Genomic DNA, 115,343 nt, shown 5'->3' on the forward strand with positions numbered 1-115,343 from the left:
TATTTGATCTGAATAAATCTGTTAGCCAGGTGGCCGGCGAATTAGGGTTTAAGTATCCGGCACACTTTACCCGTTTGTTTAAACAACGTGTTGGCATCACACCAAATGAATACCGGATGCAGAATTGATAAGATAATTGATTTCGTCAAAACCTTCGATTAGTTCCCTCTTAATTTCTAATCCAATCCAAAGGGAAAATATATCAAATTTTATCCGAGGCAACTCTATAAAAAGGGTCTTCTAATATATTTACCTCAATGACAGATTCGGCATTCTTCAGTAATACCCTGCAGTCACCGCTTAGATGGCGTAAGTGTAATTTTTTTCCCGCCTTTGCATAGCGTTCAGTTAGTTTATTTAACGCTTCAATACCACTCATGTCTGCAACTCTGCTTTCTTTAAAATCAATAACTACATCTGCCGGATCTCCGATAACATCAAATTTCTCGTTGAATGCAGTAACTGATCCAAAAAATAGAGGTCCGTATATCTCGTAATGTTTTACTCCTTGTTCATCCAGATATTTTTTTGCCCGGATTCGTTTGGCGCTTTCCCAGGCGAAAACTAATGCAGATATGATTACTCCAATCAATACTGCTAATGCCAGGTTATGCAGCAAAATAGTTATGAGAGCGACAAGCATTCCTACAAACACGTCTTGTTTAGGCATTTTATTGATAATGCGGAAACTTCCCCATTCAAAGGTACCTATTGCTACCATAATCATCACACCTGTAAGGGCTGCCATGGGGAGGCGTTCTATTATTGGCGCTCCAAATAGTATAATTATTAATATTGTAAAGGAGGCAATTATACCGGATAATCTAGCTCTGGCTCCAGCTGATAAATTGACCAGTGTTTGAGCGATCATCGGGCAACCGCCCATTCCAAAGAAAAACCCATTTGCAATATTAGCTGTGCCTTGTGCAATACACTCCCTATTACCATTCCCTTTAGTCCCTGTCATTTCATCCACGAGATTTACTGTCAGCAAACCTTCGGTTAACCCAACACAAGCCATGACTAAGGCATAAGGGAAAATAACTCTTAAGGTTTCCAATTTAAATGGAATCATTGGTATGTGGAAGGGTGGGAAACCACCACTTACTGATGCAATATCCTTAACTGTTTTGGTGTCAATATTCAATCCCCATACAAGTAAGAAAACAATAAGGATAGCAACGAGGGATGGAGGTATCGCCTTGGTCACTTTCGGTAACAGTATAACTATGGCTATAGTCAACAATACCAAACCGCCCATAATAAATAGCGGTGTACCGCTAAGCCATACGCTATGACCATTAACAATTGTTTTAAACTGCTCCAACTGTGCCATAAATATAATTACTGCAAGTCCGTTTACGAACCCATACATCACCGGCTGAGGAACAAGTCTTACAAATTTCCCCAACTTAAATAAACCTATTAGAATCTGTATCACTCCCGCCAAAGCGACTGCTGCAAACACGTATTCGATGCCATGTGATTTCATTAAGGCAATCAGCACAACAACAGTAGCACCCGCACCACCTGATATTAAACCAGGTCTGCCACCAAAAACAGAAGTAATTAACCCCATGATAAAAGCCGCATATAAGCCAACTAGTGGTGGGAAACCAGCAAAAATGGCAAAGGATAATGATTCTGGCATCATAGTCATCGCTACTGTTAAGCCCGCCAGGACCTCATTCTTGTAGTTGACTTTTTGCTTAAAATCAAATAAATTAAGGTAAGCCTTCATTTACTGATGGTTTATTATAAAAGAGAATAATGCGGATCGATAAAATGAATAGTCATGCTATACCCACAAAACGAGGTGTAGCCTACAGGAAGTGCCTGTTAGTCATGGTGGAGTAACCGCTGATGATGTATTTTTTCTATTCATTTCGGTCGCGAAGGTAGGACATAATTTTTCTTTTTGCAAAATGATATAATATAACATGAACTATACATAATATGTAAGCCCTATTAAGGTATTGTCCAAAATGAAAATGGCCATCTGCCATACTCGCATTAATGCCATTGGCACTTGGAATAGACTCGGTTTTGTATTAATGGCTGAATATGACGCATTATTGTCCTTTACAGGAAGTGTAGCAAAGGCTAATTTTGCAGGATGACCAGAAAAATTGCCTTTATCCTGCCTCCGCTTGTGGAGCTGTTGGACCTGGCAGGGCCGGCCCAGGTATTCAGGGAAGCAAGCCTGATGGGTATTGAACTTGATATAGCATTCTATGCTGTGGAGCAGCAACCTGCCAGTGCTGTGGGACTACCTTTGGGAAAAATCAGGAATTACCGGAAAGCAACCTTGAGCGAAGGCGATTTTATCTTTATTCCTGGTTTCTATTTTGAAGGCCTGAAAAGACGTCCTGGTATTGAATACTCATTTTTTCGCTGGCTGGGCGATTGTTCAGCCCGTAAAATTAATATCTGCTCGGTATGCAATGCAGCCTTTATCCTGGGCAGCGCTGGTCTGCTGGACGGCCGTGAGTGTACCACCCACTGGAGGAGTACTGATCTCCTGCAAAGCATGTTCCCCGCAGCCCGCGTACTTACCGATGTATTGTTCGTAAAGAGTGGGAATGTCTATACCAGTGCAGGCATTAGCTCCGGAATTGATATGGCCTTATCCATCTTGGAAGAATGGCTGGGGCCATTAGTGGCCAACCAGGTTTCCAGGGGACTGGTGATATACCACCGCAGGGGCGGTAAACATAGCCAACAGCATATCTACCTGGATTATAGGAATCACATCAACCCAAAGATCCACCAGGTGCAGGATTATATGATCAGCCATCTGGAGCTGTCCTTGACGGTGGAAACGTTGTCTGAACTTTTCAATAGCAGCTCAAGAAACCTCACCAGGATTTTTAAAGAAGCCACAGGCATAACGATCAACGAATATCTCACCCGTCTTAGGGTGGAAAAAGCGGGAACGCTGCGTAATAATCCTGAATACACAATCACTAAAATAGCTTCGGAGTGCGGGTTCAAGTCCGCCCGGCAATTACAAAGAATACTAAAAAAATATAGCAAAAGTGAAAAATAGTAAAGTGACCTACGGCATCCTTCTGATTACTGGTATGACAATGATCTGGTTTTTTTATGCCTGTGCCCCTGTCCGGGAGTTTATGAGATGGAAAACATTTGAGGGTCATTCCACTTTCAGCTACCAACGCCCGGGTTTTGACTCCACCAAAGAGACGGTGATACTTGTTGCAGATAATGAGGGAACTGAGATTTTCGACCTGATGGCGCCGTATTACCTGTTCAGCGCTACCGGAAAGGCAAATGTGTATGTGGTTGCAGAGAAAAAAGAACCCGTTATCATACGAAAGGGGCTTTTCCTGCTGCCGCATTTTTCTTTCGATGAATTCGATTCCACTGGTATCAATGCCAAGGTGATCGTTATTCCTAATTTGTCGGCGATGGATGCACGTCACCAAAATCCAAAGATCGTAAATTGGATTAAAAAACATTATCATGATTCTACTGTTATGCTTTCCGTTTGTGACGGCGCGCTGACAGCAGCGGCGACTGGTATCTATGATGGCAGGCCGCTTACTGCCCATGCGTCTGATTACGCAGCCATCCGGAAGCAATATAATAAGCCACAATGGGTTGATAACATACGCGTAACCCGCAGTGGAAGCCTGTATAGCACCGCAGGCGTTTCAAATGCCACGGATGGGGCACTTTTTATCATTGATACCCTTTGGGGGCATCAAACGATGTTAGGGGTAAGCAAGTTGATCAACTATACGGCTTCTCCCCAACAAACAGCACATAAGAGTACTCCCATTGGTTTCGGTGATAAAATAGCCATCGGCAAAAAAGTATTGTTCGGAAAAAACAGGCAGATCGGGGTATTATTGCAGGATGGTGCCAATGAGTTGGAGCTGGCTGCGGTATTAGATACGTATAACCGGACCTTTCCTAAATCACTGGAAAGTGTAACATTGACAAGTAGCAGCATAACCACAGGCTATGGACTCACTTTACTGCCAACCGCCAGTTTGGATAAATTCCATCCGGATGAGCTTCATGTTTTGTATCCGGATAAGCTTCCGTCAAAAATTCAATTCCTGTCAGAGCCTTCAGTAGTGGTTAGTTATGACCGGCAGAACCCCCTGTATATCATAGACGCTTGCCTGAACCGAATCCAGCTGCAATATGGCCCAAGATACACCGAAGTGGTAAAGCGGTTACTCGACTATAACTAAACCCTCTACAGTCCTTTTGGCGTCCTTTTCCGAATATGACGACACGACGTCAGGAAAGTAGTTTAACAATTGCCTCATGACATAAGAATATATATATTGAAGAGAGATTGTAATTTGTTCAACACTTGTGCAGATAAGATTTAAATGTTGATTTGACAATTATTTCGCGTGCATATATGAAAAACTTACTTGTCTTTCTGTTGGTATCCCTGCGATGGCAGTAGCTCAATCTTCCCGATTGCAATTATTTACCCCGGGTTAACCTGCCTGGTAAATACCTGCAGTAATCTACAGCATACGGACTTATGATGATTGAAATCTGATATTCAAATTGAAGCTTTTATTGTTCAGACAATATTCTATCATCATAGTCTACTGAAAAATGGATTGATGGATATTTTATCATTTTTCTGAAAGTTGAGGGAGGGATAGACTTATATTTCAGAAACTGTTTATTAAAGTTTGGAAGCGTATTGAAACCGCTTTCGAAACATATTTCAATCACACTTTTGTTAGTGTCCTTTAGGAGTTTACAGGCATAACCTATCCTGATTTCGTTCAGATAGTCGACATAGGTCTTTTTGGTGCTTCTGCGGAAATACTTACAGAATGCAGGTATGCTCATGCTTACTACCGTCGATACTTCCCGGAGGCTGATTTTGTTCCGGAAGTTATTGTTGGTATATTGAAGTATCAAATCGATTTCTTCCTGTTTTAAACTATAGGTAGCGTCTGGTGCCTGTGAGGATAGTGCTATGTGATCTTCTGATTCAGCCATCATATTCAGGCACTGGAAGAGGCTGATGATGCGCGCAAATCGTTGCTGATTTTCCAGATCCCGGATTATGCAGGCCATTTTTTCTCTATAATTACCGATTATCTTCAACCCCTGCGTAGCAGCTAGCAAAAGCTTCTTCAAATATATTCCTTCCGGTAAATTAATCAGATCGCTCCCCAAAAAGTTATCAGGAAATTGAATAACTACTGCGCTGGTAATTATATCGCCGGACTTCTGAAAGGTATGAGGCAGATTGGGCGCAAGGAAGAAGATATCTCCCGGTCTGAAATCTCCAATATAATCTCCAACAAAAGCAGAGCCTTCACCTTCCAAAATCAAAATGAGTTCATATTCATTGTGTTGATGCCAGGGTACTTCAAAGTTGGGCGTACGATAAGTTCTGGCTACAAAGGATGTATTTTCTGATAACGTGAGTTTCTCTATTAGCGGCTTCATGATATTCATGAGTGTAAATATTATAATGTATTAGTGGCGGCGCCGGCGATGCTCGGGGAAATAATTTATTTCGTTTCCAAACCGACATTGTCAGAAAACTAAGATATGAATTCTCAGTAAGTTATGTTCATCAAGGTGGAGAAAATAAGGAATGGATAGCACAATTGGAGAGCAAATTAAAAAGTATACCGGAATTTGCCGGAGCTGGCATGCCTTTCAGAGGGAGCAGGATTTTCTAAGCCTATCGTATATAATAGTTTATGTTTTGTAGATAATAGGAGTAGTCACGGGTGGTGCCGCCACGTACCTTTATTGCATCATATTTTATCAGATAACGTCCTGTCTTTAGCACTTGTTGGTTGGCAATGCACGTTGCTGTTATCTGTCTGTATGGCATTTTTATCTAATTGAATCAAATTAATGGGTATGTATTTTATTGGTTACGATATTGGTTCCTCCTCCATAAAAGCTGCATTACTCGATGCGGATAGTGGCAGATGTATGGCATCTGCCATCAGTCCTTCCAGGGAGATGCCCATACAGGTACCCTATAAAGGATGGGCGGAGCAGGAGCCGGAAAGCTGGTGGCGGGAGATAATCGCCGCCACAGATTTATTAAGGCAACAAGTCCGGATTGATTCCTCCGCCATTGGTGGCATCGGTATTGCCTATCAGATGCATGGGCTGGTATGTGTAGATAAACAACAGCAGGTGCTGCGCCCGGCTATTATCTGGTGCGACAGTCGTGCTGTGCATATAGGCAATAGGGCATTCAATGCATTGGGAAAACAATATTGTCTCGATCATCTGCTTAATTCCCCTGGAAATTTTACGGCTTCCAAATTGCGATGGATATATGAAAATGAACCACATATCTATGAACGCATTGATAAGGTCATGCTGCCTGGAGATTTCATTGCCATGAAGCTTACAGGCGATATATGTACAACTGTTTCCGGTCTTTCAGAAGGGGTCTTATGGGATTTCAAAGCCAATGCCATCAGCAGGAAACTATTGGACTATTATAATATAGATGAAAGCCTGATACCTGCTGTAGTGCCTGCCTTCGGCGTACAAGGGGCACTTACTGCCGCTGCTGCAGCGGCGTTACAGCTGCCAGCAGGCATACCCGTTACTTACCGTGCAGGTGATCAACCCAACAATGCTTTGTCGCTCAATGTGCTGAAACCCGGGGAAGCCGCAGCTACGGCAGGCACTTCGGGCGTAGTGTATGCCGTGCATGATAAACATGCATCTGACCTGCAAAGCCGTGTTAACACCTTCGTACACGTCAGCAATGATGAACAGCATCTCCGTGACGGCGTATTGATGTGCCTCAACGGGACAGGGATCGCCAATAGCTGGTTGAAAAATATGCTGGGTGATATTGATTACGCTGCTATGAACAGCGAAGCTGCTGCATGCGCTCCCGGCGCAGATGGCCTGCTGGTATATCCATTTGGCAACGGTGCAGAGAGGATACTGGGCAGCAGGCATATAGGCGCTTCCGTCAGATACCTGGATTTCAACAGGCATGGCCGGAGACAACTGTTGCGGGCTGTGCAGGAAGGGATCGTTTTTGGCCTTAACTATGGTTTAGAGATCATGTCCGCTATGGATCTTAAAATTCATCGGGTGAGAGCAGGCAATGCCAATATGTTTCTCAGTCCGCTATTCCGTGAAATATTTGCCAATACGGCCAACACTGTGATAGAACTGTATAATACTGACGGCGCGCAGGGAGCAGCGCGCGGAGCAGCTATAGGCGCGGGATATGTGAACATGGAAGAAGCATTCCGGGGAATGGAACGCCTGATGGTTGTTGAACCGGAAGCAACCCTTCAGGTACAGTACCGTGAAGTCTACGGTAAATGGCTCACCGAGTTGCGTTCAAAATTATAATACTGTTCATATGTACAATATATCATTTTAAAATCCACCTTTTATGAGCATCACACTTGGAAATCACGAATATTTTAAAGGTATAGGAAAGATCAGCTACGAAGGACCGCAGTCTGACAATCCACTCGCCTATAAGTGGTATGATGAAAACCGGATCATTGCAGGAAAATCCATGAAGGAACTTTTCCGCTTTGCAGTCAGTTACTGGCACACCTTCTGTGGTACCGGCGCTGATCCCTTCGGACCGGGCACCAAAAATTTCCCCTGGCTTGCATCCACGGATGCTGAACAAAGCGCAAAAGACAAGATGGACGCCGCGTTTGAGTTTATCACCAAATTGGGATTGCCCTACTACTGCTTTCATGATGTAGATCTGATTGATGAAGGCGCAGATCTTGCTACCTACGAAAAACGTATGCAGCTGATAGTAGACTATGCCCGCCAGAAGCAGGCAGCCAGTGGCGTTAAGCTGCTCTGGGGTACGGCCAACGTATTCAGCCATCCAAGGTATATGAACGGTGCTGCCACCAATCCTGACTTCACCGTAGTGACCTACGCCGGCACACAGGTGAAAAATGCATTGGATGCCACCATAGCATTGGGTGGAGAGAATTATGTTTTCTGGGGAGGCCGTGAAGGATACATGACATTGCTGAATACGGACATGAAACGGGAGCAGGAGCATCTGGCGCGCTTCCTGTCCATGGCCCGTGACTACGCGCGGAAGCAGGGCTTCAAAGGAACATTCTTTATTGAACCTAAACCCTGCGAACCTACCAAGCACCAGTACGATTTTGACAGCGCCACTGTAATCGGTTTCCTGCGCCAGTATGGGCTGGAAAAGGACTTTAAATTGAATATTGAAGTAAACCACGCTACGCTGGCGGGTCATACTTTCCAGCATGAACTGCAGGTGGCAGCAGATGCCGGTATGCTGGGCAGCATCGATGCCAACCGCGGCGATGCGCAGAATGGCTGGGATACGGACCAGTTTCCGACAAACCTGAATGAACTCATCGAAAGTATGCTCATCATCCTGGAAGCCGGAGGATTCTCCGGCGGAGGCGTGAACTTTGACGCCAAAACCCGGCGTAATTCGACAGACCTGGAAGATATATTCCATGCGCATATCGGAGGCATAGATACTTTTGCGCGGGCCGCCGTAATTGCAGAAAAAATATTGACACAAACGTCCTATAAAAAATTTCGCCGGGACCGCTACGCCTCATTTGATACAGGCAAAGGCCGGGAATTTGAAGAAGGGAAGCTTTCACTCGAAGACCTCCGCCACCTGGCCTTCGCGGGAGGAGCACCGGTACAGATCAGTGGAAAGCAGGAGTGGCTGGAGAATCTTATCAACAGTTGTATCTTTTAGCGAATGCCGGTACAAGAAGCGTACAAAGGAATAAATTGTATTTAAATCAGCTTCATCACATATATTGGAATAGTTCCGCTTTAATCTGACAGTTAGGGTTAATTTTAAGTAACCACACTTATTCATTAACCCATAAACCGTCAGAAATGAATACAGTAGTAAAGTTAATTAAAAACAAGGTAGGGCTATTAAAATTAGCCGAAGAATTGGGTAATGTCTCCCAGGCCTGTAAACTGTTTAGCTATAGCAGAGACAGTTTCTACAGATTCAAAGAATTATACGACGAAGGAGAAGAATCAGCCCTGCAGGAGATAAGCCGTAAAAAGGCTATTCTGAAAAACAGAATAGAACCACAGATCGAAGAAGCGGTAGTTATGCTTCCGCTAATTGCCTTAATGCATATGCCTCATGCGGTAAGTCATACGGCTTAAATATCTCAATAAGATTGACAAAGCCAGGATCCTTTGCTGTTAGATCCGCTGCTGCCAACAAGGCTTTCTTCCTGATCGGCGTAATATCTTCCAACGCAGTTTCATCATTGAACAATACATCCAAAATTGTACGGAGGTAACTGACCTGTTTCAATGAGTGCATAGCAGGTAGTGCGTCGATGAGTGGCTCCATATTCTTTTCCAATACATCTGGTCTGGATTTACGCAGCACCACTAAAATATATTCGTGTACGTTATCGATGTCGCCAATGAAAGGCATCATGTTACCGTAGTCATCATCGAGTGCTTCATGATTGGCTAATGCATGTAATAACTCCGTCAGCCAGGCATCCTGGGCGTCTGCCTGGGTGAGTAGCACCAGCTGTACGGCCATCACAAAACGGACAAATGCATCTGCTTCAGTAGCAAGCGCAATAGAATAAGTTGCAAGCAGTTTATTGCTTTGATCCCTGATGGCATAAAAATCCGTCAGTGAATAGATGGCGTATCCTCTTCTGGTACTGCTGTGCTCCGTGTTTTGCCACTCATTTAGCAGGAATTGCTCCGTAGCATCATTGCCAGCATATACCAGTATGTATTGCGCCATACGAGCAACGTCCGTATCATCGCTAATAGCCCACTGCAGAAGCGTAGGTTCCAAAGGAGCAATAGCCCCGATCAGCTCCGTATATAAATCACCCAGCTCACTGATATCAGTTAAGTCGAGGATGGTATACAGGAATTTTCCCAATCGCAGTTGCACGGCCGACAAGTGTTGATAGTGGGGAATCATGCGCGCCAGTATCGCTGCTACTTTGTATGTCGATGCATACACGGTGCCTTGTTGTTCTACCTCCTTCCAGAGCATTTCGTTGGCAAGGCTGGCTACTGTTTCGTCTTCCGAAAGCATGCCATTGATACCGATTGGCAGCTCGGCACCGCCATCGCTATGGTAGGCGTCGATGGTTTCCCAGTCGATGGCATCCAGCTCCTTTTGAAGGTATACGGGTACTTCCAGCGCATACAGTTTATGTTTGGCATTCAACTCCTCATAGTGCCGGTTGAACAGGACCTCCACACTTTCCCAATCGGTGCGGGTAGTATTAACATCATAACCACCCCAGGACGGTATAAAGGCATCCCATCTTATCAACCGGAAATGATCATCCAGTTCTTCCGTTACGGTAAGTTGCCGTAATACTTGCCCAGCCAGGTCGTATAGGCGCCAGGTGCCAGTGCCATCATTATTATTGGTGAAGTCAATGAGTGTGCCACCCCCGGAAGCGTAGTAGACAGCACTTTGGGGAAAGCTGTGTTTATCGGGGGAGAGATGCCCTTCACAAACCAGTTCGCCGTTAAAATATCTTCGCTTATGAACAGCTGACAACTCTTCCCGGCGTACGGAATAAAGCTCGCGGCCCGTTTTATCAAAATACGTGTTGGTTACGTCCTTTTTCTGGTTGCGATGAACCATCCGGACTTTTGCTACAGGCGTGGCTGTACCCCTGTAGTAGTAGCTGTTCTCGTAGTCGTTTGGATCGTCTTTATCATACAGATAGGAGATGCTTAACGCGCCTGATTCATACCTGTAGTCTTCCAGTACGCGACTGGAAGTGCTGTAAAGTCTTTGTACCACCGTGTTGCCGTCCAGATCCCATTCAAAATATTCACCAATATAATTGCCAATACGGGTATCGACCGTGCCCATTACCCAGTTGGTCGCTGAATAGGGTAATCTGACAAAATGCGCGCGTGCAGGAACATTGGCGGGCCTTGCAGGCAACGGATCTCCATCAGAACTCACCTCATTATTATCTCTGTCGAAATAACGCTGGGCATTGTAAATGAATTCATCTACATAGTCAAACTCCGCGGCCCACACATTAGCGCCGTTGTTGGGCGGAAAATATTCAGGAGTAGGATGGTCACTTTTTATCAGGCGCACCGGGCCTACATATTTATCGCCGCCATACCATTCACCATCCTGTGATACAGTGCCATCGGGGTGAAAACTTTGAGTAGGGTAGGGAGGGGTACCATCACGGTAATCGATGGTTACCCAGAGGTAGCCTTCTATATGCCATTTTTTCCAAAGCCCAACACGTTGGTTGTTTTCATTGGTTTCGCCAAGCAGCCATTCTTTGTCCGCATCATTATAGACGGCGCCTTCGGGTACAGTAACAGGTCTTTCCATTGCTTTGAGGTGTGAATTTTTCCTTCACAAGATATTATTATTTTTTTCTGTAAATGATCATTTATGTTTAATGATTAGTATAGCCGTCATCGTTAGAATATTTTTTTGGATGATTAAAATGGATGTTTACACTTACGCTCCCTGAAACACAGATCAGTGCCCCTGTTTTTCTCCTTTATTCAGCATCATTTCAGCGCATCATCAAAGGTTCACATAATTATCATGTTCGATTTTTTTAAATCTGAAACTTGATTTAAGCATAAACGGATGTATGTTAGTAGCATGAATGCCTTGTATATGTCTCCTGAAAATTTGTGCGATTGACCAAAACCTTATCACCCCTTACGTTATGAAAATTATTCAATTTATTGTTTTGTATTTCCTCTTTGTGTCAACTGTTTACGCTCAAAGTAATATTAAGAAGAGTTCACGTTCGAACGATTTATCGGCAATGCTGAATGAACGCCGGAATGCCCGACTTAAAGCGTTTATTGGTCAGAATTATTTTAAGTTGACAAACGCAGATAGCATTCTTAAGGATATTGGAATTGATAAAGTTAAAGGTGTGAACATTCTCAATTTTTGGTTCGCAAACTGCCCTCCCTGCATAGTTGAATTTCTTGATCTGGTTAAGCTAGGAAATAGATTTTTCAATAATAGTAATTTTCATATTATATCATTGACCTATGAAAATGACTCCATAATTAGCTCCTTTCAAAGGAAATATAGCCTTCCTTTTACTCCCATGCATATTTCGAAGGAATCATGCGTTAAAATGAATTTACAGAACGGCTTCCCAACTAACATCCTGTTGGATTCAACCGGAGCCATTGTTCTGGTGAGTGCAGGGGGAAGTTCTGATTCTACTGCAAGCTCCAAACTCTTTCAGGAAGTGTTAATGCCAGCAATTGACAGCCTCTTGGGTCACTAATTGCCATGACCAGGCATAGGAAACCCGTAAATGAGATCTTCATTTATATAAATTTTAGGAGATGAAAGAAAAGGCCGGTTTACTTTATTCCCGTTCGTGCAACTTCTTCAGCAGCGAATACGATAACAGTAAGCCCAGTCCGGTGAACAGAAACATGAAAAATATGAAAACAAAACCTCCCAGCGTCGGAAACATCGGCAGACTGAAAAGGCCTGCTACGAATCCCAGCGGAATACTGATACACACTATTCCCAGGGTTAATATCAGTGGCTTAAAGTCGACAGTTCCTTTAAAAAAGTCTGCTGGTAGACCTTTTTCAATAATGGCCATTCTTTCCTTGTGACGAGTAGTAAAATAATAGTAGCTAATACCAAAAATCGCCAGTGACAGGGCTATGAAAAATGCGGCAGATGTGGTTTGCATAGTGCGTGATATTTGTTAATCGAATGTAAGACTCGCTCAAAAGAAAAGTGGTCACATTTTGTGACCTGTTTCTGAAAAAATAGTCTAAGTTAGAACTATCAGCCAAGCAAAGCCCAACAGAGCATGTTATTTGACCGCAAACACAAGGAGGAAGACTATTATTTACAACAGGCCATTCAGGGTAACAGGAAAGGGTTTGAATACCTGGTGACCACCTATAAAGATCTGGCATATACGATTGCCAGGAATATTGTGTTGAATAAGGAAGATGCGGAAGAAGTGGTACAAGATGCCTTTGTAAAGGCTTTCAGCGCATTGGGAAATTTCCGGAAAGCGGCTAAATTTTCCACCTGGCTATACCGCATTGTATACAATACCGCTCTTACAAAAGGGCATGCCCGGAAAGCGGTGACTATTCCTGTTGATGATGGAGCCTGGTGGCCTACAGAAACCGTGAGCACCGGTTCTTTAACGCAGGCAGATCGTAAACGCTACATCGACCTGGCGCTTCGCCAGTTGACGGAAGATGAACGTGTAGTGATCACCCTCTATTATCTGGGCGAAAAAGATATTACGGAAATCGCGGCGATACTTGCATTGAAAAAGTCAGCCGTTAAGATGCGGCTGCTGAGAGGCCGGAAAAGCATGAAGGCCGCATTGGAATTACTACTACCTAAAGAAGTAAAAGACTTGTTATGAATACACGCAGAAAAATATCTGCCGATCCGCTTTTCCCTATCATGCAAGAAAAAGGGCTGGACACCTGCCCGGAAGGATTATCGGCCCGATTAACGGAGATGACGGTACGAAGCTATAAACGAAATTATAGCGCGATGTATAAAAAAGAAGAATGGCCTGGCAAAATCATCCTGGCCATACTGCTGCTGCTCAATGGCTGGATGCTGTATGTGCTGGGTCACCTACATCCGGTACTGATAGCCGGCATAGTGGCCTTTGCTATATCGACATTCGTCTTAATCCGATTAAACAAAAGCATGCAATCCTGAATTGACCTCTCATATGCCTGATATTTTTTCATTCAGGTAAACTACTTGTTTGTTCCATTTATACCCCCGTTTGTTCAATTCTTTTGTACAGCACATTCCTGCCAGGTAGTTTTGCGCCACCGTCAAAATTGATTCTTGTGCAGTAGTAAAGTGTGGCGTGGCATTTCCAGACACCAGTACAATAGATATCCCGTTAATTGTATCCATATGCTCAACAAATGTTTATCGGACAGGACTAAAGTGTCGTTTAGCCTGCTGACTGTTTTATGCTGGGCCAGCACCGTCTGTGGCCAGCGTATAGTGACACCGCCAACAGCCATTACACCTGCTGCCAGGCTGATTGCTTACCCGGTGAAAGATAGCGTAACGCTCAGAGAGCTGAACGCTGGCCGCTCGCTGGGACAGCTGTCCCTTCCGGCGCCGCAGGGGTTAACGTTACTGGCCTTCGATTCATCAGGAACGCGATTGCTGTTATCCGGCAAATGGCCATCTACAGTTGTCTACCATCTTGATCAGCCTTCCTTTCAGCAAGTTGCAAAAATGCCTTTCAGATCAGTTGCTGCCGGATTTGATCGTGCAGGAACAAACGCCTACCTGTTGCAGCGCAAATCATTTATTGAATCTAATCTGGTGGTTTATGATGCACACACCTGGAAAAAACGCCGGCAAAAAAAGCTGACAGCCGCTTCCCATCATCTCTCGCTCAATGCCAATGATTCCCTGATCGCTGTGTCTGTGATGGGGAAGATTAAAGTACTCAATGCCCAAAACCTGAAAATAGAACAGGTGCTGTGGGAACGCGCTCCACAAAAACTGATCGAATTTGATCCCGTTTCGCCAACGATATGCGCCAGCGCCACTTCTAAAAACATCATACAGATAAGGGATCTGCGCAATGACAGCATTCTCATCGAAATATATAAGCATGATGCGCCCATCCAAACGTTGAGCTACCGGCCCGATGGTAAATATCTCTTCAGTCTTGATAAAAAAGGGACACTATGTGTATGGTCTCCTGCTGAAAAAATACAGCTGGCCGAACTGGATCATATACAGGGAGTCCCATACTGGGACAAGGATGGAGAGCTGCGTATTGTTAATACAGCTGGTGACAGCATTTCGCAAAAAGCACCGCAGGTAGTTGCCCTGCAAACCATGCCTGGTGGCAATCTCCGCTTTCGTCACTACATGGCGCCAATGTTTGAGATGTTTCCTTCTCCTATTATTGGTTATATTCCGGAAGCTGGTTTTATACTGGGATTGGGCTTTACGGCCATCGTCCAACCCACGCACAACAGCCGGTATTACAGGCCGTCGTTGTTGACTGCATCAGCTTCCCATGGTTTTTATGGTAACCAGTGGCTGCTGGGGTTCTCTCTAAGCAGATATCTAAAAGATCGTTGGTATCTGGCGGTTGATCTGCAATATAATATACATGCCAGGAGCTTTTATTTCGGTATCGCTAAAGATGCCGACAGCAAAAACAAGCAACCTTACATCTCCAATAATTTCCTTTTCAGCGGAGGAGTATACCGGTTGTTAGGCCAGCAGCTGGGTCTGGGCCTTGTGTACGACATCCGGCATAATAAACGCGCCAGGTTTGAACATGAGGTAACTGACCTGCCGGCCGGCGCCGAAGGCGGACTGGCTGCGGGGCTAGGAGCAGGACTCAGACTGGATAACCGGGATAATGTACTCGCTCCTTCCCGCGGCGCGTTCCTTCAACTGATCTATTTGCGCTATGGTCTGGCGGATGTGGGAGATTACCGGTATAATGAAATAAAAGCCGATCTCCGGAAATACTTCCCTTTAGGCAATCCTTCGAACGGCCGCCAGCTGGCCTTACAGGGGGCTGCCGATCTTACCTGGGGCGGCCAGCCTCCCTTTTATCTGTTACCGTATTTTACAGGCGACAAAGCGTTTCGTGGCATATACAGGAATCTTTATCTTGATAAACAAGTGGCCTTTGTGCAGGCGGAATACAGGTCCCGCTTCAGTGTAGCAGACCCCCGATTTGGATATGCTATATTTGCAGGGGCTGCAGATGGAGCGGCTGACTATTTTCATGAATATAAACCCGATATAAAGCTAGTGTATGGATTGGGGTTCCGCCAGCAGCTGTATCCTAAGAATCATTTGTTGTTACGGATGGATGCAGCCTGGACCAGCAAAGGAGATTTTGGCTTCTTCGCCGGCCTGGGTACTTCTTTTTAATAACCGCCTGAAAAACATATAAGTCAATGGGATTGATCCAAGGTAACTTTTCTATTCCCCGTAAATACAAGGTAAGATGGCTGGCTATTCTGCTTTGTTATACCGCCTATACATCGCTGGTGTTCTGCATTATATATCTGACTCAAAAAGAAGCACTTTACAGGAACTACGGCCCCGCGGGTATGTGGGTCCTCAATATCCTGCATGATATCATCAAATGTACGATCATCTATTATTTCCTTATCTACTGGATATTTCTGCCCATCATACAAACAAGAAGGATCACCTTCCGGGTGATCTTACCTAAACTGGTGCACTTAATACTTTTTGCGACTGTATTGACCACCTATGAATTTTACAGGATGTTTGGAATAGGAAGTGCCAGGAGCGGCCGTCAGCATCCCGGCATGTATGACTATAGTTTCTGGGAATTCTCTATCGGGTTAGTCATGCTGTTGGTAAGCCTGATAGTGGCCATATTCATTGAGCTGCGAGCCAGAGCGGTCCATCTGCGCGAAATGGAAAAAGGTAAGCTGATGGCGGAGCTTTCTGCTATTAAATACCAGATCAATCCTCATTTTCTGTTTAATTGTCTGAATTTCATCTATACCAAGTCAGTCCGGCATAATACAGAAGTGGCGCACGCCGTTAACCTGCTGTCGGAGATCATGCGTTATGCGCTGGAACAGAATGACGATAAAGAGGGTGTGGTGTTACTGGCCGCCGAAATGGACCACATGAAAAACGTGATTGAGATCAATCAGATGCGTTTCAATAATAATCTAAAGATCCGATTCACGGAAAAAATTGATAATCTGAACATTCGCATTCCGCCACTGGTGCTGATTACATTGGTCGAGAATGCGTTCAAACACGGAGATCTGAACGATGAACATAATCCCCTCGACATAAAAATCGAAGTAATCGGGGAAAAATTGTGGTTCTATACCCAGAATAAAAAAAAGAAAAGCGTAAAAGAATTATCCAGCGGCATTGGTCTGGCGAATGTAAGACAACGGCTGCAGCTGGTGTATGGCCCCAGACACCACTTTCAGACAATGGAAGATGAACAGTATTATGTGGCCGAACTAACTATAAATCATAAATGATGATCCGGTGTATTATTGTAGACGATGAGGCGCATGCGATTGAGCTGTTGTCCATGCATATTGAACAAACCAGTTTCCTGGAGCTGGTGGACACAGCCACAAGCCCGGTAAAAGCCTTGCAACTGGTATTTGAACAAAAGATAGATGTGGTTTTCCTGGATGTACAAATGCCGGAAATGTCCGGTATCGAGTTTATGCAATTACTGAACGGAAGATGTAAAGTGATATTGGTAACAGCTTATAAAGATTATGCCATACAGGGTTTTGATAATGACGTTGTTGATTATTTACTTAAACCCGTAACATTCCCGCGCTTTCTTAAAAGCACCCGTAAGCTGCTGGATATGAGAAGGAATGTCGAGGAGCCAGGCAATGACTATATTTTCGTGAGTGCCGACTCAAAAGGAAAACTGCTACGGATCAATATAGAAGACATCATTTACGTGGAGGGACAAAGACAGTATGTTTGTTTTTTCACCCGCGAGGGAAGAAAATATCTCTCCAGGCTTACCCTTAAAGAATTGGAAGCCCGCCTGCCGGTAGGTAAATTCATCCGGGTACACAAATCTTTCGTACTCGCTATCCAGTATATTACCATGATCCACCACAATGTGGTGTACATGGCGCATACCAAAGAAATGATCCCGATAGGTTCCAGCTATAGGGAGGCCTTCATGAACAGGATGAAAGATAAGATCATGACCTGAATATACAGCTGGAAGTGCTTCAATGCAGGAAGGTGAAAAGTTGCATTGTATTGCGTTTTTTATGTTGATAGTTAGGATTGCATATATTTTGAGGTTTTATTTATAGCATGTGATGGTATGTTGATGAAAATGACATAAATTTAAATTCGTACCGTCCTTTATTGTCATGTTGGTATCGCTCCAATGTAAGTAACTATAATTATAACACCTCAAAAATCCACTCATGAAAGCCGAATCAACAACGCTAGCAGCTGTTGAAGTTGTTACACTTCATTCTATCCGTGCGCAAAACAATCTGCCGGTATCCAGGAAAAACAAGTTATTGAACCCCCATCAGCTGTTGTGGACCAACAGGGGAAGCGGCCATAAAAAAGCGCATCCTGTTGTGTTTGATATCAGTCAGCAGGCAGACAATGCATTCGAGGTTACCGTTTCTTCCAGTAAAACACTGGCGGGGCACTACACACTGGAAGCGTATGCCGACGGTGGAGAAGTGTTGTTTGCCGGTAAGGTAACGGATGATAACACCTTCGTGGCGAAGTCCATCAAAACCCCGGATGAATTTGCCACACTGAGGAATCACTCACTTCACTGGCAGCTTACCGCTGATAAGCAGGAAACGATTCCGCTGGGTACTACCTGGATTGAAATATTCTGGATAGATACCACGCATGTACCACCTGCGCTCCATCAGAAGGGAGTAATTCTTGAAGGCCTGCATATGATAGCAGAAGCTTCCAAAGCTATCACTACATTCCCATATGATGAAAATACAAAACTGCTGAGAGCAAATGCACAGCCGATTTACTATTATGTGAATCAGGTTTTTAACTTTCTGCCGCCCCGGTATGATGTGTGGAGTGGAGCTCCCTATTTTACCAACAGTTATGACAAGAATAGTATTACGTTGAACTATAACGCATATACGTATGCTCATAACTATCAGCCCAATTCTATATTGAACTGTTATGACACGGCCACCGTGTTACAATATTATCTGATTGGTGCCGGTTATCCTACAGCCTGGCTGTTTATGCAGCCATTCGGTTATCTGCGTTTGACCAACCTTATCGGCAGGGGACAGTGCAATAACCCGTTTTATGCAGCTAATAATACACCACCGGTAATTGCAGTGAATGATAGCAGACGTACTGCTTTTGGGAATCATGCATTTATAAATATTACCAATATTGCCAGGGTGGCAGATGGATGTGCCGGTCCGCATCAGGGTACTGAAACAGCACAGCAATATGTTTCGTCTGCTGTGGATAATCAGTATCCTAATCCTCCGCGGGTAAGGCCTGGAACGGTTGGTGATATTACAAGCTATCTGGGTCTTAAGTATGTTAACAGGATGTCCAGTGCATACACGATAAATGATCTTCCACATCTGGAAGCCTTTAAAAAATTATTGAAATATAAAGAAATAAAAACTTTGAGAAATGATAAAAGCGGCATCGCCGGTAAATTTCCTGAACCTGCCGAATGTCCGCTGCTCCATGGAAAATGGAAAACCAGTTACGAGGAAGTGATCCCTGGTAGCGAAGAAGTATTAAAAATATGGATGCTGAATGATGGCGATCAACTGATCACCATCAAATTGCATGTGATTTCCGGCAGCAAAGAACTGGCACATAACCGCTTCCTCGCGATAGGCGCTACCACACAAGGTGTGGAGCCATCCTATGAAGCTGGTCCTGAGAACCTGGGAGAGTATTCAGCTGTAAGTGTTAACAAGCATTATCCATTGTTATTGGTGATGCAGGATAACATGGTACTTCATATTGCTTCCAGTGATCCATCCGTGGATTTGGGAGGCCTGGCAAAATGGTGCTTCCAGCAGATGACCAGAAGCCATGTAGCAGATATCAGCAGCCACCTGCCTGCTGTACATCTCCATTATTCCAGTCTGCAGCCCAAAAAGGGAGATCGTTTTTATGTTTCCCTTTCCTCCGGAGAGAACTCACGGCTTGATTTCGAGCTGGAAGAAGGAAACGGATTGCGTCTCATTTCAGAAGAAGATACTGTCCTGGTTTTTGATACGGTTAAGGCCGGAAAACAGGTGTTAAAGGTATTGGTGATTGACAAGGATACGTTAATGGTGAATACGCAGACACTTACAATTGATATTCAGGAGTAATCAAAAGAAGGTAACTTCATTATGTATATACACCTGCAGGAAACTCCCTGCAGGTGTATCTTTTTTGAAACATTATCATTTTAATAATAATTTTGTTTGCTGATATCATTATGCAACGATGTTCCTGTATTGTATTTTTGCGGGAAGAATTTAAGAGAGACCATGTATTCCAAAGAGGAAGTATCCAAACAAAAGCAGGCATTCTGGACTGCATTTGGCCGCTATATGAAACCAGTATTATCAGCAGATGGTGAGATCATTAGCTGGGCTAATTACAAAACAGGCATACCCGGTTTATTCTTTAAACTGGATGCAGAAAACCGATATGTGTGTATCTCTATCCTGATTACACAGACGGACCCGCAGCTGCATACAGCTTTCTATGAACTTTTTGAAATGCAGAAAAAAATGCTGGAAAGCGCATTGGGAGAAATTGACTGGGAATGGGAACAGGATATTACGGATGACTACGGCAGGAACATCAGCAGGATCAGTAAGCGGATTGACGGCATATCCATACTTCGTACAGAAGACTGGCCGGCACTGATATCTTTCCTTAAAGAAAGGATTGTAGCCCTGGATGAATATTGGAGTACAGCAAAATATGCATTTGAAGCATTATTGTAATTACTTCCCAATGCATTGCTTATCGCAGGCAATATTGCTAATGTTGCAGGAGGAAATGAATGCAGGAATATCCTGTTTGAGAACGTTGTTTTTCATCACTATGATTTCAGGCATGGAAAACCCTTAGTGCCTGTTAACTTCAGTGTTAACAGAGGAGAGACCATATTTTTGGTAACTAACCATTACCCATTAACCATTAACCCGGTTCGATGATGGAAGCATATCCGAACTGATATACAATAAATAAAAAAGTGTAACCCAACTTTTACCCTATTTTTTCATTATTAAATTGTTTTGTTATGTATCTGGCTACCATGCAAATTGAGCAGTTCAAGGAGAAAGGATATCTGTTAATTGAAAATCTGTTTGATGAGAAAGAGGTGGAGTTAATACGGACAGAGATGTTGCAGGTGATTGCTGAAGACTGTCCGCGGCGCATACTCGAAAAAAACGGAAGTGTACGGTCCTTTTTTGCCCCCGACCATAGCAATGAAATATTCGAAAAGATTGTGAAGCTGAAGCGGCTGGTAATACCTGCTGCACAATTGATAGGGACTGATGTATATGCGCATCAGACAAAAATCAATTCCAAGTCGGCTATGACCGGCGACTGGTGGGAATGGCATCAGGACTATACCTACTGGAAGAAGGATGACGGGATGCCTGCGGCTGATGTGCTGACTGCGATGATTTATCTGAATGATGTCAACGAATTCAACGGGCCGATGTTACTGATACCAGGCTCGCATAAAATCGGTACGGTTGATGAAGGAGAAAATATATCCGGTGACGGAGAAAATGGGAACGGCTGGTTTGAAGAATATAAAACCAGTACCTTTTATATGACAGCCCTCACCGCTGATCTTAAGTATACATTAAAGCAGGAGGAGATTGCCAGATGGGCAAGGCAGAGAGGAATCGAATCCGCCAAGGGACCGGCAGGATCTGTTTTATTCTTTCACGGTAATGTGTTTCATGCTTCCTCCAATAATCTTTCTCCCTGGGACAGATATTCTTTTTTGGTTACCTACAACAGCGTAAACAATCAACTGGAAGCGGTAGAAAAGCCCAGGCCGGCATTTATAGCCAACCGGAACTTTGATAAAATAATTCCTGTCCACGATCATCTGTAGTGACTAAAAGCCCTGATGTGTGTGGGCTGTGGCATTCATTAACATCTCCCATCTTTTTCAGAAGGATGGGAGATGGTATAATTCGAGGCTAGTGCATAGTTCGCTTAAGGATTTCATTTTCAACCTCCTCGCGTGTATGCATCCTGATATCATCAGGTTGATCATCCTGCCTGATAAGGAAGTGTACACCATCATTATTCAAATATGCTATTTTAATCTGTTTATCACGGATGTGGGTAATGCCATATTGTTTCAGTTCATCAATATAGCCCATCCCAATTTCTTCTTCGATAAAGCCTGCAGCCAGGAGGTTTTGTTGTATCAACACTGATTTTACCTCGGGATCTTCTCTGTAAAAATATTTTTTATTTCTTAACAAGTAGATGTTATTGTCATTATAAAATTTAATCCGGTGTTGTTTACACATAGATAGTAAGATAGGGTGTTCAATAAAGTCCTTGCGCCAGTCGGTTACCTGATGGGTATCTATAATTTGTTGCATAGATCCGGAAATATTGTGAATGTCCAACGTAGTGAATAATGCATACAGTGGATTGGAATCTTGTAGAGGTTTGCTCCATTGGTCGCGCAGCAGCCTTTTCCAGCTGATATCACGATCGCGATTGATAAGGAAAGACCAGTTGATGGAGTAGAGCAGATAATCTCCTTTTGCCAGTAATGCTCTTCTGAAGAGTTCCTCTTTAAAGTCAATCAGGCCATCGTTTGAAAATAGTTGAATGAAAAGATGGTAATAATGAGCAGCCTGTGTATAACAGGCTGCTATGCTGGCCTCATTAAGTTGTTGATTAACATAATACTCTTTGATACCACTGAAGGAGAGTAGAAACGCCAGCTGCCCGTCCAGGTATCCATGGTTTTCCGCTTTATTAATAAGTGTGGCCCATTTATCAGAGCGCTGTATCAGGGCGATTTTCAGTTTTTCTTCCAGGATTTGCTGGGTGTCGAAGCCTTTTATATCGCTTTGTTCAAACTGCGTATATATTTCACCGTTATACTGCTCTATGATTTGTGTAATGGAAAGGAGGCTGGCCTGAAAATCCTTAGCATCATTATAAGTAGTATAGGTTACCAGGTTTTTTATGAGACGGTCCCAATATTTTAATTCCGATTCATTAATAAAATACTGCTTTTCAATAGCCATACGGGTAATGGCATAGAAATATAAACGTTCTGCATATCGGGCAGCGAAGTTGTTTGAAAATGCGGCCTGAATGCAGGTTGATTTACTGATCCCGTCTGTATTGGCGAGATAATTTTTGATAAGTGTGGAATCGGAGGTGAGCAGATCGAGTGTGGTAATATACGCGATGATCGTCTCTTCCTGTAGTAGGGATAGATTTGACAGCGTGTAAAAGGAAACCTCATCTTTTATTGGTTCCAGTTTATGTATGGAGTCGTTAAATTCATCAGGACTTATTTTAGCAATTTCGTTGAGTGCTACAAAAGCCAGCAGGTTCAGCATTTTATCATCAAACACATTGGTTTCGGTAGCCCGGATCTTCCAGAAATAATCTATCCAGGTGGTGTCTACTTTGGTGGCAAAATACATGTCCAAGCTTACAACTGTGTTATCAATACTGTAATTATTGTATTTTTTATTCCAGTCAGCAAATTCAATCAATCTGCCTAATTCAGCTTTCAGGTTTTCAAAACTGGTAAGTGGCCGTCCGCGGGCATTCATCTTAATGTATAGGTCATCTGACAGGCCCATTGAACGGATGTCAAGAATATGAAATACTATTAATGGCTGATTTAAAGAGGTTAACTGTTCAAATGAAATTGTCTCGGCCGAAAACGCATGATGGATCTCATTCAGCATTGTGACGATACCCTGTATGGTCACATCATGCTTCCAATGAAGGAAATACCAGCTTTTGTCTGCGAGGACCTGATGAAAATCCTGATGTTTGTTGAAGATCTTATCATGGTCATTCTTGTTGAGATCATGAATGATATGACGGAAGAAATCGCCGGAAGATCTTCGGGTGGCATATTTGAATCTGGAAAATGTGCTGGCGTAAGTGCTCAGTAGCTGTTCTTTAAAAGCAAAATACCAGTGTAATAAGAAAAGGGTAGTCAGTCGCTGCTGCCCATCCAGAGGGATGAATGCATCATTCTCAATATTACCATAAATAAAATCAAATTCCAGTGGCCTGGCCTGGCAATGGATGGTTTGACGGATACTTGATTTTATTTTATGTATAAAAACTTTTCTTATTTCAGCAGCTTTATTGTTGGTTCTACCCTGAGCGTAATCCCGTTGAATTATAGGAATGACGATTCCTTCAGGAATATGTATGTCAGGCATGCTGTTCTTTAGTAATTGCCACAAAGTAGAAATGCTCATAGGTTGGTTTTAAGAAAGTAAGATAACGTGGTGGTAATATTGTCTACATAAGCTTTTCTGTCCTGAAAAGTCCAGTAGGCAAGATGTTGAGGAGACTCGGTGTAATATTTCAAAAAAACCTTTTTGGTTTCATGTGGGATAAACAGTCCTTTTTTGTCCTTGTCGAGGATCATTTTACGTTTAATATCGAACAGTGAATTTTTTATGGCGGAATTGGTGGAGCCATCCAGCAGGGCAAGATTGGCGATCGAGTGGTCATCGTTCAGCCAGTCGTATTCATCTGGCGCTATCTGCGCATCTGCTGCGTTAGTTTTATCGTCATTGTTTATTCTCTCCTGGATATATTTCGCAGCATCGGAGAAGCAAGCCTGCATGGTTTCCTTGTTAATGCTGGTGTCATCCTGCATCAGTAAATTTTTAATGTTATCCGCAATCTTATCTGCAGTTTCATCTTTGAAAGATTTGAAATAAGGTAAGTGCTCTTTTAACCAATGATGGTAATCTTTTTCCCGCAGTTCTTCCGAATTTTGCGCGAAGATGTGTTCCAGGCTCCAGTCTTGCTGGTTTAAGGCTTCAAATGGAAAATAGCTTTTCCCTCCCGGAGTAAGGAGGCTATTGGTAATATTATGAAGCAGCAGTAACTTATTCAGTTTGTTTTTATGGTTGCTGTCGGTATATCTTAGGATACTGATATCTGCGGAGATTATTTTGAGGGCGATCTTTTCCCTGATCATTTGGAGGAAAGCACTCCGGTCTGTCTTTTTGAATTCCTTTTGCAGCTGCGGGATATCTGTTTTTTCATGAATCAGGAATCCAATCAGGTGATTGAAGGTTTTATCATGGTACCATTCATACAGGGTATCGAAGAGGTTTTTCAGTTTATCCCATTGTTCTTCCATGAAAGACTGGCCTTTATTAGCATGATTCTGCTGTTTTCCCTTGTCTTGCCGTATACGATTGACCTGCTTGTAGAAATGTCTGAAAGCATGGTATTTGTTTTTGTCTCCTGCTTTTTTATCAGTATGGAGGTCTAACAGGTAGTCCATCCTTGTCTCAAATTCATGAGCTCCTTGGTATATGAATCCCCAGAAGGAAGGGTCTTGCAGTGCCTTCTCTATTTGCTCCCACTCCAGCGCGAGGATGCTTTGTTTTAGTGTCAGTGCCTGTTGATGATTAGTGGTATCAGCAAAGCCCTCAAGATTGTTTTTGCTGAGAAATACAGCTTTAACCAGTTCTGCATTAGTCAATGCAATTTTACCGATATTAATACGGGTAAAGATGTCAATGGGATCGGCGTCCTGGCCTACTTCATACCAGATAAACTCTACAGATGATTGTAGTGCGTCAGCAAATTTATGCTCAATATCCTTCTGTGTGAGAGATTCCTTATTAAGCCAGTTATCAATGGTGATATAGGCCTTGCTGATATAGTGATAGTCCGGGTTGGTACTGTTGGCAACTGCCTGGAGATTTCCCAGGAAAGTGGCGCTGTCAGGCCTTGTTCTATAAGATAAAGTGTAGAGTGGAAGGGAAAGCCCTTTTTTTCTAAGCCTGGATATCAGAATAAATAGGGTAGTGAGGCGTTGTTGCCCATCCAGTACTGCATAGCTGTTATCCTGTTCTTTTTTTACAACAATAGGTTGCAGACAGTATTTGCCGGTAGTAACAGGCGGTGAATAAATAAATTCCCTGAGATCTTCCAGTAAGTCGGTCACCTGGTCTTCATCCCAGCGAAATCCACGCTGGAAAGAGGGAATAAAAAAACGATATTCCGGCTGGTCGTTAACTTGTACCAGCAGTTGGCTCACTGGTATAGGCTTTAGTGTATTGCTCATATTGTTCTGGCGTTGTAAACGAAAATATTCACCAGTTAACATTATTGGGAATCAAATCGTACATTCAGATACAAGGTAGATATTATTTCACTCAATCTGAATTATTTAAAGGGTCGTTTTATGTTGTACAATGGACCCTGGATATCCCTGTTAATTTTATATCTTGCGCCGATCAATACAAAAGATACGATGCGTGACCAATCGGGCGAAAATGTAAAATACTGGGAATTCAATTATACGAATGGTAATCTCGCGAAAGCATTGAAACATACATACATTAAAGGAGGTACCGGTATTACCAATACTGAAATCAGCTATAGCTATATCTACGATGACAAGGAGAATTCTTTGCAATACTTCTTCAGTAAAAACCCATATCTCACTGTTTTCTTCTCGTTAGTGGGCGGTACTCAGTACTCAATGGGTAAAAATAATATTGTGCAGATATCATATGAATCGCAGAAGGATGGAGCCCCCGGCCTCTCTGTTACACACAAAATAACGAACACGTTTGACAGTGAAACAGGATTATTGCGTAAACAGGAGGTAGCATGGAGCAATCCCGTAGTATCAATAGAGCGTGTTTATTACTATGTAAAGGCTAAATAAGTCCGGAAACCCCGGTAATAAATACAGTTTTAAAACAGGCGTCTCATGATTGTTTGAGACGCCTGTTTTTATGAGACAAATGTTTTCCCCTACTTTTGTTGCAATATTTATTGCGATGACAGACACATTGAAATTAAGACTTATCCAACCGGAGGAATTACCGTTGGTGCTGCAGCTGCTGAAGGAAGCAGCCATTGCAATTCAGGCTAAAGGACTGGACCAATGGCATGTATGGCTTGATCCTCCAAAAGAAAAAATCAGCTGGATAGAAGAGGGATTGGAGCAGAAAGAGTTTTTTGCAGTAGGGAATCAGGACAATGAACTGGCAGGCATGTTTCGCCTGGCTGATAAAGATCTTCTTTATTGGGGGGAACAAGACGCAGCGGCAGGTTATGTTCATTCACTGGTAGTCAGAAAGCAGTTTGCCGGCCAGCAATTGGGAACAGTCATATTGAACATGATTGAAGATAAACTGCTTGCTGAAGGATGTCGTTTGTTCCGGCTGGACTGTAATGCAGGCAATGCCTGGCTTTGCAGCTATTATGAGCAGCAGGGATTTAAGAAAGTAGGGGAGGTAAAGATGCCGCATTCCTTAAATAATTTGTATGAAAAGCAGATTGGTTAATGCATGATAAAGTTTTCATGTTAAATTATATAAATATTTAACTGCCACATATTTTGTAAGTTTGAATATCTGAAATTGCAAGACCCGTTTTTTCAGCGTGTAATTATATACCTGTCATGTACTTAGCCATCAACCTTGCTGGACAAAATATATCCTATAGTTTATGAAAATGAAACACGCCATTCTGCTGAAAGCAGGAGTTGCCTTATTTGTACTGGCTGCTGTATCCTGTAAAAAAAATGATACCACTGAGCCTCCGATACCTGTTGATCCTCCTGTAGTTTTTTATCTGCCGGCCACCGTTTATGAAGATGGTATGCCTGCGGATAGTTTTGTATATAATGATGATAACACCGTGGCTAAACTGTATTATTATTATGACAAGGCCACCAAAAAATATGCTCAAACTGTAGCGTTTAAATACGTTAATGGGAAATGTGTGGGCATGGAAAGGACGGAAAATGATGTGAAGTCTCAGACAGATGTCCTGGTGTATAAGGGAAACAAAGTAACTAATTATATTACCTATGAGGGCGGCAGAAAAGACTCCGCTTTTCTGACCCTGGATAACCGGAATATGGTCACCCTGTACGGAACAAAGGACACATTGAGGACCAGTGACTTTGAATCAATGGATTATACAGAGTTTACCTATGCTAATGGTAACCTCATGGGGCATCTTCATAGTTATTATTATAAGAATAGCGGTTTCTCCAATTCAGTTAAAGGAGAGGCTACCTATTCCTATGATGACAAAGTGAACACCTTACAGTATTTCTTCGCTGTCAATCCATATATTGCATTTTTACTCGGCTGGGAAGAAGGCAACCTGTTTTCAACCGGCAGAAACAACCTGACAAAATTGGTGGTTGAGTCAACTTCAAGTTCATCTGGTAAATCAACGGATACTTATAAAATCACGAATATTTTTGATGAAAAAACTGGCTTGTTAAGCAAACAACAGTTTACTGAAAATGACAAACCCATGGGGGAGCGCGTTTACAGATTTATCAGAAGTAAATAAGCTAAATTTAACGAAGTAAAAGAGGCGTCTCAACATAATGAGACGCCTCTTCTATTTTTGCTGACGCCACATTTAACTATTTAGCTCCCGCCATAAACGATTCTTTTTCCATCACCGCTACGGTATGGCGGCAGATACAGATCAGCCGCTGCTGATCGTCGGTGATTTTTATTTCCCAGATATGACTCCTGCGGCCCAGATGAATAGGGGAGGCGGTGCCATGTACATATCCTTCTCTGGCGCTTCTTATATGATTGGCATTGATCTCCATGCCTACACAGATCTCTTTGGCAGGATCTATCACCAGCGTAGAGGCAATACTGCCTACTGTTTCCGCCAATGCTACAGAAGCTCCTCCGTGCAGAATACCATAGGTTTGTACGGTGCGGTGGTCTACGGGCATGCGTATACGGAGATAATTATTGCCTGCCTCCGTGAACTCCATACCCAGGTGTTCATTCATAGTGGAGCGGCCTTTTGCATTCAATTCATGGATGTTTACTTCCGAATGCCAGATAGGTGGTTGTTCCATAACGATTTTTTATTCACCGGATGAAGGTATTGATTTCAGGGGATATTCAGGGTAAAGGACAAAAAAGAGGCACTTCGATACCGAAGTGCCTCTGCTGTAATAGTCGTCGCGTGATATTATAATTTCAGAATGATAAACTCTGTTCTGCGGTTAGCGAGGTGTTCTGCTTCCGTGCATTTTATGCCGTTGGCACAACGGTTAACCAGTTTGGTCTCTCCATATCCTTTAGCTGTCAGGCGTTGGGCATTGATACCTTTTTTAACCAGGTATGCTACGGTGGCGGCTGCACGACGTTGCGACAAGGCGAGGTTAAACGCATCGTTAGCCCTGGAATCGGTATGGGCACCCAGTTCTATCTCCCAGGTGGGATTTTCCTGCAGGAGGGTTACCAGTTTGTCCAGTTCTCTGGCTGCATCCGGACGGATATCGGATTTACCCAGATCGAAGTATATGTTATCCAGCTTGAAAGGCACATGCAGCGGTGTTTGTTCCATCTGTTTGTCCCTTTTGATGTTGACCGATGTTGTATATCCTTTCAGCGAAAGGGTATCGTGGGTGATGGCGGTATATTTTGATTTTACATAACTTAGTTCATATACGCCACCACTGTCGGCAGGGAACTGGTATTGGCCATCATCATTTGTAGATGTCTGTACAATAACGCCTGTCACTTTATGGGTGAGGGTAACGGTTACCGCTATTAATGGCATATTGGCGGTCCGGTCGGTGACAATGCCACTGATGCTGAATTGTGGTGCTGGCACCGGTTTGGGAGCAGGCGGGGTAGCTTTAATGAACCGGTAAATATCGTCACTACCTTTGCCGCCATCACGGTTGGATGCGAAATATAGCGTGCTGTCCAGCAGTGCCGGCGCAAAGTCGTCGTGGCGGCTGTTGACGGGTACTCCGAGTTGAATGATGTTCCATCCTCCTGCTTGTTGGGTGGCTTTAAAGATATCCAGTCCGCCCAGTCCCGGATGGCCATCACTGGCGAAGTAAAGGCTGCCTGCTGCATCAAAGGCGGGCGTCCGCTCATTACCAGGGGTATTGATCTGTGGGCCCATATTCACAGGACTGCTCCAGCTATTACCGGTTTTAACCGCATAATAAATATCGGTGCCTCCCTGCTGGCCCGGGCCGGTATTGGAAACAAAGTACAGGGTATCTCCGGCAGGGTTGATCCAGGGATCGCCTACAGAATACTGCAGGGTAGCATTAAAGGGCAGTTCCGGAGAAACCACCCATTGCTGCTGATCATTCAGGGTGATCTCTTTAACGCTGATGTTCATGGTCAGGATAGAATCCTTGCCCAGTGCAGAACCTGGTCTTTTTTTCAGGGTGGTCACAGCCAGATACATCGTGTTGCCGTTGCCGTTATAGGAGGCGTTGGAGCTGTGATAGGCCCCGTTGATGGTTTTCTTTTCGAGCGGCTTTATATCTGTGCTGTCTCCATTGCTTTCGTACAGATGCAGGTAACTGTTGCCGGTCCAGGTGTACATCTTCTTTTTGATGTTCTCGTTTTCGAAGAAAGCGGATTTCAGCACCTCCCGGACCGGGCGGTCAGAAGCGAAGATGTATTTGTTGTGGTAGCGGGTAATGCTCCAGTCGGAATAGGGCGAATTGAGGGCCTGCATGTTTTCCAGGGTGCCTTTAACAGGTTGGCCCAGCCAGGTGGCGGCCATACGGCAACCTTCCTGCATATGGAGGGCCAGCTTGTTGTTGGGATCAGCTTGAAGATAGTGTTGCAGATGACTGGCCGCAGCCTCGTATTTGCCGTTGTTCATCAGGATGGCGGCGTAATGCAGTTCATCGGCGGGTGTATATCCCTGGGTTTCCCAGAGATGGGCGTACCATATTTCTGCCTGCTGATAGTCTTTCGTCAGGCGGTAACTGTCTGCAGCCCCCTGTGCGGCTTTGGCACTGGGCTTTTTACGAAAGGCTTTTTCGAAAAGTGGTTTGGCTTTTTCGAAATTATAGAGCTGATAGGCGTTTAAAGCTTCCCTGTAGGCATACTGTGCTTTCGCCTGCCGGCTGAAACCTGCACCTGCCATCAGCAGGAGCAGGTAAGGAACAAACTTGCTTTGTCCGGTTAATTTCATACAACGATCATTATACAGGGTTAGAAATAACGGGGAGACATCATTCTGGCGTTTCTCCGTTTAAAGAAATAACCGATGGAAAACTCATGGGTGGGGTAGTTGGTGGCTACCGTTCCATTCATGGTCATATCGTAGGCATAGCCTACACGAAGTTTGTCGTTAACAAATACCTCGGCCATGAATACCAGCGCGGCTGGCTTCTTCAGGCTTTCCTGCAGGTTGGATTTGCGCAGGAAGGCTGTGCGGTAAGAAGCACCTATCCACAGCTTCTCACTGATCAGCAGAAAGGTATTCAGGTCTATGCTGGTAGGTCCTGCCAGATCTTCCTTAAACAATACGCTGGGCTTCAGCAACAGTTGTTCTGACAGCGGAACAAGCCCGCCCATGGTAAAATACAGATGTGGCTTCAGCGGAAGGTATTCTTTCATGGCAGCGGATTTCTGGAAGGACTGCGCCAGCAGGTTGCTGGCGGAGATGCCCGCATAGAATTTTTCCCGGTGATAGAAAATACCAAAGCGGGCATCCGGCAGCGTTCTGTTGTTTTCTCCGCTCATCAGTGCAGGATCGGTTACGGAAGAAGAGGTGGTCAGCAGTGAAACGTCCAGCCGCTGCTGGAGGAAACCTGCGCTGATACCTAATGACAGCCTGGAAGAGCCGTCTTCATTCATGGGTATACGATAAGCATAGGTAGCATATACGGAGGTTGTACTGGAGGCACCCAGTTTATCACTCATCGCCTGTAAGCCCAGTCCCACACGGTCATTATTGGCACTGCCGTCTACTGCCACTGAGAATGTTTTGGGTGCGCCGGGGTAATTGGTCCACTGGTTGCGGTAAAACGCATGGATGTTCCATTGCTCCCTGTAGCCGGCGTAGGCCGGGTTAACGTATATGCCGTTAAACATATACTGACTAAACTGCGCATCCTGCTGTGCGGAGGCGGTAACTCCGCACAGGATGAAGATCAGAACAGATAGGGCTTTATTCATAGATAATCTTTTCAGCATAAAATGTTGCATGATAGTTCATTGATTTCACGGTGATCATCGTACCAGCTGTACCCATCCTTTCAGCGATACTTTGCCGTTGGAAGTAGGACAAACCAGTTCATAGTAATAGGTACCTTCATGGAGCTGAGAACCATCCCATTCATTGCGGTAATCGTTGGAACGGTATACTACGTTGCCCCAGCGGTTGAATATCACCAGGCTTGATCCGGGGTACTTGTCTATGCCGAGGATAATGAACTTGTCGTTGATACCATCTCCGTTAGGTGTAAAGGCGGTAGGCACAAATATGTCAGCCCCTTTTATCGCCGAGCCGGCGGTAGCGGTATTATTGGTCATATCCGGATCATCGTTGGCACCAGCCACCGTGGCTGTATTCTCTACCTGGCCTCCGCTGATCAGTTTGGCGGTCACCAGCAGTCTGGCGGTTTGCTGAGGAGCCAGGGAGTCCAGTTTCCAGGTCATGGTTTTGGATACCGGTTCATAGCTGGCTTTACCTGTTGCTGTTTCAGTTTTGATTTCGGTGTCACCGATATTCTGAGCCAGTATATCGGTCACGACTACACGACTGGCGCCTTTGCTGCTGTTGTTGGTAACCGTCAGCTCAAACACGATGTTTTTGCCTACGGCGATTTCTGCCGGCTGGGTAACCAGTACCTTTTTAATAGCCAGGTCTACCAGGCGTTTGGTGACATCTACCGTAACTATAGATACATTGGATATAAATCCTGACTGGTCCTGGATATAGTAGGTAAACTGATCTGTGCCGCCGAAGCCGGGTTCCGGTGTATACGTTACCGTGCCATCCTGGTTGTCTTTTACGGTACCATGTTTGGGTAGGTCTTTAATGTAGACGGTATGACCGGTATTGCCATAGATATCGTTTTTGATCACATTGATAGTCACCGGGTCTGGTTCTTCGGTAGAAGCGGCATCATCGTTGGTACGCAGCGGTACTGGTACCGGTGTGACCGTGCTGCTGTTATTGGTGGCTACGCGATCTGTTTCGTTGCCCTTGATGGTGGCGGTGTTGGCGTAGCTGCCGGTTTTATTGACAGTAGCAGTGATGGTCAGCTGAGCGGTAGCCTGATTGGCGAGCTGGCCGATGGTCCATGAACCGGTAGCGGCGGAATAGGTGCCGGTAGAAGGATTCGCGGACTTGAAGGTGTATCCGGTTGGCAGTATATCTGTTACGATGATACCTGTTGCACCACTGGGACCGTTGTTGCCGGCAACAATGGTGAAGGTCACATCGGAACCATGCGGAGGTGCCATATTGGACACTGTCTTGGTCACTTTCAGGTCTGCAACCGGATCAGGGGTGATGGTCACCGTGCTGCTGTTATTGCTGGCGTTGGGATCTTTCTCACTGCCTTTAACGGTGGCGGTATTGGTATAGATACCAGTAGTATTCACCAACGCATCTATTTTCAGCGTTACTGTTTCTCCGGCGTTCATATCACCAATAGTCCACAGACCGGTGCTGCTGTTATAGCTGCCTTTTGCCGTGGTAGCCTGCTGGAAGCTGAAGCCGCTCTGGATAATATCTGTAACCTGTACATTGGTGGCATTGCTGGCACCGTTATTTTTTACAGTGATGGTGAAGGTTACCGGATCGCCGGTGCCAGGCACCAGCGGGCTGACGGTTTTATTCACCTGCAGGTCCGCAACCGGCACCGGTACGGGTGCGGTAATGGCGCTTTCATCATCAGCAGGTGTTTTATCTTTTTCATTTCCTTTTATGATCGCTTTGTTGTTGTAGTCGCCGGAAGGCAGTACAGTGGCTTTTATCTGAAGGGTAGCAGACTGTCCGTTGGAAAGATTGCCAATGGTCCATTTGCCGGAAGCATTATCATAAGTACCAGTTGAAGGTACAGCCTGATCAAAGCGGTAGCCGGATTGCAGTATGTCCGTCACCGTTACACCGGTAGCATTGGAAGGACCGTTATTGCTGGCGGTGATGGTAAAGGTTACCTGGCTGCTTACATCCGGCGTGCTGTTGCTGATCGTTTTTACTACGCTGAGGTTGGCCACCGGTGTAGGCGTTGGCGTTACAGTGCTGGTGTTATTGGCAGGTACGCGGTCAACTTCATTGCCGGCGATAGTGGCAGTGTTGCTGTAGCTGCCGCCCGCGAGCACCGTAGCTTGTATGGTGAGGGTAGCAGTTGCGTTTTGTGTCAGTGTACCAATATTCCAGCTGCCGGCAGTGTAGGTGCCGGTAGCGGTATTGCTGGTTACCAGTGAATAGCCGGCTGGCAGTACGTCTGTTACGATAACGCCGGTGGCCTTGCTGGGTCCGTGGTTAGTGGCCTGGATGGTGAAGGTCACGATCTCACCAACATCAGGTGTGCTGTTGTCTACTGTTTTAGTTACTGCCAGATCACTCACCGGAATACGGGTTACAGAAGCATCCTGTTGATTGTTGGTCAGGTTAGGATCATATTCTGTACCGGCGATAGTGGCGGTATTGGTGTAATTGCCTTCCGGATTAACGGTCGCTGTGATTTGCAGGATCTGGCTGGCACCACTGTTCATGGTACCAATGTTCCATTTGCCGGAGACATTGTCGTAACCTGCAGCCGGATTAGCGCTTACGAAGCTGAAGCCGGTCGGGAGCAGGTCTGTCACTACTACGTTGGTGGCGGTGCTGGGCCCGTTGTTGGTGGCTGTCAGCGTGAAGGTTACGTTACTGGCTGCATCTGCAGTGGTTTTGTCAACTGTTTTCAGCACTACCAGGTCTGTCACGGGTCTTACCTGTGGAGCAGGAATGGTAGCGGTATTATCGCTGTTATCGTTGTCTTTTACTGGTGAACTGATGGTGGCTGTATTGTTGTAATCACCGGTGGGCAGCACTTTGGCGGTGATGGTCAGCGTTTGAACATCTCCGTTGGCCATGTTGCCGATAGTCCAGATACCGGTAGTTTCATCATAAGCGCCGGCAGTTGTTGTTTTAGCGGTGAACTGGTAACCATTTTTCAGTAGGTCCGTTACCGTTACACCGGTTGCTGCACTGGGACCGTTGTTGGTGGCGGTAATTGTAAAGGTGACAGTAGAACCGGCATCGGGTTTATCGTTGCTGATGGTTTTGGTCACTTTAAGATTGGCCACCGTAACGGGTACCGGTGTTACTGTACTGCTGTTGTTGGTAGGGATGCGGTCTGCTTCTGTTCCGCTGATAGTAGCAGTATTGCTGTAGTTGCCGGTAGCTTTTACAGTAGCGCTGATGGTCATGTTGACGATAGCATTTGCATCCATCGCTCCGATGTTCCAGATACCGCTGCCACTGTTGAAGGCACCCTGGCCCGGTGTGGCGCTAACGAAGGTATAACCAGTGGGTAATACATCAGTTACTTTTACGCCGGTGGCCTTGCTGGGACCATGATTGATGGCTTTGATCGTGAAGGTGATGGTCCGGCCGGCATCCGGTGTATTATCACTCACGGTTTTTATTACTTCCAGATCAGTAACAGGTGTGCGGGTAACCGTAATGCTGCTGCTGTTATTGTTGGGCTGTGGATCGTATTCGTCACCTGCAACGGTTGCAGTATTGGTATAATCTCCCTCCGGGTTGACGGTGGCAGTAATATCCAGTTGCAGGCTGCTGTTGGCAGGCATGTTGCCGATTGTCCATACACCATTGCTGTAAGTAGCCAGGGAGGCTGCTTTGAAGGTGAAGCCGCCGGGCAGGAGATCATTTACTTTCACATTGGTAGCATCGCTGACACCATTGTTGGTGACGGTTAATGTAAACTTCACATCGCTGCCTGCATCTGCCACTGGTTTATCTACCTGTTTGGTGATGGCCAGGTCTGTTATCTGTCTTACTGTTGGTGTAACAGTTGCAGTGTTGTTGGCCGGATTGGAATCTTTCTCATCAGCCTTAGCAGTGGCGGTATTGCTGTAGCTACCGGTAGGCTTTACTTTAGCCGTAATCATCAGATTTTCCGGAATACCTGGTGCCATCTGAAGCATTTTCCACTGACCAGTAGCCGGATCATAGGTGCCTTTGCTAGGAGTAGCAGATATAAACTGATACCCGCCTGGCAGCAAATCAGTCACCACAACATTGTTGGCCTGGTTAGGGCCGTTATTAATGACGCTGACGGTAAATATCACCGTAGAACCGGCATCGGGAGCGAAATTGTTAACTGTTTTAGTCACTGCCAGATCTGCAATGTATACCACAGCCGGCGTTACGGAAGAAGTATTATTACCTGGTACTTTATCTTTTTCGGTAGCAATAACAGTAGCGGTGTTGGTGTAATTACCGCTTGCATTTACAGTCACCGATAATTTCAGCGTTTCTGTCTGGCCTTTGAGCATGGTGCCTACATTCCATATGCCAGCGGAATAGGTGCCGGCAGAAGGAGTGGTGGCGATCACCGTGTAGCCGTTGGGGATAGCATCGGTTACCTTTACGTTGGTAGCCTTGCTTGGGCCGTTGTTGGTGACAGTAATGGTGAAGTTGACAGTGGAACCTACTTCGGGAGTAGCATTGTCAATGGTTTTATTGACTGCCAGATCGGCCACCTGGGCCACTACTACATTGGTATTGGCATTGTTGTTTGCCAGTGTGGTTTCATCTTCAATGCCATATACATGTGCTCCGAAATTGTAAATAGCATCCGGCAGCAGTGTAGCTACTATTTTCAGTGTGATGGTGGACCCTGCAGTGAGATTACCAATGGTCCAGATACCGGTTGCCGGATTATAGCTGGCTTTGTCTTTAGATACAAACGTATATCCAATCGGGAGCTGAAGGTTCTCTACTGTTACGCCGGTAGCATCACTGGGACCATTATTTTTAATGTTGACATTAAACGTAAGGTTATTACCTACGTCCGGTGTACCTATAGTGGCGATGGTCACCTGCAGGTCGGTACGTGGCTTAACCGTTGGTGCGGGAACGGTGGCTACATCATTGGCCGGATTGGTGTCGTTGTCTGTAGTGATGATGGTGGCAGTGTTGCCATAGCTGCCGGTAGGTTTGAAGTTGGCTGTCAGCGTAAGCGTCACTACTTCATCTTTCAACATAGTACCAATCTTCCACAAACCAGTGGCGGCATCAAATGTTCCTTTGCCGGGAGTTGCATTCCAGTTGGTATATCCATTCGGAAGCACATCGGTTACATTGGCATCATAACAGTTGTTAGGTCCATAGTTCCTCACTTTGATGATGAAGGTCGTAGGATCTCCCGGATATATCGGGTTGGTGGTGGTTACGATTTGTTTGGTAACACCCAGGTCAACTTTTTCTCTCGGTACAATCGTTACGGTAGCCACGTTATTACCCGGTACCGGATCATCTTCGTTCAGTACGATGCTGGCGGTATTGGTAAAATTGGACCGGTCAATATCTGCTGTTACGGTAGTTGCAATAGTTTGTGTCAGGGTGGTGTTGGCAGCCATATTGCCGATGGTCCAGGTGTATTGCCGGAGCCCGGGATCATAGGTTACACCGGATGGCAATGTGCCGGTAGGCTCAAGACCGGAAGGCAGTTTATCGGTAACCACTACGCCGGTAGCGTCGCTAAGGCCGGCATTTTTAGCGGTCAGCGTGTAGAGGATAGCATCTCCTACATTAGGTTTAGGATTATCAACAGTTTTGGTGATCTGTACATCGGCAGCGGGTTTGGGTGTGAGCGTAACGGTCGCACTGTTGTTGCCGGTATTAATATCTTCCGGAATATTACAAGAAGCGGTATTCGAGAAATTTCCGCTTGCTTTTACGAATGCGGTGATGGTGAGCACTCTTTGTTCACCGGCTTTTAGTTTGCCGATTGTCCATACCGTATTGTCGTAGCTGGTGCCTCCCGGAACATTGGAACTCTGGATCGTAAAGCCGTCTCCGGGTGCTTCGGGCACGGTAACGCCTATAGCATCACCCGCACCTATGTTGGTGGCGGTGATGGTAAATACTACGGTGGTGCCTACATAAGGTGTTAGGTTTGAAACGGTTTTAGTGATCTGTATATCCGGCCTTTCAATTTTCACGGGTGTAGGTGAATTATCATCGAAGGCGGTGCCATTATGATTGGCATCGGGCTCAAGACCATTGACGGATATGTCTGATACAGCAGAGCCGCCGGCATTGCCGGTGGCAGTAGCCTGTGTATTGAAGGTACCATACTGGCCATTGTTTTTAAGGTTGACGATGACCGTCACAGTAGCGGAGGAGCCGGCAGCCAGTGTATTCGTGCCCGTTAGAAGATTGGTGTTGCCGCCTGCCCCTGTAAAAGAGCCATTAGCTGTGACTCCATTGGCTGATACTGACTTTATCGTAAACGCCATAGGTGCCGGAAAAGTGGCAGACAGGTCTGCCACAGTCTGTACCTGTGTAAGCGCTATACCACCTATATTCTGAATCGTATAGGTGTAGGTGATATTATAGCTGCCATCGGCCTGTAAATCCGGGGCTCCTGCTGCAACGGCAATGCCTATTGCAGGGAACTGGAAAGTGGCGGAAGCAATATCACTCACCGGAGTAGCGCCTACGGAAGCCGTTCCGCTGGCGCCGGTAGTGTTTTTATAGGTTCCGGTCTGGGCCTTTGCTCCGGCCAGAAAGGCCAGCAGGAGTAGAGCAGTCAACCGGTATTTTACGGCAAGGAATGTTTTCTTGGTCATAGGTTTATTGTTGAACTGCTAGAAAAATTTTACGTTGATAGTGAGGGTAATGCTAGCAGTAGCTCCTGGCGCAAGAGAGGCCTGGCCGGGTTGCAGCAGATTGATGTCGGTTTTACCGTCGAAGGCGTTATTGTATCCGTTGATACCCGTGAGGGAATGGCTGGTAACAGTATAGGTGGCGGCAGGAGGTAAAGATGCCGGTATATAATCTGTCACCTGCACATTGTTGATGGTAACAGCCGTGGCAGGGTTATGCAGGGTGAAGGTAAACTGAATATTATAGGAGCCATCGCTGTTTTGTGTGGGCTGCGTAGCTGCTTTGGTAACCTTGATACCACAATCATCTACATTCACCTGTACATCAGCACTGCTGGCAGGGCATACACCGTTGGTGGTGGTCCAGCGGAAAGTGTAGGTACCCGGTGCGAGGCCATTGACGCCGGAAGCAGGATTGTTGGGTACATCGAATACCGGTGTACCTGCAGCACTACTGATTACAGACCAGATACCTGTTCCTATGGCAGGCGCCTGGGCGTTTAATGTTAACGGGCTATAGAGACAGATATTCTGTGTAACACCAGCATTAGCGGGTGATGGCTTATCATATACTTTGACAGGGAATTCGCTGGTGCTGGCACAGCTGCCGGAGTTGATGGTCCAGCGCAGCAGATATTCACCTGCGGTGACGTTAGACACCGTCGTCTGCGGATCATCTGCTGTAAAGGTAAACGGTGCAGGAGACCCATCTGCTTTTTCGATGGTCCATTTACCGGTTTCACCAGCCTGCGGTGCATTGGCATGCAGGGTAATAGCGGTGCTGGTACCGCTGAGAATACAGTGAGCATCCGGAACAGTCTTGCCTACGTTGGCATCGGCCGGGTTAGGTGGCACGGAGGTGACCTTTACATTTACCAACGCTGATTTGGAAGGACATACGCCGCTGCTGATAGTCCAGCGGAAAGCATACTGTCCTACTATTGTTCCCAGTACTTTGGTGGAAGGTGCGTTGATGCCTTCAATCACAGCAGTATTGCCAGCAGGCACTGTTTCAAAGCTCCAGGTTCCGATACCGGAAGTGGGTGTGATAGCATTAAGCTGAATATTATTGATGCAGGCATTGTTTTGATCGGCTCCGGGCTGTGGATCGGAGGGTTCAGCAGAAACAACGATCCGCATGATATCGGAGTTGCTGGTGCAGTAGCCGTTGGAGACGGTCCATTTGAACACATATATACCTGGCAGCAGGTTGTCTACTGCAGTATTGGGTAAGGCTGTGTTTTGTATAACCGGATCGGTGGCACCATCCGGCTTGCTGTCTACCGTCCATATGCCGGTGCCGTAGGATGGTGTGGTTGCCTGCAGGGTAGTAGATATACTGCTGGTTGTTTTAGGAAGACAGAATTGCTGGTCTGGCCCGGCGGCTGCGGTGGAAGGCAGGGCGCTGGTGATAATGGTCGCTTCTGCGCTGGTGCTGTTGCAACCTGCATCAGCTGCGATGGTATAAGTAAATTTATAAGTGTTGCCAGGAGTCATGTTGGTGATCACCGCAGCATTGCTGGCATTAGGTTTTATAGTGGGACCTGCAGGGCCTCCGGTTTGGCTCCAGGTGCCGGTGCTGCCTTCATTACCGGTGATCATCGCGGTAGTTGCATTACAGAGTTGCTGGGTAGTCGTTTGAATCTTTGCACTTTCTTTCACTGTCAGTATTACCTCATCTGTTTTTAATGCACAATCAGGACCGCTGCTGGCAGCCCATTGCAGCTTATATGTACCGGTCTTTAATTTGGAGATCGTGGTTTTAGGATCAGACGGATTATCAAACTGCGGATTGGAAGGGCCACTCAATACACTCCAGGTACCGATACCGTTGGTGATAGTGTTGGCATTCAGTGTAGCCATGGCACCATCGCATACAACCTGGTCTGGTCCTGCATTAGGATCACTGGGAGGTGTGGTGATGGTGTAGGTCACTTCGCTGTAATTGACATCACAGGCGCCGTTGCTGATGGTCCAGCGGAAAATGTAACGGCCGTCTGAGAGATTATTGACACTGGTATTATATTGAGAAGGGTTGACGATGGTGATGCCACCAGGCCCTTGTTGCTGGCTCCATTTGCCGGTGCCGACAGCAGGATCATTACCCTGCAGGGTGATGCTGGGGCTGCCACAGAGGCGCTGGTTGGTGCCGGCGTTGGCGGTGGTGGCAGGAGTCGCGATGGTGTACAATACAGTATCGCGGGTAGCAGGACAGCCGTTGCGGGAAAGGCTCCATTCCAGCTGATAGGTGCCATTGCCGGCGCCGGTTACACCGGTATTAGGCTGGGTGTCATCGGTAAAGGTCAGGCCATTGCTGCTGCCGATGACGGTCCATTTACCGGATTCGCCGTTGGCAGGTGTATTGCCGGCCAGCGTGAGGGCAGTGGTTCCTGCGGGGAGGCATTTGTCTGGCCCGGCCACAGCCTGTTTAGGGCCAGCTACAGCCGAAGTGGTGATATGCACGTTGGCGGAGTTCTGGCCACAGCTGTTTTTGACAGTCCAGGTAAAGGTATAGGCCGTGTTAGGAGCCATGCCGGTAACAGTGGCCAGCGGGTCTGCGGGATCAGAGAATATCACACCGGTGGCGGGTGTTGCACTCCACAAACCGTTTTCATTGACACCGGGTTTGTTGCCTTGTAATTTATAGGGAGTACTGTTACAAATAGTCTGGTCTTGTCCGGCTGCTGCGGCAGTAGGATTTCTGTCGGACACTACTACCTGTACATCGGCCTGCTGGTTGGGGCAGCCCATGTTGCCGGTGATGATCCAGCGGAAGGTATAGGTACCATTGAGCAGTTGTGAAATCAGTGTGGTAGGGTCTTTCCTGTCTGCTATCTGAGCGATGCCCGGACCACTTACCTGCGACCAGCTGCCGGTACCTATTGCTGGTGTGTTGCCGGCGAGATGTGTTTCGGTGATACTACAGGCCAGTACCTGCCGTGTGCCGGCGTTGGCAGCAGTAGGAGACTGGGAGATCTGTACATATACATCTGCATACTGGTCCTGGCATCCGCCGGAACCGTTGTTGGTGGTTCTTCTCAGACGAACAAGATAAGTGCCGGGGATGGTATACTGTGGTAAAAGCAGCGGGTAGGCGGCATCTGCAAAACCTGTGGTCGGTACACCTGCCGGAGCACTGATCAGTGACCATTGTGTTTTGTCTCCGCCGGTATAGCTGTAATTGACTGTCACGAACGAAGCATTGCAGGGAGCCACTACCGGTGATGGTGCTGTAATAGTAGGAGGCACGGTGTATTTGACAGTGTAGACCCCGGAGGTATTACAACCGGTGTTAGGATTACTGATCGTATAACGGAACGCGCTGTTTTGTCCGTTAAGATTTTTTACTTCTGTAGAAGGACTGTTGGGAGAAACGATGGTACCTGCTCCTGAAACGTTGGTCCAGGTGATGGTTTCGCCGGCATAGGCGGGTGTAAGCCCGGTGATGATGGTGCTGGTGCGGCCATCGCAATAGGTAGCTTCTGCATCCCTGGCAACGGTGACAGACTGTGTGCCTACCGGTACAGTGAGGGTAACGTCTGCAGTGCCATTAGCACAGGGACCTTGTACTGTCCAACGGAGTTTATACGTGCCCGTAGTCAGGTTGGAAACGGTAGCTTTATGATCATGTATATTGCTGAATACCGGAACGGTAGGACCGCTGAGTACAGACCAGGTGCCCTGTTGCCCGTTGATATTGGTACCACCAAAAGAGGCGTTCATGACGGCTGACTGTGTGGTGGTATAACAGTTGCCGAGTACCTGGTCAGCCCCGGCTGTCACGGGCATTACGCCACCGGGATAGGTAACAACGATATCATCGGAAGAGCGGCAGGAGTTATTACTGGTGATAGTCCAGTGGAAGGTGGCAGTTCCTGCTTTATCCGCATCTGTTTTGATATTGAGTACAGGATTAGTTGGGCTGCTGATCATGGTGATGCCCTGAGGGCTACCATCCAGTGTCCAGATGCCGCTTTCGCCGGTACCTGCAGCATTAGCCTGCAGTGTACCGCCTGGCGGGCAAACGCTGATGTCTGCGCCGGCGTTGGCGATAGTGGCCGGATAGGTATTGTAGATTACTTCATCAAATATCAGAGAGCCATCTACACATTTGGCTGAAAGCCTGAATTTATAGGTGTTTCCGGGTGTGTATCCCAATATTTCCGATGTGAGGCTTCCAGGGTTTTTGATGGTGACGGCAGGGCCGCCAACCTGAGTCCACACGGGATTGACGGCGATGAGTCCACTGCTGGAGCCGGCAAGAATAAATTTGTTGTTGGGACAAACAGACGTTGTTACGCCTGCGTTGATAGTACAGTTTTGGGCTAAAGCATATGTCGCTGGCAGGCAAAGCAATGCCAGTGCGATGCTACGAAGGAGACCGCTCATTATGTGGTAGTAGTATGAATAAAAAATCTGCTAATTGAATTGAGCGCAAATATATATATGTAAACTATAATAAAACATTATTAACACATATAAATTAATTTATAACTGATTGAGATTTATAATTTATATTTAATTGAAAATTAAATATTTATATCATGTTTGAGCAATATATTCAATACTGACCGGGAATTTTCCCGGTCTCTCTTTTTAGTAAGCTAAATCGGTAGGTATCTCACATGAGAAGTAAAAATGTTGGATGCGCTGAAACATGAAGAGATCTGACTGAAAGAAAGTGAGGAAAGATGGTGCCATTTCATATCATCATTTTTTTACTGATATTTGCTCTCCCTTTTTAGAATAGATATCATGAAAAGATTATTATTTGTTTTGTTTGCCTGCTTCAGCCAGGTAGTATTGGCACAGGAAGCCCCTTATTTTGAAGACATGCGTGTATGGTCGTTAAATGGAGAGGATTCGGTCCGCCATATTTTTGCCGATACCGCTTTTATAAGAATCAGTCCGGATACCCGCCAGCTCCCCATTGATACCTTATTGGCCGGCGACGATGTCACCATTACACAGATAACTGATAAAAGCCTTACGCTGAAAGGCCTCAAAGGTCCGTGGTTACAGGTGAGGTATATAAAAGACGGCATCGCTAAAGATGGATACATCTGGCAAGGCCTGATAGGTTGCTCTCCCATGCGACGTGGCGATGTAAAGTTTATCTATGCAGTAGACCGTCGTGCTGACAGCAGTTATGTACTGGAAGGCACCAAGGAAATCAGCAAACGTTTTCTGATCAGATTAAAAGTAGTACAGAAAGGAAAAATACTGGCTTCCGGCTCCCTTATCACACCTGATGATGAAAGCGCCAGCTATAGCACCGCCAAAGTGATGAGTGGAATGGGGCTCACCGGCGTACAAAATATCATCACCCTTACCTTTAGTGGTGAAGCCTGTGGTATTCCTACCTATGACTATTATTTTGGCTGGACAAAAGAAGGAAAACTGGTCCGCTTCCCTGATAAAACCAATGTGGGTGACGCCGGTGCTTATTATCATTCCGAAACATTTACCTTCCCCAACGAAAAGAATGGAAAACCAGATATGATCGTCTGGAATATGACCACAGAAGAGGCGACAGACAACCTGGATAAGGATGGCAACAACATTATGGCTACTACAGAAAAAGGAGAGAAACAATATGTATGGGACCCTGTAAATGCTAAAGTATCCCTGATCGCGAAATAAGTTTTATCCTAAAAAATAAATAATAGAAAGGCTGGCCGTCAGGCTGGCCTTTTTGATGTTGAGTGCTTAATTCATTTAATATCTGGATAAAAAACATGTTATTTTTTACCGCCATTACCTTTCATGAATTTGTATGCCAGCTTCAGGGAGAGATAGGAGGTATTAAAGTCATCCCCTTTAAAAGTTTGGCTATACCCGTCTTTGAAGGAATAAACACTGCTGGAAAGATAGTTGGAATTAAGCAGCTGAATATGTCCCAGCAGTCCTATGTATAGCGCACTACGGGGAGTGATCCCGATATCAAAACCGGATTCCAGCACGACTGCAGGCACAATCAATTCTCTGTGATATTGCCCGATGTAGGAATCGGTGACTTCTCCTGTGATGGGATCTGAGAAATATCGATCACTGATCGGTTTGCGATCCTTGGTAAGGTTAAAATCAGCTGAGAGACCGATACCGTATAACCAACGAGTATCATGCCGTACCGGAAGGCTTTTCATCAGCAATAGCGGAAGTTCAGCCTGCAAGTTGTTGACGGTGACATGTGAGTCGAAACGATAGGAGCCCCATAGGAATGAAGGATTGAGGTGCAGGCTGGTGTTTTTATTCAGTTTTTTTTCCAGTGCCAGGCCCGCTTTCAGGGTAAACTTATGGTCAAATCCCTTAAAATCCCTGGTAGGGATATGTTTCGTCCAGCCACCTTCGTAGATGGAGGTTTCTACACTGGCGCCCCAGTTTATCTGGGCGCGGGCTTGCTGCATCCAGCAACAGCAGAAAAGGAAAATGCTGATGGGTTTAAGCATGGTTTTTTTGTTGAAAAATGTTACAGATCAGATTAACAAGGTCTATTCGCTTGCATTTAACCTAAAGTTAAAATGGGAGGGTGTTGTTCTGATCGCATATGCCGCTACCTTTAAATCAGGAAAAGAATAGACGCTGCTTCAATTTTCAAACAATATTATATTTATGCAGTACATAGGCTTATTATCCTCAAGCCTCCTGTTTCTGTCCGTTCCGGATCTGCCGCATGCCTTTGCCATAGTATTTTTTCATCATCCGGTTCATATGACTGCTGTCTGTAAAACCCAGCTCCAATGCAATATTCTGTAAGGATGCATCCGTATAAACAGCGCGTGATTCGGCAATTTTTAACCGGAGCTTCATCACGTAATCCTGAAAGCGTTCGTCGGCATTACGTCTGAAATATTCACTGAAGTAGGTTTCTGCAATATGAAACCGTTGTGACAGATGAGGTACAGAAAGTTTCTCTACATCCAGGATATTAAAGCTGATAAAGTTCAGCAGTTCGGCAAAGCGATCATCACTAAACATACGTCCGCTCAACATCCTTTTCTGCATATTGCGGCAAATAATCGCCAACACAGCCACCAAAGTATTCTGTATGATAAAGGCTGAACAGATATCCTTTTTCTCATATTCATAGAGAATGCTGTCCAACAGGCGTTTTAACTGTGCTTTATCTTCCGGGTCTTTCACCACTTCTCCTGAATGATAGTTGTTATTGCCCAGAATAAAATTCAGCCGGCTGAACCAGCTGCTGTAATCTACATAATCATTCGGGCCAGGTACAAAGTAGGTACCGGTAAAACGAACAAACAGAAAACGGGTAGGTCTGTCTACCTGGTAATAATGGCATTTAGCGGCCGGTAAAAGAAAAATACCGTTTTTATGATAAGGGTGGAGAATATTGTTCACCCGTTGGTGCCCTTCTCCATCCAGGATGTATACCAGCTCAAAGAAGTTGTTTTTCCGGCTTCTTTCCTGCCATTCGTCGTATGCTGCTATTTCCACAGCAAAAGAATCATGTAAAAAATCCATGGTATAAAAATACAGCTATTTTTTACTGCTTTACAGTCCATCCAGGAATGTTACTGTTTTTTCAAATCATTGTACTGCATGTTTTTTCTTCGCTGTTTCACCTTTGTATCATTAAAAACAAAAATGATAAACAGATGAAAGCAGTTCAATTAAAAAGTTTCGGGATAGATCAGTTGGTGGTGGAAGAGCGCGACATACCTGCACTTCAGGCCAATGAAGTATTGGTGAATATTAAAGCCGTGTCTTTAAATTATCTCGACCTGATCATGGTAAATGGCAGTTTTAACAAAAACGTGTCTTTCCCCTATACACCAGCATCAGACGGAGCGGGCGTGGTAACGGCAGTAGGAGCCGGCGTTACCAGATGGAAACCGGGAGACCGTGTGGTGATTCAATATGTGCAGAACTGGACAAAGGGCAGGATAGATGCAGAAAGTAATGCGGTGCGGGTAGGCTGGCAGATACCCGGTGTAATGGCTGAATTTGTCAGTATTCCGGAACATGGGCTGGTGAAGGCACCGGAGAACCTCAGTTTTGAAGAAACGGCCACACTGCCCATTGCAGCGCTTACCGCGTGGTATGCCTTGATAGACCAGGCTGGTCTGCGGCTGGGCCAGACTGTCCTTACCCAGGGCACGGGAGGCGTATCATTGTTTGCCCTGCAGATAGCCAAAGCAGCGGGGGCCAGGGTGATTGCTACTACCAGCAGTGATGAAAAGGCTGCGAAACTCAAAGCGCTTGGTGCTGATGAGGTGATCAACTACCGTCAGTATCCGGAATGGCATCAGCAGGTGAAAGCGCTGACAGGCGGGGAAGGTGTAGATATTACATTGGATGTGGCCGGAGAGCAAACAATCGGCCAGTCACTGTTATCGGTAAAGGAACACGGCTATGTAGGCACAGCGGGTTTTATATCCGGAACAGCGCTGCCACTCGATATCCATCAGCATCGGATCAACATGAACTTCATCCGTATCCAGGGCCTTGCTGTAGGTAGTGCAGAAAGTTTCAATGCCATGAACCGCGCCATCACCATCAACAATATTCATCCTGTAATTGATAAAACCTATACTTTAAATCAGGTACAGGATGCTTACCGGCGGCTGGAATCCGGTCAGCATGTGGGTAAGATCGTGATCTCGCTAGCCTAATCGCAATGAGAGTAATCTCCCTTAGACAAATATTTAACAATAACATTCTACTAAAAAATCATATATTTATCGGTTAATATGCAATTTCAGGCGAAGGAAGAGGGTGTAAATCCTCTTCTTTCGCCATCTGATACCCCTAACCCTGTTCGTCAACGATATTTATGAAACAGCCAAAACATCCGGCTTCACCGGAAGTTAACAGCGTGGTAAAACTGTTTAGAGGCATAGGTCTGATAATACTGTTGCTGTCAGCAGTGCTACAACCTGTAAAAACAAACGCACAGGTAGTGGTGACAGCCACCCAGGGAACATTGGGGCCTACCACCTACCCAACCCTGAAAGCAGCATTCGACGCGGTCAATACCGGCACCCATCAGGGCCAGCTTAACTTGACTATAACAGGCAATACCACTGAAACGGCAACGGCTACACTGAATGCAAGTGGTACCGGTGGTGCAAATTATTCCGATATCAGTATAAAACCGGCAACAGGAACAACACCGGTTGTTTCCGGAATCATCAACAACGCTCCGCTCATAAAGCTGAACGGAGCTTGTAACATATCGATGGATGGATCTAATGGAGCACCGGGTCGTGCACTGATGTTGGTCAATAACGGTATAATGTCCCCCAATGTACTGGTGATAGGCTCTGTTGGTACTACGCCTGTTAAAAATGTGACAGTGGCCAATACTACAATTGTCAATGGTAGTCTGGCTGCCACGGCCGTTATTGCAGCAGATGCCACTGTTATTTCCAACCCCGGCTATTTTAATGACATCTTCCTGTATAATAACGATATACGCCGTGCTTACACAGGTATTTATCTGAACAGTGCCAGCAATACATCAAACAGCAACATACGGATTGAGAACAATGACCTGAATGCCACTGGCACGGATGCACTGCGGTTTGGAGGTATCATGGCGCTGGGTGTAAATGGCCTGACTATCAGTAATAACCGTATCGGAAATTTTGATTCCGGTAATGATGAGTTTGACCGTGGCATATGGTTGAATGTCGGTACCATGAACACCACCGTATCCAATAATACGATCTCGGGAATGAGTTATGCCGGACCTTCCGCCTATGGGCCCATCGGTATTACTATTTCCTGCAACACATTAAATGCAGGTATCTCCATTACAGGTAATACCATTACGGATCTTACCAGCAACGGCTTTTTTCAGCCAATGGGCATTTTCCAGTATAGTACACTTTCGGGGGTAACCATTAGCAACAACCGGATCAGCAGTATCAAAAACAAGAATATGGGGATTGCCGGTGCGTCGGGGATTATGTTGGTATGCAATAACGCTGATGCTGCAACCAGGGTTTATAACAATTTTATATGGGATATTACTTCAGCGGGTTATGACGGTTTTCAGATTAATCATAACGGGAATGGCATTGTGATAGACAAAGGAGGAGGTTATGATATAGATTTTAATACGGTGGCATTGAACACCAATCCGTCTTCGACAGGTGCGCACAAAGCAGCCTGTTTGCTGATAACCGGTAATGTAAACACAACGGGAAGTATCAATATCAGGAATAATATCTTTGCCAACCTGCAAACCATTGGTGATGCAAACAGCAGGCTGGCTGTAGCTAACCGGGCCAGTACCGGAGCGGCTGTTTTCGGTACCATCGATTATAATGACTATTACAGTGAGAGTGGGAATCTGGGCGCCACCACCGCGTCGCTTGTCACCAGCCTGGCGGCTTTGCAAACCAGTTTGGGCGGAAATACGCATTCCATCAATGTTAAACCGGTATTTGCGGGTGCCAATGACCTGCATCTTACTACCGCCAATATTTCCATTGATAACAAAGGCACGCCGCTTGCAGGCATTACCGATGATATTGACGGAGAGCTGCGCAGCACTACTGCACCAGACCCCGGGGCAGATGAAGTGGTAATATGTCCTGCTGTCACCATCACAACTCAACCCACTGCGCAAACGGTTTGCGAAAACAAAACCACCAGCTTCAGCGTGGCAGGTACCAATGCCAACATCTTTCAATGGCAGGTAAACACCGGCAGTGGTTTTACCGATGTTCAGGATGACGCCAACTACAGCGGCGCCACTACGGCCGTTCTTACACTGACAGGCATCCCTGCGGGATTCGATGGCTATAACTATCGTTGCGTGGTGAATAGTAAAACCGGATGCCCGGCTATTAATACTAACGAGGTTATGCTTTCGGTCAATAAAAAGAAAACAGCTGTTGAAAATATTACCATCTGCAATAGTCAGCTGCCTTACACCTGGAATGGACAAAGTATTACAGCCGGTGGTAATGCCATTGCCACCTATACCACCGCCTCTTTGCTGAATGGCTGCGACAGTACTACTACTCTCAACCTGACTGTTAACATGGGGGCCGCTGTTACAAGTCAGCCGGCCAGCAGCACCATCACATTTGGCGACAACACCACCTTTAGCGTAACAGCATCCGGCAGTGGCACCATTGTGTATCAATGGCAGGAAGATACGGGCAGCGGATTTGTGAACCTCGCAGATGGTGGTGTATATAGTGGCACTGCCTACACTATACTAACCCTCACCAATCCACCTGCCAGCATGAATAATTACCGCTACCGCTGTGTGGTAACCGATAACTGCGCGACTACTACCAGCACTGCAGTGGTGTTAACGGTCAACAAAAAGCCCCAGGTTCTTCAGTTCTCCTCCGTAACCAATGGAGGTACTGTGATTGTTACTTATGGAGATCCCGCCACAGACGGGTCCGCAACAACTTCTTCCGGATTGAATGTAACGTATGTCAGCAGTAACACAGCTGTAGCTACCGTAGCAGCCAACGGACAAGTGACGATTTTAGCTGCCGGCACCGCTGTTATCACCGCATCACAAACGGGTAATGGTAACTACCTGGCCGCCGCTGATATCAGCTTTACATTGCAGGTCAATAGAAAAACAGTAACAGTTACAGCTACTGTTCAAAATAAAACTTATGGGGATCCGGATCCTGTACTGACCTTTAATGTGGCGCCGGCATTAATAGCAGGAGATGTATTCACCGGCACACTAATCCGTACAGCGGGAGAAAACGTTGGCGTATATACGATTTTGCAGGGATCACTTGCCTTAAACAATAACTATACATTAAATTATAACAATGGCAACCTGAACATCCTGAAAAAAGATCTGACCATTCGGGCTGATGATTTGTCAAGACCTTACAATACAGCTAATCCCATATTGACGATGACTTATAACGGCTTTGTTAGTGGGGATAATGAAACGGCCATTGCTATACCTGCCATCGCAACTACTGCCACCATCAGCAGCCCGCCGGGCACTTATCCGATTCAATTAACCGGTGGAGCTGCTGTCAACTATAATCTGATACTGACCAATGGTACATTGACCGTAGAAAATATACAGCTGCTGATTATACAGCAGCCCGCAGATCAGGAAATATGTGCCGGCGCCACCGCCCGGTTTAGTACGTCCGTTACCGTTATCCCTTCAACATTGGCTGTTTCCTATCAATGGCAACGGAGCGGAGACGGTGTCACCTGGAGGGATATTCCCGGTGCCACTATGCCGGATTATGCTACTACTGGCCGTATCAGCCAATACCTCCGGTGTATGGTGGCGACTTCTGGAGTGACCAGTTATACCAACACTGTTTATTGCCGGATATTGCCCTCGCCTGTTATTACGGCCACCAAATCCAATGATATCAGTTGTGCCGGCAATGTAGCAAGGCTGATGGCTGCAGGGGCTTTGCAATATCAATGGTCACCGGCTACGGGATTGAGTAATATTGATACGAACAATCCGTTTGCTGCACCGGCTGCTACGACTACTTATACGGTGGTGGGCACAGCAGCCAACGGTTGTTCAGGTACAGCAGCTATTATACTGCTGGTGAGCCCTGTCCGGTATGAAGTGCCGAATGCTTTTACACCTAACGGAGATGGCAGGAATGACTGTTTCGGGGTGCGTTACTGGAAAGATGTCAGCAGGTTTGAGTGTAGTATCTATAACAGAGCGGGGCTGCTGGTGTTTTATTCCAACAACCCCGCTCTGTGCTGGGACGGCGGCTACAAAGGACAGCAGCTGCCTGCAGGTGCTTATGTGTATGTTATCCAGGCAGTCACCTCCTGCGGGCCGATAACACAAAAAGGCAGTGTATTGCTGATAAGGTAAATCATTTACCCGCTTTACTGATAGTCACATCATCCAGTACAATGGCTTCTTTGCCTGTATTTTTGAAGTAGATGCGGACCGTTTTCATATTGTTGCCATATTCTTTACCCGTTTTGAAACGGAGTTGCTGCTGGCTGAAATGGGCTTTGCCGGCATGTGTTTGCGCAGCGGCCTGTTGCAGTTCACCAGTGACCAGTTTTACATTCTCCACAGCTGCATATAACGGACTGTTACCGTTTTGCCAATAGGAGAGCTGGTAGTCGGTGTTGTTGTTTAAGTAAACATATTGTTCCATTTCCTGGCCGGGTTGAAGAGACAGTCCATGCAAACCATTTCTTTTTTTATCAGTGGCCAGGGTACCGGTGCCTTCCCAGGGGAGCAGGCTGGTATTGGCTTCAAATCCGGGGTTGGGCAGTTCATTGTTGCCTTCCAGTGGCCACTGGTACCCGCGGATATAATCCACTTCCATGTTAACGCTACCGCCTGCGCCGTAGCTGCCGAGGAACACGTTCATAAAGTGGTTGGGTGAATAGATCTGGTGTTTGTCAGTATAGGCTTTGATCAGCTTGCCATTGATGTAATGTTTGATGCTGTTGGGTGTCCAGAGAATGCCGTGAACGACCCAATTATCTTTATGCTCAAAGCCTTCTGCGATATGTGTGGCGAGGTTATGTACGAACTGGCCTTTTTTGTCAACATGGCCATGCAGTACAAACTGGGCATCCAGGTTTTCGAATACATCGATCTCAAATACCTGTCCTTTGGGACGTACGCCGCTGGTGCCTTCCAGGGTAGTGCCTTCCTGCAGGTAATACTTCAGGTCAGGGCCCGGAGAGTCGAACCAGTAAGCCGTGTTTAATCCCTTTGGCTGACCACTGGCACTGCGTTTTACCCTCACTTCAAAGTAGCCGCCACGGCTGTTGTCGAGCAGGTTTTCATTGGTACGCCAGTCATAGGTCTGGATAGAAGAGATCTTTCTGCCATTGGAAGGGTAGAAGACTTTTGCCGGCAGTGAATCATTGGTAAAAATGTTGATGGAGTGGCCGGTCAGCTGATAGGCTGCTTCAGGAAGCAGGCCAGCCCGCATTTCCTGCAGGTTATCTTTTCGTAAGAAGTCGATATTGGAATAGTAGGTAGTATGCCACTTGTTTCTGTCAAGTAGTTCATCATTAAATTCATCCTGCCAGAAGATCGTCATACCTTCAGGTACGGCTGAAGAGCAGGGGATGTCCGGATGACGCGCAGCAGCGGTGTCCAGGCTCCATTGGGTGGTGGTGATGACAGACCCCTGCAACGCCTTACTTTTTTCACGGTTATTAAAGGCTTCCACCCATACATGGTACAGCGTTTTTTCCTTTACCTGCTGAATATAAAAATGGCTGGCATTAGCCGGCAGAGTGACAGAAGGTGTACCGGGTTTCTGTTTGGTGGCAGACCAGTAAACATGATATCCGGTTTCATTGTCTGCATTGTCTTTCCAGCTCAGTTTGATCCAGCTACGTGTCCCTTTCGTCATCAGGGCTGTGGGCGCTGGAATTTCCTGCGCCCACAAACCTGATGATGTTAAAAGTAATAAATAAAAAAGTCGCTTCATATCACTAGTTATATCCCTCATTTTGTTTGATAACCCCGTTGCTCTGGGTAATCACTGTTCTGGGCAAAGGTAATAATACCTTGTAAGCCTGTGCAGTCGTAGAGCCGTCGTTGATGGCCCTTTGTATAAACAGGTTCCAGCGGATCAGATCATCTTTTCTCCATCCTTCTCCCCAAAGCTCAAACAAACGTTCGTCCTGAATACGTGCCAGGAACTGATCTTTAGCCAAACCGGCCGGCAACTCGCTGAGGCCCGCTCTGGCCCTCACAGCATTGATAGCATCATATGCCTGCTGGGTAGGAGCACCATTAACTTCATTGATACATTCTGCCAGCATCAGCAATACATCAGCATAACGATAGATCGGAAAATCGACGCTGCTGTTCTGTGAATTGGCCCTGGAAGGATCTGGCGCAAATTTCATGGGAATAGCTCCCAGCGCGCCGGATGTCCTGGCGTTTTTGTAGATCACCTTACCATCCGGTGTTTTACCGGAGGGATAAGACTCCAGCAGCACTTTGAGACGTTTATCTTTTTTATCAAATTTATCGTAGGAAGACCAGGGCATTTTATAACCACCCCATGCGGTAAGCGGGATGCCGGTTGAATCCACATAGTCGGAAGGAAGGGCATGGGCCAGCCACATGTTGGAATACTGGTCGCCACCGGAAGAAGAACACACTACTGCGAGGATCATTTCAGCGGAGCTACCTCCTTTGCTGGCAGTGCTGAAATTGTCTTCATAATTGGACAGCAGGCTATATCCCATTTTGGTGATATCCTGTCCGGTATTGAGTGCATCGCTCCATTTTTTCTCGTGCATGTACAGCTTCATCAAACCGGTGAGGGCTGCAGCCTTGGAGAAACGGCCGTAATCCTTGCCTGTGAATTTGTCGGGGAGGACTGCTGCCGCATCTTTGTAATCCTTTTCAATCTGTGCTACCACTACATCTTTGGTAGGTCTTGGCACATAGGGCGCATTAGGGTTTGCCGCTATTTTAGGATCTGTGATGATGGTGAAAGGACCGTAGTTGAAATACAGCATCTCTGCATAATGAGCTCTCAGCGCTTTCAGCTCTCCGATATATCTTTTCTTCAGGTCTGTATCGATCTGCATCTTATCCATTTCATCCAGGCTGATGGTGATCCGGGAGATGTAGGGCGTGTAGCGTTCATAGTTATGCGTTACCCAGCCGAAGTCGGGTGTATAGTTCAGGTCGCGCAGTGGTATCCAGTTGCCGCCCCAGGAGCATACACCTTCGTCAGTAGTCATCATGGCCTGAGTGCGCCAGCCGTAAGTGCCGGCATCCCAGCCACCCTGCCAGTCGGCGCCACCGGCGAGTCCTGTATAAGCTGCGTTAACAGCAGCCACGGCGCCTTCGGTAGTGCTCACCACCGAAGAGAGGTCACCATAACTTGTATTTTTCAAATCTTTTTCACATGCGCTGAAAGCAGCGAGGCCTCCCAGCAAAACGAGTCGATGATATATGTTTTTCATGATTCTCCGGTTAATTGATTAGAAGGATACATTGATGCCAAATACATAACTTTTTACGAGCGGATAGAAGTTCTCCGGATCCAGCTCAGGATCAAGTCCCGGGTATTTGGTGATGGTAAATGGATTCTGTACATCGAATGAGAAACGGACAGCAGAAAACACTTTTTGTTTTTCCAGCACTTTGCCTGGCAGCGCATAACCCAGGGTGATGTTGCGGCAGCGCAGGAATGATGCGTTGGCTAACCAGTAGCTGGCTTCATTCTGGAACTGGGAGTAGGAGCCGTCTGTCAGGGATGTAGGGAAGTTTCCGTTTGTGTTTTTGAAGTTCCAGCGATCGGAAGATACCGGCATAGCATTAAAGCCAAAGGCATTCATGGTATTTTCTGTAATCCTGCCGGACAGATACGGAGACCATTTTTTCTGTACCATTCCGGAGAGGAAAATGCTCAGGTCAAAATTTTTATAGGAGAACTGGTTACCGATACCGAAGTTAAAACGAGGGTCCTGGTTGCCCAGGTAGGTCCTGTCGGCCTCTGTGATGGTGCCGTCGGGGCCAACGAGGTTGCCGGAGCCATCATAACCATGTCTGTCTTCCAGGATAAGGCCTCCGGGCAGCATGCCAGGCATATGTGCCGGTGCGGAGCCTTTATCGCCTTTATAGATACCGTTGGAGATATAACCAAAGATAGGGCTGAACAGGGCGCCTTTACCAGTAGCTATTTCATATGGTTTGAGTATACTTCTGGCCTCCGGAGAACGTTCTACCCAATAGTTGAGGTAATGGGAGAAATTGAGGGAGGTGGACCAGGTGAAACCTTTGTCAGATACGATGTTTCTGGTCTGCAGGCTGATCTCATAACCAGTAGATCTTGTTTTGCCGGCATTGCGGTATACACCATCGATTACAAAACCGGTAGGGTATTTCACGTAATAGATGAGATGACCAATAGTCTTATTGTAGTAGTCTACTGAGCCGGTAATCCGGTTGTTAAACAAACCGAAGTCAATACCGGTGTTCAGCTCCCCGGCGGTTTCCCAGGTCAGATTACGGTTTTCATCGCGTGCCAGTACCAGACCGGAGTTAAGGTTGCCGGAACCAAAGTAGGGACTTTGGGAAGTGTTGTACAATTTGTTGGCGGCTGCACCGAAGTTACTGTTGCCGGTTTCTCCGTAGCCAGCCCTCAGTTTCAGGAAGGAGAGGGCATTGAGTGAACGCATAAACGGTTCATCGGAGAGCACCCAGCCTGCAGATACGCCGGGGAAGTAGCCCCATTTTTTGTTGTCAGCGAAAACAGAGGAGCCATCACGACGGATAGACGCCTGTAAAGTGACGTTGCCTTTAAACGTGTAGATGGCCCTGGCAAAGTAGGAAGCCCATATGGTTTCTGATTTATTGGAACCTACAGAGGGTTTGATAGCCTGACCGGCGTTGAGGTCATAATAGCCGGACACATCGGAGAGGAAACCCTGGTTGGCAGCATTAAAACGTTCCCAGCCTGATTTCTGATAGCTGTAGCCAGCTACTGCACTGATGCTGTGTTTGTCAGATAATGTTTTGTTATAGGCAAGGGTATATTCCAGCAGGCTGGACTTGGCTTCTGATTGGGCAATGCTGGCAGATCCGTTTACCTGGGCACCATAGTAGAAAGTGCGGGGCAGGTAGGTAGATCTTTTGGAGTTGGAGTTATCAAAGCTGAAACGCGCGTTGGCTTTCAGTCCTGGAATGATGGTCCATTCGCCATAGGCACTGCTCAGTATCCGGTTGGTAACGGTCTGGTCTGTGACAGTGGCGTAAGACAAAGGATTAGGGATATTAGGATAATAAGGACTTACAGGGTAACTGCCATCGGACAGCTGTAATGGCTGTACTGGTGCCCAGTAGATAGCGGAAGTAATGATACCGCCGTTTTCCAGCACACCTTTGGTAATGGCATTGTTGGAGGTAGAATTGGAAACAATAACGCTGGCGCCTATCTTAATTTTGTCAGATACAACCTGGTCGAGGCTCAGCCGGCCGTTGTAGCGTTTGAAGTCGCTGCCGATGATCACCCCTTTCTGATTGAAATAGTTGCCGGAAGCATAGTAGGTAGTTTTGCCGTTGCCACCGGAAACGGAGAGGTTGTGCTGCTGCGTGTAGCCTGCACGGGTAATGGCGTCTGTCGCTTTTTCCTTGTTGTTGTAGGCTGAGTCTATCTGAGACTGGGAATAGATCGGTTTGTAAGGTGTAATAGTAGAAGCGTCGGTATTACCATAGTAGGGCGCTATTTTATTGTCGCGGTACCACATCTCTTCTTTCAGCAGGTTACGCTGCTGCATGTAATCTGCGGCGCCGTACACCGGATACATTTTATCCACGTTCTGAGCGCCGTAGCTGCCGGTATATTCCACTTTGGCTTTACCGGAATTTCCTTTTTTGGTGGTGATGAGCACCACGCCGGCACCAGCTCTGGCACCGTAAATGGAGGCGGCGCTGGCATCCTTCAGGAATTCGATAGAGGCGATATCATTTGGATTGATAAAGTTGAGTGGAGACTGATCTGCGCCACCATCGCCGTATTTGGTGCCGGTTCCGGGCTGTACGGGAGCGTCGCTGATAGGCACACCGTCTACTACGTACAGTACACCTGCATTGGCAAAGGAAGGGTTACTTCTGATCTGTACTTTAACACCTGCTCCCGGCTGGCCGGTAGGCTGAACCACCTGTACGCCGGAGGCTTTACCCTGTAAGGCAGACTGGAAGCTGGATGCAGCGCTGATGTTAAGGTCTTTGCCTTTAACGGTGGTCACCGCACCTGTCAGGTTCTTTTGTTTTACAGTGCCGTAACCGATTACGACTACGTCTGTCAGGCTGTTGGTAGACTTCTTCATCCGGATTTCGATAGTAGCCTGGCCGTTGTAGATGATTTCCTGTGAATCAAAACCAACGGAGCGAACGGTGATGATGTCGCCTTTGTTGAGGTCCAGGGTAAACGCACCGTCTACATTGGAGATAGCACCTTTTTGGGTGCCTTTGATCGCTACGCTGACGAAAGGCAGGGGAACACCTTCTTCATCAGTTATTTTTCCGTGTACGGTGGCCAGGGTGGCAGTCACAACCGATGTACTCTTTCTCCTGATCGTGATTTCCTTGCCTTCGATCTGGTAAGTGAGCGGCTGACCTTCAAAGATATCTTTTAAAGCATCATTCAGCGGAGCATTCACCAGTGATACATTCACGGGGTTGGCCGCGTTGATATGGTCTTTTACATAAAAGAAATTGTATCCTGTCTGATTTCTAAGTTGGCGGAGGACAGTTACGAGCGAAGCATTTTTTTCAGAGAGTGTGACCTTTTGAGCACTGGCGGCAGCACACAAACTGATAAAAGCGGTAAGCATTAGCGTGGTGGTGATTCGCATGAGAACCATGATTTTTGAAGACCGGCAATAGTTCGCCCTGCCTCCTTTGTAAAGAAGGTGTAATTTCATACCTTTACTGGCTTTGGTTTTAATTAGATACTCGACTTTGATTGAAGCCTTACAAGTAACGTGGAAGTGCTTCCTCACTTTCACGTTTTTCTTTGGTAAGGGAAAATGATGACTGTTTAATTCATAATGCGCGGATTTAATTGTTCACTGATAATAGTTGTTCACTGATTAATAAATGGTCACTGTTGTAATATCAATATTGGCTTACATATATCTTCTGCTGTTCTATCCTGAATTTTAACAGACCCGCCTGTTGTATGGTGTGTAATACTTTAGATACATTTTCGAAGCGTGAAATAGTCCCTTCCATCCCATTGGTGGGAATGTTACCTTCATAGATCACTTCTACGTCATACCAGCGGGCTATTTTACGCATCACCTCATAAATGTTTTCATCATTAAATTCGAAGTAGCCGTTCTTCCAGGCTACAATGCCTTCCGTGGAAACCTTTGTTATGTTAAGTGTTCCGTTGGCGCTGCTGATCGCTTGCTGCCCCGGTTGCAGTACTTTCTGATCGTTTATTTTAATGGCGCCTTCCAGCAGGGTGGTTTTGGCAAAAGGTTCATCCGGGTAGTTGTTGACATTAAAATGGGTACCCAGTACTTTGATATTCTGCCGGTTGGTACGTACCACAAAGGGATGTGCCGGATCACTAGGTACTTCAAAGTAGGCTTCCCCGTTCACTTCTACCTGGCGGGTGTTCATGCCGGCAAAGGAGGTGGGGAAGGTCAGTGTGGTAGAAGCGTTTAGCCATACCCGTGTGCCATCGGGGAGGGTGATCTGGTATTGTTCTCCCCTTGCAGTGCTCAGGGTATTGTATTGCGGAGCGGCAGTTGTTCCGGCGGATACAGGCCGGTATTCCAGTGTGCCATCCGCTGTTTTGGTGATTTCCGCTCCGGTCTGTGCTGCCAGTTTCCCTTGTTGTACGTCGGCCAGTAGTATTTTTTTGCCATTGGCTAAGATGAGGGTAGCGGTATTTTTTCCGGAGGGAACATCGTGTGATAGCGCGGCAACAGCGGAGGGTGCAGCAGGTGTGACTTGTCTGTCGCCGGAATGCCTGAAAAAGAGCACGCTGCCGGCGATGACACCGGTGAGCAGGGCGGCTGCAGCGATGCGCCAGCCTACTACCTTTGGCTTGGGGGCAAGGCCTGTCTGCTGCCGGATTTTTTTCCATGTCCGGGATTCCTGGCCGGCGAGGTCATTGATCTCCGGTTCCTGTTCCTGCATGGCGTCGCACCAGGCGTTATATACCGCCAGATCTTCGTCTGTGGCCGTATTGCTGGTGATACGATCTATGATGTCGGCTAAGCGTTCTTTGTCCATAAAAAGGCCTGTTATCTCCCTGTTGTATATTAAGGGACATCAAAAAGGGGTACCCCCCAAACGAAGAGAAAAAAAATTTAGAAAAAAAGGAGGGTGAGCATTTTTTTGCCCAGGTCTGATTTTAATTTTTTGAGGGCGATGGTGATCTGGTTCTCCACCGTTTTTTCGGAGATGCCCAAACGGGCGGCGATTTCCTTATTGCTGAAATGCTGCATCCTGCTGAGCTGGAAGATCTCCCGGGCCCGTTCGGGCAGGGTGGCAGTAAATTCGTTGATCACCTTCCGTAATGCTTTCACATCGATATCATCATCAATGAGTGTGAAGGTGTGATGGGTGATATTGGTAGAGAGGATGGTGGCACGCCGTTGTGAGGTTTGTATGGTCCTGGCCAGCCGGTACCGTACGGCAGCCATCAGATAGCCTTTCAGCGTGGTGATGTCCAGTTGTTCCCTGTTCTCCCATATCCATACAAATATTTCCTGGATCACATCACTGCATTCTTCTTCATCATTCAGAATATTGTAGGCATAACGGAAAAGCAACCCGAAATAGCGGGCATAAACCTCGTTAAAGGCAGGTTCCTGTCCTTCCTTCAGTAAAAGAAGTAATTCGGCGTCACTGAGTGCTTTATAATCCCACATATTCATAAAGTCAGCCAATAAAGCAAATCCAGCACGTATTTGAAGAATGATTGGCCTGGCAGGTCAAATTTGGGTTTTTTTTGTGAATAGTGCAAGAATTTATGGAGACTTCACTATTGGTAAAACTGTAACCCTACAATTGGTATATTTGCCTGCACCAATTTCATCCTTGAAAAATTAACGCAATGGCAAAAAACACCAGGGGAGGGGCTCTTATCCATCAGTCGGGTTTTGACTTCCTGAATGCCTTAAAAAAGAATAATAACAGAGAATGGTTCAATGCTCATAAAGACACCTATGTTCATGAGTTGAAACAAGTGGAGGAATTCGCTGATGCTTTGCTGGCAGACCTTTCTTCCCATGATGTGATTGAAACGCCTTCCGGAAAACAAAGCCTCTTCAGAATATACCGCGATACCCGGTTTTCTTCAGATAAAACACCTTATAAAACACACTGGAGCGGCGGCTTTAAAAGAGCTACCCAATACCGCCGGGGAGGATACTACTTTCAGATAGAACCCGGCAACACCTTTATCGGAGGCGGCTTCTGGGGACCTGTAACCGATGATCTCAAAAAAATCCGCGAAGACATTGCCTTTGACCCGGCCCCATTGCGGAAGATCATCAACAGTAAATCGTTTGTAAATACCTTCGGCTCTTTAGAGGGAGAACAGCTGAAGAAAGTGCCCCGCGGTTATGATGCACAACATGAGGGGGCAGATCTCCTGCGCTATAAGCAGTTTTTGCTGATCAGACGCTTTTCCGATGAAGAAGTGCTGAGTGAACAATTCAGGAAAGAGGCAGGTAAAACTTTCGCAGCCATGCGCCCTTTCTTTGATTATATGAGTGAAGTGTTGTCTACTGATTCCAACGGCCTGTAATTTAATTCCTATGCATACGATAGAACCACTGAAACCGGAAATAGAACAAAGGGTAAGAGACAGCTTTGGCCGGCAGAAGATGATGGCCCTGTATGGCGCCACCATCACCGGTATTGGCAAAGGATTTTTTGAAATCAGCATGCCGCCCAGTGATATCCTCCTGCGGCCTTCCGGTATTTTTCACGGCAGTGCCATCGCCGGTGTGACCGATGTGGTGGCTGGTTACAGTGCCGCCACCGTACCGGTAGAAGATCCTTACTTTGTAACCGTTGAATTCAAAATCAATTTTCTCAATCAGGCCCAAGGTGACCTGCTGGTAGGTCAGGGTAAAGTAGTAAAGGCCGGTGCCACCCTGACCGTCGTTCAAACAGATGTATACACCCGCACCGGAGACCGCGAAACCCACGTGGCCACCGCGCTGGTGACAATGATGAGAATTAATAAACGTTAACCAATGGAAATAACCACCATCAGTACATTTCTGCCCTATTACGACAAAATCAGGGAGCGTACCAAAAGATTGCTGGCCGTAGTGCCACCCGATTCGCTGGACTGGGCCTATATGCCCGGCAAATTCACCATCGGTGATGAAATACGGCATATCGCCACCATCGAAAGATATATGTTTGCCGAAACAATAGCCGGCCGGCTTAGCATCTACAACGGCTGCGGTAAAGACCTGGCAGACGGCTACGGCCCTGTCATGGAATATTTTGACCGCCTGCATGAAGAGTCGATGGCTATCTTCCGCGCACTCAGCGATGAAGACCTGCAACGTAAATGTACCACTCCCGGCAACGCTACCATGCCCGTCTGGAAATGGATGCGGGCCATGGTGGAACATGAAATCCATCACCGGGCGCAGTTATATATTTACCTCAATATGATCGGTGTGAAAACACCGCCTATGTTCGGGCTGACAGCGGAAGAAGTGGCAGCGTATAGTAAGTAAAGTCAGGAGAGACAAGTCTGCTATAACAATAGGGATTTAATGTTATGGATAACATAACATTAAATCCCTATTGTTCCATAATAAACCCTATGTTCATGTAGCCATTAGTTGGATGAAGACTCATTAAGGGATAACGTTACCGACTATACTAAACTACATCATGACAGTATAACTTAATCATCCACTGCGTTTTGGTTGGGTTAAAAAAAGGGGGTACTTTGCGCTCCCAAAAGATAGTACATGCTATTTTTTGTGAAAATCTAGAAGTTATATTTTAAAGAACCATGCTATGTCAGCCGCTGCAAACCTATATGCAGACCGGCCTTCTCTTGCTATGAAAAGAATATTTGGAGTACTGCTGCATTGCTGTATATTGTTTGGAAACTTATCTGTTTGGGCCCAGGGACAACGACCTTCGTTGAAGGAACCTGTGAATGTGATTCCTTCCTCTCCGGAAGCTTCAGCACTGGGACGTTATGGAGACTGGCCGGTGAGCTTACATACCGGTACCACCAATGTGAATGTTCCGTTCTACACTATTTCACAACGCGATCTGTCACTGCCGGTACAGTTGTCGTATCATGCTTCCGGTATTAAAGTCGAGGATGTGGCCTCCTGGGTAGGAACGGGCTGGGCGCTGGAAGCCGGCGGAATGATTACCCGTACCGTACAAGGTATCCCCGATGATGAGATGAATGGATATATGAGAACAAGAACTGAACTGGATAATCTGCCGAAAGTATTTGATGCCAGACAGCCGAAAGACTATCAGATTCTGAGCAATGCCAGTCAAACAGGTACAACACCCTATGACACGGAGCCGGATTGGTACTTCTTTAACTTCGCCGGGAAGTCAGGTAAGTTCTTTGTGGATAAAGACGGGTCTATGAAATCCATGCCGGTCAGCAATCTGAAAGTGATCCACTACCCTGGTTTTTATGGGGGGGATATCAATGAGCGTTATTGGGAAATTGTAGATGACAACGGTGTTACCTATTTCCTGGGGCTGAATGGGGCCTGGGAGCGAACTGCCTATCAGGATGATGATAAAATGGTGCGTAGATCTGCTGTGAATGGCTGGTATCTGAATAAAATTATATCCCCCAACAAACAGGACAGCATTGTCTTTACCTATGAAGACAAAAGTGAGTATTACGATGTAAAAGGTACGCAAGCGCTGGTCCTGCCGGAAAATGTTCCGGATAATTTTCTCACAATAACAATGCTGGAAAATGCCGGATTCGGCTATTATGGTACTGCCTCCCGGGGAGCTGCAACAAATGCTGTCAGTGGTAAAACAAAACTCAGAACAATTACCTGGAAAGACGGTAGAATCGATTTCCACGCGGATACAAGGAGAAAGGATATTTCAGGTGTATTGCTGGATAGTATTGTTGTGCGCAACAATCAACAGGATATCATAAAAAAATATGAGTTTAAGTATGATAACAACTACAACAGGCCTTACCTGTTGAGTATTGTGCAACACCCGTCGCCGGATGTTACCCAGGATTATTATTCGTTTGAGTATGACAAATTTTCAATGCCTGACCGGTTCTCTGACGCACAGGATAAATGGGGATACTATAATGGAGCCACGAGCAATACCAATCTGATAGAGAATCATCCGGCGATGAGTAAATATAAAAATCCATTTTCGCTGGCGAAGGCAGATAGAGTTGCTTCTTACGGGGCAACTGCCGGAAGCCTGACCAGGATAAAATACCCGACTGGTGGATATACTACTTTTGATTATGAGGTAAACCGTTATGACCGCACAGCCGAGCCGCCGAAAGAGATACCGGGTTATACCGGGCCTGGAGCTTTTTCCAGCGGAGTGTCATTTATAGCCTCGGATACTCGCCACGTTGAGCATACTATTAACTCCAGGGATCGGGTGGAAGGAAAATGCAGACTCACCATAAGTGTAAGCAACTACATGAGGGGCGTGGAACCAGAAGATGCCTGGCTTCCCAGGTTTATCATCTATTCAATAAAGGACGATGGAACAGAAAGTGTTTTCTATGAATGGAATGCCCATGATCATAAATTGATCAGCAACCCAACGTATAACAGCGATGGCACGGAAAATCTCAGCTATAATTCGGAAGGGTATTTTCCAAGTTTTCCCGATGGAAAAATAAAATTTGTACTCGAGATTGTCTGTCTCAGAAGATTTGGTGGGGGGTGTCCCGTATTTCCAAGGATGCCGCAGATTTCGGCTACTTATGAATACATGAAGTACTATCCGCCAACCACCGAATCTCAGGCACAATACAATACCGCTGGTGGTATCAGAATAAAGGAAATGACCACCTTCAGTCATGATAATAAAGTAGTTGCCAGGAAGCAGTACAGCTATACGAAACCAGCCCTGGTGGATAATAAAACGCAGGAAGTGTCATCCGGAGTCTTGATCAGTACCCCCAATAACTATTCCATCAGCAGAAGGGCATTGTCCTGTGGGCCTCTGTTTGATGCAGATGGAAAGCAGGCATGTAGCTTTTCCCAGGTAAGAGTAGGTACGTTTAGTTCTACGCCTGTTACAGTATTGGGCGTAACTGGCAGCGGCGGATATGTGGGGTATGAAAAAGTGACGGAAAAAGTATGGGACAACGGGAACAATACCGGAAAAACAGATTATTATTTCAGTAAAGCAGAGAATGGGTACAACAATCCTAATATACATGACAGTTACACTAATTTTGTGATAGGTGGATGGGGACTTCAATTTCCGCTAATAGATCGTGGTTATGCAAGAGGCTTGCTTTTGCAGAAAGATATTTTTGCCATCACACCAACAGGCCAGGAAAAGCTGGTAGAGCAGGAGGTGAATCAATACAATCTTAATGACAACCCGAATGATGATAACCTGGTCACATCCAGATATCTCAGGGTAGTGCGTTTGGGAGACTCTCTGAAAACGTGTTGTATAATGACATATACCGACGCCGACAGAATAGCCGGCAGGGTATATGAATTCGGATATAGCTATTACAACGTTCTTTCTCCATGGGTAACACTGGCAAGCAAAACACTGATGAAAGATGGAGTAACCACTACCACAAAATATTCCTATAATGCTTCCAATCAGATGATTTCAAGGGAGGAATGGGCCAATAGCAGAAACGAGACGGCTTTTACCGATCTGAAGTACCCCATCAATAAAGTGTGGACTGGTCAGGACCCTAAGGGCATCTATCAGAAAATGATCGACCGGAATATCATCTTGCCTGTGATAGAAGAAGAAAATGTAGTCAACGGAATACAAAGGAGCAAAACAACTGTAAGCTATAAGGACTGGTATAATAACGGTTTTATTATAAAGCCGGATACTGTTTTTACTTCCAATCTGGGTAAGCCAATGTATCCTGCTGTTATCTATAAGTCCTATGATCCTTTGGGTAATATCAGGGCCATGAGTGCCGGCAGCAACTTTACCTCTTCTTTCGTATGGGGCTATGGCGATGCTTACCCGGTAATGAAGGCGGATAATGCAGAAGCCAGTGAAATATACTATGAAGGATTTGAGAATAGTGCATTGCCGGGAGTGGCCACAGATGTATCTCATCAGGGGAATAAGTCTTTCAGGGGCACTTTGTCTGTTAATTTTATAAGACCTGATAACAAGGAATACCTGCTCTCATACTGGAAGTATAGTGGTGGCAGCTGGCAAAAAGTTATTCAGACACTAACAAGCGATAACCCGACGCTGAGTACAGGCGAGCCTATTGATGATATTACCATATATCCTAAAGGGGCCGCACTGAGTACCTACAGTTACCTTCCACTGGTAGGTATAACGTCAGAGAACTCTCCTGTTAATATTCTCAGAAAATACTCCTATGATAAATTGGGCAGATTGCAGATTGTACGCGATGCAGACAACAGAATACTGAAAATGCTTTGCTATAATTACTATGGGCAGTCCACCGATTGTCTGGCGAAGTAGCCCGGTATAATAGCAAACCCTTATTCGACTAACATTTGTAGCATACTATACAATATGAAATTCAGAAAGTCAGTTAAGCTGATAATAAAACTGGTTATCCCTATACTTAGTGTTTGTGAGGTCGCTTTCGGTCAGAATATGCCTGTAGCAACTGACAAACAGCCGGTTGTTACCCCGCAGTCGCCGGAACGTGCTTATGACAGCACACTCCGGAACTATATCTGTAGCTGGGAACCTTCCATGCCTCTGATAAATCCTGCAGACGTAACAAATGCAGGACGTACCGCAGGAGAAGTAAAATTAACCACCCAATATTTTGATGCTGTCGGCCGTCCGCTGCAAACGGTCAACAAGCAGATGAGCGCCAGCGGAAAAGATATTGTATCGATGTTTGTATATGATAACATCGGGCGTGAAAGGATTAAATATCTGCCTTTTGTACCGCAAAAGGGCAATACCAGTGATGGTAAATTCAAATTGGACCCATTCAGCGAACAACAGGCCTTTTATCAGAATGAGACACTGAATCCGGGAGCAGCAGGTGAAACCATTTATTACAGTGAGATTGATTTTGAAGCATCACCCCTGAACCGTGTATTAAAGACCTATAGTCCTGGTAATAGCTGGGCCAAAAGAGGAGCTAATCACCCGACTACGCAGGACTATGATGCCAATACCGCGGAAGATGCCATCCGTGTCTGGAAGATGGCGGATGATCAGGCTATACCGGTTAGTCCTGGTACTTACGAAGCCGGACAGCTTTATAAGAATATTGCTTACGATGAACAAGGGCAGACAACTATTACTTTTACCGATAAAGACAGGCGTCTGATACTGAAGAAAGTTCAGTTGGGTAATGATTGGCTCAGCACTTATTATGTTTATGATGACTCCGGTAATCTGAGATTTGTGATACCCCCGCTGGCAGCACAGGCAGTTAATGGAAACTGGAACCTCGCACCTGTGGCAGCTGAGCTTTGTTTTCAGTACCAGTATGATGAGCGCAACCGGATGATTGTGAAAAAGGTACCAGGCGCTGCTCCTATAGAAATGGTATACGATATCCGGGATCGGCTGGTGCTCACACGTGACGGAAATATGAAGAGCAAAAGTCAATGGCTTATGTCTTTTTACGATGGTCTGAATCGTGTAGTGGAAACAGCTTTGTACACAGCTGATACAAATACCTATACGAGGCCCGTGCTGCAGCAGAAGATGAATACCTCCACGGGTACGGGTAATATACAATATGATTTCCCGGGTATAGCTCACCTTACGGTTAAGGTAAATGACCGGAAGCTCTATGAAGCCAGAGAGAGCATCAGTATAGAACCGGGCTTTGACTCTGGTAATGGAGATGGGCTTGATTTCCGTATTAATCCATCCTTGACAAATGGAAGTATTTATCTGCCAGTTACCAATCCTTTACCTAGCATACCATCAGCATCTTTAACCCCACTGACTTTCACCTATTATGATCATTATTCCTATGATGGTCTGAAAGCAGCAGTGACAGAGGATTTCAGCAAACCACAGGCAGGGAGTAATCTTTACGCTCAACCCATTAGAACCACTTCTCTTGTTGAGGGAATGGTAACGGGAACGCGCATACGTGTTTTAGGCACAGATACCTGGCTTACTACTACCAATTATTACGATGATGACAACCGGCTGGTACAGACTATCAGTGATAATGTGAGCGGAGGACAGGATGTTGCTACCACCATGTACGATTTCAACGGAAAGGTGCTAAGTACCCATCTTCATCATCGGAATAAACAGAGTAGTACAACTCCTGAAACCAAAGTACTGACCATGATGCACTACGATCATGCAGGGCGACTGGATGAAATTACTAAGCGTCTTAATGATGATCCTGCGCTACAACGTACGATTGCCGCAAATACGTATGATGAACTGGGGCAGCTGAAAACGAAGAGGCTGGGTGTAACCGGTGCTTCCAGTCAATTGGAAACACTCGAATATGAGTATAATATCCGTGGTTGGCTGAAAGGTATCAACAGAAAGTTTGTTGCCGGCCAGGTTAACAGTAACTGGTTTGGTCAGGAGCTAAGCTATGATTATGGATTTACCGGCAAGCAATACAATGGCAATATCGCCGGAGCAAAATGGAAAAGTCGATCAGATGGAATTGCACGGGCATATGGTTATCAGTATGATCAGGCAAATCGTGTGACTGCAGCAGATTTTAATCAACTGGAGGGAAGCGCTTCCTGGACAAAATCCCAAATGGATTTCTCGGTAAGCAATCTGACCTATGATGCCAACGGAAACATCCTGTCTATGAGCCAGAAAGGAATGGAAGGGAGTGTTATCAAGCTTATTGACAGTTTGAAATATGGCTATCTTTCTAATAGTAACAAATTATCTTTTGTTACGGATAAACAAAATAACCCCTTTACTCAACTGGGTGATTTTCGTGAGAAACAAAATGATGAATCACCGGATTATCAGTATGATGTTAACGGTAATCAGATCCTTGATCAAAACAAACAGTTGGACATCCACTATAACCACCTGAATCTCCCCGACAGTATTGTCGTTACAGGAAAGGGATACATCACCTACACCTATGATGCTGTTGGGAAGAAATTAAGAAAGAAGGTGGTTGATCAAACCGGACCGGGGAAAGTTACCGTTACTGATTATACCGATGGATTTCAATATATGAATGATACGCTGCGTATTATCAGTCATGAAGAGGGACGTATCCGTACCATCATCAAACCGGGAGTACCGCTTGATTACAAATATGACTATTTCGTTAAAGACCACCTGGGTAATATACGCATGGTGCTCACTGAGCAGACAGATTTCACCATGTATGCCGCTACCATGGAGAATGGCCGTGCCGCTGTTGAGACTGCATTGTTCAGCAATGTAAATGAAACCCGGGTACCCAAACCGGCAGGCTATCCTAATGATGAGATGGATAGTAAGAATGCCGCTGTTGCGAAGTTAAATGCCACTCCCGGTGGAAATAAAATTGGGCCGTCACTGGTGTTGCGCGTGATGGCCGGAGATACTATTCAGGTAAATGCCCGCGCCTTTTATAAATCGCAGGCCCCCGCTACCCAAAACTCGCCACTCACTGCAGAAGATATGGTAGCCGGATTGGTACAGGCATTCAGTGGACAAACGGAACGTAGCGGTCAGCATGGTTTTGACGCAGGAAATAACGGAACGCCATTCAACACAAACTTCTATAACAATAATTACCAGCAGCTGAAAAAGAAGAATCCGGAACAGCCGCAAGGCAAACCTAAAGCGTATCTCAATTTTGTATTGTTCGATGATCAGTTTAAATTAGTAGAACAGAACAGTGGTGTCAAACAAGTGAGCGGGGAAGCTGATCAACTGCAAACCTTTGGTACAGACAAAATGCCAATAACGAAGAATGGCTTTCTGTACGTATATACCAGCAACGAATCACAGCAGGATGTGTTCTTTGATAATGTGGTGGTAACGCAGGCATCCGGCCCGGTGTTGGAGGAGACACATTATTATCCGTTTGGACTGACGATGGTGGGAATTAGTAGTAATGCGTTGAAGGGAGTAAATTATCCGGAGAATAGGTTGAAGTATAATGGGAAGGAATTGCAGAATAAAGAGTTTGGAGATGGGAGCGGGTTGGAATTGTATGATTATGGAGCCAGAATGCAGGATCCTCAGATCGGGCGTTGGTGGGTAATAGATCCATTAGCAGATAAAGCAAGGCGTTGGAGTCCTTATGCCTATGCATTCGATAATCCGATTAGATTCATCGATCCTGATGGTATGTTCCCTGGTGAAGGAGCTTGGCCATTGCCTGGTAAGGTAAATCCATGGGATGGGGTAGCGAATGCCGCCAAGGGCTATGCCCGGTATGTGGCTGCCAAAGCAGTCGGTGCTGTTATTGGTTATGCATTATGGACAGCTAGACAAAAAACGAAGGATGTCATAGAGAATACTTCAATAGAAGTGAAAGCAGAAGTTAAAGTCAAGATGGGAGCAAATCTTGCAGGACAGTCAGAGGGGACGGGATTGAATGTAAATTTCACTAGTGTTGATCTTATTTCATATAAAGGGAGCAAAGAATTTTCCCTGGTGAAAGAGAAGCCTGTTACTCAAGAAGTAAAGTATATGGGAAAAGATAATGCTTATGATCTTAGTGCTGGTGTTGGTGCTGAAATGGAAACCCCTGCGGGGCTTTCCGTGGGTGCCGCCTCCTCCTGGGAGGCTACAATCAAAAATGGAAAAGTTGACGAAAGCAAATCTACAATGGAAGGTAGTATTGGACGCGGTCTTTATGGAGCAAAGCTTGAAGCCAAAGGCGCTAGGGAAATTGCAACCAATAAGGATGGTACGACGAATGCAAAAATAGCCTCTATGGGCTTAAATTATAGTAAAGGAACATTTATTAATTTTTCAACTTCATTCGGTGTATCGCTTATTTATAAAAAGCCTGAAGAGTAGGCTATCAACTTTAAGTATTTTGTCAATACTGCTTGTTGCTTGTCATCAAGAGAACGTCATTCGTAAAAATTACTATCCCAATGGAAAGTTAAAAAGTAAAATACTATTAGAGGATGGAGAGTCTCATTATTATTCTTATTATGAAACGGAGAATATTGAAAGCGAAGGAGGGATAGATAAAAACCTGGAAAGACAGGGGGCCTGGAAGTACTTTAACCCGGATGGCTCGGTATCTTCTTTTGGAAAGTATAACGATAATCTAAAAGTAGGTGAATGGAAATACCAGCTTAAGGATACTGCGATTAGTATTCAGTGGGAAGCCTATGTAAACAGGCCTGTAAAAATCAACATTCCTAAAGGATGGCTGATTGTCGAAACTCTGGAAGCACCGAACCTGTTTAGTGCTGCGGATGATAGTGCACATTTGCATCTTGGAGTTAATATTTCCCGAACAGAGAAGACTCATGAATCCCTTGATAGTATTGTGGCGAGAGGAATTCAATTTTTTCAGGAACAATATCCTGCAAGTAAACAAGAAACAGCTGAGGCCATTATTAATAATGTAAAGGCAAGGAAAGTAATGTTAATTGCTAAGATGCCGGATGGTAAAGTAATGATATCGAACCGGTATTATCTGGTGGAAGGCAATTATGTCTACCTGCTTTCTCTCTTTTCACTTCAGCATGATATGTCTAAATACTATAATCAGATTGCTAAAGAGATCGCACTAAGTTTCCAGGTAATCTAAAATGTATCAGAAATAGAAGGGGGTGTCTCAAAAGACACTCCCTTCTTTTTTTTTGGGGGGGGAAATCTGCGGGGTAGCTTTTTCCGTTTTTATAGTATGCCCAAAGGAAAAACACTATCAGTAGTCTTTAAAGCCAATCAGCAGCACCAGGCTATGCTTTTCCCTCCCGAGATTGGGGATCTGATAGCCGAGAATCACCCAGTTCGTGTGGTGGATGACGTAATAGAAAAGATCGATATAACTTTATTGCTGAAGCGTTATAAAGCAGGAGGAACCAGCAGTTACCATCCCAGGATGTTATTGAAAGTCCTTATTTACGCTTATATAAATAACATTTACAGTAGCCGTAAAATAGAGGAGGCACTAGGCCAGAACATCCACTTTATGTGGCTTAGTGGTATGAGTAAACCCGATCATAATACGATCAACAGGTTCCGTGGTGAACGCTTGCAAAAGGTATTACAACCTATATTCACCCAGGTGGTATTGTTGTTATGCGAAGAAGGCTTACTGAACATAAAAGAACTGTACACTGACGGGACAAAGATAGAATCGCAGGCAAATCGCTACAGTTTTGTATGGAGCAATGGCATTAAGTACAGTAAAGAAAAAATAAAACAGCAGCTTAATGACTTGTGGAAATATGCACAATCAGTGGCAGCTTCAGAATTGGGTGATGATACGGACCCATCCGGATATGACAAAATCGACAGTGAAAAAGTCAGTAAAACAATAGCGGCCATCAATGACGCCCTCAAAGAAAAACCCATAGACAAGCGGATCAGACAAAAGCTGGGATATGCTCACCGTAACTGGCCTTCAGCGTTGGATAAGTATGAGCAACAGGAACAAATAATAGGCTCTAACCGCAATAGCTATAGCAAAACAGATCCCGCCGCTACCTTTATGCGTATGAAGGAAGATCATATGAAGAATGGTCAGCTTAAACCAGCTTATAATCTCCAGATAAGTACTAATAATCAATACATCGTCAATTACAGCCTTCATCAGCAGTCCACGGATACATCAACTTTAATCAGTCATCTCCTGCAGTATATACGGTTATATAAACGAGTGCCCGCCAATATTACAGCGGATGCAGGGTATGGCAGCGAACAGAACTATCAATGGCTGGAAAACAGGAGAATTACGGCTTATGTTAAGCATGCTTCCTTCGATCGCAACCAGCACCGGTCAACTAAAACCAGGGAAATGTTCAAGGCCCAAAACCTACCCTACAATGCTGAAAAGGACCACTATATCTGCCCTGCCGGCCAGCGAATGCGTAGAAAAAGTACGTTCCCAAAAACAACTAAAAACGGTTACAGGCAAACAATAACTACTTATCAAGCCAGAACATGCGAAGGATGTACATTACGGCAGATGTGTCATGATCAACAAACAAATCGCATCATAGAAGTAAATCATAATCTAAATCGTCTTAAGGCGCTGGCTGACAAACGATTAAAAGGAAGAAAAGGAATACAGAAGCGTAAACAACGTTGCCATGACGTGGAATCTGTCTTCGCAAATATTAAGCATAATCATGGCTTTAAAAGATTTATGCTAAAAGGGATGGATAAAGTGTCAATCGAAATGGGATTAATGGCTATGGCACACAATCTTAGAAAGAAAACAGCATAAAATCAGGTTAACCCTTCACTTCTAAAAATGGAAACTGGAGAATCATTATAACAACCGGAATTTATAAAAAAGAAGCCGTCTCTTGTTTTGAGACGGCCCCATCTATTTCTGATACATTTATCTAAGTCCTAAAACAACTCATCCAGCAATATATAATACTCAATCCTCTCCTTATCCGGTTGCATATTCAACATCTCAAAAAAGAGCGCGGCATAATCATCGCCACCAAAGTTGTGTTTTAGTGAACGAATGCATAGTGCTATATCCTGATAAACATCTGCAATACCGGCGCCGCCGATATCTATGAAACCACTTACCCGGCCTTGTTTCCCGAAAATATTGGGCAGGCAGTAGTCACCGTGGGTAAATGCAGGCGTATATGCAGCAGGCTGATGTGCGATGAGATAATCGAGCAGTGCCTGTGGTGTAGCGAAGCGATTATTGTTTTCCCAGTCGGAGGTGTCTACCAGCTGGTGTTGGATATTATAGGCAGCGGCCTGCAGCTTTTTATCCAGGTGGTGATGGAATGGGCAGTTGCCGGTAGGAACGGCAGACAGCAGTTTGATGCCATCAGCCAGCAGCTTAACGGTCAGCTCCGGATTGTCGAGGTAGGAGAGGGAACACAGCATTTCTCCTTCTATGGCGGCGGTCAGCAGGTATTCTGTTTGCTGATGGGAGCCGAAATAGAGGATGGGCGGCACCGGCAGTTTATCCTGCAGCCAGGTCATCACTTCATATTCCTGCAGCAATCCTTTTCCGGCGGGTTGTATTTTTAGATAGGAGGTGCTGCGGTCGCTGAAGTAGCGGTGTACGCTGGCGGTGGAGAGGCCGATATCGATCTGATCGCGTTGCATGCCGGCCAGCAGGTGGGCCAGATCGGCAGGGAGTGCGGATATATGGGTATTGTGATCGTTCATGTTTCCGTTCTATTGGCAATATAAAAATAGGGTATTATGCTGAGGTGGGGAATATTTTGCGCCTGCACTTGCATTTGTGAAATGCTTTTTTTTATTTTTATGCTTAAACCTTTTGTGTTTGAAGCAGTTGCCGGATACAGCGTTGCTGGAGCGTATGCAGGCATATAATGATAAGGCCGCTTTTGATGAACTGTACCGCCGATACTGGGAACAGCTTTATATGGCCGCATATGCCAGATTACAGCAGGATGCAGATGCCAAAGATTGTCTGCAGGAAGTTTTCGTTTCTTTATGGAATAAGCGCCGGGAGTTGCAGATCCAGGGCCCGCTGGGACCGTATCTGCATGTAGCGCTCAAATACCGTATCCTTAATCATCTCCGCAGTAATCATAATTACCAGAAACATCTGGACCTCTTTGCAGCCGTGCCTCCCGCCGTTTTTTCCCGGGCAGATGACCGCCTTGTGCTGGCAGAAATCCAGCAGATCATTCAGCAAACGATCAATGCCATGCCGGAGAAGATGCGCGAAATTTATATCCTGAGCCGGCAGGAACAACTAAGTGTCCGCGAAATGGCCGACCAGCTGGGCGTTTCCCAACAAACCGTGAAAAACCAGGTCAGTACTGCGCTGAAACGCCTGAAAGATGCCCTCGCGCGTTTCAAATAATCCTTCTCAAAAAATTTTTTTTTCAGCATCTGGTACCATCGCTTTTGAGCGGTGTCATAATAACAGAAAACGGTTAAAAACGTGCGCGATCAGGATAAAATAGCTCAGATCATCACACGGCTCGAAACCGGAACCTGTACTCCACAAGAACTGGAATGGCTGCATGAATGGTATCAATCCCGGGATATGCAGACTGGAGCGGTGTTCCGTGACGATGCCCATCGGCTGCAGCTGCAATCGGATATGTTACAACATATTCATGAACAGCTGGATGAAGTGCAGGTGCCTTCAACAGGCAGTGTGGTGCCTTTATATAAAAAATGGTGGACCGCAGCTGCTGTGCTGGTTCTGGTGGTGGCTACGGGGGCCTGGGCCTGGCACAGCTACCGGGAAACACATACCCTGCTGATAGCAGAGGTAGGGCCCGGCCAGCAGCAACAGATCGTGCTGTCAGACAGTTCCCGCGTATGGCTCAATGCCGGCGCCAGACTGAAATATCCAAAGGTCTTTGGTGATATCAGGACCGTGGAACTGGAAGGAGAAGGTTTTTTTGAGATACAACAGGATGCACATCGCCCGTTTGAAGTACATACACAGGAGCTGAATGTACAGGTGCTGGGGACTTCTTTTGATGTAAAAGCCTACAGCATGCTGGATGAAACACAGGTGACCGTGAAAACAGGCATGGTGAAAGTATTGCATCACCAGACCGGACTCGATGTACTAAGTGCCAATGATCAGCTGACCTACAGCCGTTCTGCGCAACAATATATGAAGTCGAAAGCTGACAACGACCAGATCAACGAATGGGCCAGCGGCATGATCAGCCTGTCACAGGCAGGGTTTGCGGAAGTTGCACTTACACTGGAAAACCAATATGGCGTACATATACGGTTTAATCCGGCAGAGATGAAGCAGTACGAATATACGCTGCGATGCAGCAAACACTTGTCCGTAAGCCAGGTATTGGATATCATCAGCAGTATACATCCTATACAATATGATATAAAGGATAATGAAATAACAGTTCACCGTAAAAACTAATATAGCATAAGGAGGATGCACCAACTATAACGCAGGGATGAAAACAGTGCCTTCATCCCCCGGGACGGTTATGTCCATCAGTAAAAGAAAAAACCGCGTCTGTTCCAGCAGACACGGTTAAGATCATACAAATGCTTGTATGCATTTAGTAAACACTAAAATCAACCAAATATATGCAAAATTCGCTTTCGCTAACGTATATACGTAGGTTAGTGAGGGGAGGCATTCTGTTCGCGGTGCTCACACTGGGAAATATCAGCTTCCTGTCTCCATATGTATATAGTCAGTCGTCACAGCCTGTCAGCATCACCGCTGTCTTTGAAAATGAAAACCTGGCAGCCTGTATTAAAAAGCTGGAACGCAGCTACCATCTGTCATTCGGATACGACAACCAGGATCTGATACGTTATCACATCAACAAACTTAACTTTGTCAATGAGCCACTGGACAAGGTTTTGGCTACACTGCTGAAAAAAACAGGACTCACTGTTGAAACCAAAAACGGCGTATATCTGATCGTCAGACCCGTTGTTGCCGCTGCTACAACAGAACCCGCCGGCAGAATACGTGGCCGTATCGTAGATGCCAACTCCAATAACCCTGTGCCCGGTGTGACCGTTCGTGTAGCCGGCGCCAGATATTATGCTGTTTCCAACCCTGAAGGAGAATATGAACTTATCTTGCCTCCAGGAAATTATTCCCTGCAATATTCTTTTATCGGTTATCAGGAAGAGATAAAACCGGCCATCAAGGTGATGCCCAGTGTGGTGGCTGCTGTTCCGGTGATGATGACCGTAAAACCTTCCCATCTTACAGAAGCGGTGGTAATCGGTTATGGTGTACAGGAACGCCGTAATCTTCTGGGTTCCGTGACTACCTTTAAAGCCAGTGAACTGCCCGGACAAATGCCGCTTTCGTTAGATGAAGCCATGGTTGGTAAACTGCCGGGTGTATACATTGCTCCCTCCAGTGGTGTGCCCGGCGCTGCCAGCAACATCACCATCCGTGGTATCAGCACCCTTAACGCCAACGGCAACACGCCGTTGATCGTAGTCGATGGAGTACCTATCTATGGCGTGGATCCCAATCTTAATACTGTCAATTATAATAAAAATGGTACACAGAGCTTTTCATATGGTGGCAACCAGGTAGTCAATGAATACCGCCAGCCTACTACATTTGAAAAGAATCCCCTGGCCACACTCAATCCGGATGATATCGAATCCATCGAAGTGCTGAAAGATGCTTATTCTACCGCTATCTATGGCTCCCGTGGCTCCGGAGGCGTGATCCTCATCACCACCAAAAAAGGAAAAAGAGGTAATGTAAGAGTAGATGTGCAGCTGGGCACTTCTGTCAGCTCTCCCCGCAAACTGCCTTCCATCATGACCGGCGACCAGTATGCAGATTTTTACAACCGCCTGTTTGCTCTGAAAGACTCTATCGGCAAAGCCGGTAATCCCTACTACCGGCCGGTGAACTATAAATTCCCGAAAGGAGTTAATACAGACTGGTTGCATGAAGTGCTGAGAGACGCTACCGGCGCAGACGCCAACGTGTCGCTCAGTGGCGGTACGGAAAAAAGCAACTATTACGTGAGCCTCGGCTACGACAAACAACAGGCCTATATCATCAACAACGATTTCACCCGCTATCAGGGCCGCGTCAACTTCGACAACCAGATGACCAGAAAGCTGAAAGTAGGCGTCAGCATGTCTTTGAACCAGGCTACCAACAACTCCCTCAACGCGCAGGAGATATACCGCGGCGCTATCCAGAAGGCACCCAATATCCCTGTCCGCGATAGTGCCGGCAACTTTAACTGGCTCTATGGTAAGAACCCTACCGGCCCGGAAGATATCTCCAATCCGGTTGCACAGGCCACCACCGGTAAAAACTATACTACCGACAACCGTGTGCTGGGTAATGTGTTTGCCGATCTGAAACTGCTCTCCTGGCTTAGTCTGCACTCCGATGTAGGAGTGGACTGGATCAACTCCCGCGCCTACAGCCGGGTGATAGACCGGCCCAAAACACCCGGAGGCAACGCTTCCGAAACACAACAGCAGCTCCGCAAATGGGTCAGCAATAACCGCATCGATATCAACAAGGCATTTGATGGCGGTCATGCTGTGAGTGCCATGTTGGGGCAGAGTTATGAGAAATCCGTAGAAGATGCGACTGCCGTTATAGGCGATGGTTTCCTCAACAATGAGATGCTGAGCATCTCCACCGCAAAAAACAAAAGAGTGGTCAGCTCCCTGGAACAACAATGGGCACAGGTGTCTTTCCTGGGAAGGTTGAACTATGAATATCAGCATCGTTACCTGGTAGGTGTCACCTACCGTATGGACGGCTCCTCCCGTTTCTCTGCCAACCACCGCTATGTAGGGTTTCCTTCCTTTGCGCTGGGATGGGTGCCCAGTGAAGAATCTTTCCTGAAAGGCAACAAACTGATTGAACAACTCAAAATACGCGGTAGTGTAGGCTTCACCGGTAGTGATGGTGGCAACGGCTACTATGGCAACCAGGGCCAGTATGTAGTGGATGTATACGGCGACTCTTATGGCAATGTGGGCGCTATCGGTGTCAAACAACCGTCTAATCCCAACCTGCAGTGGGAGCGTACCACCACCTGGAACGCAGGCATGGACCTGAGTATGCTCAATGGACGCATCAGCGTTACATTGGATTATTACAGAAGACAAACATCCAACGCTATCCTCAGTTCCGTACTGCCTTATTTTATGGGCTTCTCCATGCAGAAGCAGAACCTGGCGGATCTCAGCAACAACGGTATTGAGTTCAGCATCAGCAGTCAGAACATCCAGCGTAAAGCTTTCAGCTGGACCACCAACTTCAACATCTCCGGCAACCGGAATAAGATCATACGACTGCACAAGATTGATGAAGACCAGCTGGCCAATCAGAACGAAGTCGAGGGTAACCGCTTCTGGCGCGTAGGACATTCTGCCACCGCTTATTACCTGTACAACTGGGGCGGTGTCAATCCGGCCAATGGACAGCCACTCTGGATCGATAATGCCGGTAAAAGCTCCGAAGTGCCGATACAACAACAGTATTCGGGCGCTCCCTATGTGCATCGCGAATATATGGGCGACGCTATGCCCGTGGTATTCGGTGGCCTTGGTAATACGATCACCTACAAAGCCTTTGAGCTCAATTGTTTCCTGTCGTTTTCCGCAGGAAATAAAATCATCAATGGCGCCAAAGCAGCACAGTACAGTTACCTGGGCAGTTCTTCTACCGCCAACAATGTATACAACCTTTCCCCGGAACTCCTGAACTACTGGCAATATCCCGGTCAGGCAACAGACATCCCGGCACTGATCAACAAATCCAATGCAGCGGCAGCCGGCTTCGGCAGCTCCTATGATTACACGCTCAGCCGCCAGTCATCCCGCTTCCTGGAAGATGCTTCCTTTATCAAACTGAGAAGCCTCTCGCTGGCCTATAATTTTACCAGCTTGCTCAAACATGTACAAACCGTGAAATCGTTGCGGGTATTTGTAGAAGGCAACAATCTGCTGATACTGACCAGCTATTCCGGCCTCGACCCGGAAGTGAATGCCTATGGCTCTTCCGCGCTGAACATGGGGTATGATGAACTGACACTGCCTTCGCCACGCACCTGGAGAGCAGGTATTAAAGCATCTTTTTAAAATGATCGTATGAAAAGATATTCCTCTTACATATACAGCTTGTTGCTGCTGGCCGTACTCGGGGCCTGCAACAAACAACTCGACCTGAAGCCGGAAGGTACCATGGTGGAAGCTGACCTTTTAAAAAATAAACAAACGACCGAAAGTTTTCTGGCCGATACCTACCTGCACATGATGGATGCCTGCGACGGCAACATGTACCTGTTTGCAGACGTCACCGGCAATGTGGTCAGCTCTTTTGACCAGGCCCTCGTAAAAGGAGCCGTAGATCCCCGCGACAAAAACTATGATGACCTCTGGAGAAAACCATACATGACCATCAACCAGGCCAATGTGATCATTACGCAGCTCTCCCGGTATGCCACCTTTGACGCCGATACTCAACAGCAGTTTATTGCTGAAGCCAGATTTATACGGGCTTTCTGTCACCTGGTACTGTTGCAGATGTATGGAGATGGTGCATTACAGGGCAAGATGAACAATAAGGGCATCCCGCTGATGCTACAGTCCTTTGATGGTTATGATGGTTCTCAGAATAAAGAAAGAAATACCAACGGAGAAGTATATACGCAGATATTAAAAGACCTGGATGAAGCCATGGCTGTGCTGCCGGAAAAACGTACCGATCCTACAGACCAGGCCGGCCGTGCTACCAAAGGAGCTGCTGCAGCCCTCGCAGCCCGCGTATCGCTCTATATGCAGGACTATGTCAAAGCGGCTGCCTATGCCAATACAGTATTGTCTGCACAACGTTATGCCCTGCAGCCGTCTTTTGTACAGCTCTGGCCCGACCATGCTACTGGCACCGGAAAATATCCGCTCAGCACCGAAATCATTTTTGCCTTCCCGGAAAGTTTTAATGCTACCAGCTATGGCAACCATGGTATCTACTATGTTTATGGCTATTACAAGCCGCTGCCTGACTTCCTGGCCCTGTACGAAACACAGGATGAAAGGCTCACGGATCTGTTGACCGCCACCAATCAGATGCGCAAATTCACTGACCCTAAGCTCATGGATAATGTCAACATGATCCGACTGCCGGAAGTAATGCTGACCGCCGCCGAAGCCCTGGCGCAGACCAACGGCGTGAACGCCACTTCAGTAGATCTGCTGAATAAAGTATACGGTCGCGCCTACACGAAAAATCCGGTGCCTAAAGTATACACCATAACAGACTTCAGCGGCAAACAGGCGCTGATAGACCGCATCCTGCTGGAACGCAGCCGGGAACTGGCATTTGAAGGGTTTGCCCGTTTTGATGCCATCCGCAGCGGTAAACAACCTAATCCCCAGTTGCCCGCAGACCGGTATGCCATGCCCATTCCTCAGCGGGAAATTGATATCACCGGCGGACTCATTGTACAAAATCCGGGATATACGAAATAACGTAAAAGTATAAACGATAAACAGATGAAGAAAACCATCACCACCCTCTCTGTCGCCTTACTGGCCCTCAGCAGCCAGGCGCAGAGCAGTAAGGAAATCATCCTGCAGGGAGATATCAGCGGCGACCTGAAAGGACATCATAAGATGTACCTCTATTCCCGCACCTACAAGGACTCTGCCACCATCGTCAACGGGCATTATTCTTTCAGGATACCCTTCAGCGAACCGGTATTCCTGATGCTGCTGCCACAATATGTACAGGCAGAACGCCAGATGTACGTGCCTTTCGGCATCCTGATGGACAAACCAGTCACCTACACGGTCACCAGCGACATCAGCAAGGGTATGAACGCTTCCACCGTAAAAGGCTCTGAAGCAACGGAACTACTGCGGGCCTATGAGCAGGATAAGTCCGCTGCCTGGAAAAAGATCAGCACCGGCCTGCAACAGGCTTTTGGTAAACCATGGCTGCAGGAAAATGATCCGCAATACGAAGCCTTTGAGAAAAAGCAACAGGCGCTGCAACAACAGCATCTGCTGCCAATACTGGAGAAGCTGGTGAAAGAACATCCCAATTCCTATGCTGCGGTATACAGCCTCAATGATGCCCGGCAGATCGCTTCGGTGGAACAACAGGAACGGCTATACGCTACCTTGTCTAAAGACTTGAAAGCAACAACGCCCGCAAAGGAATTCCATCAGTTTACAGAAGGTATCCGTAATTCCGCCGTCGGCAAACAGGTGAAGGATTTTTCATTACCAGATCCGGACGGAAAGACGATCAGCTTTAGCAGTCTGAAAGGAAAATACGTGCTGATCGACTTCTGGGCCAGCTGGTGCTCGCCCTGCCGCAAATCCTTCCCTCATATGAGAGAAGTGTATCAGCAGTATAAAGACCAGAACTTTATCATCTACAGTATTTCCATCGATAAAAGCAAGGCAGACTGGCTGAAGGCTGTAGCAGAAGAAAATAATCCCTGGCTGCAGTCGCTGGATAATATCAATATCGCGGGTGGCGGATTCGCAGTCACCGGTGTGCCTACTACTTATCTGATTTCTCCCGAAGGGAAAATCATGATGAAAGAAATTGGTTTCGACGAAACAGGTAATGGTAATATAGAAAAGAAGCTGGCAGCGCTTTTCGGTACCATCGTCAAAAAGTCCGCACCAGAGAAATCCAAAAATGAAAACAGTACAACAAAGGCTATCCCGATGATGCCTATGCAATAAGTAAAATCATAAACCATCTACATGATAAAAAAACAGAACAGTTGGCTGCTGGCCATGCTGGCCGCCAGCATGGCCCTTCCGGCCACCGCACAAACCAAACGGTTTATTACTGTGAGCGGAAAGATCAAATTTCCTCCACCCCGGGAACAACAGGAAAAATTTCCTTTCCTGGTACAGAAACAGGAAGGGGATGATCGTGTCACAATCGATACGATCCGTCTGAAACCGGATGGGACTTACAGTATAAAGCTGGATGCCACCCGCCCGCAGTTTTATATATTGAATGAATTTGAAGAAGACCGGCTTACCGTTTGGGCCAACAAGGAAAACCTTCGGATAGATTTCAGAGGAATGGATACTGCGTTCATCAGGATTAAAAATCCGCCTTATGTGTATATCCAGGGTAGTGAAGAAAACAATCTCATTAACCAGGTCAATTTTATCGTTTACCGCAATTACCAGAGCATGATCGAGATAGGGCGCCTGCAGTACAAGGCTTCCCTGGCCAAGGACACAGCTTTGGAAAGGGCTATGCAGGACCAGTACGGATGGCTCGGCGATGATATGGACGAACGTTTGAAACTGCTGGTCAAAATGTATCCCAATACACCGGTACTACTGTATGTGTTGGATTATCTGCATCCCAGAAAAGATAAGGAACTGATTACTGCAGAACTGGGCCGCCTGGTGAAAAAATATCCTTACCTCGAAGAAGCAAAAAGTAAACAGGTGGATATGGTAAAGGCAGAAGCGATTGCCCGCAAAACAGCCATTGGCGCCACCGCCATAAACTTCACCCAGAACAATGTCAGCGGAAAAGCGATACAGCTGACAGACTATCGCGGCAAATACGTACTGCTCGATTTCTGGGCCAGCTGGTGTGGTCCCTGCCGCGCAGAAAATCCCAATGTGCTGGATAATTACGAAAAGTACCACAAAAAAGGACTGGAGATCCTGGCCGTATCACTGGACGACAAAAAGGCTGCATGGCTGAAAGCCATTAAAGACGATGGCCTCACCTGGGAGCATGTGAGCGATCTCAAAGGCTGGAAAAATGAAGTGGCAAAGGAATATAATATCCGTGCAGTGCCCAGCAATTTCCTGCTCGACAAGGACGGCAAGATACTGGCCGTGAACCTTCGCGGGGAAGAGCTGACCCAAAAGCTGGAAGAAATCTTTGGTAAATAGTGTTTTAAATTTAAGCTGTAAAGAAGTGTTATGAAGAAGTTATTATTATTGTTGCTGACCTGCTGGAGTAGTATGGCCATGGCCCAGATGCAGGCCGCAAAACGTATTATCCCGGATTATACCCACGAAACCAGGATTAAAAGCACAACGGTGAAGATATGGCGTATCATCCGCGATCTGCCGCAGGTAAAGGAATATTCCAATGGAACCATCAAAGAGGTAAATATCCGTACGGTGAATGAAACCAGGTACCGTGATCTCACTTTCAGCGATGGGCATAAGCGCACTGATGAAATTGAGCAGGTACATGAGTCGTACAAATTTTTTGTGTTTCATGTGCTGGAGCCATTGCCGGCCGGTATCGGCAAAGCCATTGTGACGGCACTGGTAGAATCCCTGCCCGACAATGATGATGTGTCTGTAGTACGCTGGAGTATTATTCTGGAAGGAGATAAGGCCGGCAGAAAACCGCTGGTGGACAGCCTTTCCGCTGAAATAGCCAATTATGAAGCCGGACTGAAAAAGATGCTGGAATAAATAACAAAACCGGGTATTTATATAGATACCCGGTTTTGTTACTATGAATAAACTATTGATTGTTGGACACACCTGCAAGGAATTCCTCTATCATGGCTACTGACAGCTGAGGCATTTTACTGCCTGGTTTTCCTGTAAATGCCTCTCCCAGAAATTCTCCATGTGCGCCGGGCATGATCGCCAAACGCCCTTTGGGCAGCAGCCGGTACATGGCTGCAGCATGTTCAGGCTGAACCACATCCTGATCGCTGATGATCACAAAAGCAGGCACCTTAATGGAACGGATCGCATCATCTGACCAGTCTTTGAAATGGACTACCCGTTCCCTGTCCTGGTTGAACATGGCCAGCAGTGCCTTTTGATCATGGCGGACCGCCATAAAGGCATCTTTATACACTTGCGGCATATAACTGAAATCTGCTTGCTCCATGTTTTTCCAGAATGCAGCCGGCAGGCCTTCCCGTTTATAAAAGGCGGAGATGATCACCACGCTGCGCACTACCTCAGGGTGGCGGATGGCTATCTGCATAGTGGTGCTGCCGCCATTGCTGAATCCGATGATATCAGCTTGTGGGATGTGCAGTGTTTTCAACAGTGCGGCCACATCATCTGCATCCTGTTCGAAGGTGATGTTACCAGGGCGTCCTTCGGTATGACCATGTCCCTGCAGGTCTACAGCAATCACCTGGTGATGGCTCGCGAAGTCGTTGAGTACGCTGCCGTAGTTGGTCCGGAGGGTAGAGCCGCCGCCGTGTATCAGTACAAGCGGACTTCCCTGGCCATGTATTTCGTAGTACATTTTGATGCCGTTAACGGTGGCATATCCGCTGGAGGTATCTGTTGGTATTGTGCTGCCTTTTAAAGAGGCGGCGGAGACAGGCAATACAGAGCTGATGGTAGCGAAGGCTATCGCTACCAGGATTAGGCGTACCATTTTCGTATATGTTTAAAGGTTATACTATTTATGCGTCGGCTGCAGATGAGTTTCGAGGATGTCGAGCATCTGTTCCCAGCTGGGGTAGGCGCCGGTGCGTTTGGCGAGTGTCATGTCTACGGTTTGATGCAGCGTGAACAAGGTGTTGTCGCCTTCCGGTGTAAACGTGACCGTTAGTATCGTTTCTGAGGGCCACTCAGGGTCCATACCGGCTTCCCTGGAACTGATAACGTTACCCTGTTCATCAGCCAGCTGTAGTTTGCAGACGATTTTTTCCGGAGATACAATTTCGAGGTAGGTGGTTTTACACCAGCAGTCTTTATTGGTGCTGCCGGGATTGCGGATACAGGAGAGCGTGCTGCCTCCTGGCCGTATGTCGGTATATGCAAAGTGGACGATGCAGCCTTTGGGTGCATACCAGTGTTGCAGGTGTTCGGCGCTGGTCCAGGCTTCAAATACCAGTTCTCGCGGTGCACGGATGATACGGGAGATGAACGTATCATTATTTGTTCTGTTTGCCATGTTTTTTATTTTTTGATTGTAAATCCTCTAAGTATTGTTCCATGGAATCGATGGTCTCATTCCAGTATTTCCGGCATTCCTCCACCCAGCCGGATATTTCCTGGAGCCGGTCCATTTTTAGTTCGCAGTAACGTTCCCTGCCTTGTTTGCGGATGGAGATCAGGCCGCATTCCGTGAGTATTTTAATATGCTGGGAGATGCCGGGCCTGCTGGTGTCGAAGTTTTCGGCGATGGCATTCAGGTTCATGGACTGCCGCGCTATCAGCGTGATGATTTCCCGCCGTGTAGGGTCTGCTATGGCCTGATATATGTCCCGTCTCTTTTCCATTATGTAATCATTTGCTTACAAATATAGGAAATGTAATTAAATGCTTACATATTTTTTTGAGAGAAAATTGTTTTAAGAGAATGATAAGGGCTCATATATATCTTTGTGCCGGAAAAGAAAATTATTATGGGACCATGGGTACATACCTGCAGGCAGTGTGGCGGTAAAAGTTATTTTAATCCGTCGGACATGTTGTTACCGGAATTAATGTGCCGGCATTGCGGAAGTATTAAAATAAATCTGCCGGAAGAGCGGGAGCGTATGCGGCAGTTGCTGGAAGAGGATAACTGGTATGCGGGATTTCTGGAGTTGTTGTTTAAGATAGAGGAGGGGTTGGGTATTGAGTATGAGGAGGTTGATTTTCCGCGGCCGTTTGTAACGTGGCGGCAATTGCTGGAGGTGACGGGCAGGCCTTGCGGAGCGCTGACAGCTGAAGAAATACTTTCGAGGGTGGCAGCATTTTCTTCACTAACGGTAATGGACATACGGCAAATGATGGACATGCCGGTATATATAGATTGAATGACAAAAAATATAATTGTTAGGAAAACTAATTGTTTATTTATTGTATTTGTGTGTCTATAATCCTTTGTGGTGGCTGTTTTGATGATGTTTTGGCTGGTTTTTTTGTTAATCTTTTATTTTTTTCTGAAAAAAAATTTGGAGGAATCAGAATCTTTTTTATCTTCGTTTCACTTATCCAAACAGTCTGTAAATTAGTTGTCCCAAAGTTTTGATTAGCATTGTTCCCCTGAATTACTATATCTAAGATTGGCAGTATATCCTGAAATTAACTATTCCATAGGTTTCCAAGCGTCCCTTCATCATAGCGGTTACTGATACCAGTAATTTTCCATCGATGTAACAGGGCTTCGTATTTAATCAGTCATGTGAATGTTGCGTAATTTTCTGATTGCGTGTATTAAAGATGTATGTGATTTTATCCCTGGCAGCATTCTGCTTATTCTTCCGTTTGTTCGTTTCATCATCTTAAATTCAGACTTCTATGAAGAAGGAGATTCTATCATTGACCATGCTTGCGGCCGTCTTGTGTGTGGATAACGTATCTGCACAAACATCCGGAACGGCCACTGCAAATGCTTCCGCGTCTGTTGTTACCCCACTAACGGTTATTAATCTGAATGGTAATCTGAGCTTCGGTAATATAGCACCTTCCGGGACAGCTGGTGCGGTAATACTGGACCCCAATGGTACCCGTACTTTTACAGGGGGCGTTTCAGCCCTGCCTGGAGGTGGAGTAAACGTTGGTACTTTTCAGGTAACCGGAGAGAACGGGTTTTCGTATTCCATCACACTTCCTGCCAGTGTATCATTAACCAATACTACCAGTGGTGGAGCACAGACATTGTTTGCAAATAATTTTACCAGCTTTCCAACCCCTACCGGGGTGTTGACTGGAGGCAGCCAAACGTTGCTGGTTGGTGCAACGTTGCAGGTGCCCGGCGGCTCAGTACCAGGTGTCTACAGTACTGCTACGCCGTTTTCAGTGACCGTCAACTATAACTGATCGGCAATTTCAGCTTAACCAAAAGGCCCTGTGCTACACCTGGGTACAGGCCTTTTGTATCCCTATGAAAACCCTTCATTTATTTAATTAGTTAAGAGATGTATGCAACCATGCTTATGAAACAGCAGCTAACCCTGCGCGTGCAGCAGAGATATGAGATAGTCTTTTGCACCGCATTCATGCTTTCTTTGTTACTAAACGCGGCCTCAGTGCAGGCGCAGGGCGACCTGATGATTTATCCCAAAAGGGTGATTTTCGATGGAAGCAAAAGAACACAGGATCTGGCTCTTGCCAATTCCGGCAAAGACACCGCTACCTATCTTGTTTCCTTTGTGCAAATCAGAATGAAAGAAGATGGTTCTTTTGAAAACATTGAACAACCCGATTCGGGCCAATTGTTTGCAAGCAACAACCTTCGGGTTTTCCCGAGAACTGTAACCATTGCTCCCAAAGAATCACAAGCCGTGAAACTGCAGGTTATCAATACAGGCAACCTGCCTCCCGGCGAATATCGATCCCATGTTTATTTCAGGGCTGTCCCTCCTCCCATACCTGCAGGCGAAATACCGGTCGCCAAAGACACTAACAATCTGGAAGTAAAACTGGTACCTGTCTTCGGTGTTACCATACCTGTTATTATCCGGATTGGAACTGACTCAACGACCACCTCTATCTCAGACATGAACACCGACCTGAGCGACCCCAAAAAACCACAGGTGCTCTTTAGCATCAACCGCTCGGGTAACATGTCTACCTATGGAGATCTCACCATCGACTACGTGTCGCTCACCGGACAACGAACGCGCGCCGCTTTTGTGAAAGGTGTGGCAGTTTACACGCCACTACTGAAACGGAAGTTACGCATAGAGCTTGACCCCACTTCCAAACTCAACTATCATCAGGGAAAGCTGGAAGTGAATTTCGAATCCAACGCAGGAAAAAATCCGGAGCTACTGTCAAAACAGGAACTGGTCCTGCGCTGAGCGACAGCACTATTGTTATACCCATTAAGCAGTTAATTGATCATGGGCACGCAAAGTATACAGCAAGCCAGATGGTGGGCTGTAACGGGGATACTTTTCCTGTTATCCTGGCAGCCAGTCAAAGCGCAGATTAGACCTACCATCATTCAGCAGCTCAACTTCGGTACTTTCAGCACGGGCCAGTCAGGTGGTACTATCACCATCTCTCCAACCGGCGCCTGTTCTGCTACCGGTGATGTGATCTCCATCAACAAAGGTGGTATTGCTACACCGGCAGTCATAGAACTGGAGGCTCCCATCGGTAGCAGAATCGCTATCCTGGAAACCAACAGTTTACTGAAAGGCAGCCATGGCAGTACCATGACGCTGCGGATCAAAGGGTCTGAACCGGCGATGCCCTTTGTTACCAAGACCCCCAGGACCAGCATCACCATTGGCGGAACCCTGACGGTCAACAGACCAGGACATATGTCATCAGGAAAGTACGATGGACAAATCTTCATCACTTTCCTGGCAGGTGAATAACCATCATTGATTTGGAAACCAGCAATCATTTTCAACGTGAAACAGCTTCACCATACGATCATGACGTTTTTAACCGGCGTCCTCCTCCAGGTTACCCTCATAGCCGGCTGTCCGGAAAAATGCAGCGCACAGGATGCTGCAGACGGAGATGAAGTGATGGTGACCGTTAGAATGCAGGAACTGGGTGCTGTTGAATTAGCTGCTATTATCCGTAAACAGGAAGTATATCTGTCCGTCAATGAGATGTTTGACTTTCTGAAAGTAAAAAACACTTTTTCGGCAAAATCAGATACCCTGTCAGGGTTTATCAACAGCTCCGAAGATGTGTATACCATTGAAAGAACAAGTAAGATTATTGCATATAACAAAAAACAAACAGTCATGACAAACGCAAACCTCATCAGTACGGCTTCAGGGTTCTACCTGAAATCCAGCAGCTGGGGGGAAGTGTTTGGAATCAACTGCGCATTCCGTTTCAGCGACCTTTGTGTGATACTTACTACCAAACTGGATTTGCCTATCCTGAGAGAAATGCGGCAGCAACGTCTTCGCGACAAAATCAATCGGCTCAAAGGCATTGAAAAGGCAGATACCATTATCGCGAGAAAAGCCACGGCGTTTAGTCTTAATGCAGCTGACTGGTCTGTGATGGCCACCCAGCAGTATGGAGGCAACAATACCAACCTTAACCTGTCTTTAGGTGGTGAACTGGCCGGTGGTGAAACCAATATCCAGTTGAATTATAACAATGTTAACCAGCTGGATATACGTAATCAGCAATTTATGTGGCATCGTGTAAATAATGATAATCCATTGTTACGGCAGGTTACCGTAGGCAGAATCAATAATGGCTCCATCGCGTCACTATTGCATCCCTTGGCTGGTGTTCAGTTTTCGAACACACCAACGCTCAACAGGACTGCCTTCGGTACCTACCGGTTAACCGACCTTACTTATCCCGGCTGGAAAGTTGAACTGTATATCAACAGTGAGCTGATCGACTATCAACAGGCGGATGCATCGGGGTTCTTTGCCTTTAATGTGCCCATTATTTATGGTAATACATCGGTGCAGCTCCGGTTTTATGGCCCCTGGGGAGAAGTGCGTTCCGAGCAGCGCGAGATTATCATCCCTTTTAACTTTATCCCTGCCGGTGAATTGAATTATTCGGTGACAGGCGGCGTTGTGCTCGATGGAGAAAACAGCCGTTATGCCCAGGGAATCGTCAGCTATGGCGTCTCACCACATATCACTGTGGGAGCTGGTGCGGAATATCTGTCATCCATACCCGGTGCAAAACCGATACCTTTCACGCAGGCAGCCTGGAGGGTGACCAATAACCTGATCCTCAGCGGCGAATATGCCTACGGGGTAAGAAGTAAAGCAGCCTTATACTGGCGGCTGCCGTTCGACCTGGAAATGGACCTGCAATACCTGCTCTATCAGAAAGACCAGAAAGCAGTACAGTACAATTACCTGGAAGAGCGTAAAGCCTCGCTGACGTTGCCGGTACGGAGACCAAATTTTTCACTGCTCTCCCGGATGACGGTAGACCAGATTACGATGCCGCCTGTAGCGCAGCAGCCTATCGTGGAGAAACTGCTTTATCCACCCACTACGCCGCTGATGAAATATACCACTGCGGAATGGGTTAACTCCTGTACAATAGGACATGTCAATACCAACCTGACTACCTTCGGTACTTTCAGGAAAGACGCTGAGCCGATGGTTTATTCTACACTGTCGCAAGTGTATCCGTTGACTACCAAAATGTTTTTAACACCCCGGCTGCAATACTCCTATGATAGGGGACAGTTTACCAACGCGAAAGTGGAAGTGGAAAGAGCTATATGGGGACGAGGTTTTGTAAGATTATCTGTAGAAAGAGACTTTACTTATAAACAATTCTCCACGGGCATCACCCTACGTTACGATTTCGCCTTCGCGAAGACCGGCCTCAGTGCAAATGTCTCCGGTATGAATTCTTCTGTCACTGAATCCGCCAGCGGTAGCCTGTTGTACGACAAAACTGCCCATAAACTGATGGCCGGTAACGTAGGTAGCGTAGGACGAGCTCAAATGAGCATACTTGCTTTCCTCGACCTCAATGGAAACGGAAAGAAAGATCCGGGAGAACCCAAAGTGGAAGGTCTGACACTACTGGTAAATGGAGGAGTGGTCCAATATGATAAGCAGGATACCACTTACCGGGTGTACAATCTGGAGCCTTACAGAAAATACCTGATCACTTTAAATCCTGATGGTTTTAGTTCTGTGGCCTGGCAGCTGAAATATACTACCCTTAGTGCACTGGCCTTGCCCAATCAGTTCAGGCTAATAGAAGTACCGGTCTCTATTTCCGGTGAGGTGTCAGGTATGGTCAGAAATGAGTCGCATAAAGGGATGGCCAGGATCAAGATGAATATTTATAACGAATCGTTACGGGAGGTAGCCTCTGTACTAACGGAAGGAGATGGATATTTCAGTTACCTCGGCCTGCCTCCCGGCAAATACACTGTAAGCCCTGATGCAGCACAGATGCAGCGTCTGAAATTGAAGGCCAAACCGGGTGGTATACCGGTGACGATTAAACGAAATACTGACGGAGATGTGGTGGACGGGCTCGCATTTATACTCAGCACACTTTAAAAATGCAAATACATCCAAATCGTTTTTTAACCCCAAAATTTTTTTTATTCATTTCATTTCTTCATTTTTTAAACCCAAATTTCTATGAAAAAGGTTTTATCATTAATGGTTATCGTTTCAGCTATTTTCGCTGGTAAAGCAGGAGCACAAACCACAGCTACCGCAACCGCAGACGCTCATGCAACTGTAATTACCCCAATTACTATTACGAAAACCATGGACCTTAACTTTGGTATCCTGGCTCCTTCCGCAACTCCAGGTACCCTGACCGTTAGCCCTGCCGGCCTTCGTAGTGTTACCGGTGGCGTATCCCTGTTATCTACTACAGGTACCGTTAGCCCTGCACTCTTTGCTGTACAAGGGGAAGATGGCTTTTCTTATGCCATCACCCTGCCTTTTATCCCTGTAGTGTTGAGCAATGCTACACATATCGGCTCTTTTATGCTGGCCTCCAACTTCACCAGCAACCCTACTGTAATTACAGGTGGTCTGCTGACTGGCGGTGCCCAGGCACTGAATGTTGGCGCCAGACTGAATGTAGGTGCTAACCAGACACCAGGCGTGTACAACTCTTTGTTACCGTTCCCGGTTACAGTAAACTATAACTAAGCAATTGTTGCGGTTGCTAAAAAGGGGTAGCTCTGATTCTTCAGGGCACCCCTTTATCTTTTATAGCTATGCTATTATTTAATTATATCGCTACTGCTTCCGGTAACTGTTTGCTGAGATATCCGATAAAGGTCCATATCTCCAGCACTTCATTGATTGGTACTTCAAATGTATCGTAGTTGCTGTTCAGAGAACGCAACAGCAGGGTGCCCTGTTGTTTGATACGGTTGCTCACCAGCTTGAAGATAATATCTTCTTCTCCACCTTTGAGCACCAGCACGCAGGCGGTGTTGTCTTTCAGGTAAGACCAGTCTTCCAGGTATTGCGCAATGATATGGCTGCCATCGGGGATGGGGTGCATGGAATCGCCGGAGATCGGGAACATGCGGATGGTTTTGCCTCTGGGCAGTTCCGGTAAGGTGAACTTGGGCAGGCCGGCAATAAAATCCGGATCAGCAAAACCGCTGCGATAGCCAGCTTTGGCCTTTGCCGGCACGTATTCCATGTTTTCTTCATTGCCGTTATCTACCGTGATAGGTAAAATACGTATATGCTTCCCTGTTAAATCTATTGTATTGCCGGCTTCCAGTTCTGCCAGCTGTTCTTCTGTGGCCTGTTGCAGGTCTGTTTTTACAAAAGTATCCAGGTCAATCCGGAAGAAACCGGAGATCAGCACCAGGTCTTCCAGGCGGGGATTACGCGTTTTGCCGCTTTCCTGCGCTGTGATCTTATTCCTGTTGATACCCAGCAAATCCGCCAGATGTTGCTGGGATATTTTCTTCCTAATACGTAATGTTCTCAGGTTCCCTGCCCAGAAAGTTGGCTGTTTCATCATTCCGGTTATATTTGAAATAAATTATATCTATAACTAACGGCACAAATATAGGCAATTACGATTTACGAATTGTGTTTCAATTCCGAATTGATTACCGGTGGTATCCTTTGCTGTTTAGTTCGGCGGCTGTGTAAGCAGCGTAGGGGGCTTCCTGTAGCGGATAGTCCCAGCAGCCCATGCGGTGAAATATTTCTCCACCGAAGCCACCTTTGAATTTATACAGACCGTACAGCGGATGCTGTGGGTCGGGTGAAGGGGAGATGCCGAAGAAATCGTACTCCGTACAGCCTTTACGTTTAGCCCGCCGCATGGCCTCCCATTGCAGCAGATAGGTACCCATAAAATTACGGTGGGTATCGGAAGAGGCGCCATAGAGGTAAGTGCCGCGGTGTCCAGACACGACAAGGAACATGGCGGCCAGTGGTATACCATCCACTTCAGCCAGCAGCATCTCCACATCGGCGGGAGAGGTGCTGTTATTGGCCCTGGCGGTGAGGATGGTCCGGAAGTAACTGATATTTTCCTGTACAATCCCGTTGCGGGCGCAGGTTTGCGCATACAGGTTGTACCAGGTGTCTATGTTTTCCAGCCCCGCAGCTTTTACCTGCACGCCTTTTCTCCGTGCCAGCTGTATATTATACCGCGTTTTGGTTTTCATCCTGTCAAGCAGCAGGGCTTCATCTTTCTGCAGGTCCATAAAGATGGTGTTGGAAGGCAGTATGTCGCTGTTGGCCTTCTTCAGGTTCCAGTTGCGGGTATTATAATTAAATCGCAGTTCCTGTATCTTTTTGGCCGGAGGGCCCATCCATGCACCATTTTCATCAAAATTCCCTTCATCGGCCGACCAGTGCGACTGCCAGGCCAGGTCATAACGGAGCAGGATACACTGAGATGGCAGGAATGGCCGCAGGCTCTCGGAGAGCTCTTCCAGAAAAACGCCCTGGCACTCGGCGTCCGGCTCTGTTTCAGGGCCATAGGGCACATAAGCGATATAATGTTCATCATTGATCTGCCGCAGGATTACCAGTACATCGCTTTCTTCAAACCTATCCTGTTGTGCGCCGGCAAACAGTTCCTGTTGCGGCACTTTAAAATCAAACGCACAGGATGTCCATCCCTGGCGGCTTTTCACCTCAGACCAATAGGCTGTTTGTTGCAGAATAGCAGTTTTGTTTACCTGCCGGATCTCTTTTTTGCAAATGTCAATATACATTACTGATCATTTTATGATATAAAAAAAGAAGCGCTTCAACTCCGGAAAGAAGTGAAACGTATAGGAAATAAGCTGATAAATGTGGGTTCCCCGGTGATTAACAGCCCGGGGCTTGTGTATGGAAGTCCTTGAAGTTGGAGATGAAGTACAGCTTTTTGCAGAAGCAGAAGAAAGATATCTCTGCTGCTATACCCGCCACAGGAGTGGCCTGTGTGGGATGTGGGTGCGTTTTATATGACAAAAAGTGTAACAAGACGGGGCAAAGGTACAAAATATACCCGGGCTGACCAGCTCTTTGGTCGGCCCGGGTATATTGTTAATCTGTTAATGCCTGATAGGTGGCTACTTTAAACTCTTCCCCGATGTTCCAGTAGGGAGAGAGGTATTCCTGCGTAAATATCAGTGCGATCAGGTCTTCCTGCGGATCTGCCCAGTAGTGGGTGTTGAAGGCGCCACCCCAGCCAAAGGTACCTTTGCTGAAAGGCATCAGGTAATCGTTTTCAGTTGTTTCCAGATTGAAGCCAGCAAGACTGAATTTGAAGTTTTCAGGTTGTGCGGGCATGGGAGAGGCGTTGACACCAGGTGCCAGCTGGTTGGTGAGCATCAGTTCTACTGTTTTAGGGCCGATGATGATTTTGTTTTTATACCGGCCTTTGTGCAGGTAGATGGAGAGAAATTTTGCATAATCGGCTGTGGTGGAGCTGAGTCCGGCGCCACCAGACAGGTAGGTGCCGTGCAGTTTGGGGAACAACGGATCTATCCCTTCATAGATAGGATGGGTGACAGGGACCATCTTGCCGTTCACGTCTTCATAGAGTGTCACCAGGCGGTCCTGTTTGCCAGTAGGCAGATGGAACCAGGTGTCCTGCATTTCCAATGGCTCAAAGACACGCTGGCGAAGGAATACGTCCAGCGGCTGACCACTCCATATTTCGATCAGGTATCCCAGTACATCGGTATTGAGGCCATAGGTGAAGGCCTGGCCGGGATCATGCTGTAAGGGCTGTTGCGCCAGCAGGTTGATTTTTGTTTTCAGGTCTGAGTTGGTAGTGCCGATACCACTGACAACGCCGGCTTTGGCATAGATGGCAGCCATTTGCGGATCGCTGAAAACGGCAGCATAGGCGATGCCGGAAGTATGGCGCAGCAGGTCGCGGACGGTGATCTCACGGGTAGCCGAACGGGTGGTATAGCTGCTGTCCTGCGGATTGAAGGATACTTTTACACGGGGATGCCCGAATGCCGGGATGTATTTGGACACCGGATCGTCGAGCAGGAATTTACCTTCTTCCCAAAGTATCATAACACCAAGGCTGGTAATGGCTTTGGTTTGTGAGGCGATGCGGAAGATGTTGTCTGTATGCATCGTTTTTTTGGAAGTTACATCTGCATAGCCGAAGGCCTTGTTATAAACCACCTGGCCATGACGGATGATAAGCGCGGTGGCACCGGGAATATGCCCGGCCTGTATATGGCGATTAATGACAGCGTCGATACGGGCAGTGCGGGCAGGATCCAGTCCCTGCTGGGCATATGATGTAATGGCCAGGAGCATAACGGCTATTACGGAAAGGAAGTACTTTTTCATGTCAAATAGAATATTACTGTTTTACGAGGCAAAGGTGGATGTATTTTCGATATAAGATAAATAGTATAAATTATACGTTGCTATAAATAAATTTATACTTTTGAAGTATGATAAATTTTGAATGGTACCGCACCTTTAAGGCAATCTATCAAACCGGGACCCTTACCGGTGCTGCGCAGGAGCTGTTTATTTCCCAGCCCAACGTGAGCCAGCACCTGGCCGCGCTGGAGGCTTATATATGTCATCCGTTGTTTGAGCGGCAGCCACGCCGCATGGTTCCTACTGACTATGGCAAGCTGCTATACACGCAGATCATAGAGGCGGTGGAGAGGCTTGAAAGTGTGGAAGCCGATTTCCGTCATGCCTGCTCCCAACAGATGCCGCTGACCTGCATCGGCGCGCCCAAGGAGCTTTTCCAGACAGTGATCGCGCCTCGTGTCAGCGATGCCGATGCCAGCTTCATTTTTGAGTTTGGGCCGGCGAAGACCATGCTGGAAAAAGTGATTAAGGGAGATATGTATTTCACGCTCTCCACTACTTCGGGCAATGAAAAAAACATTGTATACGAGCCGGTGATGGAAGAGCAGTTTATGCTGGTGGGCAGCCCCGGGCTTGATACGACTGCCTTTCAGAAGGCTCTCCGCAAAAAAGATCTGGTGACTGCAGAGGCATGGCTATACGAACAACAGTGGTATACCTACAGCAGTGATCTGTCGGTGGTCCGGCGTTTCTGGCAGGAGAGCTTTCACAAGCGCCCTCTGATAAAACCCCGCGTGGTCATACCTGACTACGACGGTATTCTGAAAGCCCTCATCACTGGTAATGGCGTAACCATTGCAGCAGATTATATGGTCAAAGAACCTGTCCGGAAAAAGGAGCTGAAGTTATTATGGGAAGGAGGAGAGCCAGTCGTAAACACGATTTACCTGGTATATGATAAAACAAAGGTCACTACCAGCCAGGTGGAGACGGTGAAGAAACTGTTGCATTTGTAAGTCCTTATGGTTATTTTGTTTGAGGTACATCCGGTACTCATAAAATAATACTATGATCAGAAAGGCATGGCTAACGTTGGCGTATACACTATCCGGCGCCATGGCATTAGCCCAAAGCAATGCACAAAGGGCCGACCTGTTGCATGCAGCGGTCACCAGGTATCTGTTTGAACCGGCTACAGGCTTGTATATTCAAACCAGTGACCGCAACAAAAATCACAATGCCCATGCAGACCTGTGGGGGCTTTGTGCGTTGGTGCAGGCAGCTAATGAAATGGAGCGGCTGCATCCGGGTAAAAGTTATCTGCCACCCGTGGCGGCTGCGATACAACAATATTACGACCCGATTCCTCCTGCGCCAGGCTATGCTTCCTATGTGGTGAAAGAAAGGAGGGAAGACCGTTATTATGATGACAACCAGTGGATCGGTATTGCTTACCTCGATGTCTGGCAACGTACCCGGCAATCTGTTTATCTTACCAGGGGAGAAGAGATTTACCGTTTTATGATGACGGGATATGATACGATCACTGGTGGCGGGCTCTATTGGAGAGAAGGAGATAAGACCACTAAAAATACCTGTTCCAACGGGCCTGGCATACTACTGGCATTGCAGTTGTACGAGGCCACACAGCGCAAACCCTATCTGGATACTGCATTGCTGTTGTATAACTGGGTTAATCGTTATCTGCGGGATGAAGACGGTGTGTATTGGGATGCTATCAAGCCGCAGAAAAATAACCGGATCGATTCTGCAGCCTATACCTACAATACCGGCACCATGCTGGAAGCCAACGTAAAACTGTACCGTATTACACATCAGTTGCAGTATCTGAAGGAGGCACAACATATTGCAGCCGGTGGTTACCGCCGTTTTTACCGGGATGGCCTGTTTCGTTCTTCCTACTGGTTTAATGCTGTATTACTGAGGGGCTATCTGGCCTTGTATAAAGAAGATGGCAACAGACAATATGTGGATGCCATGCAGGCTTATGCAGACCGGGTTTGGGAGCAGGACTGTGATAAAAACAATCATATGCTGGGAAAACGTCCGGAGAAGGAGTTGCTGGCCCAGGCAGGTATGATGGAGATATATGCGCGGCTGGCGCTGGTGAAATAAAAAACCGCGTTGGTGGATACCAACGCGGTTTGCGCTGCAAAATGTGTATGATTAAAATCTTGTGACGAGTGCGATGCCCTGGTATTCATTCAGGGTGTTTTCATCCAGGAAGATGACATTACCGCCTTTGATGAGTACGGTGTCTATCACCGGCAGGGTGATATCCGTAGAGCCGTCGCCGTTACCCATGGTGATGGTCCCGTCTTCAATATATCCGAGCGGGAAATATGTTTTTTCCATGTATAACGTATCCGCCTGTCCGCTTTCGGCGGCTGTATATATATCGTTCAGCTCTACCAGCAGTTTCCGGGCGGATTGTGCCTGACTGATTTTTTCCAGGGCAGCTTCCTGTTTATTGGCGATATATTGCTGGATAAGGGGAAAGGTCACTTTAGCTATTTCCGCGTCGGAGGTATCATCAAAACTACCATGGTGTCTGGCGATCACAATATTTTTGATGTCCATGTTATCTTCATAAAATACCAGGTTTCTATCTTTCCCTAATAAAATTACAGGCAGGGGATTCGCTGCATAATATTTTTTAAAACGTTTATCGGCTGTGTTAAAGAATTCTTTCAGGAGGTTGTCAATGACAAAGTCTTGCTGGAGCCGCATGGGATCTGTGGTGTAATAGCCGTTGCTGTAGGGGAAATCATCGTTTTGGATTTCGAGTTCTATTTTATCATTGAAAGCTTCCAGCAGTCTTATTTTCTGTTTGGATACAGCAATAATATAGTAGTGTTCGCTCTGCTGGATAGCTTTGAGCAGTGGGCGTATTTCGAAGCGGTCACTGATAACATACCGGTCTGTTGCAGGGATGGGCAGGCGGTAAACCTGTGCCATATCCGTATTGGCGAAGATGGCCAGTGTGTCCAGGTTATAGTTGTGGTTGATGGTGCTTTCCGCTTCTTTGATTCTATCGAGCACAGACCATACGATCCGTTTATCGTATTGTTCGTACAGGTCTTTTTCTACCTGGGTGATCAGGTTTTTGAGATGGATGTTGTCCTGTTTGTTATCGGGGAAGGTGCGGTGGGTAGAAACGAGGATGGTTACTGCCGGCGCACCTATATATTGGCTTAGTTTGATCAGTTCTTGTCCCATAGTATCCTGTTTTATCTGGTGAAAACAATCTGCAACGTGTAAAGTTTATTGCGTCACCACACAAAGATGAATTGAAACAGGACAGGGAAAATGACAGGGATCAGTTGGTTACTGATCCTGGTCAGCCTGCTGCCGGCCTTTGGCTGTCAGGTAAGGATAGAACTGGTCGCAGAACACCTGACAGTAGTGGTGGACTGCTTTTTTGCCTTTGAGGTTTAGTTTTATTTCATTGTGGGAAAGCCAGAAGTCGCCCATAATATATATCTGTGTGATAAGATTTTTCCAGATGTGGTCGGGGATGTCATTGCGGAAGACGCCTTCTTTGATGAGTGCATCAAACAGCAGGAGGAACTGTTCTTCGCGGGATTTATCCCAGCTGCTGTATACGGTTTTGATGGCTGGTAGGCGGCGGGTTACTTCCACGAAATGAAGGAAGATAAAGCGGTATTGCCAGATAAGTTCAAACAGTTGTTCTGTCCGGCTGCGGAAGTCGCTGAAGGTGATGGTGACAGGTTTTTCCTTTATGCCGATAAGGCGGGTAAAGCCGTCGTTCACCTCGTTGAACAGGACGAGGATGATATCATTGGTGTTTTTATAATGATACTGGAGGTTGCCGTGGCTGATGTCCAGTTCTTTTGCTATATGCCTGATGGTGATGGCATCTATGCCCTGTTCGTTGAACAATTTAAGGGCGGCGTTCCGTATTTTTTCTTTTGTGTCCATGGTATTAGTACAAATGTACTATTTTTTGAAAAAATATATTGTTGATAGTATTTTATATAAAATGATGTTATCATTTTGATATAAATATTACATAATTCCTTAATTTTAAGTTTTATCATTAATTTTCGGAGGAAACCGCGGGGCGTTTTCATTCTGAGTTAAAAACAAACTATCCTATCCTATACTTTATGAGGCTGTTGTTGTTCCTATTTTTTGCCATGGTGCAGCTGACCGTTTATGGACAGGCAGCAGCGCCGACGGCTAAAAAAGGTAACCGAGCGACGGAGTTCCAGATGAAAGAGGGGAGTTACCTGGCCTTTGCGCAGGTGAACCTTAGCATGGGAGAGATCGGCTTTCAGGTGGAAGTAGCCTGTGAGCACAAAAAAAGCGGGTCCAGGCTGGAATTCAGGATAGACAAGCCCAAAGGCAAAATCATCGGCACCCTCGACATCCCCTATACCGGAGACAGCACCTACGCCCTGAAACTGACCGGCAACCTCCGACATGCAGAAGGTGTACATGATCTGTACCTGGTAGCCAAAGGAGGCGTGGCTTTCAGCGTTACCTCCTTCAGTTTTATCCACAATTATTAATATATGCTTTCCCGTTAGTCTCGAAAAAAATTTACTTTTTGTTTGGAAAATAAATGGGAGTGCTTATCTTTGCGCTCCCTGATCACAATATCAGTTGCCCAGATGGCGAAATTGGTAGACGCACTGTGTTCAGGTCGCAGCGCCTGCAAGGGTGTGCTGGTTCGAATCCAGTTCTGGGCACCATAGTGGAAAGGTCGGAAGAAATTTCGACCTTTTCTTTTTTAAGTGATTCCAAATCCTTTACTGGCAAGGTAATTAGCTCCAATATGGGGTTGGGTTCAATGGTTCGATAATCATTTTCATCAAAAATCAGTTTTGCGGGGAATATTGAACCAATGATTTTTTGTGTGACATCTAAATCCCCTTTCTTATAGTGCCAGCCTGCATTTACAAGGATTGTTCTGCCTTTGTCTATATACCTTTGCTGTTCCCCAAAATCTGTTACCAGTTCCATCTTCCTACGTTCCAGTGTTTCAATCTCTGCCTGTAGGGTGTTTTTGATGTTCGTGTATTCAGCCGGGGCAATTTCTGCATCCAGCATCAGGGTTTGGGCATTTCTGACATCTGCCCTAAACCTTTCTTTGCAGAAGGTACTGCTTTGACAATGGTAATAATAGTAGGTTCCACTATTGCCTTTACTGCCACTGCCTGTAATGGGTCTGCCGCATCGTTTACACACTAAGAAGCCCCTAAGCGGCAGGTGTCCGTCTTTGGTACTGCGTACTTTAGTTACCTTTTTGCGCCCGCTTAACACATCCTGGACTTCATTAAGCAATTTTTCAGAGATAAGTGGCTGGTGAATGCCATAAACATAGTGCGCTTCCTCATGCTTGTAGGCGGCTATAAAGATTTTACCACAATAAACAGGATTGTGTACCATGTTCCACATTTGGCTCCGCTTAATAGGCAATCCTTTAATATTTGCCATTCGTCTGATCTTTCCCAGATCATGCACGCCTCTTGCCACTTCCTCAAATACCCATACCACCAACGGAGCCAGCTCTTCATCTACCACAAGAATAAGTTTGTCCTTTGTTCCCTTTACCGTAGTTTTCTCTTTTGCATTCAGGTAACCTACAGGATGGAGTGAACATAATGACAGTATAAACGATCTAGCTCTTGAGTTTTGTTTTTAGCATCAACTGTCGCATAGGATAACAGGAGTAGCAAGGTAGCGATGAGTTTTCGTACTGGCATTGTCGTTATTTGAAATGTGAGGATTGGGGGAGATGCCAGGCTAATATTATCTTTCTACAAATACGTTATAGGCAGAATGTTCACTTGAAAAGTTCATTGACTTTACTAATTGTTAATGAGCTGTTATGCACATTGCGTAGGGTGATTTTAAAGAAATGCAATATCCGAATTTGTAAATTCACATTTATTGATGTATAGTTTACAAATTATCATTATATGAATATGTTTTATAAACTGATATTCAGCTGCAGCAATGGAGTCGTATCCTTTAATTTTTAAATTCGATAACAAGAAATATATTACAGGTGCAAGATTGTTATGCAAACGAGCAAATAAATATAGGCCTGACAGCGGGTGGCGTTAAAGAAAGGCCTCTTTAATAAGTATTAACCAAAACATTTCTGACTTGCTATCTATTTCGAATAATTTTTAGATAAGTATGTAGCGATTGTCTCTATCGTTAATCCTGCTATACCCATACCTGGAGTTTGGGGTTAATCCTTAATAAATAAAAACATAATTCCCTCATGTTATGCTTGCTGAAAACACTAAAACTTTTTCCATTGAAGAAATAAAAGCTGCCTTTGAAGTACTTTACCCTGATGAGTTTGAGTTTCTTACCTTATATAATTTATATATAAACTATCACTCCCAGGAATTTCAATATGCAGAAATCAAGCAGGCGATTATTGATACCTCCCGTTTATCCTTTATGTTGAATGGGAAGGATATACAGGTGGAGCGGAAGTTTAAGCGTTTACTTCGTGCGTTTATTGAGAGAATTCCATCTAAATCTAACCGGTTTGTACTGACGCCGCATGCAGAGAAGATCATAGAGATTGCAGTACAGCGGATAAATAATCCATATTTAAAATATCCGCTGAAAGATACATTTGAGCAGTTTTTCAGGTTACCGGATGATGTATCGGATGATATCAGGCGTTTGCAAAGCTGGTTCCAGTTTGGATTTCATAATAATGCCAGGCAAATAGTATTAGGACACTTAGAGGCACTGAAGCTTTCTGTGGATGATTCGGTAAAAGCGCTGAATAGGGTGCTTGAGATGGACGATAAATCAGCGATACAGCTGTTGGAAGAGTTTGCGGAAAATTTTAAAGTGTTGGGAGATAAGGCGAGACAAATAACGGAGGCGATAAGAATGAAGGTCCATGTACATTACAGTTTGCGTGACCTTGCAGAGGTATTTAACCGTAAAAGCCCTGATAGTCTGGCGGGGGAGGAGTATCTGCTATACTGCCGGAAAGAGGCATTAAGAATAAAAGATGAAGTGAAAAGTTTTTTTGATAAGATAGATCAGCAGCTGGACCTGATAAATCAGAAAATGACCTTCGCTGCCTCAAAAATATCAGAGCTGCAGGAATCTTTAAGAGCGCAGTCTCATTTTAAGTTAAACCTAAAAAAACTGTTGATATACCTGTTAGAGAACAGTAAACAAAACCCGCAATCCTGGGAGCTTCCCGCTGGTTTTCCTGCTAAAGATATAGTTACGCAAAAGTTCCGTTTCTCGGCATTGAGATATTATGATATGGGCTTCCTTAAAAAGACCAACGTTGTAGCGCCGGAAACAGATGAGGTATATGAGGAGGAGCAACGATTTCAGTTTGAGCTGGAACTTAGGAAACAGGAGTTGATCCAGCAATATTGCGACCAGGCAGAAAGTGACCTGGCATTATATGGAAAGCTGGATTTAACCACCAGGATAATGGACATTATACAGGAGGAAAATGGCCTTGAAATGGCTGTGCATGCGGGGTACGAGTTTATCCGAAAAGTTAGTCCGTTTGCAAATGTGGAAATTACAGAAACGCTTCAAAGTAACCAATCAAATACCTTTCAATTATGGAAAGTAACAGTGCGGAAAGATCAGCATTCCAATTTCTGAGTCATGAACAGGTACAAAAACATTTTGCAGAGCTGAATATAGAGTTGTTGAAGGGGAAGCATATCCTTCAATCATCTGTAGCCCTTTTCTCCATCCTGGATAGGTTTGAAGAGGATTTTATGCAGTACTATGCGCAGTTATACGGATTAATGCTTGAAAAAAGGACTATTGACAGTACCTCCTATTTTTATCTCGAATTTCCGGCTACAGGCAAGGGAAAACTCACCAATCCCGGAATGTACGTAGAGTTAGAGGCCAGGGCAACTATTGTGGCGTGTATATTAGCCAACCTATATTTTTCTAACTTTTTCAGCTACGATAAGAAATTTCAATGGGATGATATTCAATATGAAATAGAACATGGCGAGCATAGGTATTCTTACCAGCAGTTGTTTTTCAATGATATGAGGTCTGAGTATTCCGATAAGGAATGGGAAGGTGTCAGAAAACATTTTAGTATAGTCATCAATTTCTTTAACCGTATCGGGTTAGTAGAAAAAGAGGATAATGATGAAAGCATGCAGTTTACTATCCTGCCAACGATTCATCATTTCATTGAATTATACCGGGATGAGATTGATAATATAGATGATTTTTTACAAGAAATTAAATTATAAACTGAAATTAGTATGCACCTATATTCAATTTCAACTGTCTGTTTGCTCAAGCATTATAACCAGGATTATCTATTACATTCATTAAGAACAGACTTTACTGGAGCCAATGGCGTAGGGAAGTCCATTATCGCTGATCTTTTCCAGATAGTGTTTATTGGAGACCCCAAGTATATCAAATTTGCTACTGAAGGGGTAGATAAGAAAAAGCGAAGGATTGAAAACCTTCCCTATGAAAGCGGTGTCGGTTATGTGTTTTTCAATGTAGAGCTGGCAGAAGGTCGCTTCATTGCCCTTGGAGCAGCCATTTTCTCGCAAGGACATCAGCCGATAAAAACCTTTATTATTACATCTTCCATCAACTTGGATAAGGACAAATTAGAGAATTATACATTTGGTAAAGATGAACTTCTCTATAGTAATGACTTTTTGGGAGCTAACGGTCATCCATATACGCCAGATGATCTGGCGAGAATACTGCCGGACAGCCATCGCCTATACATGCATTATTTCAGTTCCCGTGAAGAAAAAAATGAATACTATGGCTGGCTTTATATGAATGAAATTCTTCCGATAAATCTGGTAAAAGAAGGCAATTTAAGGGCTTTCGCCAAAGTGATTCAATCATTCTCTAAATCAAAAGCCTTAAATATAGATAACTCCCACAGTCTGATAGAATATCTGTTTGAGGAGGATGAGGTAGAAATCAGCCAGGAGTATAATAACCAGGAGCAGGCAATTGCTAAGCTCCTGCACCAGTTTAAATTAACCAAGGGACAAATAAGCGATATTTCTACCAAACAGGCGGTGCTAAAAAGGCTGAAGCAGTACAATATAGAGAAAGATGATACAGGATTGAAACTGGATATAGCTCGCTATACAGAGGTACTTCATAAGCGAAAAACCGCCTGTGATGAACTGATGAAAATCGGAAAAACGGTTGCATCTCAACAACAAAAACTTACAATTTTAAAAGGACGGACAGATAAGTATACAAGGCTGGAACGGCTCGCTGAAACCCTTGCTAATGCCGAGTATAAAAAATTATCTAACCTGACATCCTTGCCAACTTTGTTCTCATGTCTGGATAACTTAAAAGAACAGCAACAACGGATATTAGGCATTGATACCGATAGGTTGATGGTCCAGATAATGCCTGATAACGTAACTGAGTTGTTGGCTAAAGACGCATCGGAATATGAAAGAAGCATTGAAAATTCCAGAGAAGTGCTGATGCGTTATGCAACAGTGGAAAGTATGGAACAGACCAAGATTAAACAAGATACCTGGTTACGCAGCAGGGAAAGGGAAGTAGAAGCAGCAGAGAAAGAGTTATTGCAATTTCAACATATAATAGAGGAGGTAGAAGGAAATAATATCTTTTTAAATGCATTATCGACCAGTAACGGACTTACCAAGGCACAACAAGCGGTAGCGGTATACCTTCGTGATGTTTCCTTGAGTAAACCCCAGCATCCGAAAGCTGGTATGCGTTATACCACTTCTAAAATTCTGTTGGAAGAATTAGAGATTTCAGCTGATGATGCCAATGCTGGCTGGTGGATCAAAACGGGTTCCTTGTTTGAATTTGTTCCGGAAACATCTGAACTTCTTCCCGGCTTTGATTTTGTAAAAATTAATAGTATCGACGAATTGAAGCAGCTGTTGCATGCCCGGCTTGTTGAGTGTCAGCAACAAAAATCCCAGCTTCAAAGCACTGGCAATGGCGTATTACCGGAGGGCTTTGCAGAATACCCTTATGATATAGACCTGTCTGATGCTACGAAACTGAAAACCCATATTTATGCAGCATCATTATGTGCTATTGTTAATTATAAGGCTGCTGATCTTAGGAAACAGATCGCCATGGAGGAAGAGAAAATAAAAAAGGCAAAACAGGATTTTGATATTACACTCGAAGGAATGGAATATGACCTGTTGCGTAAACAGTTAGATGAGAATTTCCAAAGACTGCGTAACCGTTATGAAAAATTGAAATCCGGTAATAACACTGAGAAAGCAGCTATTGATAGCCTAAATAATAATTTGCCCCTCCTTCGGCAAAATTATGAACAACTGTCAGAAACGCTAAGGGTATTAAATGAGCACCATGCTGCCTTGCATCAGGATTTCCTGGACCAACATCCCGGGCAGCCCGTTCCTGAACCGGATTTGAATATTCCATGGAGTACCAACCTTACTGTATTGGAGAAGGCATATCAGGATGCTGCATCGACCTATACCAATGAATACAACCAGGTTGTTGGCCAGTTTGAGGAAACAAAGCAGTCCAGGGATATTCGTGTACATGAACAGATTCGTAATAATACCTACTCATTTGATATATTAGAGCAGGCGCTGTTAGGAAGGAAGATTCGTACGTTAGATGATGTAACTGGCCATTTAGAGACATTGAATGCGGAGCTGTTGTCTATTGCAGATGACTTGCTAGGTAACCTGGTAAAAGTGTTTGGTAAAACAGAGAGCTATTTTGACCGTTATAAAGAGCTGGTGCAATCATTAAATGATTTTTTTAAAGGTAAACTGATTAGTGGAAGATTTTATTTCCAGATTGACTTCAATCCTGCGCCTAAAATGGATATTAAATGGATTGAACATCTTCGGAAATTGTCGCTGAACCTGGGAGGTGTAGGTGAATTTGAAGACGTAAAACCAGATCAGATCATAGAAGAACTATACATGAAATATTCTGGCAACAAGTCTCGTGTTTCCCTCACCGACCTATTGAATCCCAAACGATATTTCCAATTAAAAGGAAAGTTAACGGATGAGCGACATCGGGAAACTTCCGGTAGTACCGGGGAAAGCTATACCGCGCTGGCCCTGCTTGGCATCGCCAGGCTGTCTGTAGTACAGGATGGCGACAGGCCAGGTTTGCGTTTCATCATTCTGGAAGAATCTGCGACCCTGGATAATGTTAATTTTGGACTGTTCCCGGAAATTGCGAAGCAATATGGTTATCAGATAATCACGATGACGCCAAAGCCCTATGCTGTTGGCGACGATGGTGGATGGTACATTCATCAGCTGATACCAGGGAAAGGCAATCTGGATATCAATTATCCGAAGATCATGAGTTATTTCAGAACAAATAGAAAACAAATGGATTTGAGTAGTTTTTTAAAAACAAGAACTAATGAACTGGCAGACATTCAAATCACTTCATGAGTTATATGTAGAAGGAAAGACCAGGTACCGGTCTAGCTTGGATAAAGAGCCGGTATTTAAGTATTATGCTGCTCAGGCGAAAGAGCTGCTTATTACAAAAAATGAAATCCTGGTTCGAAATAAGACCTCTTTTGAAAAAAGCTATAGCAGTCGTTATTTAGAGAAATATAATGTATGCAAAAAATTGTTGGATGATATTGGTGAGAATACGCCCCAGTGCAGGTTTGAGGATACAGATATTCTCTGCTTGCATGAAATGAAAGAACAAATGGAGGCCGGTCTTCTGCAAGAAATACGCCAGCAAATAATTGATTCGAATGAAACACGGCGGGGCGTATCCAATATGTTCTTCAAGCACGAAAAGCACCTGGATACAAGTGAGGCATTGGAGCGGGCAGTCAAAACCATCTTACAGATCGAAACATTTGCTGACACAAGAGACCATCAATATTTATATGTAATGCAATGCCTGCACCCAAAAGCGATTGTATTATGTGAAAACCTGTATTTTTTAAAGATGCCAGAGAAAGCCAGGAATAACAAGGTAGAACTCTGGTATGCAGGCGGCAGAAACGTGGAGAAGCTTAAGTATAGCAACCATAGAAATCTGCCGATCTACTATATATGTGATTGGGACCATGATGGATTGGATATTTATAGGAGTGTAAAAGAGAAGCTGCCGCAGATTCAGCTGCTTACGCCCAATGGAGCCGGCAGGAGTATTTTGCTAACCGAACATCGAAGTCTCTGGCGATATCCAGATAGTCCGGAGTTCCTGTCTGGCCTGGAAGCAGAACTATTAACTGGTGAGCAACAGCAATTAATCCAAACATTGATAACGGAAGATAAATGGATCGTAGAGGAGTCTAATGATTTGATGGCGCTACTGCAGGTAGATAAAGTCTTTTCTTCATCGACCAGGCACAAGTAATGATTTCAAACACCACGTTTATGATAGCTACCAACAAAACCTAAATTTATATTATGTTGGAATTACACGAGCAAGGAAATTTGTATATTATTATCTAGTGCTGCTAGCGTCAATCATTTGGGTGATTCCAAGGTAGGAGTCAGGCGGTTCGATAATTAATTCCGTCAAAAACCAGTTTTTCAGGGAAGATCGAACCGATAATCTGCCGCTTCTTCTTTACATCTCCGTCCATTGAAGATTTTATTAAAAAAGAAAATGTATTAATTGATTTCAATATTGACAAAAACCTATCAGACTTTTCTTTGGACCTGTTTAAACAGGAATATGCCTACTATAGCAAAGATCTATGTGACGTAACAGAAGAAGGTTTTATTGGCTATATGTACGTCTTTTTCAGGATAAGGGAATGTCGGCATTCGCTGTCATGGTATGGCAAGATAACAGATTTTCGTATTGTCTATGATGTAGTCCGGGATGACAAGGGCTTTTAACAAGCCCTTGTATGATGAATTGGTAGAAAATTCGTTTTATTGTGCCCCGCCATACCTGCCATTATACGGCTTTATGAAGCAAACAAAGAAATGATCAATGTTAAGCCTTTACTGTACTGGAAAGATAAAAAACAAAAGCCCAGTTTGCAGACTATGTACAGAAATCTTATTCCAATATGGATTTAAAAGAGGTAATGGAGCAGGTGCTTCCAGGGTTTCCGTAATTGATTTAAAAACACCAGCCGCCAGGTAACCCCGGCGGACTGCTGCAGTGTCAGGGGGGTATTTATTTTTGTTCCTCACGGATATGCCGGAATGCGTTTAAATATCTCTGCAACTTCGAATTGGTAAAGCCTGTATCCGGATGAAGTACTGGTTTGTCTACAGTATCCAGCAGGAAAGAGCAGTCAGTTCCTAATCTTACCTGAGACGCGCCATGACATCCCTGGCATCCGCCCATCACATAGCCTTTGCCGCCATAAATAACATTTACTTTATTATCCATAGGGTGGCCTATAGAACTGCCTCTGAATTTGGCCAGTATATCATCCGATTCTATCACATAATTGGCAAGGAAGTAGCTAAAGCTAGTGGAATCGCTGGTGGTGGCAGCTTGCACCCCCACGAGCCGATAATATTGCCATATTGATTTGGGGTTTCTCTGTAATATTAAACCATGCGCCGCAGTAGTGGAGTTCTTCACTACCTGCGGTATTGGATGATAACGTGGATAGTTTTTGATGAAAGGGCCTGTCTGATTCCCGTTGCTATCAAGGTTTATATAGCCCATGTCGGTGATATGTCCTGTACCCGCTAAGCTGTTTTGTACGTCGACCTGTTCGAAGGTAGCAAATACAAAATTCGGGAAGGTTTGGGTTTTATGGATAATGTGTATGCCAATCAGTGCATAGCGTTCATTAACAGCTCTGAGCCCATTTGAAGTTTGTGCATAGGTAAGCACTGTCCGCATTACATACCTGGTGCTGTCTTCATTGGGTTTAAGTCTGCGCCAGGCTGTCTTTACTTCAATGGCGCCTTCAGTGGCCCGCTGATTGTTTCCACAGGGCAGGCAAATTACCCTTCCCTTCCCTTTCCCGTTCACGGAGGTAGTATCACTTTCGCAGGTTGAAGTTGAACCTTTAAAATAAGCAGAATCCGCATGGATGCTGTCTTTATTATTGATATTACCCTGGTAGAGCTTTTCCTTGGTGCTAAAGTTTGTCCGGATATAGTTATACTCATCGCGATTCACCTTTGCCTGGTACAACACCTGATATTGCTTATCGTTTGTAATCGACTGCCCAAACACGATACAGGAGCCTATTTCATTGTTTTCATCCAGGTTATTAAATACTGTGGTATCTGTACCTTTGAGCGGCTGCGTCCAATTGTAATAAGTATAGTATGGCACGGTATCGAATTTGCTCATCACATTGGTTGCCGGCCTTAACTCTGTTCTGTGTTTATAAGTTTCCCAAACGAACAGAGGGGGATAAGGGTTCTTATCTGTTTCATACCTCCATTTCGTATCTGGCGTTCCTCTGGTACCTGATTGCTCATAGTCGGATTTCCAGTTCAGCGCAAAAAATTCATCCCAAGCAAAAGTGCAAAGGTTCTGTGGTGTCGCCTGACCTGAAACATCGTGAGGTACATCAGAAGAAATGGTGATAGGAAATGTTTGATTCACATCCTTCTCAGTAGGAGCAGGTTTGGATTCCTCCGCTGCTGCCGACTTTCTTCGTATCAGCAATACACTTACAGTACCTGCAAACAATATTGCCACAATAAAAACATATTTTTTCATAATTGTTAATTTGAGGGTAAGAACGATTTTATCTGATTTCCATCTTATAAAGATTTTTGCTGATGATAGCACTCAAGGCTTCCTTATTGCTTTCTCTGCCGTGTATTTCTATACAGAAATTGTCGGTGTAATCTTTTTTATGTGGAATGTATAAAAGGGCGCGGGGGCTTAATACTTCCTGTAACTTGTATTGCCTTTGAGGTTCAGCATCCATCCGTCGCCTATTATTTACTTGAATATCCAGATCAGCAGTTGAGAGAGATAGCATCACAGGAAAGTGAGGTGTCTGATTTGTTGTAATAACTTCTGTATGCCGATTTGCCGGCACCAGAGTTTCCGTTTTTGCTGTCATAATGGGAGAGTTTATATGATGATAAATTGTTTTTTTACATCACATGAATGGGTGCATTTGAAGATATTGATAGATAAGAGGCTGATCGGTTATTATGAGGAGATGAATGTGTAATGGTACTGAGGCCGTGCTGTCGCTTCTTTAAGATGTATAGTATTCCTTACTATTTACCTGAATAGTGATTTAAGTTATATAAAAAATTGGAACTGAAAAAATTGTTTTTTTAGTATTGTCCGACTAAAAACAATAGGAAAGGAATAGAAAATGGGGCGTAAAGCCCCCCTCTACAGTCCTTATTCTCAGCCTTCCTTCTGTTTAGATTCGCTTATTACTTTATCATAAAATGCTTGTTGATACTCCTGAACTCAGTCAGGTGGACAGCTTCAATTAGTTTTTCAAGATGTCTTTTTATACCCGATAGCTCAATGGTTTCGTTTTACCAGCTCTTAAATTCCAAAAAGAACTTCTGGTGTATCCCACTATGATACAATAACGTATTGTTTATTAATAATGCCTATATTCCAAAGGTTAAAGCTGTTGTATGAGAGAAACATCCTCAAACGCGCCATAAGGATGACCTTCAAAGTGAATTGCTATAATAAACATAATTCTTACTTTGCAGGCTCAAAACCAAACTTCTTGAAGAAAGTCTTTAAAATTTTTTCCTATACGCTATTAACCTTTTGCCTGCTGGCTGGCCTGTACCTTTCATCGGCGTATATCCTTTCCCGTATGAGTACTCCGAAAGAACAGGTCGCAGATGCTGATATTCCTATTTACATACTCACTAACGGTGTACATACAGATCTGGTGGTACCTGTCCGCACGGAGCAGATCGATTGGAGTACCCGCATTCCTTTTGGCAACACTATAGCCAATGATAGCAGTGCTCAGCTGCTGGCTTTCGGCTGGGGAGATAAGGGCTTTTACCTGCAAACACCCACCTGGGCCGATCTTAAATTCAGTACAGCATTCAAAGCGGCTTTTGCCTTAAGTACTGCCGCTATCCATGCTACTTATTATCGCCAACTGCAGGAAAATGAAAGTTGCCGCAAGATCATGATTAATAAATCCCAGTATGCAAGATTAATCCAATTTATCAGTAATAGCTTTAAACCAGGCACAGATGGTATGCCGATCAAGATAAATACAAATGCTAATTACGGTAATGGCGACGCTTTTTACGAAGCCAAAGGGAGATATAACCTGTTTTATACCTGTAATACCTGGGCTAACGATGGGTTAAAAAGCTGTGGACAAAAGGCCTGCCGCTGGACCATCTTTGACACAGGAATATTTTATCACTACAGGAAGTAAGCTTAGCATTAAAAGCTACTTTCGTACCAGTTGGATAAAGAATCCACCTCTGGGCACGTAAAAGTAAAAAGGCTTGTAAGTTTTAACTTACAAGCCTTTTTACTTTTAGTCAGATGTCGTTTCTAACTACTTGCGCTCCCATTATTCATGGATCAAATTGAAAAATTCGCGAGACAAATTTGACAGCCAGTACCTTGAATGATTACATCTTTTCGCACGACTACTTCACATAAGTACTACCCTTATCCTGCCCAAATGTTTGAGGACGGTTGTCTGTTGTGGGCTTATCGGGTACGGGAGGTGCGGGGGCTGTCCAGTTGTTCCATGATACACGGGAGCCATCAGGTGCAGTCACTTCAAATCCGGCAAATTGCCAGTCGCCGTAATAATGATTATTACGGAAAATATTATCCTGCTGAAAGGTGATCCGCCAGGGAATCTGGTAACCACTGAATTCAGGAAATGTGCCGTACTCAGAAAATATTCCATTGATACCGCAGTAATTTCCTCCTGTACATCCCAGCAGCGCTTTATCTATTCTGAAATCATTATTCTCTACCACCACATTTTCTGTTGACCAGCGACAAACAAATTTATTTACAACACTACCAGGAATAACATCCGGCAAACCGGATTTGCAGGGAGAATCATCGTACAGGCTTCTCATCTTTATTGTGCCCGCCCGATGGGTGTTGGCGCTGGATCCACTATACCTGTTTGCATTTTCCCACAGCACTACACCTCCCCAGTTATTCTCAAAGTTATTGTTGCTGATCAGCATGGGGGAGGTTTTCAGATTAAATCCACGTGGACTGCCGGCTTCGGAAATATATACTGCAGGAACCGGAAAATAATCTCCTTTACGCGCATTCTCCATACCAGCAACGATCGCATTCTTCTTAAAGTTATTGAAACGTACGCTGGCATCATAACCGGCTTCTATCATTAATCCGTTTCCATCATTATCATTGATATAATTATTTTCAATGACGAAGCCACGATTATTATTATCCAGCCATAAGCCTACCCCTTTATTATTATGCACCCAATTATTCGTAACCCTGGCATTCTTGTTGATCCAGAACTTTACGCCACCGGTACAACCACATCCATCGATTTTGCTCTCCCAATCATCGGTATTGTTACCTGCAATTTCATTATGATCCAATACAAAATTTACTACCTCGTTGGTTTCAGTTCCGCAACAGGAGTTAATTCCATATTGACCATTGTCTTTTATGCAATTATAACGGTAAACATTATTAGGCCCAGCCATCAGACCGGCGCCTTTGTTATTGGAGATGGTATTATATTCAATGGTCCATTTATCGCCGGCATCATGGTTGACAACACCTTCGTCGCGCGGCGCCATGAAGTTGCGGATGGTAAGATAACGGATCGTCACATTGACAGCCCGCTGTGTAAACGCATAATGATTGATATGCTGACCATCCAGGATGGCACCAGGGCCGCCAATAAATGTAGTATTGTTCTCAGGTATAATCTGGCTGAATGGATCATCGCCTATTGTATGTACACCAGGTGCCAGCCAGAAAGTGGCTCCTTCGACTTTAAAGTTGAAACCTTTGTTATCACCTGCCGGCACTGTAATAGCACCCGCTGGCGCAGCGCTGGGTCCCGTCAGTAATTGCGTATTGCCACAGATTTCAGCCGGTGGCGACGATGGCCACACATTTGCTTCAGAATTAGACGGATTTCCGGGTTCCTTTTGGGAGCCTGGTGCACCAGGCTTATGACATCCCGTGATATAGAGGAGGCACAACGGAAGTAAAGATCCACAGATCTTTTGCAATAGTAAATCAGTTTTTCTCATAGGAGTTGAATTTGGTGAACAAAAGGTTTCCATCGTCACTTACCTGTATCAGTAGTAAGTGGCTTACTATATAAAAATAATTAGTCAGCTTTTTAGAAGGCACTGCGACGGCAGCTGACGCTGTTCTTCCCAACTACAGGGCATTTAAATGCTTATCGCATTTGCAAAGACTTTAAATTGTTTGCTGGTGATTCAAATAAGGCATTCATAATTGACATAGGTTTGGCCAGGCTAAATACCTTAGTGTCCAAGAAATGATTGACAATGCATCTGGGCTTGAACCTTCCTTTCTTCTCACGTGAAATATTTCCCTGATCGATAGGCATCTTTCCTTTCAGTACAGCAGGGATTATTAGTAGTCTTCACTATAGTAAAGGTTCTTCAGACTGGTTTCGGGGCGGTAAGTTACAAATAAAATGAAAGATTTAAGCAGGAAGATCTTTTTTTAAGGAGATATTAATTATATCCTAACGGAAGAATAGAAAAACTTTGATAAAGAGGCGCTAAGGATTCCTGAAATCAGCGGATCATTGGGAAGTAACCTATTTAACGCGAATTCAAAGTAAGGCAAATTAAAATCCGGGTTACAACTTATATGTAATACCCAAAGACCAGTAGAACCGGTTGCTCAGTGGTTCTACCTTTACTATTGATTCCTTGGTAGACAGTGTTGTTAGTGTAAGCACCGCAGGGTGCAATGGAATAGCGTAAGTGGGTTCAAAAGAGAAAGTGAGTCGCTTATGAATGGTATAAGATATGGGTAGGCTTAATTCATAATCCAGTATGGTAAAATTGGATGCACCACTCATATCTGCTACCACAGTTGGATGTTGACGTTGTTTCTTTTGCTTGCTCACTTTTACTACAGGACTGAGGTAACGCTTGTTATAATAATCATCATAATAGTGTTGCGTTCCGGCGTTAGCTGATACGGTAGGAATGATGTTCAGATGATCGTTGAACAGGGAGAAACTATGCTCCAGTGCGGCTCTTACGGAATAATCGGTTTTTGATCCGAAATTCATATAGCCGTCTATAGAAGCTGCGATGATTTCATTGAAATCATATTCAACGCTGGCATGCACATCACCATTCAATTCTGACCGTACGTTATCACTCAGGTCACTATAGAAAAATTTAGAGGCACTGATCTCTCCATCAAAATTACCCCGCGAAAACATATACCCTGCTGTAAGTATACCTGCATCCACACGAGTACCGTTATCCGTTAACATAGAAAGGATACCCTCTGCATATAACCCCGATTTATGATAATAACCCAATGTAGTGGACAAATACGGGATACGGGTGCTGTCGTTTCTGCCGGTATATACGTTGTCACTCAGGTATTGCAAGCCTGCACGAAAATGCGACCTGGGTCTTTCTTTGTCTGCTGTTATCGTTTGTTCATTACCGGTAGCCGGCAGTGAATCCCGCTGGTACGATGGTGCGGTAGTGGCCCTGTTATCGGGTTGCTGCGCGAATATAGGTATTGACGGCAATAACAGAATGCATAGAGATAGTACTTTCATGTGCTTTTTACAGATTATAATACATAGTGACTATAGACAGAATCAAAGCCCCAAAGTTTAATCTATAAATCACCGTTGATATTATCAATATGTTAAAACTGCATTAGAAAATAAGAGGATGTTTCAAAATTGCCCAGTGATTTATCTGCTTTTCGCCGCTTTCCCTTTCATATGTCAATGCCACACATACCGGGAAAAGCGGCGAAAAGTTGATTACTGCATTGCTTACAATTTTAATTTCAGACCTCCGTTGACCACGAAACCATCCAGCGGTGCGTAGATGTCCCTAAACACAGGATGTGTTACGGTGCCGGTGTAGATACTCCCGAAACGGGTTTGCCGGGTGTCAAGATAGTTTTCAAAATTCACGAACAAAGAAAATTTCTCCCACAGCTTTTCCGCCATGAATCCACATATCCAGTAAGGCTTACCGGTGGTGCCATCTGTGAGCGTCTGTTTGCTGTAGTAATAGGCTTCCAGCCCTATCTTCCACTTTTCTTCTTTTTCATACATCAGTACATTGTTCAGCCGGTGACGGGCGGTGAGCGGGTTTTCGCGGATGATGCCATTATCATTCAGGCGCGCATCGGTAAAAGTATATCCGATGAATAGTTTAAAGTCGCCGTACCCGAATTTAACATTCGTTTCCCAGCCTTTGGTATCAATGAACCCATCTACGTTTTCCAGTCTGTAGAGATTTCCGGGGACTGTATTAAGTAATAAAGGGTGATTGATACGGGTATAAAAGAAAAGCTGATTGATGCTGAAACTTAGCTTATCATCAAACAGAGATGTTTTGTAATTCAGATCAAAGTTGGCGCCGTAGGACCGTTCCAGTTTATTGACATCGGCATTGATGGGCAGCACGGAT

Annotated in this window: 81 protein-coding genes, 1 tRNA gene and 2 pseudogenes (2 of these 84 only partly in view); 50 read left to right on the forward strand and 34 right to left on the reverse strand. The window is 45.5% G+C overall.

The features are described from left to right. Positions 1–128, forward strand: partial view of an AraC family transcriptional regulator gene (locus KD145_RS31550; RefSeq protein WP_212003763.1) — the 3' portion only. 769 nt of this gene lie to the left of the window's left edge; 128 of the gene's 897 nt are visible here — the last part of the coding sequence; its start codon lies off the left edge, out of view; it ends in the stop codon at positions 126–128. Between the two features lie 74 nt (positions 129–202). Here KD145_RS31550 and KD145_RS31555 read toward each other — a convergent pair whose 3' ends face one another. Beyond that, positions 203–1,741, reverse strand: coding sequence for a SulP family inorganic anion transporter (locus KD145_RS31555; protein ID WP_212003764.1), 1,539 nt, complete (start codon positions 1,739–1,741; stop codon positions 203–205). A 375-nt stretch (positions 1,742–2,116) separates the two neighbouring features. Between KD145_RS31555 and KD145_RS31560 the strand changes: the two genes are divergently transcribed. Beyond that, complete coding sequence (locus tag KD145_RS31560; RefSeq protein WP_212003765.1) at positions 2,117–3,049, forward strand: GlxA family transcriptional regulator; 933 nt, start codon at positions 2,117–2,119, stop codon at positions 3,047–3,049. Further along, positions 3,039–4,223, forward strand: coding sequence for a DJ-1/PfpI family protein (locus KD145_RS31565; RefSeq protein WP_212003766.1), 1,185 nt, complete (start codon positions 3,039–3,041; stop codon positions 4,221–4,223). The genes KD145_RS31560 and KD145_RS31565 overlap by 11 nt, the downstream gene beginning before the upstream one ends. Before the next feature lie 340 nt (positions 4,224–4,563). Here KD145_RS31565 and KD145_RS31570 read toward each other — a convergent pair whose 3' ends face one another. After that, entirely contained in the window at positions 4,564–5,466 is a 903-nt protein-coding gene (locus KD145_RS31570; protein ID WP_249219677.1) for an AraC family transcriptional regulator, read from the reverse strand. Positions 5,467–5,883: 417 nt separating this feature from the next. Between KD145_RS31570 and KD145_RS31575 the strand changes: the two genes are divergently transcribed. From KD145_RS31575 to KD145_RS31585, 3 genes and pseudogenes are all read left to right on the forward strand, one after another. Next, positions 5,884–7,359, forward strand: a complete 1,476-nt coding sequence (locus KD145_RS31575) for a xylulokinase (protein ID WP_212003767.1) — start codon at positions 5,884–5,886, stop codon at positions 7,357–7,359. A 43-nt stretch (positions 7,360–7,402) separates the two neighbouring features. Then, positions 7,403–8,734, forward strand: a complete 1,332-nt coding sequence (gene xylA / locus KD145_RS31580) for a xylose isomerase (protein ID WP_212003768.1) — start codon at positions 7,403–7,405, stop codon at positions 8,732–8,734. 146 nt (positions 8,735–8,880) lie between these two features. Continuing rightward, positions 8,881–9,120 (forward strand): annotated as a pseudogene (locus KD145_RS31585) (helix-turn-helix domain-containing protein); the annotation flags it as partial. Here KD145_RS31585 and KD145_RS31590 read toward each other — a convergent pair. After that, positions 9,107–11,359: a hypothetical protein gene (locus tag KD145_RS31590; protein ID WP_212003769.1), complete on the reverse strand. Its 2,253-nt coding sequence runs from the start codon at positions 11,357–11,359 to the stop codon at positions 9,107–9,109. The pseudogene KD145_RS31585 and the gene KD145_RS31590 sit on opposite strands and share 14 nt — an antisense overlap. 349 nt (positions 11,360–11,708) lie before the next feature. Here KD145_RS31590 and KD145_RS31595 point away from each other — a divergent pair, with 349 nt between their 5' ends. Continuing rightward, the gene (locus KD145_RS31595; RefSeq protein ID WP_212003770.1) at positions 11,709–12,290 is read left to right on the forward strand and encodes a redoxin family protein; all 582 of its coding nucleotides are present in this window, start codon (positions 11,709–11,711) and stop codon (positions 12,288–12,290) included. A gap of 84 nt (positions 12,291–12,374) precedes the next feature. Here the strand turns inward: KD145_RS31595 and KD145_RS31600 are convergent, their stop codons facing one another. Beyond that, on the reverse strand, positions 12,375–12,713 hold the full coding sequence (locus KD145_RS31600; protein WP_212003771.1) for a DUF6249 domain-containing protein: 339 nt from the start codon (positions 12,711–12,713) through the stop codon (positions 12,375–12,377). A gap of 123 nt (positions 12,714–12,836) precedes the next feature. On the opposite strand from KD145_RS31600, the gene KD145_RS31605 reads away from it, so the two are divergent. Continuing rightward, positions 12,837–13,412: an RNA polymerase sigma factor gene (locus tag KD145_RS31605; RefSeq protein WP_212003772.1), complete on the forward strand. Its 576-nt coding sequence runs from the start codon at positions 12,837–12,839 to the stop codon at positions 13,410–13,412. After that, complete coding sequence (locus KD145_RS31610; protein WP_212003773.1) at positions 13,409–13,720, forward strand: hypothetical protein; 312 nt, start codon at positions 13,409–13,411, stop codon at positions 13,718–13,720. Before KD145_RS31605 ends, KD145_RS31610 begins: the two co-directional genes overlap by 4 nt. A gap of 9 nt (positions 13,721–13,729) precedes the next feature. Here the strand turns inward: KD145_RS31610 and KD145_RS31615 are convergent, their stop codons facing one another. Further along, a complete protein-coding gene (locus KD145_RS31615; RefSeq protein ID WP_212003774.1) occupies positions 13,730–13,927 on the reverse strand; it encodes a hypothetical protein in 198 nt (65 codons plus the stop codon). On the opposite strand from KD145_RS31615, the gene KD145_RS31620 reads away from it, so the two are divergent. The 6 genes from KD145_RS31620 to KD145_RS31645 all read left to right on the forward strand — a co-directional run bounded on the left by KD145_RS31620 (position 13,928) and on the right by KD145_RS31645 (position 21,650). Next, positions 13,928–15,934, forward strand: coding sequence for a BamA/TamA family outer membrane protein (locus tag KD145_RS31620; protein ID WP_212003775.1), 2,007 nt, complete (start codon positions 13,928–13,930; stop codon positions 15,932–15,934). Positions 15,935–15,960: 26 nt separating this feature from the next. Continuing rightward, positions 15,961–17,043, forward strand: a complete 1,083-nt coding sequence (locus tag KD145_RS31625; RefSeq protein ID WP_212003776.1) for a sensor histidine kinase — start codon at positions 15,961–15,963, stop codon at positions 17,041–17,043. Beyond that, on the forward strand, positions 17,040–17,750 hold the full coding sequence (locus KD145_RS31630) for a LytTR family DNA-binding domain-containing protein (RefSeq protein ID WP_212003777.1): 711 nt from the start codon (positions 17,040–17,042) through the stop codon (positions 17,748–17,750). Before KD145_RS31625 ends, KD145_RS31630 begins: the two co-directional genes overlap by 4 nt. A 223-nt stretch (positions 17,751–17,973) precedes the next feature. Then, entirely contained in the window at positions 17,974–19,890 is a 1,917-nt protein-coding gene (locus tag KD145_RS31635) for a hypothetical protein (RefSeq protein WP_212003778.1), read from the forward strand. Between the two features lie 162 nt (positions 19,891–20,052). Next, on the forward strand, positions 20,053–20,517 hold the full coding sequence (locus KD145_RS31640; protein WP_212003779.1) for a DUF4268 domain-containing protein: 465 nt from the start codon (positions 20,053–20,055) through the stop codon (positions 20,515–20,517). A 299-nt stretch (positions 20,518–20,816) separates the two neighbouring features. Next, positions 20,817–21,650 carry a phytanoyl-CoA dioxygenase family protein gene (locus KD145_RS31645; RefSeq protein WP_212003780.1) on the forward strand — a complete coding sequence of 278 codons (834 nt, stop codon included), beginning with the start codon at positions 20,817–20,819 and terminating at the stop codon, positions 21,648–21,650. Between the two features lie 88 nt (positions 21,651–21,738). Here KD145_RS31645 and KD145_RS31650 read toward each other — a convergent pair whose 3' ends face one another. Beyond that, on the reverse strand, positions 21,739–24,018 hold the full coding sequence (locus KD145_RS31650) for a DUF262 domain-containing protein (RefSeq protein WP_212003781.1): 2,280 nt from the start codon (positions 24,016–24,018) through the stop codon (positions 21,739–21,741). Next, positions 24,015–25,853, reverse strand: a complete 1,839-nt coding sequence (locus KD145_RS31655) for a DUF262 domain-containing protein (RefSeq protein WP_212003782.1) — start codon at positions 25,851–25,853, stop codon at positions 24,015–24,017. The genes KD145_RS31650 and KD145_RS31655 overlap by 4 nt, the downstream gene beginning before the upstream one ends. 189 nt (positions 25,854–26,042) lie before the next feature. Between KD145_RS31655 and KD145_RS31660 the strand changes: the two genes are divergently transcribed. From KD145_RS31660 to KD145_RS31670, 3 genes are all read left to right on the forward strand, one after another. Next, positions 26,043–26,462, forward strand: a complete 420-nt coding sequence (locus KD145_RS31660; RefSeq protein ID WP_212003783.1) for a hypothetical protein — start codon at positions 26,043–26,045, stop codon at positions 26,460–26,462. A 115-nt stretch (positions 26,463–26,577) separates the two neighbouring features. Then, a complete protein-coding gene (locus KD145_RS31665; RefSeq protein WP_212003784.1) occupies positions 26,578–27,087 on the forward strand; it encodes a GNAT family N-acetyltransferase in 510 nt (169 codons plus the stop codon). A gap of 163 nt (positions 27,088–27,250) precedes the next feature. Next, positions 27,251–28,111 carry a hypothetical protein gene (locus tag KD145_RS31670; RefSeq protein WP_212003785.1) on the forward strand — a complete coding sequence of 287 codons (861 nt, stop codon included), beginning with the start codon at positions 27,251–27,253 and terminating at the stop codon, positions 28,109–28,111. Between the two features lie 76 nt (positions 28,112–28,187). On the opposite strand, the gene KD145_RS31675 is transcribed toward KD145_RS31670, so the two are convergent. From KD145_RS31675 to KD145_RS31695, 5 genes are all read right to left on the reverse strand, one after another. Then, positions 28,188–28,643, reverse strand: a complete 456-nt coding sequence (locus KD145_RS31675) for a hotdog fold thioesterase (RefSeq protein ID WP_212003786.1) — start codon at positions 28,641–28,643, stop codon at positions 28,188–28,190. 116 nt (positions 28,644–28,759) lie between these two features. Continuing rightward, the gene (locus KD145_RS31680; protein WP_212003787.1) at positions 28,760–30,742 is read right to left on the reverse strand and encodes an OmpA family protein; all 1,983 of its coding nucleotides are present in this window, start codon (positions 30,740–30,742) and stop codon (positions 28,760–28,762) included. A gap of 20 nt (positions 30,743–30,762) precedes the next feature. Next, positions 30,763–31,731 carry a type IX secretion system membrane protein PorP/SprF gene (locus KD145_RS31685; protein ID WP_212003788.1) on the reverse strand — a complete coding sequence of 323 codons (969 nt, stop codon included), beginning with the start codon at positions 31,729–31,731 and terminating at the stop codon, positions 30,763–30,765. Between the two features lie 54 nt (positions 31,732–31,785). Continuing rightward, complete coding sequence (locus tag KD145_RS31690) at positions 31,786–38,373, reverse strand: gliding motility-associated C-terminal domain-containing protein (protein ID WP_212003789.1); 6,588 nt, start codon at positions 38,371–38,373, stop codon at positions 31,786–31,788. An 18-nt stretch (positions 38,374–38,391) separates the two neighbouring features. Further along, positions 38,392–42,798, reverse strand: a complete 4,407-nt coding sequence (locus KD145_RS31695) for a hypothetical protein (protein WP_212003790.1) — start codon at positions 42,796–42,798, stop codon at positions 38,392–38,394. A 366-nt stretch (positions 42,799–43,164) separates the two neighbouring features. On the opposite strand from KD145_RS31695, the gene KD145_RS31700 reads away from it, so the two are divergent. Next, entirely contained in the window at positions 43,165–44,052 is an 888-nt protein-coding gene (locus KD145_RS31700) for an SH3 domain-containing protein (RefSeq protein WP_212003791.1), read from the forward strand. Positions 44,053–44,150: 98 nt separating this feature from the next. Here KD145_RS31700 and KD145_RS31705 read toward each other — a convergent pair whose 3' ends face one another. Beyond that, on the reverse strand, positions 44,151–44,858 hold the full coding sequence (locus tag KD145_RS31705) for a hypothetical protein (RefSeq protein ID WP_212003792.1): 708 nt from the start codon (positions 44,856–44,858) through the stop codon (positions 44,151–44,153). A gap of 187 nt (positions 44,859–45,045) precedes the next feature. Further along, positions 45,046–45,894 carry an AraC family transcriptional regulator gene (locus tag KD145_RS31710; protein WP_212003793.1) on the reverse strand — a complete coding sequence of 283 codons (849 nt, stop codon included), beginning with the start codon at positions 45,892–45,894 and terminating at the stop codon, positions 45,046–45,048. A 134-nt stretch (positions 45,895–46,028) separates the two neighbouring features. On the opposite strand from KD145_RS31710, the gene KD145_RS31715 reads away from it, so the two are divergent. Then, positions 46,029–47,045, forward strand: a complete 1,017-nt coding sequence (locus tag KD145_RS31715) for an NAD(P)-dependent alcohol dehydrogenase (RefSeq protein WP_212003794.1) — start codon at positions 46,029–46,031, stop codon at positions 47,043–47,045. Positions 47,046–47,206: 161 nt separating this feature from the next. Next, a complete protein-coding gene (locus KD145_RS31720; RefSeq protein WP_212003795.1) occupies positions 47,207–51,229 on the forward strand; it encodes an MBG domain-containing protein in 4,023 nt (1,340 codons plus the stop codon). Position 51,230: 1 nt separating this feature from the next. Here the strand turns inward: KD145_RS31720 and KD145_RS31725 are convergent, their stop codons facing one another. The 5 genes from KD145_RS31725 to KD145_RS31745 form a co-directional block, all read right to left on the reverse strand. Next, on the reverse strand, positions 51,231–52,823 hold the full coding sequence (locus KD145_RS31725; RefSeq protein ID WP_212003796.1) for a fibronectin type III domain-containing protein: 1,593 nt from the start codon (positions 52,821–52,823) through the stop codon (positions 51,231–51,233). Between the two features lie 4 nt (positions 52,824–52,827). Beyond that, positions 52,828–54,321 carry a RagB/SusD family nutrient uptake outer membrane protein gene (locus KD145_RS31730; RefSeq protein ID WP_212003797.1) on the reverse strand — a complete coding sequence of 498 codons (1,494 nt, stop codon included), beginning with the start codon at positions 54,319–54,321 and terminating at the stop codon, positions 52,828–52,830. 18 nt (positions 54,322–54,339) lie between these two features. Beyond that, positions 54,340–57,717 (reverse strand): TonB-dependent receptor, encoded by a 3,378-nt coding sequence (locus tag KD145_RS31735; RefSeq protein ID WP_212003798.1) that lies wholly within the window; start codon positions 57,715–57,717, stop codon positions 54,340–54,342. Positions 57,718–57,979: 262 nt separating this feature from the next. Beyond that, the gene (locus tag KD145_RS31740; RefSeq protein WP_212003799.1) at positions 57,980–59,110 is read right to left on the reverse strand and encodes a FecR family protein; all 1,131 of its coding nucleotides are present in this window, start codon (positions 59,108–59,110) and stop codon (positions 57,980–57,982) included. A gap of 77 nt (positions 59,111–59,187) precedes the next feature. After that, complete coding sequence (locus tag KD145_RS31745; protein ID WP_212003800.1) at positions 59,188–59,757, reverse strand: RNA polymerase sigma-70 factor; 570 nt, start codon at positions 59,755–59,757, stop codon at positions 59,188–59,190. A gap of 179 nt (positions 59,758–59,936) precedes the next feature. Between KD145_RS31745 and KD145_RS31750 the strand changes: the two genes are divergently transcribed. The 7 genes from KD145_RS31750 to KD145_RS31780 all read left to right on the forward strand — a co-directional run bounded on the left by KD145_RS31750 (position 59,937) and on the right by KD145_RS31780 (position 72,404). Continuing rightward, positions 59,937–60,632, forward strand: coding sequence for a DUF2461 domain-containing protein (locus KD145_RS31750; RefSeq protein ID WP_212003801.1), 696 nt, complete (start codon positions 59,937–59,939; stop codon positions 60,630–60,632). A 10-nt stretch (positions 60,633–60,642) separates the two neighbouring features. After that, positions 60,643–61,083, forward strand: a complete 441-nt coding sequence (locus tag KD145_RS31755) for a PaaI family thioesterase (protein ID WP_212003802.1) — start codon at positions 60,643–60,645, stop codon at positions 61,081–61,083. Positions 61,084–61,086: 3 nt separating this feature from the next. After that, positions 61,087–61,584 (forward strand): DinB family protein, encoded by a 498-nt coding sequence (locus KD145_RS31760; RefSeq protein ID WP_212003803.1) that lies wholly within the window; start codon positions 61,087–61,089, stop codon positions 61,582–61,584. A 289-nt stretch (positions 61,585–61,873) separates the two neighbouring features. Then, positions 61,874–65,536 (forward strand): hypothetical protein, encoded by a 3,663-nt coding sequence (locus KD145_RS31765; RefSeq protein ID WP_212003804.1) that lies wholly within the window; start codon positions 61,874–61,876, stop codon positions 65,534–65,536. Positions 65,537–65,590: 54 nt separating this feature from the next. Continuing rightward, the gene (locus KD145_RS31770; protein ID WP_212003805.1) at positions 65,591–70,012 is read left to right on the forward strand and encodes a DUF6443 domain-containing protein; all 4,422 of its coding nucleotides are present in this window, start codon (positions 65,591–65,593) and stop codon (positions 70,010–70,012) included. 19 nt (positions 70,013–70,031) lie between these two features. Further along, positions 70,032–70,760, forward strand: coding sequence for a toxin-antitoxin system YwqK family antitoxin (locus KD145_RS31775; RefSeq protein WP_212003806.1), 729 nt, complete (start codon positions 70,032–70,034; stop codon positions 70,758–70,760). 96 nt (positions 70,761–70,856) lie between these two features. After that, positions 70,857–72,404, forward strand: a complete 1,548-nt coding sequence (locus KD145_RS31780) for an IS1182 family transposase (protein WP_212003807.1) — start codon at positions 70,857–70,859, stop codon at positions 72,402–72,404. Between the two features lie 128 nt (positions 72,405–72,532). Here KD145_RS31780 and KD145_RS31785 read toward each other — a convergent pair whose 3' ends face one another. Next, positions 72,533–73,321, reverse strand: a complete 789-nt coding sequence (locus KD145_RS31785; RefSeq protein WP_212003808.1) for an APH(3') family aminoglycoside O-phosphotransferase — start codon at positions 73,319–73,321, stop codon at positions 72,533–72,535. A gap of 118 nt (positions 73,322–73,439) precedes the next feature. On the opposite strand from KD145_RS31785, the gene KD145_RS31790 reads away from it, so the two are divergent. The 7 genes from KD145_RS31790 (at position 73,440) to KD145_RS31820 (ending at position 83,059) form a co-directional block, all read left to right on the forward strand. Next, positions 73,440–73,988 (forward strand): RNA polymerase sigma factor, encoded by a 549-nt coding sequence (locus KD145_RS31790; protein ID WP_212003809.1) that lies wholly within the window; start codon positions 73,440–73,442, stop codon positions 73,986–73,988. 81 nt (positions 73,989–74,069) lie between these two features. After that, positions 74,070–75,032 carry a FecR family protein gene (locus tag KD145_RS31795; RefSeq protein WP_212003810.1) on the forward strand — a complete coding sequence of 321 codons (963 nt, stop codon included), beginning with the start codon at positions 74,070–74,072 and terminating at the stop codon, positions 75,030–75,032. Positions 75,033–75,205: 173 nt separating this feature from the next. Beyond that, positions 75,206–78,715 carry a SusC/RagA family TonB-linked outer membrane protein gene (locus KD145_RS31800; RefSeq protein ID WP_212003811.1) on the forward strand — a complete coding sequence of 1,170 codons (3,510 nt, stop codon included), beginning with the start codon at positions 75,206–75,208 and terminating at the stop codon, positions 78,713–78,715. A 9-nt stretch (positions 78,716–78,724) separates the two neighbouring features. Beyond that, a complete protein-coding gene (locus KD145_RS31805) occupies positions 78,725–80,104 on the forward strand; it encodes a RagB/SusD family nutrient uptake outer membrane protein (RefSeq protein WP_212003812.1) in 1,380 nt (459 codons plus the stop codon). A 24-nt stretch (positions 80,105–80,128) separates the two neighbouring features. After that, positions 80,129–81,334 carry a TlpA disulfide reductase family protein gene (locus tag KD145_RS31810; protein WP_212003813.1) on the forward strand — a complete coding sequence of 402 codons (1,206 nt, stop codon included), beginning with the start codon at positions 80,129–80,131 and terminating at the stop codon, positions 81,332–81,334. Positions 81,335–81,355: 21 nt separating this feature from the next. Continuing rightward, complete coding sequence (locus tag KD145_RS31815; RefSeq protein ID WP_249219679.1) at positions 81,356–82,522, forward strand: peroxiredoxin; 1,167 nt, start codon at positions 81,356–81,358, stop codon at positions 82,520–82,522. 30 nt (positions 82,523–82,552) lie between these two features. Continuing rightward, complete coding sequence (locus KD145_RS31820; RefSeq protein WP_212003814.1) at positions 82,553–83,059, forward strand: hypothetical protein; 507 nt, start codon at positions 82,553–82,555, stop codon at positions 83,057–83,059. 52 nt (positions 83,060–83,111) lie between these two features. On the opposite strand, the gene KD145_RS31825 is transcribed toward KD145_RS31820, so the two are convergent. The 3 genes from KD145_RS31825 to KD145_RS31835 are packed head-to-tail and all read right to left on the reverse strand — an operon-like array spanning position 83,112 to position 84,843. Continuing rightward, positions 83,112–83,993, reverse strand: coding sequence for an alpha/beta fold hydrolase (locus tag KD145_RS31825; RefSeq protein ID WP_212003815.1), 882 nt, complete (start codon positions 83,991–83,993; stop codon positions 83,112–83,114). Positions 83,994–84,017: 24 nt separating this feature from the next. Beyond that, the gene (locus KD145_RS31830) at positions 84,018–84,515 is read right to left on the reverse strand and encodes an SRPBCC domain-containing protein (RefSeq protein WP_212003816.1); all 498 of its coding nucleotides are present in this window, start codon (positions 84,513–84,515) and stop codon (positions 84,018–84,020) included. Continuing rightward, complete coding sequence (locus tag KD145_RS31835; protein WP_212003817.1) at positions 84,496–84,843, reverse strand: helix-turn-helix transcriptional regulator; 348 nt, start codon at positions 84,841–84,843, stop codon at positions 84,496–84,498. The genes KD145_RS31830 and KD145_RS31835 overlap by 20 nt, the downstream gene beginning before the upstream one ends. Before the next feature lie 126 nt (positions 84,844–84,969). On the opposite strand from KD145_RS31835, the gene KD145_RS31840 reads away from it, so the two are divergent. From KD145_RS31840 to KD145_RS31865, 6 genes are all read left to right on the forward strand, one after another. Continuing rightward, on the forward strand, positions 84,970–85,365 hold the full coding sequence (locus KD145_RS31840) for a hypothetical protein (protein WP_212003818.1): 396 nt from the start codon (positions 84,970–84,972) through the stop codon (positions 85,363–85,365). A 484-nt stretch (positions 85,366–85,849) separates the two neighbouring features. Beyond that, complete coding sequence (locus tag KD145_RS31845) at positions 85,850–86,371, forward strand: DUF4402 domain-containing protein (protein WP_212003819.1); 522 nt, start codon at positions 85,850–85,852, stop codon at positions 86,369–86,371. A 116-nt stretch (positions 86,372–86,487) separates the two neighbouring features. Then, positions 86,488–87,354 carry a molecular chaperone gene (locus KD145_RS31850; RefSeq protein WP_212003820.1) on the forward strand — a complete coding sequence of 289 codons (867 nt, stop codon included), beginning with the start codon at positions 86,488–86,490 and terminating at the stop codon, positions 87,352–87,354. A 42-nt stretch (positions 87,355–87,396) separates the two neighbouring features. Continuing rightward, positions 87,397–87,879, forward strand: coding sequence for a DUF4402 domain-containing protein (locus KD145_RS31855; protein WP_212003821.1), 483 nt, complete (start codon positions 87,397–87,399; stop codon positions 87,877–87,879). 36 nt (positions 87,880–87,915) lie between these two features. Continuing rightward, positions 87,916–90,528: a hypothetical protein gene (locus tag KD145_RS31860; RefSeq protein WP_212003822.1), complete on the forward strand. Its 2,613-nt coding sequence runs from the start codon at positions 87,916–87,918 to the stop codon at positions 90,526–90,528. Positions 90,529–90,612: 84 nt separating this feature from the next. Further along, positions 90,613–91,137, forward strand: a complete 525-nt coding sequence (locus KD145_RS31865; RefSeq protein ID WP_212003823.1) for a DUF4402 domain-containing protein — start codon at positions 90,613–90,615, stop codon at positions 91,135–91,137. Between the two features lie 82 nt (positions 91,138–91,219). On the opposite strand, the gene KD145_RS31870 is transcribed toward KD145_RS31865, so the two are convergent. From KD145_RS31870 to KD145_RS31880, 3 genes are all read right to left on the reverse strand, one after another. Continuing rightward, entirely contained in the window at positions 91,220–91,972 is a 753-nt protein-coding gene (locus KD145_RS31870; protein ID WP_212003824.1) for a LexA family transcriptional regulator, read from the reverse strand. 91 nt (positions 91,973–92,063) lie between these two features. Continuing rightward, a complete protein-coding gene (locus KD145_RS31875; protein WP_212003825.1) occupies positions 92,064–93,185 on the reverse strand; it encodes a peptidoglycan bridge formation glycyltransferase FemA/FemB family protein in 1,122 nt (373 codons plus the stop codon). Between the two features lie 316 nt (positions 93,186–93,501). Next, entirely contained in the window at positions 93,502–94,773 is a 1,272-nt protein-coding gene (locus tag KD145_RS31880) for a serine hydrolase (protein ID WP_212003826.1), read from the reverse strand. 107 nt (positions 94,774–94,880) lie between these two features. Here KD145_RS31880 and KD145_RS31885 point away from each other — a divergent pair, with 107 nt between their 5' ends. Both KD145_RS31885 and KD145_RS31890 read left to right on the forward strand, forming a co-directional pair. Beyond that, the gene (locus KD145_RS31885; protein WP_212003827.1) at positions 94,881–95,768 is read left to right on the forward strand and encodes a LysR family transcriptional regulator; all 888 of its coding nucleotides are present in this window, start codon (positions 94,881–94,883) and stop codon (positions 95,766–95,768) included. Positions 95,769–95,820: 52 nt separating this feature from the next. Continuing rightward, positions 95,821–96,888, forward strand: coding sequence for a glycoside hydrolase family 76 protein (locus KD145_RS31890; RefSeq protein ID WP_212003828.1), 1,068 nt, complete (start codon positions 95,821–95,823; stop codon positions 96,886–96,888). A 51-nt stretch (positions 96,889–96,939) separates the two neighbouring features. Here KD145_RS31890 and KD145_RS31895 read toward each other — a convergent pair whose 3' ends face one another. Together KD145_RS31895 and KD145_RS31900 are read right to left on the reverse strand one after the other, a co-directional pair. Then, positions 96,940–97,992: a hypothetical protein gene (locus tag KD145_RS31895; RefSeq protein ID WP_212003829.1), complete on the reverse strand. Its 1,053-nt coding sequence runs from the start codon at positions 97,990–97,992 to the stop codon at positions 96,940–96,942. A gap of 108 nt (positions 97,993–98,100) precedes the next feature. Next, positions 98,101–98,715, reverse strand: a complete 615-nt coding sequence (locus KD145_RS31900; protein ID WP_212003830.1) for a TetR/AcrR family transcriptional regulator — start codon at positions 98,713–98,715, stop codon at positions 98,101–98,103. A 188-nt stretch (positions 98,716–98,903) separates the two neighbouring features. Between KD145_RS31900 and KD145_RS31905 the strand changes: the two genes are divergently transcribed. Both KD145_RS31905 and KD145_RS31910 read left to right on the forward strand, forming a co-directional pair. Then, complete coding sequence (locus KD145_RS31905) at positions 98,904–99,308, forward strand: carbohydrate-binding protein (RefSeq protein WP_212003831.1); 405 nt, start codon at positions 98,904–98,906, stop codon at positions 99,306–99,308. A 96-nt stretch (positions 99,309–99,404) separates the two neighbouring features. Next, positions 99,405–99,491 (forward strand) — tRNA-Leu (locus tag KD145_RS31910). A 421-nt stretch (positions 99,492–99,912) separates the two neighbouring features. Here the strand turns inward: KD145_RS31910 and KD145_RS32640 are convergent. Next, positions 99,913–100,323: pseudogene (locus KD145_RS32640) on the reverse strand (recombinase family protein); the annotation flags it as partial. 714 nt (positions 100,324–101,037) lie between these two features. Between KD145_RS32640 and KD145_RS31920 the strand changes: the two are divergent. From KD145_RS31920 to KD145_RS31935, 4 genes are read left to right on the forward strand one after another with little or no spacing between them, the layout of a single operon-like run. Beyond that, positions 101,038–102,408 carry a hypothetical protein gene (locus KD145_RS31920; protein ID WP_212003832.1) on the forward strand — a complete coding sequence of 457 codons (1,371 nt, stop codon included), beginning with the start codon at positions 101,038–101,040 and terminating at the stop codon, positions 102,406–102,408. Beyond that, positions 102,366–103,025 carry a hypothetical protein gene (locus tag KD145_RS31925; RefSeq protein ID WP_212003833.1) on the forward strand — a complete coding sequence of 220 codons (660 nt, stop codon included), beginning with the start codon at positions 102,366–102,368 and terminating at the stop codon, positions 103,023–103,025. The genes KD145_RS31920 and KD145_RS31925 overlap by 43 nt, the downstream gene beginning before the upstream one ends. Before the next feature lie 12 nt (positions 103,026–103,037). Then, positions 103,038–106,211 (forward strand): hypothetical protein, encoded by a 3,174-nt coding sequence (locus tag KD145_RS31930; protein ID WP_212003834.1) that lies wholly within the window; start codon positions 103,038–103,040, stop codon positions 106,209–106,211. Then, positions 106,180–107,142 carry a Wadjet anti-phage system protein JetD domain-containing protein gene (locus tag KD145_RS31935; RefSeq protein WP_212003835.1) on the forward strand — a complete coding sequence of 321 codons (963 nt, stop codon included), beginning with the start codon at positions 106,180–106,182 and terminating at the stop codon, positions 107,140–107,142. The genes KD145_RS31930 and KD145_RS31935 overlap by 32 nt, the downstream gene beginning before the upstream one ends. 777 nt (positions 107,143–107,919) lie before the next feature. Here the strand turns inward: KD145_RS31935 and KD145_RS31940 are convergent. Next, on the reverse strand, positions 107,920–109,437 hold the full coding sequence (locus KD145_RS31940) for a hypothetical protein (RefSeq protein WP_212003836.1): 1,518 nt from the start codon (positions 109,435–109,437) through the stop codon (positions 107,920–107,922). A gap of 28 nt (positions 109,438–109,465) precedes the next feature. Further along, positions 109,466–109,789 (reverse strand): hypothetical protein, encoded by a 324-nt coding sequence (locus tag KD145_RS31945; RefSeq protein WP_212003837.1) that lies wholly within the window; start codon positions 109,787–109,789, stop codon positions 109,466–109,468. A gap of 639 nt (positions 109,790–110,428) precedes the next feature. On the opposite strand from KD145_RS31945, the gene KD145_RS31950 reads away from it, so the two are divergent. Further along, positions 110,429–111,106, forward strand: a complete 678-nt coding sequence (locus KD145_RS31950) for a TIGR02117 family protein (protein ID WP_249219681.1) — start codon at positions 110,429–110,431, stop codon at positions 111,104–111,106. A 220-nt stretch (positions 111,107–111,326) separates the two neighbouring features. Here KD145_RS31950 and KD145_RS31955 read toward each other — a convergent pair whose 3' ends face one another. The 3 genes from KD145_RS31955 to KD145_RS31965 form a co-directional block, all read right to left on the reverse strand. Continuing rightward, positions 111,327–112,940: a right-handed parallel beta-helix repeat-containing protein gene (locus tag KD145_RS31955; protein WP_212003838.1), complete on the reverse strand. Its 1,614-nt coding sequence runs from the start codon at positions 112,938–112,940 to the stop codon at positions 111,327–111,329. 584 nt (positions 112,941–113,524) lie between these two features. After that, entirely contained in the window at positions 113,525–114,472 is a 948-nt protein-coding gene (locus tag KD145_RS31960; RefSeq protein WP_212003839.1) for a hypothetical protein, read from the reverse strand. Between the two features lie 225 nt (positions 114,473–114,697). Next, positions 114,698–115,343: the end of a TonB-dependent receptor domain-containing protein gene (locus KD145_RS31965; RefSeq protein WP_212003840.1), read on the reverse strand. The gene runs 1,526 nt beyond the window's last position; only the last 646 of its 2,172 coding nucleotides appear in the window; its start codon lies beyond the right edge, outside the window — the gene reads right to left on this strand; it ends in the stop codon at positions 114,698–114,700.

Origin of the sequence: Chitinophaga sp. HK235 (assembly GCF_018255755.1) — a bacterium.
In the GTDB taxonomy this organism is placed as follows: domain Bacteria; phylum Bacteroidota; class Bacteroidia; order Chitinophagales; family Chitinophagaceae; genus Chitinophaga.

Coding starts and splice junctions, on each gene's coding strand:
- KD145_RS31720 (WP_212003795.1), top strand. CDS start 47,207: ATGAAACAGCCAAAACATCCGGCTTCACCGGAAGTTAACAGCGTGGTA.
- KD145_RS31620 (WP_212003775.1), top strand. CDS start 13,928: ATGCTCAACAAATGTTTATCGGACAGGACTAAAGTGTCGTTTAGCCTG.
- KD145_RS31690 (WP_212003789.1), bottom strand. CDS start 38,373: ATGACCAAGAAAACATTCCTTGCCGTAAAATACCGGTTGACTGCTCTA.
- KD145_RS31865 (WP_212003823.1), top strand. CDS start 90,613: ATGAAAAAGGTTTTATCATTAATGGTTATCGTTTCAGCTATTTTCGCT.
- KD145_RS31765 (WP_212003804.1), top strand. CDS start 61,874: ATGTCAGCCGCTGCAAACCTATATGCAGACCGGCCTTCTCTTGCTATG.
- KD145_RS31560 (WP_212003765.1), top strand. CDS start 2,117: ATGACCAGAAAAATTGCCTTTATCCTGCCTCCGCTTGTGGAGCTGTTG.
- KD145_RS31575 (WP_212003767.1), top strand. CDS start 5,884: ATGTATTTTATTGGTTACGATATTGGTTCCTCCTCCATAAAAGCTGCA.
- KD145_RS31880 (WP_212003826.1), bottom strand. CDS start 94,773: ATGAAAAAGTACTTCCTTTCCGTAATAGCCGTTATGCTCCTGGCCATT.
- KD145_RS31715 (WP_212003794.1), top strand. CDS start 46,029: ATGAAAGCAGTTCAATTAAAAAGTTTCGGGATAGATCAGTTGGTGGTG.
- KD145_RS31755 (WP_212003802.1), top strand. CDS start 60,643: ATGCATACGATAGAACCACTGAAACCGGAAATAGAACAAAGGGTAAGA.
- KD145_RS31675 (WP_212003786.1), bottom strand. CDS start 28,643: ATGGAACAACCACCTATCTGGCATTCGGAAGTAAACATCCATGAATTG.
- KD145_RS31955 (WP_212003838.1), bottom strand. CDS start 112,940: ATGAGAAAAACTGATTTACTATTGCAAAAGATCTGTGGATCTTTACTT.
- KD145_RS31660 (WP_212003783.1), top strand. CDS start 26,043: ATGCGTGACCAATCGGGCGAAAATGTAAAATACTGGGAATTCAATTAT.
- KD145_RS31725 (WP_212003796.1), bottom strand. CDS start 52,823: ATGAAGCGACTTTTTTATTTATTACTTTTAACATCATCAGGTTTGTGG.
- KD145_RS31685 (WP_212003788.1), bottom strand. CDS start 31,731: ATGAATAAAGCCCTATCTGTTCTGATCTTCATCCTGTGCGGAGTTACC.
- KD145_RS31835 (WP_212003817.1), bottom strand. CDS start 84,843: ATGGAAAAGAGACGGGACATATATCAGGCCATAGCAGACCCTACACGG.
- KD145_RS31705 (WP_212003792.1), bottom strand. CDS start 44,858: ATGCTTAAACCCATCAGCATTTTCCTTTTCTGCTGTTGCTGGATGCAG.
- KD145_RS31900 (WP_212003830.1), bottom strand. CDS start 98,715: ATGGACACAAAAGAAAAAATACGGAACGCCGCCCTTAAATTGTTCAAC.
- KD145_RS31815 (WP_249219679.1), top strand. CDS start 81,356: ATGATAAAAAAACAGAACAGTTGGCTGCTGGCCATGCTGGCCGCCAGC.
- KD145_RS31870 (WP_212003824.1), bottom strand. CDS start 91,972: ATGATGAAACAGCCAACTTTCTGGGCAGGGAACCTGAGAACATTACGT.
- KD145_RS31570 (WP_249219677.1), bottom strand. CDS start 5,466: ATGAATATCATGAAGCCGCTAATAGAGAAACTCACGTTATCAGAAAAT.
- KD145_RS31810 (WP_212003813.1), top strand. CDS start 80,129: ATGAAGAAAACCATCACCACCCTCTCTGTCGCCTTACTGGCCCTCAGC.
- KD145_RS31670 (WP_212003785.1), top strand. CDS start 27,251: ATGAAAATGAAACACGCCATTCTGCTGAAAGCAGGAGTTGCCTTATTT.
- KD145_RS31930 (WP_212003834.1), top strand. CDS start 103,038: ATGCACCTATATTCAATTTCAACTGTCTGTTTGCTCAAGCATTATAAC.
- KD145_RS31680 (WP_212003787.1), bottom strand. CDS start 30,742: ATGAAATTAACCGGACAAAGCAAGTTTGTTCCTTACCTGCTCCTGCTG.
- KD145_RS31925 (WP_212003833.1), top strand. CDS start 102,366: ATGGAAAGTAACAGTGCGGAAAGATCAGCATTCCAATTTCTGAGTCAT.
- KD145_RS31830 (WP_212003816.1), bottom strand. CDS start 84,515: ATGGCAAACAGAACAAATAATGATACGTTCATCTCCCGTATCATCCGT.
- KD145_RS31740 (WP_212003799.1), bottom strand. CDS start 59,110: ATGGACAAAGAACGCTTAGCCGACATCATAGATCGTATCACCAGCAAT.
- KD145_RS31625 (WP_212003776.1), top strand. CDS start 15,961: ATGGGATTGATCCAAGGTAACTTTTCTATTCCCCGTAAATACAAGGTA.
- KD145_RS31760 (WP_212003803.1), top strand. CDS start 61,087: ATGGAAATAACCACCATCAGTACATTTCTGCCCTATTACGACAAAATC.
- KD145_RS31630 (WP_212003777.1), top strand. CDS start 17,040: ATGATGATCCGGTGTATTATTGTAGACGATGAGGCGCATGCGATTGAG.
- KD145_RS31820 (WP_212003814.1), top strand. CDS start 82,553: ATGAAGAAGTTATTATTATTGTTGCTGACCTGCTGGAGTAGTATGGCC.
- KD145_RS31610 (WP_212003773.1), top strand. CDS start 13,409: ATGAATACACGCAGAAAAATATCTGCCGATCCGCTTTTCCCTATCATG.
- KD145_RS31785 (WP_212003808.1), bottom strand. CDS start 73,321: ATGAACGATCACAATACCCATATATCCGCACTCCCTGCCGATCTGGCC.
- KD145_RS31615 (WP_212003774.1), bottom strand. CDS start 13,927: ATGGATACAATTAACGGGATATCTATTGTACTGGTGTCTGGAAATGCC.
- KD145_RS31635 (WP_212003778.1), top strand. CDS start 17,974: ATGAAAGCCGAATCAACAACGCTAGCAGCTGTTGAAGTTGTTACACTT.
- xylA (WP_212003768.1), top strand. CDS start 7,403: ATGAGCATCACACTTGGAAATCACGAATATTTTAAAGGTATAGGAAAG.
- KD145_RS31800 (WP_212003811.1), top strand. CDS start 75,206: ATGCAAAATTCGCTTTCGCTAACGTATATACGTAGGTTAGTGAGGGGA.
- KD145_RS31695 (WP_212003790.1), bottom strand. CDS start 42,798: ATGAGCGGTCTCCTTCGTAGCATCGCACTGGCATTGCTTTGCCTGCCA.
- KD145_RS31655 (WP_212003782.1), bottom strand. CDS start 25,853: ATGAGCAATACACTAAAGCCTATACCAGTGAGCCAACTGCTGGTACAA.
- KD145_RS31595 (WP_212003770.1), top strand. CDS start 11,709: ATGAAAATTATTCAATTTATTGTTTTGTATTTCCTCTTTGTGTCAACT.
- KD145_RS31890 (WP_212003828.1), top strand. CDS start 95,821: ATGATCAGAAAGGCATGGCTAACGTTGGCGTATACACTATCCGGCGCC.
- KD145_RS31640 (WP_212003779.1), top strand. CDS start 20,053: ATGTATTCCAAAGAGGAAGTATCCAAACAAAAGCAGGCATTCTGGACT.
- KD145_RS31960 (WP_212003839.1), bottom strand. CDS start 114,472: ATGAAAGTACTATCTCTATGCATTCTGTTATTGCCGTCAATACCTATA.
- KD145_RS31730 (WP_212003797.1), bottom strand. CDS start 54,321: ATGAAAAACATATATCATCGACTCGTTTTGCTGGGAGGCCTCGCTGCT.
- KD145_RS31945 (WP_212003837.1), bottom strand. CDS start 109,789: ATGACAGCAAAAACGGAAACTCTGGTGCCGGCAAATCGGCATACAGAA.
- KD145_RS31855 (WP_212003821.1), top strand. CDS start 87,397: ATGGGCACGCAAAGTATACAGCAAGCCAGATGGTGGGCTGTAACGGGG.
- KD145_RS31895 (WP_212003829.1), bottom strand. CDS start 97,992: ATGGGACAAGAACTGATCAAACTAAGCCAATATATAGGTGCGCCGGCA.
- KD145_RS31700 (WP_212003791.1), top strand. CDS start 43,165: ATGAAAAGATTATTATTTGTTTTGTTTGCCTGCTTCAGCCAGGTAGTA.
- KD145_RS31590 (WP_212003769.1), bottom strand. CDS start 11,359: ATGGAAAGACCTGTTACTGTACCCGAAGGCGCCGTCTATAATGATGCG.
- KD145_RS31850 (WP_212003820.1), top strand. CDS start 86,488: ATGAAACAGCAGCTAACCCTGCGCGTGCAGCAGAGATATGAGATAGTC.
- KD145_RS31555 (WP_212003764.1), bottom strand. CDS start 1,741: ATGAAGGCTTACCTTAATTTATTTGATTTTAAGCAAAAAGTCAACTAC.
- KD145_RS31780 (WP_212003807.1), top strand. CDS start 70,857: ATGCCCAAAGGAAAAACACTATCAGTAGTCTTTAAAGCCAATCAGCAG.
- KD145_RS31605 (WP_212003772.1), top strand. CDS start 12,837: ATGTTATTTGACCGCAAACACAAGGAGGAAGACTATTATTTACAACAG.
- KD145_RS31845 (WP_212003819.1), top strand. CDS start 85,850: ATGAAGAAGGAGATTCTATCATTGACCATGCTTGCGGCCGTCTTGTGT.
- KD145_RS31710 (WP_212003793.1), bottom strand. CDS start 45,894: ATGGATTTTTTACATGATTCTTTTGCTGTGGAAATAGCAGCATACGAC.
- KD145_RS31940 (WP_212003836.1), bottom strand. CDS start 109,437: ATGAAAAAATATGTTTTTATTGTGGCAATATTGTTTGCAGGTACTGTA.
- KD145_RS31745 (WP_212003800.1), bottom strand. CDS start 59,757: ATGAATATGTGGGATTATAAAGCACTCAGTGACGCCGAATTACTTCTT.
- KD145_RS31645 (WP_212003780.1), top strand. CDS start 20,817: ATGTATCTGGCTACCATGCAAATTGAGCAGTTCAAGGAGAAAGGATAT.
- KD145_RS31875 (WP_212003825.1), bottom strand. CDS start 93,185: ATGTATATTGACATTTGCAAAAAAGAGATCCGGCAGGTAAACAAAACT.
- KD145_RS31665 (WP_212003784.1), top strand. CDS start 26,578: ATGACAGACACATTGAAATTAAGACTTATCCAACCGGAGGAATTACCG.
- KD145_RS31805 (WP_212003812.1), top strand. CDS start 78,725: ATGAAAAGATATTCCTCTTACATATACAGCTTGTTGCTGCTGGCCGTA.
- KD145_RS31905 (WP_212003831.1), top strand. CDS start 98,904: ATGAGGCTGTTGTTGTTCCTATTTTTTGCCATGGTGCAGCTGACCGTT.
- KD145_RS31750 (WP_212003801.1), top strand. CDS start 59,937: ATGGCAAAAAACACCAGGGGAGGGGCTCTTATCCATCAGTCGGGTTTT.
- KD145_RS31920 (WP_212003832.1), top strand. CDS start 101,038: ATGCTTGCTGAAAACACTAAAACTTTTTCCATTGAAGAAATAAAAGCT.
- KD145_RS31650 (WP_212003781.1), bottom strand. CDS start 24,018: ATGAGCATTTCTACTTTGTGGCAATTACTAAAGAACAGCATGCCTGAC.
- KD145_RS31885 (WP_212003827.1), top strand. CDS start 94,881: ATGATAAATTTTGAATGGTACCGCACCTTTAAGGCAATCTATCAAACC.
- KD145_RS31600 (WP_212003771.1), bottom strand. CDS start 12,713: ATGCAAACCACATCTGCCGCATTTTTCATAGCCCTGTCACTGGCGATT.
- KD145_RS31825 (WP_212003815.1), bottom strand. CDS start 83,993: ATGGTACGCCTAATCCTGGTAGCGATAGCCTTCGCTACCATCAGCTCT.
- KD145_RS31935 (WP_212003835.1), top strand. CDS start 106,180: ATGAACTGGCAGACATTCAAATCACTTCATGAGTTATATGTAGAAGGA.
- KD145_RS31840 (WP_212003818.1), top strand. CDS start 84,970: ATGGGACCATGGGTACATACCTGCAGGCAGTGTGGCGGTAAAAGTTAT.
- KD145_RS31770 (WP_212003805.1), top strand. CDS start 65,591: ATGAAATTCAGAAAGTCAGTTAAGCTGATAATAAAACTGGTTATCCCT.
- KD145_RS31735 (WP_212003798.1), bottom strand. CDS start 57,717: ATGCGAATCACCACCACGCTAATGCTTACCGCTTTTATCAGTTTGTGT.